This is a genomic window from Protaetiibacter intestinalis, assembly GCF_003627075.1.
GTDB lineage: Bacteria > Actinomycetota > Actinomycetes > Actinomycetales > Microbacteriaceae > Homoserinibacter > Homoserinibacter intestinalis.
The window spans coordinates 2826358-2940565 of the sequence record NZ_CP032630.1 but is presented as its reverse complement, the minus strand read 5'-3'; the positions used below and the strand labels follow the sequence as shown (position 1 = coordinate 2940565).

The following is a 114208-nucleotide window of genomic DNA, read 5'->3' as shown; positions in this document are numbered from 1 at the left end:
GCGTCGACGAGTCCCGCCCAGCCGTCCGGTTCGCCCGACTCGACCCGCCAGCCGCGGCGGATGCCGGCGATGCCGCCCGTGCGGGTCACCCGGATGGCGACCGCGGGGGCGTCGGGCGCGCTGCCGGGCGTCGCCTCGGGGTCAGGCCCGTCCGCCATCGATCGTCACTCCCACACCGTCCCAACCGGCACGCACCGCGTCGACCTCCGCCGACACCTCACCGTAACGCGCCGCCGCGGCCCGCGCCGTGGCGGCGGCGAAGCCCGCGAAGTCGACCGCCGGGTTCAGGCCGCCCGTCAGGGTGTCGTACCAGATGACCCCGGCGCGTTCCCAGGCGTGCCCGCCGAGCGCGTCGGCCGCGAGCACGAAGGCGCGGTTCGGGATGCCGGAGTTCAGGTGCACGCCGCCGTCGTCGTCCCGCGTCGTGATGTAGTCGTCGAGGTGCGCCGGCTGCGGATCCTTGCCGAGAACGTCGTCGTCGTAGGCGGTGCCGGGCTCCCGCATCGAACGCAGCGCCCGCCCCTCCACGGCGGGCGTGAAGAGCCCCTCGCCGACGAGCCAGCTCGCCTCGGCGGTCGTCTGCCGCCGCGCGTACTGCTCCACGAGCGCGCCGAACACGTCCGAGATCGACTCGTTGAGCGCCCCGGGCTGGTCGTGGTACTCGAGGCCCGAGGAGAACTGCGTGACGCCGTGGGCGAGCTCGTGCCCGATGACGCTCAGCGAACGGGTGAAGCGCTGGAACACCTCGCCGTCGCCGTCGCCGAACACCATGCGCTCGCCGTCCCAGAAGGCGTTGTCGTAGAGGCGCCCGTAGTGCACCGTCGCCCGCAGCGGCAGGCCGGCGTCGTCGATCGAGTTGCGCCCGAAGACCTCCGAGAACAGGTCGAAGGTGGCCCCGAGACCGTCGTAGGCCTCGTCGGCGGCCACGTCGCCGGAGGGCTCCTGCCCCTCGCGCCGGACGACGCGACCCGGCAGGACCTCGCGGCCGCCCGCATCCGACACCTCGCGGTCGGGGGCGTCCGAGAGCTCGGCGACGAGCGAGTCGCCGTCGACGCTCAGCGTGAGCCGTGCGGCCTTGCGCGGGGCGTCCATGCGCAGCGTGCGGCGCGCGGCCGCCGTCGCCGCGGGGAACCGCTCCGCGTCGGCCGTCGCGAGGCGGGCGAGCAGGTACGGGGGGACGATGCTGCGAGCCATGCGGGGGAGCCTACGCCGCACCCCGGATACCGCACCCGGTTAGGCTGGCGGCATGACCCGGGCCCCGCACGACCCGCGTGCCCGGCGCGCGCACGGCCCCGGGGATGCCTGGGTCGACGGTCCGCAGGGCCGGTACTGGGGGCGCTTCGGTGCCGCCGGGCTGCTGCTCGCGCACCCGGAGGCCGGTGTGCTGCTGCAGCTGCGCGCCGAGTGGAGCCACCTGGGCGGCACCTGGGGCATCCCGGGCGGCGCCCGTCACGACGAGCACGAGTCCGCCGTCGCGGGGGCGCTGCGCGAGGCGGACGAGGAGGCGGGCGTGCCGAGCGAGCTCGTGGCGGTGCTCGGCGAGTCGGTGTGGGATCTCGGCTACTGGTCGTACACGACCGTCTACGGCCGCGCGCTCGAGTTCTTCGAGCCGGTCATCGGCGACGCGGAGAGCGTGTCGCTGCGCTGGGTGGCGTTCGACGAGGTCGAGCGGCTGCCCCTGCATCCCGGTCTCGAGGCGGGCTGGCCCGCCGGCCGCACCGCCCTCGCCGAGCTCGACCCCGAGCTCGCGGCCGCGATCAGGCGCTGACGAGCGCGTCGCCCGACTCGGCGGCGAGCGAGCTCTTCCAGGCGACGAGGCCCCGCACCGTGTCGTCCGGGTCCTCCGCGAGCTCGGCCATGACATCCGCGGGCACGAAGTAGTTCACCGCGACCCAGCCGCGCACGGTCGCCGAGTCGTCGTGCGCCAGCTCGCGCAGCACGTCGCACGGCGCGGCGTTGTTGCGGGCGACGCACGCGCGCACCCCCTCGTCGGAGTCGTGCGACAGCGCCTCGAAGACCTCGACGGGCGTGTGGTACGAACTCGCCGCCGACTCGCGGATCTTGGGGTTCGCATCCGCCGCGAGCAGCCGCAGTCGCCGGACCTTCGACTCCGTCATCTCGGGCGCCGGATGCCGGGCCGCGATCTCCTCGGCCGTCACCATGCTGGGCGCGAGGGCCTTCAGCTGCGCGCGCTGGGCGGGGGTGTTGAAGCGGATGCACGACATGTCCCCACGCTAACGCCGATGCCGGGTGCGGCCACCGTCCGAGACGGCGAGTCCGCACCCGGCATCGGCCGAGCCGCTCGGTTACACGCGGCGTCCGCTGATGAAGCGCAGCAGGAACACGATTGCCGCGATGACCAGCAGCACGATCCCCACCCACAGCAGGAAGTTGAGCGACTGGACGAACCCTCCCGTGAACAGGAGCACGATGGCGATGATCGCGATGATGATGCCGAGGATGTTCATGGTGGCGTCTCCTTCTCCGCACCCCGCGTGGGGGAGCGGTTCCCGGTCGTGGCGCCCGCCGGGGTGCCGGGGGCGTCCGTTCGACCGTGGTCAGTCAACCGTCGGCCCGCGAATCGCGAAAACCCCTTGCGCTCAAGTGGTGGGAGCCGCTACGCGCGCCTGACGCGGGAACCACGGCACGATCGGCGAGACCCGCGCCTGGTACTCGGCGTACTCGGGGTACTTGGAGCGCGTGATCGACTCGGTGAAGATCGTCGACCCGACGAACAGCACGGTCAGCAGCGCCGGCCCCACGACCGTCCACAGCACGACGGTGCCCGCGGCCGAGGCGCCGAGCAGGAACAGGATCCACCACTGGCTCTGCTCGAAGAAGAAGTTCGGATGCCGCGAGAAGCGCCAGAGGCCGGTCTGCACGAAGCGGGGCGAGGGCTCGCGGCCCGCCGCCACCTCCGCCTTCTTGACGGCGTGGAAGTCCCACTGCTGCTGGTCGGCGACCGTCTCGCCCGCGAGGGCGGCGAGGAACAGCACGGCGAGCGCGGCGTCGAGCGGCCCGAAGGGCGTCGGGTGCTCGAGAGCCGTGAGCGCGGGCAGCGTGATGAGCACGAGCAGCGTCATCTGGTACAGCACGATGAAGAACAGGTTGAACGCCTGGAACGCGAGGGGAGACATCCGCCCGCGCAGCACGGCCCAGCGGTAGTCCTCGACACCCGAGTAGCCGCCCTTGCGGGCGAAGTTGAAGGTGAGCCGGGCGCCCCACAGCGTCACGAGCACGGCCATCACGACGAGTCGCGCATCCGCGAATCCGGAGAAGCCCGCGAGGATCCACACGTAGACGACCGGCACGACCGACCACAGCCGGTCGACCCACGAGGTGTCGCGCGTGACGAGCGAGGCGATCCAGCAGAACGCGCTCGCCGCGGCGGCGACGAGCACGACGACGTGCAACGGGGTCATGCGGGAATCCTAGGCGTCGCTAGACTCGCCGCGAAGGAGGTCGGATGGGCACGGTGAGCACGCGGGTGGTGACGATCCCCAATGTGCTGAGCGTCGTCCGCCTCGTCCTCATCCCTGTCTTCCTGTGGCTGCTGGGCACCTCCCAGTTCGGCTGGGCGCTGCTCGTCATCGTCGTCTCGAGCCTCACCGACTTCGTCGACGGCTGGATCGCGCGGCGCTTCGACCAGGTGAGCCGCGTCGGGCAGCTGCTCGATCCGGCGGTCGACCGGCTGTTCATCTTCTCGACGCTCATCGGTCTCGCCTGGCAGCACTTCCTGCCGTGGTGGCTCGTGATCGTCATCGTGCTGCGCGATGTGACGCTCGTCGTCATGGGGATCGTGCTCGCGAACTTCGGCTACGGACCGCTGCCGGTGCACCATCTCGGCAAGGTGGCGACCTTCGCGCTGCTGTTCGCGCTGCCCACCCTCGTGCTCGGGCGGGCCTTCCCGGACCTCGCCGCCTACAGCGATCCGGTGGGCTGGGCGCTCGCCCTGTGGGGCGCGTTCCTCTACTGGTGGGCCGGTGTGATCTACCTCGTCGAGACCGCTCGTCTCGTGCGGATTCCACGGGTGGCGGACGCGGCCCCATCGGATACTCTGGGGGACTGAAGGAGGGCGCCATGGTCGACGACGCCACTGACCGACCCGAATCGGTCCCATCCGATGCGGTCAACACCCCTGCCGCGCCGGATCCCGTGTCGAACGATACGACGGCGCACTTCACCGACGACTTCCGCAATCAGCTCGCCGCCATGGAGTCCGTCTCCGGCGAGGAGCAGGAGGCGATCGCGGCGCTGCCGTCGGGGTCGGCCCTGCTGGTCGTGCGTCGCGGGCCGAACGTGGGCGCGCGCTTCCTCCTCGACGCGGATGTGACGGTCGCGGGCCGCCACCCCGACGCCGACATCTTCCTCGACGACGTGACCGTGTCGCGCCGTCACGCCGAGTTCGTCCGCACCGGATCCGCCTTCCAGGTGCGCGACCTCGGCTCGCTCAACGGCACCTATTTCGACGGCGTGCGCATCGACTCGGCTCTGCTGAGCGACGGCGCCGAGGTGCAGGTGGGCAAGTTCCGACTGACGTTCTACGCCTCGCGGGCCGACCGCGGTACGACCGCCTGATGCCGGCGGCAACGGCAGCCCGCGCGGCGGGCGCTTCTCCTCTTCTGAGCATCGGGCAGGTGCTCGCCCGGCTGAACCCGGAGTTCCCGGACCTCACGCCGTCGAAGCTGCGCTTCCTCGAGGAGCGTCAGCTCATCACCCCGAGCCGCACCGAGTCCGGCTATCGCAAGTTCTCGGCCGCCGATGTCGAGCGGCTGCGGCTCGTGCTCTCGATGCAGCGCGACTACTTCCTGCCGCTCAAGGTCATCCGCGGCTACCTCGCCGAGTTGGATGCGGGGCGCGAGCCCGTGCTGCCGGGCGGGGTCACCGTGACCGCGCCGTCGATGCTGCCGAGCGAACGGCGGCTGTCGCGCGAGGAGCTCATCCGCGAGGCGGGCGCGAACGCCATGCTGCTGCAGGATGCGATCTCGGCGTCGCTCATCGTGCCGGCCGACCACTACGGCGAGGACTCGCTCGCCGTGCTCCGGTCGCTCGTCGAGCTGCAGCGTTCGGGCATCGAACCCCGGCACCTGCGGGGATTCCGCGCCGCCGCGGAGCGCGAGCTCGGTCTCATCGAGTCGGCGCTCATCCCGATCGCGCGCCGCAAGGACGCCTCCAGCCGGGCGAAGGCGCAGGAGCTGGCCCGCGAGATCGCGGGGCAGCTCGAGGTCGTGCGCTCGAGCCTCATCCGGTCCGCGCTCGGCCGGCTCTGAGCCGCGGGGCGCACTTTTCGCGCGACACGCCGAGCGCTCGTGCGGATGTGATTGATGGTGCCCTCTCGGGTGGGTACCGTGGACATCAGCAGCGAGCCTGAACCTCAACTTCAACCTGAGGGTTACGGCGCACAGGGAGGACGGTCGACATGAGCGACACCGGCGAGCAGAGCGCCCGCGACGCGGGGCCCCGCTACGACCTCGGACTCCTCTTCACCGACGGGCTGCCCGACCTCGACGACACGACCGGCTACCGCGGCACCGTCGCGGCCCGCGCCGCCGGCATCAGCTACCGCCAGCTCGACTACTGGGCCCGCACCGAGCTCGTCGAGCCCACCATCCGCGGGGCGGCCGGTTCCGGCTCGCAGCGCCTCTACGGCTTCCGCGACATCCTCGTGCTCAAGCTCGTCAAGCGCCTGCTCGACACCGGCATCTCGCTGCAGCAGATCCGCACCGCCATCGGGCAGCTGCGCGAGGCGGGCGTCAACGACCTCGCCCAGACGACCCTCATGTCCGACGGCGCGAGCGTGTACCTGTGCACCTCCGACGACGAGGTCATCGACCTCGTGAGCCGCGGGCAGGGCGTCTTCGGCATCGCCGTCGGCAAGGTGCTGCGCGAGGTCGAGTCGAGCCTCGTCGAGCTGGACTCCACGAGCCCCGACCCCTCCGACGAGCTCGCCGCCCGCCGCGCGAAGCGCGCCGCCAGCTGAGCGGATCCCGCTAGGAGGGTTGCACCTCGGCGAGCTTCGAGGTGCGCAGCACGCGCTCGAGCAGCAGGTCGAAGTTGTGCGCCATCTCCTGGGCGCCCTCGCCCGGCCAGACGTGCAGCGGCTTCGCGGCGCCCTGGGCCTGCTGCAGCGAGGTGCGCTCGGGCAGCTGGGGCGAGAGCACGAGCGGCCCGAACATGTCGCGCAGCTCCTTGATGCGGAACTGGTGCTCGAGCGACTGCACGCGCGCGCGGTTGACGATGATGCCGAGCGGCTGCAGGCGCGGGGAGATGCCGCGGCGGATCTCCTCGATCGCGCGCAGCGCGCGGTCGGCCGCCGCCACCGAGAACAGGCCCGGCTCCGTCACCACGACGACGCGGTCGGAGGCCGCCCACGCCGTGCGGGTGAGCGCGTTGAGCGACGGCGCGCAGTCGATGAGCACGAGCTCGTACTCCTTCTCGAGGTGCGCGAGCGCCTCCTCGAGCTTCCAGATGTCGCGGATCGACGGATGCGGTCCGTCGAAGTTGATCGCGGAGGGCGATCCGATGAGCACGTCGATCTTGCCGGTGCGCCCGCGCGTCCAGCCGGAGGGGGCGATCGCGGCGCGCACGATCTTCTCCTTCGGCGAGGCGAGCACGTCCGCGACGTTGAGATGACCGGCGACGTTGATGTCCATGCCGGTCGACACATCCGATTGCGGGTCGAGGTCGACCACGAGGGTCGAGATCCCGCGCGCGAAGGCCGCGGATGCGAGCCCGAGCGTCACCGTCGTCTTCCCTACGCCCCCCTTGAGGGAGCTGACGCTGAGGACATGCACGAGAAGGCAGCCTACCTTCACTAGTCTGAGAGAAGCCAAACCCCCTCCGAAGGCCCGGCCCGCCGGGAGGAAAGGACCGCATGTTCTCGAAGATCCTCGTGGCCAACCGTGGCGAGATCGCCATCCGCGCCTTCCGCGCGGCGTACGAGCTGGGGGCGCGCACGGTCGCGGTCTACCCCTGGGAGGACCGCAACTCCATGCACCGCCTCAAGGCGGACGAGGCCTACCTGATCGGCGAGGAGGGGCACCCGGTCCGGGCGTACCTCGACGTCGACGAGATCATCCGGGTGGCCAAGGAGTCCGGGGCCGACGCGATCTACCCCGGCTACGGTTTCCTCTCCGAGAACCCCGAGCTCGCGGCCGCGGCGGCCGCCAACGGCATCACCTTCATCGGCCCCGGCGAGCACGTGCTCGAGATGGCGGGCAACAAGGTCACCGCGAAGGAGCACGCCATCGCGGCGGGCGTCCCGGTGCTCATGTCGACCCCGGCCACGACCGACATCGAGGAGCTGCTGCGCGGCGCCGACGAGATCGGCTTCCCCGTCTTCGCGAAGGCGGTCGCGGGCGGCGGCGGTCGCGGGATGCGGCGCGTCGACACGCGCGAGGAGCTGCGTCCCGCGCTCGAGGCGGCGATGCGCGAGGCGGACAGCGCCTTCGGCGACCCGACAATGTTCGTCGAGCAGGCCGTCGTGCGGCCCCGCCACATCGAGGTGCAGATCCTCGCCGACGCGACGGGTGAGACCATCCACCTCTTCGAGCGCGACTGCTCGGTGCAGCGGCGCCACCAGAAGGTCGTCGAGATCGCGCCCGCCCCGAACCTCGACGAGTCGATCCGCCAGGCGATGTACCGGGACGCCATCGCCTTCGCGAAGTCGATCGGCTACGTGAACGCGGGCACCGTCGAGTTCCTGCTCGACACCGCGGGGGAGCGCGCCGGACAGCACGTGTTCATCGAGATGAACCCGCGCATCCAGGTCGAGCACACGGTCACCGAGGAGGTCAGCGACGTCGACCTCGTGCAGGCGCAGATGCGGATCGCCGCGGGGGAGACCCTCGAGGAGCTGGGCCTCCACCAGGAGGAACTGCAGCCGCGCGGCTTCGCCATCCAGTGCCGCATCACGACCGAGGACCCGGCCGCCGGTTTCCGCCCCGACACCGGCAAGATCACCACCTACCGTTCGCCGGGCGGTGCCGGCATCCGCCTCGACGGCGGCACGGTGGCCGCGGGTGCGCAGGTCTCGCCGTACTTCGACTCGATGCTCGTCAAGATGATCTGCCGCGGGCGCGACTTCCCGTCCGCCGTGCGCCGCGCACGTCGTGGCCTCGCCGAGTTCCGGCTGCGGGGCGTGGCGACCAACATCCCGTTCCTGCAGGCGGTGTTCGACGACCCCGACTTCCTTGCGGGCGACGTGTCGACCTCGTTCATCGAGGAGCGCCCGTGGCTCGTGCGCGGGCGCGAGTCGCGCGACCGCGGCACCAAGATCCTCAACTGGCTCGCCGACGTGACCGTCAACCATCCGAACGGCGACGGGGGCGGTGCGATCGACCCCGCCCTCAAGCTGCCGGTCGTCGACCTCACGCAGCCCGCGCCGGCCGGCTCGCGCCAGCGGCTGCTCGAGCTCGGCCCCGCCGGGTTCGCGTCGGCGCTGCGCGCCCAGACCGCGCTCGCCGTCACCGACACGACCTTCCGCGACGCCCACCAGTCGCTGCTCGCCACGCGCGTGCGCACCAAGGACCTCGTCGCCGTCATGCCCTACCTCGCGCGCCTCACCCCGGGCCTGCTCTCGGTCGAGGCGTGGGGTGGCGCCACCTACGACGTCGCGCTGCGCTTCCTCGGCGAGGACCCGTGGGAGCGACTCGGCGCGATGCGCGAGGCGCTGCCGAACATCGCCATCCAGATGCTGCTGCGCGGCCGCAACACGGTGGGCTACACCCCGTACCCGACGCAGGTCACCGAGGCCTTCGTGCAGGAGGCCGCCGCGACGGGCGTCGACGTCTTCCGCATCTTCGACGCGCTCAACGACGTCGACCAGATGCGCCCCGCCATCGACGCGGTGCTCGCGACGAACACGACGGTCGCCGAGGTGGCGCTCTGCTACACGGCCGACCTGCTCGACCCCGCCGAGCAGCTCTACACGCTCGACTACTACCTGCGTCTCGCCGAGCAGATCGTCGACGCGGGCGCCCACATCCTCGCGATCAAGGACATGGCCGGTCTGCTGCGCGCCGGTGCCGCCGAGAAGCTCGTGGCGGCGTTGCGCGAGAACTTCGGCCTGCCCGTGCACGTGCACACGCACGACACGGCGGGCGGCCAGCTCGCGACCCTGCTCGCGGCGAGCCGCGCCGGAGCGGATGCCGTCGACGCGGCCTCGGCGCCGATGGCCGGCACCACCTCCCAGCCGAGCCTCTCGGCCCTCGTCGCCGCGACCGCCCACACCGACCGCGACACGGGCCTCTCGCTCGAGGCTGTGAGCGACCTCGAGCCCTACTGGGAGGCCGTGCGCCGCGCCTACAAGCCCTTCGAGTCGGGCCTGCCCGGCCCGACCGGCCGCGTGTACCACCACGAGATCCCCGGCGGACAGCTCTCGAACCTGCGCCAGCAGGCGATCGCCCTCGGACTCGGCGACCAGTTCGAGAAGGTGGAGGACTGGTACGCGGCGGCCAACCGCATCCTCGGCCGCCCCACCAAGGTCACCCCCTCCTCGAAGGTCGTCGGCGACCTCGCCCTGCAGCTCGCCGCGACGAACGCCGACCCGGCCGACTTCGAGCAGAACCCCGACAAGTACGACATCCCCGACTCCGTCATCGGCTTCATGGCGGGCGAGCTCGGCGACCTGCCGGGCGGCTGGCCGGAGCCGTTCCGCAGCAAGGTGCTGAGCGGTCGCGAGGTGCGCATCGGGGTCGAGGACCTGAGCCCCGAGGATGCGGCGGCCCTCGCGGGCGACTCCCGTACCCGGCGCGCGACGCTCAACCGGCTGCTGTTCCCCGCGCCCACCAAGCAGTTCGAGGAGGTGCGCGAGCAGTACGGCGACCTCTCCAACCTCGACACGGTCGACTACCTCTACGGCCTCAGGCAGGGCGTCGAGCACACCGTGCACATGGGTCCGGGCGTGAGCCTGTTCGTGGGGCTCGAGGCGATCGGCGAGGCCGACGACAAGGGCATGCGCACCGTCATGACGACCCTCAACGGGCAGCTGCGCCCCGTCTTCGTCCGCGACCGCGGCATCTCGGTGAAGACGGCGAGCGCGGAGAAGGCCGAACCCGGCAAGCCCGGGCAGGTCGCGGCACCGTTCTCGGGCGTCGTCACCCTCAAGGTCGCCGAGGGGGATGTCGTGGAGGCGGGTACGCCCGTCGCGACGATCGAGGCGATGAAGATGGAGGCCGCCATCACGACCCCCGTCGCCGGTCGCGTGGTGCGCCTCGCGATCCCCCTCACCCAGCAGGTCGACGCCGGAGACCTGCTGGTCGTGGTCGAGTAAGGTCAGCCCATGGTGCGGAACACGGGGGAGGACCCCGACGACGGAGGTGCCCTCGCGGAGCCCGCCGAGGGCGGCCCGTCCGCATCCGCGCTCCCCGACAGTCTCACCTTCTCGGTCGAGCTGCCCGCGCGCCCGCACGAGACCCCCGAGGACGAGGTGGAGCTCGCCCTCGACCAGGTGGTGGCGACGCCGGGATCCGTGCTGCCGGTGGTCGCCGAGCCGGGGACCGGCACGGTCTCGATCGAGGTGGTCTCCGACATCGTGCACGTCGCCGACGAGGAGACCGTGCCCACCGACGAGGTGCCGATCGTGCCCCTGCCGGGCGACGAGGAGCTCTACAGCCGCCGCGGCCGTGGCCGCGTCGCGACGAGCCCCGAGCCCGCGGCGATGCTCACGGCCGACCGGCTCATCGAGCCGCGGCACACCAAGCACGCCCCCGAGGGCGCCTGGCCGTCGTTCGTCTACGCGAGCACCCTGCACCTCGTGAACCTCGGCGACTCGGCCAAGGTGCGCGAGCGCAAGGCGCTCGACGCCCGCATCGCGAAGCGGCTGGAGGGCGGAACGCGCTTCGTGCCCGTGCTCACCCGCAAGGGCGGCGTCGGCAAGACCACCATCACGACCCTGCTCGGCATGGCGCTCGCCGATGTGCGCGAGGACCGCATCATCGCCGTCGACGCGAACCCCGACCGGGGCACGCTCTCCGAGCGGGTCGCCAAGCAGACCCGCTCGACCGTGCGCGACATCGTCACCCACGCCGCCGCCATCAAGGACTTCAACGAGTTCTCGAGCCACGTCTCGCGCGACGAGACCCGCCTCGACGTGCTCGCCTCCGACACCGACCCGCTGCTGTCCGAGGCCTTCGACGAGAACGACTACAACGTCGTCGCCGACCTCGTCACGCGCTACTACTCCATCTGCCTCACCGACTGCGGCACCGGCATCGTGCACTCCGTGATGCGCGCCACCCTCCAGCGCGCCGACTCGATCGTCGTCGTCTCCGGCGGCAGCGTCGACGAGGCCCGCCTCGCCTCCGAGACCCTCACCTGGCTCGAGGCGAACAACTACGGCCACCTCGTGCGCAACGCGGTCGTCGCCATCAACACCGCCACCCAGGGCACGAACCTCGTCAAGCTCGACGAGATCGACGCGCACTTCTCCTCGCGCGTGCGGGCGGTCGTGCGGATGCCGTACGACCCCGAGCTGGCCGCCGGCTCCGTGGTGCGCTGGAACCTGCTCAAACCCTTCACCCGGGCCTCCGCTCGCGAGCTCGCCGCGATCGTCATGGACGGCCTCCCGACCAGCAGAAACGCATGACCGAACGACAGATCCGCCTCTTCGGCGACCCCGTCCTCCGCTCGAAGACCGACCCCATCGCCGACCCCGGCGACCCGCGCGTGCGCGCCCTCGTCGAGGACCTCGTCGACAGCGTCGCCCTGCCCGGCCGTGCGGGCGTCGCCGCGACCCAGATCGGCGTCGGGCTGCGCGCCTTCAGCGTCAACATCGACGGCGACATCGCCTACGTCCTCAACCCCGTGCTCGAGGTCGCGGGGGAGCCCGAGCTCGTCGACGAGGGCTGCCTCTCGGTGCCCGGCTTCTACTTCCCGCGGCTGCGCCACCCCTGGGCGCGCGTGACGGGCGTCGACGTCGACGGCGACGAGGTCGTCCTGGAGGGCGAGGGCCTGATGGCCCAGGCCCTCCAGCACGAGTGCGACCACCTCGAGGGGAAGCTCTACATCGAGGGGCTCGAGCCCGACACCAAGCGCGAGGCGATGCGCGCCATCCGTCAGGCCGACTGGTTCGCCCGCTGATCAGCCGGTGACCGAGATGCCCTGCGTGGCCGGGGCGCCCGCGTAGAGCGCCTCGATCTGCGGCGCGAAGTCCTTGACGATGACGGCGCGCTTGATCGACATCTTCGGGGTGAGGTGACCGCTCGCCTCGGTGAACTCGATCGGCAGGATCTGGAACTTGCGGATCGACTCCGCGCGCGACACCCGGGCGTTGGCCGCGTCGATCGCCCGCTGCACCTCCGCCTGCACCTTGGGGTTGTTCGCCGCCTCCTCGAGCGACATGTCGCCCGCCTCGCCGTTGTTGTTGAGCCACACCGGGAGCATCTCGGGGTCGAGCGTGATGAGCGCCGAGATGAACGGCTTCTGGTCGCCCACCACGACGACCTGGCCGACGATCGGGTTGGCGCGGATCGGGTCCTCGAGGGCGGCCGGGGCGACGTTCTTGCCGCCCGCCGTCACCAGGATCTCCTTCTTGCGGCCCGTGATCGTCAGGTAGCCGTCCTCGTCGAGGGCGCCGATGTCGCCCGTGTGGAACCAGCCGTCCGAGAAGACCGCAGCGGTCTCCTCGGGCTTGTTCCAGTAGCCGCCGAAGACGTCGACGCCCTTCACGAGCACCTCGCCGTCATCCGCGATCCGGATGCCGACGCCCGGGAGCGCGGGGCCCACCGTGCCGATCTTGAACTTCGAGACGATGTTCACGGTCGCGGGTGCCGTGGTCTCCGTGAGGCCGTAGCCCTCGAGGATCTTCACCCCGAGGCTGCGGAAGAAGTGGCCGAGGCGGAGGCCGAGCGGCGCGGATCCCGAGACGGCGTAGGCGACGTTGCCGCCCATCGCGGCACGCAGCTTCGAGTAGACGAGCTTGTCGAAGATCGCGAACTTGATCTTCAGGCCGAGCGGCACGTGCCCGGCGTCGAGCGCCTTCGAGTGCGCGATCGCGACATCGGCCGCCTGGTGGAAGATCTTGCCCTTGCCGCCCGCCGTCGCCTTCTGCTCCGCCGAGTTGTAGACCTTCTCGAACACGCGCGGCACCGCGAGCAGGAACGTCGGCTTGAAGCTCCCGAGCGCTGGCAGCAGCTGCTTGGTGTCGGCCTGGTGGCCGACCTTGACGCCGGTGTGCACGCTCAGCACCGCGATGAAGCGCGCGAACACGTGCGCCGTCGTGATGAACAGCAGCGTCGAGGCGCCGGGGGCGACGACCTCCGGCATGACCGCGGCCGCGTTGCGCGAGGTCTCGACGAAGTTCGAGTGGGTGAGGATGCAGCCCTTCGGGGTGCCCGTCGAGCCGGAGGTGTAGATGAGGGTCGCGAGGTCGGAGCCCTTCGCCGCGCTGCGACGCTCCTCGACCAGCTCGTCCGAGACCTCGGTGCCGCTTGCGGACAGCTTCTCGAGGTCGCCGAGGCCCAGCTGCCACACCTTCGTGACCTGGGGGAGATCGGCGGCGACCTCGTCGAAGCGGGCGAAGTGCTCGGCGTTCTCGACGATGAGCGCCGTGGCGCCCGAGTCCGAGAGCGTGTAGGCGATCTGCGCGGGGGCGGAGGTCTCGTAGATCGGCACGAGCACCGCGCCGGCGAACCAGGTGGCGAAGTCGACGAGCGTCCACTCGTAGCGGGTGCGGCAGATGAAGCCGATCTTCTCGCCGGGCTGGATGCCGGCGGCGATGAGGCCCTTCGCGAGGGCGACGACCTGGCGGTGGAACTCCGCGGTCGTGATGTCCTCCCAGCCGCCGTCGGCGGTCGGGAGCGAGAACAGCGGGGCATCGGGGCTGATCGCGAGACGGTCGACGAGCAGGTCGGTCGCGTTCGCCTCCGGGTCGGCTGGGACGGCGGCAGGGACGTAGATCTCGTTCACGGCAACTCCTTCGGTACCGGTGCGGGTCGGGTGTGCTTCCACTGTAACCCGGCGTGTCACCCGTTCGCGCCGTCCGAACCCGGCCTCTGGCTAGACTCGTGGCTCGTGCATGCCATCGGAATCGACATCGGCGGGACCAAGATCGCGGGCGGACTCGTCGCCGAAGACGGCACCATCGTGCGCCAGGAGCGCCGCCCGACCCCCGCGGGAGACGGCGCCGCCATCATCCAGGCGGTCGTCGACGTCGTCGAGACGCTGCGCGCGGGGGAGCAGGTCGCGGGCGTAGGGGTCGCCGCCCCCGGCTTCATCGACGCGGCGCAGTCGACCGTCTACTACACCCCCAACATCCCGTGGCGCAGCGAGCCGCTGCGCGCCGACCTCTCGGAGCGGCTGCCCGGGCTCGACATCACGATCGACAACGACGCCAACGCCGCCGGATGGGCGGAGTACCGTTTCGGCGCCGGGCGCGGCTACCGCGACATGACGCTGCTGACGATCGGCACGGGCGTCGGCGGGGCGATCGTCACCGAGGGGCACCTGCTGCGCGGGGGCTTCGGCGCGGCCGCCGAGATCGGCCACATGCGCGTCGTACCGGGCGGGCTGCCGTGCGGCTGCGGGCAGCGCGGCTGCATCGAGCAGTACGGTTCGGGCCGCGCCCTGCTGCGCTTCGCGAACGAGATCGCCGACCAGCGCGGCATCGGCCAGGCGCTCGCCGCCGCGCGCGACGAGCACGGCGAGCTCGACGGCCACCTCGTCTACGAGCTCATCGTCGCCGAGGACCCGGGCGCGCTGTTCGCCCTGCGGGAGCTCGGCGGCTGGCTCGGCCAGGCGGCCGCATCCCTCAGCGCCGTGCTCGACCCCCAGGTGTTCGTCTTCGGCGGCGGGGTCGCGGCGGCCGGGGAGCTGCTGCTCGACCCGATCCGCGAGGCCTACCTCGCCCACCTGCCCGCCCGGGGCTTCCACCCCGAGCCGCACTTCGCCACGGCCGAGCTCGTCAACGACGCCGGCGTCGTGGGTGCGGCCGACATCGCCCGCACCCACGCGGCGGCCTAGACTCTGAGCTCGGAGGTCGCGGAGTGTTCTACCTGTTCCTCAAGAACGTCATCGTCGGCCCGTTCCTGCTCTCGGTGTTCCGCCCCTGGGTGCGCGGTGCCGAGCACGTGCCGCCGAAGGGCGCCGTGATCTTCGCGAGCAACCACCTCTCCTTCATCGACTCGGTGTTCCTGCCGCTCGTCGTCGACCGGCAGATCCGCTTCCTCGCCAAGAGCGAGTACTTCACGGGCCGGGGCCTGCGCGGCTGGATCGTGAAGACCTTCTTCCTCGCCATCGGCCAGCTGCCGATCGACCGCTCGGGCGGCAAGGCATCCGAGGCATCCCTCAACACCGGGCTGGAGCACCTCGCCACGGGCGGGCAGCTCGGCATCTACCCCGAGGGCACCCGCAGCCACGACGGGCGGCTGTACCGCGGTCGCACGGGCATCGCCCGCATGGTGCTCGAGTCGGGCGCCATCGTCATCCCGGTCGCGATGATCGACACCGACAAGGTCATGCCCGTCGGCGCGAAGCTGCCCAAGGTGCGCCGGGTCGGGGTCGTGTTCGGGGAGCCCATCGACTTCTCGCGCTTCGCGGGGATGGAGGGCGACCGCTTCGTGCTGCGCTCCATCACCGACGAGATCATGTACGAGCTCTCGCACCTCGGCGGCCAGGAGTACGTCGACGTGTACGCCTCGAGCGTCAAGGGCCGCCCGCAGTCGGCGGCATCCCCGGCGCTCGGCTAGGCTGGTGCGCTGGGCTGTCCGCCCGCACCGACGCAATCCGACCAGAGGACCCACCCGTGGTAGACCCCACCGAGACCATCGTGCAGGCAGATCCCTCCGTGATCGCCGGTCTCGACTATTGGCGGAACCTGCCCATCAAGCAGCAGCCGGAGTGGGCCGACCCGGAGGCGGTGCGCGCGGCATCCGCCGAGATCGCGAGCCTGCCGCCGCTCGTCTTCGCCGGTGAGGTCGACATCCTGCGCGATCGCCTCGCGCATGCGGCCCGCGGTGAGTCCTTCCTGCTGCAGGGCGGCGACTGCGCCGAGACCTTCGCGGGCGCCACCGCCGAGCAGATCCGCAACCGGGTCAAGACGCTCCTGCAGATGGCGGTCGTGCTCACCTACGGCGCCTCCATGCCGATCGTGAAGATGGGCCGGATGGCGGGGCAGTTCGCGAAGCCCCGCTCGAGCGACCTCGAGACCCGCGGCGACGTCACGCTGCCCGCCTACCGTGGCGACATCGTCAACGGCTACGACTTCACGCCCGAGTCGCGCCAGGCCGACCCGCGTCGGCTCGTGCAGGGGTACCACACGGCGGCCTCGACGCTGAACCTCATCCGCGCCTTCACGCAGGGCGGCTTCGCGGACCTCCGCCAGGTGCACTCCTGGAACCGGGGCTTCGCGTCGAACCCGGCCAACCAGCGCTACGAGGGCCTCGCCAAGGAGATCGACCGCGCCATCCGCTTCATGGAGGCGGCCGGAGCCGACTTCGACGAGCTCAAGCGCGTCGAGTTCTACACCGGCCACGAGGGTCTGCTCATGGACTACGAGCGCCCGATGACCCGCATCGACTCGCGCAACGGCACGCCCGTCAACACCTCGGCCCACTTCCTCTGGATCGGGGAGCGCACGCGCGAGCTCGACGGCGCGCACGTCGACTACTTCTCGCGCATCCGCAACCCCATCGGGGTCAAGCTCGGGCCCACCACGACGGTCGAGACGATGGAGAAGCTCATCGACAAGCTCGACCCCGAGCGCGAGCCCGGGCGTCTCACCTTCATCACGCGGATGGGGGCGGGCAAGATCCGCGACGCGCTGCCGCCGCTGCTCGAGGCCATCAAGGGCATGGATGCGACCCCGCTGTGGGTCACCGACCCCATGCACGGCAACGGCATCACGACGCCCACCGGCTACAAGACCCGGCGTTTCGACGACGTGGTCGACGAGGTGCGGGGCTTCTTCGAGGCGCACCGCGCGGCGGGCACCCACCCGGGCGGCATCCACGTGGAGCTCACCGGCGACGACGTGACCGAGTGCCTCGGCGGCTCGGAGCAGATCGACGAGGCGACCCTCGCGACGAAGTACGAGTCGCTGTGCGACCCGCGTCTGAACCACATGCAGTCGCTCGAGCTCGCGTTCCTCGTCGCGGAGGAGCTCACCGCGAGGTGAGCGCCCCCGCGAGCGGGCGACGCAGTGCGGAGGAGCTCACCGCGAGGTGAGCGCCTCCACGAGGCTCAGGCGCGGCTGCCGTGCCTCGTGGCGACCAGCAGGAGCAGTCCGGCGACGAGGGCGAGCGCGCCGAGCCATCCCGCGGTGATCGTCTCGGCGGCACCGGAGTCGGCGAGCGCGGGTGCGGCCGCGGGTCCGGCATCCGTCTCGGGATCGGGGTCGTCGGCCGGCAGCTCCGCGTAGCGGAACGCGACCTCGACCCCGCCCGTCTCGGGGACCGCGAACGTGGCGGGGGAGACCTGCGCCGCCGCCGTCCAGACGTAGCTGCTCGCGTCGAAGTCCCCCGCGAGGTAGCTCGCCGTGGCGCTGAGCGTGCAGGTGGAGCCTTCGGGCAGGCGCAGGGCGAGCGGGCCGGTGAGGTCGAGAGAGGCGGTGCCGGACATCGTCGTCCCCGAGACGTCGGCGCACGTGAACGCGATCGGGAAGGCCCGTCCCGTGCCACCCGTGTAGCCACCGGGGCCGTCGACGACGCCTGAGACCTCGACGGTGTCGACGGCGAGGGGACGGTAGACGATCGGCAACGCCGAGGTGCCCTGGTCGGTCACGACCACCGGGATGGGCACGACCGGGTCCCCCCATTCGACGTCGCCGAGGGTGGTGAGCAGCGAGCCACTCGGTCGATTCGCGACGACCGCGCACGTCCTGCCGCTCGCGATCCCCGTGACCGTCACGGGCGCGGCGGTGGTCAAGGTGGAGAAGGTCCCCGTGTATCCACCCCCGCAGTCGTAGCGCCCCGAGAAGGTCTTGGTCGATCCGCCGATGTACACCGAGCCGGGGTCGTCGACGGACGCGCTGATCGTGATCGCCCCCGACGACTGCCGGACGGTCGCCGTGCACGTGACGGAGGTCTCCTCGACGAGGCTCACGACATCGGCGACGACGGGCAGCGACGTGGGGCCGTCGTTGCACGCCCAGTTCCCGAGCTGCACGAAACCGTACTGCGCGGGTCCTGTGCCGAGCAGTGAGAGCGTGTAGTCGCCCTCGGGCACGGTCTGCAGGGTGGCATCGGGGGTGGTGGCGGGGCCGCCGACCGTCGTCGGGCCGACAGCCGTCACCGTGAAGCTGCTGGGTGGGACGGCGCCTCCCTGCACGACGACCCAGAGGGTCAGGCTGAGCTCGCCCTCCGCGGCGGATGCGCGCGGGGTCTGGGCCGGAGCGATGACGAGGGCGGACGCCACGAGGGCGAGCAGGGACGTGCGGAGGAGGGCGCGGAACATGGGACTCCAGAGCTCGGGTGGCCCCATGCTAGCGGCGTGAGGTCAGCCGACCGCGAGCCGCACCTTCACCTTGTCGTTCAGGTGCAGTTCGGTGCCGGCACCCGGGTCGATCTCGACGACGACCGCCGAGCTCGGGATGCCCTCGCCGATGAACTCGCTCGCGTTGTTCCAGTAGGTGAAGCCGAGCCCCGCGTCCTGCAGGGTCTTGCGTGCCTCGTACCAGCTGCGGCCGACGATGTCGGGCACCGGGATCGGCTGGCGGCCCTGGGAGACGTCGAGCACGACCACGTCCGAGGGGTGCAGCGGGCCGGTGGGCGGCACGATGCCGATGACGAGGCCCTCGGCGATGTCCTCGCTCCAGTCGAGCTGGGTGCCGGCGTCGACCGTGAGGCCCACGGCGACGAGCTTCGCGGTGGCCTCGTCGATCGACAGGCCCGCGACGTCGGGCACCCGGCCCGCCGACACGACGAGCGCGACGGTCTGCCCCTCGTAGAGCTGCTGGTCGGCGGCGAGCGCGGGGGAGCCGCCCGAGACGTCGAGCTCGCCGACCGCGGCCGAGAGCACGACGTCCTCGTCCTGATCCGAGAACTGGCGCACCACATCCTCGTCGAGCACCATGTTCGCGGTGCCGATCGCGGTGGTCGCGTCGGAGAGGCTCATGCCCGCGAGGGCGGGCAGGGTCGTGGGGGCGGGCCCGATCGACACCTGCAGGGTCACCACCGTGCCCTTGCGGATGCTCGTGCCGGGTTCGGGGTCGGTACCCGCGACGAGGTCGGCGGGCACGTCGATGCTGGTGACCTGCTGGGTGTCGGCCGCCACCTCGATGCCGAGACCCTCCAGCAGCTCGCGCGCCGCATCCGGCTTCATGTTCACGACCGACGCCGGGATCGTCACGTGCGCGCCCGGGCCCGCACCGAACCACCAGCCGGCGCCGCCCGCGGCGAGCGTCAGCAGCAGCACGAGCACGAAGGCGAGCCGGCCCCGGCGACGACGGGAGGCGGCCTTCGCGCCGAGCTTCGCGGCGTTGGGGCTCACGGGGGCGGTGTCCTGCGGGGCGATCGGGGCCCGACCGCCGAGCACCTGCGTCTCGGCCGTGCTCTGCCGCGCCGAGGGCAGCACCATGGTCTTCTGGGTGGCGGTCGCCGCGGTCGGCAGCGCCGTGGTCAGCAGGGTCTCCGTGTCGCGCACCTGGTCGAGCAGGATGCGCGCGTCGCGCGGTCGCTCCTCCGGGTCGCGCGCGGTCGCCCACAGCACGAGCTCGTCGAGCTCGGCGGGCACGGCGTCGTTGGCGTTCGACGGCGGCGGCACCGAGTCGTTCGCGTGCTGGTAGGCGATCTGCATGGGCTGCTCGCCCTTGTACGGCTGCTCGCCCGTGAGCATCTCGTACATCATGATGCCGACCGCGTAGATGTCGCTGCGGGTGTCGGCGATGCCGCGCGTCACGAGCTCCGGGGAGAGGTAGGCGATCGTCCCGAGCAGGGCGGCGCCGGTCGCGGTGTTCGCGGACGCCGCGCGCGCGAGCCCGAAGTCGCCGATCTTGATGCGCCCGTCATCCGCGAGCAGCACGTTCTCGGGCTTGAGGTCGCGGTGCACGATGCCGGCCTTGTGGGCCGCGGAGAGGCCCGAGAGCACGGCCTCGGTGATGTCGATGGTCTGCTCGGGGGTGAGCGCGCCGTGCTCCTGCAGCAGCTCGCGCAGGGTGATGCCCGGCAGGTACTCCATGACGAGGTACGCCGAGTCCTCGTCCTGGCCCTGGTCGAAGACGTTCACGACGTTGGGGTGCGCGAGCCGGGCGGCCGAGCGCGCCTCCTGGATGAAGCGCTGCTTGAACTGGCTGTCGTCGGCGAGGTGGCCGTGCATGACCTTGACGGCCACGCGGCGTTCGAGCCGCAGGTCGGTGGCGAGGTAGACGGTGGCCATGCCGCCGCGGGCGATGCGCGACCGCACCTGATAGCGGCCGTCGATGAGACGGCCGATCAGCGGATCGGTCGTGCTGGTGGTCACCTCTCGAGTGTAGGAGGGCCCGTCGTCCGCATCCGGATGCCACACGGGGTGCGGCGCCAGGGGAACCGTGGCGAGCGGCTCCGTCAGCCCAGTTGAGCCAGCCATGCGGTCGCGCTCGTCTCCCACTTCGCGTACGCGTTCGGGTACGCCGAGATCTGCACCGCCTGGGCGGCCTGGGTGAGGCTCATCGACTGCCAGCCGGGGATGTCGAGCAGGCCGCGGGTGACGCCCGCGTTGGGGTTCGACGGGCCGCCGTAGAAGAGCCGTGCCGCGTGCGGGGCGTTGAGGATCTGCTCGCGCGTGCCCCAGCCCGTGCTCGGACGCTGCTGGAAAAGGCCGAGCGAGTCGCGGTCGCCGTAGTCGATGTTGCGCAGGCTCGACTCCTGCATCGCCGCGGCGAGGGCGATCACGATGCCGCGGTCGGGCACCCCGAGCTCGCGTCCGATCTGCACGATGATGCGGGCGTTGGCGGCCATCTCGGAGCTCAGCGGGGTGACCGTGCTGCCGTCCTGCACGACGTTGACGCCGGGGATGGTCAGGCTGCGGCCGGCGTAGATGATGCTCGACCAGCCCAGCCCGTTGGCGTCGAGGATGGACTGGATGCCGACGCCGAACTTCTTGGCGATCGAGGAGATCGTGTCGCCCGACTTGATGAGGTAGCTCGTCGTGAGCACGGGTGCGGGCGTCGAGACGACCGGGGTGGAGGCGGGGTCGCCCGACTCGTCGACGCCGGTGGTGGGCGTCACCGAGGAGACGTTCTCGGCCGCGAGGGTCGCCCCGGGGATCGCGATCGTCTGCCCGGGGTAGATGATGCTCGACCAGCTGAGGCCGTTCGCGGTGAGCACCGACTGGGTCGAGACGCCGAAACGCGCCGCGATGCGGCTGATCGTGTCGCCCTTCTGGATCGTGTAGCGCCCGCCGGTCGTGGCGACGGGGGCCGTGGATGCGGTGGGCGCGACGGAGCCGCTCGTGAGCTTGAGCACCTGACCGGGGAAGATGAGCGACTTCCAGCCGAGGCCGTTGAGGGCGAGCACGCTCGCCGTGGCGAGGCCGTAGCGTCCCGCGATCGACGAGACGGTGTCGCCCGCCTTGACGGTGTAGGTGGTGGGGGTGGCGGATGCCGCCTGGGTCTTGACGGTGGACGTCGCGGCCGCGACGGCGGCGCGCACCGTGCTGCCGAGCGTGGTCTTGGGCTTCGCCGGCTTGCGCTCGGCGGCGGGGGTCGCGTTCACCGGGGCGACGGCGCCCGTGACGGTCAGCGTGCCGGCGAGCAGGATCGGCACGGTCGCCATCATGCCCTTGCCGAGGGCGGAGCCCACGGGGAGCTCGCGGGCGGGCCGTGCCGGGACGCGTGCCGCGGGGAGCGCCGTGGGGGTGAGACCCGCGAACACGGTGCGTGCCCGATCGGTCGCCTCATCGGTGTCGTACATCCCTGACCTGCCTTCCCCTCCGGCCTCGGGGGCGTGGTGCCTCGGGGGATAACGTGTCACAGATGATTAACAGTGTCAATTAGCGTGGCTGATGTTATGTGAGTTTACATGTTCGTAACATTTGACTTGCGCCGTCGCCCCCGTCGCGACATGGCACGCTAGGAACGTGACCGAACCCACCGCGTGGCTCACCATCCCGGACCTCGTCGAGGCGCTCGGCCTTCCGCAGGGGCGCGTGCGTCGTCTCATCGAGGATCGCCACCTGCTCGCGATCCGCGTCGACGGGGTGCTCCAGGTGCCCGCCGACTTCATCGAGGCGGGCGAGCCGCTGCACGAACTGCGCGGCACCCTCATGCTGCTCGCCGACAGCGGCTACAGCGACGAGGAGGCGATGCACTGGCTCCTCGAGGAGGAGGACAGCCTGGGCGTCGCCCCCATCGCCGCGCTGCGCGCGGGGCGCAAGTCCGAGGTGCGGCGCATCGCGCAGGCCCTCGCCTTCTGAAGGCCCTCGCTCAGGCGTCGCGGCGGGTGACCCGCTCGGCGAGGTCCGCGAGAGCCGAGGTGGCCGCGCCGCCGAGGGGGGCATCCGCGAGCGCCTCGCGCGCGACCCGCACGTTGTGGGCGATGATCCGCTCCACCTGATCGGCGGCGCCGGAGTCGCGCACGGTGTTCTGCAGCATCCGCACCTGCGCCTCGTCGAGCCCCGGATCCCCGAGCAGCTCGTCGAGCACCCGCACCGCGGTGGGCGGCATCTTCTGACGGGCCAGGCCGATGAGCACCGTGCGCTTGCCCTCGCGCAGATCGTCGCCGGAGGGTTTGCCCGTGACGGCCGGGTCGCCGAAGACGCCGAGCATGTCGTCGCGCAGCTGGAACGCGACGCCGAGCGGCAGCCCGAACGCGCGCAGCGCCGTGAGCTGGGCGAGCGAGCCTCCCGCGAGGGCGCCTCCGATCGCGAGCGGCGCCTCGACGCTGTATTTGGCCGACTTGTAGACGATCACCTTGTGGGCACGGGGGAGCGCCTCGCCGTCCGGCCGCGAACGCCAGGAGTCCTCCTCGAGCACGTCGAGGTACTGGCCGACCGTGACCTCGGTGCGCATCCGCGTGAACTCGGCGCGGGCGGCCGCGGCGGCCTCGCGGTCCGCGATGCGGGCGAGGCCCTCCTCGAAGAGCTGGTCGCTCCAGCCGAGCAGCAGGTCGCCGAGCAGGATCGCGGATGCCGCCCCGAAGTCCGCGGGGTCGCCGTCCCAGCCCTCCTCGCGGTGCAGGGCCTCGAAGGCGCGGTGCGCGGAGGGCCGGCCACGACGCAGGTCGGAGCTGTCGATGATGTCGTCGTGCACGAGCGCCGCGGCGTGGAACAGCTCGAGCGCCGCGGCCACCGAGATGACGGCGGGGAGCTCCGCGTCGAGGTCGGGCCCCTCGAGCTTGGGCAGCGGGTCGCCGCTCTCGGCGATCGCCGCGACCGAGCGCCATCCCCAGTAGCAGAACAGGGCGCGGAACCGCTTGCCGCCGGCGAGCAGCTCGCGCGCGCGGGCGACGAAGGGCTCGAGGTCGGGCGAGATCGAGGCGAGCTCGGTCGCGTGGACGTCGAGTGCGTCGTCGATCCGAGCTGCCACCCGGTCGACTAACCGCGTACTCCCAGCCACCTCCCTAGCCTAGCCAGGCCCGCGCGCCTACAATCGACTCACCGGCCCTGACGACTGCGTGCCGGATGCTGAAGGAGCACGACATGCCGCTTTCGGAACAGGAGCAGCGACTCCTCGACGAGATGGAGCGCAACCTCTATCACAGCGAGGCCGACGACGTCACGACCGTCGGTGCCCGTCGGGGCCGTGCCAACGCGACGGCCATCGTGCTCGCCGCCCTCGGCCTCCTCGTGGGGCTCAGCCTCCTCGTGCTCGGGGTGGTCGTGCACCAGCCCCTCGTCGGCATCGCCGGCTTCGCCGTCATGTTCGCGGGCGTCATGCTCGTGGCGGCGCCGCCGCTGCGGTTCACGGTGCCCTCCGCGCCCCGCGATCGGCACTGATCCCCGCGGGGCGGCTGACGCGCCTCTGAGCTCCCGCTGATGAGCCGGCCTTCGGGCCGGCTTTTTTCATGCCCGGATTCTGGGCGGCGCGTGGATTTTCCCTCCACACTCCTCCACCGCCTTCTGCCCTGATATTCATTGGGCTCATCTCGCGACATGTGATAAATCTGTGGTCGTTTTGCTTGTTTGGTGGTGATTGGTGGAGTAAAGTGGAGAAACCTGGATCCGGCCGGAGCGAAGGGGGAGGACATGCTGCTCGGCACGTTCGTCCCCAAGCTCGACGAGAAGGGGCGCATCATCCTCCCGGCGAAGTTCATGGGGGACTTCGAGGGCGGCGTCTTCATGACCCGCGGCCAGGAGCACTGCGTCTACCTCTTCAGCCGTCGTGAGTTCGAGGCCCTCCACGAGCGCGCCCGGCAGGCGTCCGTGACCGGCAAGAAGGGGCGCGACTTCCTCCGCATGTTCCTGAGCGGGGCATCCGAGGAGGTCCCCGACAAGCAGCACCGCGTGACGATCCCGCCGATGCTGCGCGACTACGCCGGCCTCGACCGCGAGCTCACCGTCATCGGGGCGGGCAACCGCGCCGAGATCTGGGACACCGCCGCCTGGAACGAGTACTACGCGCAGGCCGAGGCCGACTTCGCCGACACCGACGAGGAGGTGATCGCGGGCATCTTCTGATCCCTCGGATGCGACCCTCAGCCGCGCTCCCTGGCACACCTTCCCCGGTGCCAGGTCGCAGCGGATGGGGATCGGATCCGGGGGACCGGCCCCACCGCCATGGCAGATCAGCTCCACGTCCCCGTCCTGCTCGAGCGCTGCATCGAGCTGCTCGCGCCCGCGCTCGAGGCGCCGGGCGCCGTCGTCGTCGACGCGACGCTCGGGCTCGGCGGTCACTCCGAGGCGCTGCTCGAGCGCTTCGAGCGCATCCAGCTCGTCGGTCTCGACCGCGACCGTCACGCCCTCGCCCTCGCGGGGGAGCGCCTCGCCCGGTTCGGCGACCGCGTGCACCTCGTGCACACCGTGTACGACCGGCTCGACGAGGCGCTCGAGGGGCTCGGCATCGCGCGCGTCGCCGGCATCCTGTTCGACCTCGGCGTCTCCTCGATGCAGCTGGACCAGGCCGAGCGCGGCTTCTCCTACGCGCAGGACGCGCCGCTCGACATGCGGATGGACGACACGGCCGAGCTGACCGCCGCACGCGTGCTCGCCGAGTACGACGAGGCCGAGCTGCGCCGCATCTTCTGGGAGTACGGCGACGAGAAGCTCGCCCCGCGCTACGCGCGCCGCATCGTGGAGGAGCGCCGGAGCGCCCCCATCGAGACCTCGGCACGGCTCGTGGCGATCATCGACGCCGCGACCCCCGCGGCCGCCCGCCGCGCCGGTCACCAGTCCAAGCGCGTCTTCCAGGCGCTGCGCATCGAGGTCAACCAGGAGCTCGCCGTGCTCGAGCGGGCGATCCCGGCCGCGCTCGACGCCCTCGAGGTAGGCGGCCGCATCGTCGTGCTCGCCTACCAGTCCCTCGAGGACCGCATCGTGAAGCGCGAACTGCAGACCAGGTCGACCTCGACCGCCCCGCGCGGGCTGCCGGTGGAACTGCCCGAGCACGCCCCCGAGCTGCGCCTGCTGGTGCGCGGGGCGGAGCTCGCCGACGACGAGGAGCGCGCCCGCAACCCGCGGGCGACGCCCGTGCGGCTGCGTGCCGCGGAGAGGATCAGGGAGGCCGCATGAGCGCCGTCGCCGAGGCCGTGCTGCAGCCGGCATCCGCCCCCCGGGAGGCGCCGCGCCGGCACCTCGACATCGCCCCCACCCGGGCCCAGCGCCGTGCGCGGCCGCGCATCTACGCGGCGCTCGTCGCGGTGGGCGGCATCGGTGCGATCCTGCTGGCCCAGCTGCTCATGAGCATCGTGCTCGCCGACGGCGCGTACCAGATCTCGGCGCTGCAGACCGAGAAGCGCAACCTGCTCCGCGAGCAGCACGCCGCCCAGGAGGACCTCGAGCAGCTGAGCTCCACCCAGAGCCTCATCCAGAACGCCACCGCGCTCGGCATGGTCACGAGCGGCAACCCCGTCTTCCTCGACGTCGCAACCGGCCAGGCGCTCGGCGTCTCGGCCGCGCCGAAGGGCCAGATCGTGGGCTCGGGCGGCAACCTCATCGGCAACTCGCTCCTCGCCGACGGCTCGACCCTGCTCGACCCCGCGACGATCGCGGCCGCCCAGCAGGGCGACGACGGCGCCGCCCTCGTGACGACCCCGGATGCGGCGGCGGGCGCGGTCTCGGGTGTCGCTCCCGTGACGTCGACCCCGGGCACGCTACCGTCGCCCACGACCCGCTGACGGCAGGAGCACAGTGATCACCGCACGAGGAAGCCGCCGCCGGCTCACCCTGGCGCTCGTCGCCGTCTTCGTCGTGATCGTGGTCTTCGGGGTGCGGCTCGTCGACATCCAGGTCGTGCGCGCCGAGACGCTCAGCACGATCGCGGGCAGCAACTACACGAGCGCGACGATCTGGGGCACCCGCGGCAGCATCGTCGACGCCAACGGCACCGTGCTCGCGACGAGCGTCGACCGCTTCAACATCACGGCGTCCCCGAAGCTCGTCGACCTCGCCGGCTTCCAGCGCGTCGAGAAGGTCGACGGCGAGAACAAGCGCGTCGACGTGAGCTTCTCCGACGCCGTGAACGAGATCGCCCAGCTCACGGGCGCCGACATCCAGCAGCTCACGACGGCGCTCACCTCCGACCCCGACTCCGACTTCGTGTACCTCGTGAAGTCGGTCAAGCTCGACGTGTTCCGTGCCGTCACGGCCCTGCGCATCCCGTGGGTGTACAGCGAGCCGCAGCCGGCCCGCAGCTACCCGAACGGCGCCATCGCCGGCAACCTCGTGGGCCTCATGGGCACCGACGGTGCGCTCTCGGGCACCGAGCTCAAGTGGAACGAGTGCCTCGCGTCCACGAACGGCACGACGGAGTACGCCTACAGCGCCGACGGCGTGCGGATGCCGGGCTCGGAGGTCGTGGAGACCCCGGCCGTCGACGGCGGCACCGTGCACCTCACGATCGACGCCGACCTGCAGTGGTTCGCCCAGCAGGCGCTCGCCGAGCAGGGCACCGCGATCGGCGCCCGCTGGGGAACCGCCATGGTCGTCGAGGTGAAGACGGGCCGCATCGTCGCCGCCGCCGACTGGCCCTCGATCGACCCGAACGACCTCAACTCCGCCTCGGCCGACGACTCCGGTTCGCGCATCTTCACGGCGCCGTACGAGCCCGGCTCGCTCATCAAGACGGCGACCGTCGCGGGCATGCTCGACGCGGGCGTCATCACGGCCGACACGCAGCTCACGGTGCCCTCCGCCTACTACATCGGCAAGGACGTCATCCACGACTCCTGGGCGCACGACGCGGTCAACTACACCGTCGCCGGCATCCTCGTGAACTCCTCCAACATCGGCATCGGCATGCTCACCGAGCGCCAGCCGCTCGCCGACCGCATCGACTACCTGAAGGCCTTCGGCTTCGGATCGCCGACCGGCGCCGACTTCCTCGGCGAGGAGGCCGGCACGGTGCACGGCGTCGACTCGACCGACCCGGTCACCGCGGTGACCCAGCAGTTCGGCCAGGGCATGACGGCGACGAGCGCGCAGGTCATGAGCATGTACCAGACGATCGGCAACCACGGCGTGCGCATCCCGCTGACCCTCGTCGACGGCTGCGAGCACCCCGACGGCAGCTACACCGCGGCGCCGACCCCCGAGGGCGAGCGCGTCGTCTCGCAGTACGCGGCCGACACGACGGTCAACATCCTCGAGAACGTCGTCACGAACTACCACCTCGGGCCGACGCTCTCCGTGCCGGGCTACCGCATCGCCGCGAAGTCCGGCACCGCCGAGGTCGCGGCCGGCGGCCGCTACACCTCCGACCGCATCGTCTCGGTCGCGGGACTGCTGCCCGCCGACGACCCCCAGTACGCGATCGATGTGACCTTCGCGTTCCCGACTACGATTAAGTCGTCCCGAGCGGCAGCACCCACGTTCCACGCCCTTGCGGAGCAGGTCATCAAGACGTTCCGGGTCCCCCCGTCGACGGAGCCCGCCCCGAGCATCCCGCTCACCTGGTGAGAGCGCCCGCCGACAGACCCACAGGAGGCCGAGCAGCGTGAGCTCACGGCACCCCTCGATCCCGGAGGACGCCGCATGATCCCGTTCCGGCTCGACGAGCTGGCCGAACTGCTCGGGGGCGAGCTCCTGCTCCCCGCGGACACGGACGCGCGGACGGTCGTGGACGGCGGTGTGGAGACGGATTCGCGGCTCGTCTCCGCGGGCTCGATCTTCTTCGCCTTGCCCGGCGAGGTGACCGACGGCCACCTGTTCGCCCCGGCCGCGGTCGAGGCGGGCGCGGCGTTCGTCGTGTGCCGGGAGGACCTCGGGCTCGAGGTGCCGCAGCTCGTGGTGGCCGACGGCCTCGAGGCGCTCGGCGAGCTCGCCCGGGAGGTCGTGGCGCGCGTGCGCGCGGGCGGTCGCCTCCGGGTGGTGGGCGTCACCGGCTCGAACGGCAAGACCACGACGAAGAACCTGCTGCGCGCGATCCTCGCCGAGGAGGGCCCGACGGTCGCCCCGCGCGACTCCTTCAACAACCAGGTGGGCGCGCCCATCTCGATGCTGCGCATCGACCACGACACGCGCTTCCTCGTCGTCGAGATGGGGGCGAGCGGGGCGGGCAAGATCGCCCGGCTCGTCTCGATCGCCCGCCCCGACATCGGGGTCGTGCTCAAGGTCGGCCTCGCGCACGCGGGCGGCTTCGGCGGCATCGACGCCACCGAGGAGGCGAAGGCCGAGATGGTCGTCGAGCTGCCCGAGACGGCCGTCGCGGTGCTCAACGCCGACGACGACCGCGTGGCCCGCATGGCGGGGCGCACGGCCGCGCGCGTCGTGACCTTCGGACAAGCTCCCGGGGCCGAGGTGCGCGCCGAGGACGTCGAGGCGACCGCAGCCGGCACCCGCTTCACCCTCGTCGTCGACGGGGTGCGCCGGCCGGTCGGGCTGCGCATCCTCGGCGAGCACCACGTCATGAACGCCCTCGCGGCGATCGCGGTGGTGCGCGAGCTCGGCATCGACCTCGATCGCGCGATCGCGGCGATCGAGGCCGTGCCGCGCGCCGAACGCTGGCGCATGGAGCTCTTCGAGCGGCCGGACGGCGTCACGGTCGTCAACGACGCCTACAACGCGAGCCCCGACTCGGTCGCCGCCGCGCTCAAGACGCTCGCGCAGATCGCGCGCCCCGAGGGCCGCCGCACGGTCGCGGTGCTCGGCGAGATGGCCGAGCTCGGCGAGTACGCCCAGGAGGAGCACGACCGGATCGGCCGCCTCGTGGTGCGGCTCGACATCCGCAAGCTCGTCGTCGTCGGCGACGCGGCCCGCCACATCCACGCCGCCGCCGGGCTCGAGGGTTCGTGGGACGGGGAGTCGGTGCTCGTGGCGGATGCCGACGCCGCCTACGATGTGCTCCGTGACGAACTGCGGTCAGGCGACATCGTGCTCGTGAAGTCGTCGAACTCGGCGGGCCTGCGCTTCCTCGGCGACCGGCTCGCGGCGACGGGGGCCGACTCGTGATCACACTGCTCATCGCGGGCGCCTTCTCGCTCGTCTTCACGCTCTTCACGACACCGCTCTGGATCCGCCTGTTCAAGCGGCTCGGCTGGGGCCAGTTCATCCGCGACGACGGCCCGCAGTCGCACCACACCAAGCGCGGCACGCCCACGATGGGCGGCATCGTCTTCATCACGGGGTCCGTGCTCGGCTACCTCGTGGGGCACCTCGTGACCGAGACCCCGCTCACGATGGTCGCGACGCTCGTGCTCGGGATGATGGTGGGCCTCGGTCTCGTCGGCTTCGTCGACGACTTCCTGAAGACCCGCAAGCAGCGCAGCCTCGGCCTCGGCGGCTGGTCGAAGATCGCCGGGCAGGCCATCATCGCCACGGTCTTCGCCCTGCTCGCGCTCGGCTTCCCCGACGAGAACGGCCTCACCCCGGCGTCGACCTTCATCTCGGGCGTGCGCGACATCGGCTGGCTCGACCTCTTCGCCTTCGGACCCGTGATCGGCGTCATCCTGTTCCTCGTCTGGGTCAACATCATCACGGTGTCGGCATCCAACGGCGTGAACGTGGCCGACGGCCTCGACGGCCTCGCCTCGGGGGCCGCGATCTTCTCGGTGTCGGCGTACATCTTCATCGCCTTCTGGCAGTTCAACCAGTCGTGCTTCAACGTCAACATCGACCCCGACGTCTACTACAAGTGCTACGAGGTGCGCGATCCCATCGACCTCGCGGTCGTCTCCGCCGCCATCGCGGGCAGCCTCGTCGGGTTCCTGTGGTGGAACACCTCGCCCGCGCAGCTGTTCATGGGCGACACCGGCTCGCTCGCGCTCGGCGGCTCGCTCGCGGCGCTCGCCATCCTCACCCGCACCGAGCTGCTGCTCGTGCTCATCGGCGGGCTCTTCCTCATCACCACGGGCTCGGTCATCGTGCAGCGCACCTGGTTCAAGATCACCAAGTGGCGTTACGGCCAGGGCAGGCGGGTGTTCCTGATGAGCCCGCTGCATCACCACTTCGAGCTCAAGGGCTGGGCGGAGATCACCGTCGTGGTGCGGTTCTGGATCATCGGCGCGCTGTTCGTCGCGGCCGCGGTCGGCGTGTTCTACCTCGAATGGATCAGCCGCTGAACGCGCGGCTCGAGCATCTGACCAGCTGGCACGCCGACTGGTCGGGGCTGCGGGTCGCGGTGCTCGGACTCGGGGTGACCGGGTTCGCGGTCGCCGACACCCTCGTCGAGCTCGGTGCATCGGTGCTCGTCGTCGCGGCGCGCGGCAGCGAGGAGCACCGCGGGCTGCTCGACGTCATCGGGGCGCGGTTCCTCGCGCATCCGGATGCCGAGGGGGCCCCCGAGGAGCTGCTCGCCTTCGCGCCCGAGCTCGTCGTCGTGTCGCCGGGCTACCACCCCGACCACCCGCTGCTCGCCTGGGCCGAACAGACCGGCATCCCGGTGTGGGGCGACATCGAGCTCGCGTGGCGACTGCGCGACAAGGTCGTGCGCGCCGACGGCACCCCCGCCGAGTGGGTCCTCGTCACGGGCACCAACGGCAAGACGACGACCACCCAGCTCACGGCGCACATGCTCGTCGCGGGCGGCCTGCGGGCGGCTCCGGCGGGCAACATCGGCATCCCCGTGCTCGACGCGATCCGCGACCCCGGCGGCTTCGACGTGCTCGTCGTCGAGCTCTCGAGCTACCAGCTGCACTGGAGCCACCGGAACGCCGGCGGCGAGCTCGCCCCGCTCGCGAGCGTGTGCCTCAACATCGCCGACGACCACCTCGACTGGCACGGCTCGCGCGAGGCCTACATCGCCGCGAAGGGGCGGGTCTACGAGAACACCCGCGTCGCCTGCGTGTACAACCGCGCCGACGAGGCGACCATGCACCTCGTCGAGGACGCCGAGGTGCAGGAGGGCTGCCGCGCGATCGGCTTCGGCCTCGGGGTCCCGGGCCGCAGCGAGCTCGGCGTCATCGAGGGCATCCTCGTCGACCGCGCCTTCCTCGAGGAGCGCCACACGCATGCCCTCGAGCTCTCGACCGTCGAGGAGCTGCGCGACTCGGGCCTCGCCGCGCCGCACTCGGTCGCCAACGTGCTCGCGGCATCCGCCCTCGCGCGCGCGGCCGGCGTCGAGCCCCGGCACGTGCGGGAGGCGATCCGCAGCTTCCGGATGGACGCCCACCGCACCGAGCTCGTCGCGGTCGCGTCGGGGGTGAGCTGGGTCGACGACTCGAAGGCCACCAACGCCCACGCCGCCGACGCGTCGCTGCGCGCCGCGGAGAGCGTCGTCTGGATCGCCGGGGGCCTGCTCAAGGGCGTCGACCCGGCACCGCTCGTCGAACGGCACGCCGGGCGCCTGCGCGCGGCCGTCGTGATCGGTGCGGAACGCGCCGAGCTGCTCGCCGCGTTCGAGCGACACGCGCCCGGCGTCCCGGTGCTCGAGGTCGACGGATCGGAGACTGTGGACGTGATGTCCGCGGCGGTGCGCGCGGCAGCATCCGTGGCTCAGCCGGGCGACGTGGTGCTCCTCGCTCCCGCGGCGGCCTCGATGGATCAGTTCACGGACTACGCGGATCGCGGACGGCGGTTCGCCGAGGCGGTGCGGCGGCACCTGGAAGGGGGAGACGGTGACGACGACCCGACCCTCCCGACCGGAGCCGGCGGCGCCTAAACCGGCTGCCGCGCCCCGCGGCGTCACGGCGTTCGTGCGCCTGCGCCGCATCTTCGCGGCCGAGACCCCCGAGTACTCCCTGCTGCTCGGCACGACGCTCTTCCTCGTCGTGTTCGGCCTCGTGATGGTGCTGTCGTCGTCGTCGATCGAGTCGAGGGCCTCCGACGGGGATTTCTTCGCGCGCGCGGCGCGGCAGGCGATGCTCGCGGGCGTCGGCGTGCCGCTCATGCTCATCGTGTCCCGCGCGCCCGTGGGCTTCTGGAAGCGCTGGGCGTGGCAGGCGATGATCGCCGCCATCGTGCTGCAGTTCCTCGTCGTCGCCACCAACCTCGGCTTCGGCAGCTACAACCGCAACTGGCTCTACCTCGGCAGCTTCAGCTTCCAGCCCTCCGAGGCGGTCAAGCTCGCGCTCATCGTCTGGCTCGCCCTCATCGTGAGCACGAAGGCCCGTCTCATGGGGGACTGGAAGCACGTCGCCATGCCGATCCTGCCCTTCGCGGGCGGCGCGATCTTCCTCGTGCTCGTCGGCAACGACCTCGGCACCGCGATCATCCTGTTCGCGATGGTGCTCGGGGCCCTCTTCTTCGGCGGCGTGCGGATGCGGATCATCGCGGCGCTCGTCGGCCTCATCACGATCGCGGCGCTCATCCTCGTGCAGCTGAGCGACTCGCGCAGCGGCCGGTTCTCGGCGTGGCTCGGCGGCTGCAGCGACCCGAGCCTCGCGGGCGACGAGTGCTACCAGACCCTGCACGGCTGGCAGGCGCTCGCGAACGGCGGCTTCTTCGGCGTCGGCCTCGGCAACTCGGCCTCGAAGTGGAACTGGCTGCCCGAGGCGGAGACCGACTTCATCTTCGCGATCATCGGCGAGGAGCTGGGCCTCGTGGGCGCGGTGCTCGTCGTGCTGCTCTTCGCGGTGCTCGCGGTGTGCTTCGTGCGCATCATGCGCCGTCAGACCGACCCCTTCGTGAAGCTCGCCACGGGCGTCGCGATGGTGTGGATCATCGGTCAGGCCTTCGTCAACATCGCCGTCGTCCTCGGGCTGCTGCCCGTGCTCGGCGTGCCGCTGCCGCTCGTCTCGGCGGGAGGCTCCTCGCTCGTGACGACGCTCGTCGCGATCGGCATCGTGCTGTCGTTCGCCCGCACCGATCCGCGCGCGACGGAGCTCGCCCGGTGACCGTCTACCTGATGGCCGGGGGCGGGACCGCCGGCCACGTCAACCCGCTGCTCGCGACGGCCGACCGGCTCCGGGAGCTCGAGCCCGACGCGGAGGTGCTCGTGCTCGGCACGGCCGAGGGGCTCGAGGCGCGTCTCGTGCCGCAGCGCGGCTACGAGCTCGTCACGGTGCCGCGGCTGCCGTTCCCGCGCAGGCTCGACGCCGACGCGCTGCGATTCCCGGGCCGCTGGCGGGCGAGCGTCGCCGCGACCCGCGAGATCCTGCGCGACCGGGGCATCGACGCCGTCGTCGGCTTCGGGGGCTACGCCGCCGCACCCGCCTACGCCGCGGCGCACCGGGAGGGCGTGCCGCTCGTCATCCATGAGGCCAACGCCCGGCCGGGCATAGCGAACCGCTACGGCGCCCGGCTGACGCGCTTCGTCGGCACGGTCTTCCCGTCGACCCGCATCCGGCACGGACGCGTCGTCGGCCTGCCGCTGCGTCGCGAGATCGAGCGGCTCGACCGCTTCGCCGCGCGCCCCGAGGCTCTCGCGACGCTCGGACTCGCCGAGGGTCGCCCGACGCTGCTCGTGACGGGCGGCTCGACCGGCGCCCGCCGCCTCAACGAGGGCGTCTCGAGCGGCATCGACGCGATCCTCGCCGCCGGCTGGCAGGTGCTGCACATCACGGGCAGCCGCGCGCCCGTCGACGACCCGGGGCTTCCCGGCTACCGGCTGCTCGAGTACTGCGACCGGATGGACCTCGCCCTCGCGGCCGCCGACCTCGCGCTCTCGCGCGCCGGCTCCGCGACCGTGAGCGAGCTCGCGGCCCTCGGCATCCCCGCGGTCTTCGTGCCCTACGCGGTCGGCAACGGCGAGCAGCGGCTCAACGCGCAGGACGCCGTCGCGGCGGGCGGTGCGCTGCTGGTCGCCGACGCCGACTTCGACGAGGAGTGGGTGCGCGGCCCGTTCGTCGACCTCCTCGAGGATCCCGCGCTCGTCGCCGACATGGCCGCCCGGATCGCCACGACGGGCGCGCGGGACGGTGCCGACCGGCTCGTCGAGCTCGTCCGGGAGGCGGTGGTCGCCGACGCGTCGGCGGCGTCCGCGACCGAGAGGTAGCGTTGGCAGGATGATCAAGCCCGATCTCGACCAGGAGCTCCCGGAGGACCTGGGCGCCGTGCACTTCGTGGGCATCGGCGGGTCCGGGATGAGCGGCATCGCCCGGATGCTGCTCGAGGCGGGCCACCGGGTGACGGGCTCCGACGTGCGCCACTCGGCCGCCGTCGACGAGCTGCGGGCGATGGGGGCGCGGATCGCGATCGGCCACGACGCGGCGAACGTCGGCGATGCCGACACGGTCGTCGTGACGGGTGCCCTCTGGCAGGACAACCCCGAGTACCGGCGGGCGCTGGCCGACGGCATCCCCGTGCTGCACCGTGCGCTCGCGCTGAACTGGCTGATCCGCGGGCACCGCACCATCTCGGTCGCGGGAGCCCACGGCAAGACCACCTCGACGGGCATGATCGTGACGGCGCTGCGCGAGCTCGGCGCCGATCCGGGCTTCGTCAACGGCGGCGTCATCGCCGGCTACGGGCGCAGCTCGGCGTCCGGCGGCGGCGAGCTGTTCGTCGTCGAGGCGGACGAGTCGGACGGCTCGTTCCTGCTCTACGACACGGCCGTCGCGCTCATCACCAACGTCGACGCCGACCACCTCGACCACTACGGCACGCAGGAGGCCTTCGAGGACGCCTTCGTGCGCTTCGCGCAGGGGGCGAGCGAGTTCGTCGCGGTGTCGAGCGACGACCCCGGTGCACTCGCCGTCGCCGCGCGGCTCGAGGGCACGCGCGTCGTCTCGTTCGGCTACGCGGCGGATGCCGAGGTGCGGGTGCGCGACGTCGTCGCCGAGGGGCCCGTCTCGTTCACGATCGACTACGACGACCGCTCGCTGCCGGTACGGCTCGCGATCCCGGGCGCCCACAACGCGGTCAACGCCGCGGGCGCCTTCGCCGTGCTCGCGACGCTCGGCTTCGCCCCCGAGGCGATCGTGCGCGGCCTCGAGACCTTCGCCGGCACCGGCCGCCGCTTCGAGCTGCACGGCGAGGTGCGCGGGGTGCGGGTGTTCGACGACTACGCCCACCACCCGACCGAGGTCGCGGCCGCCCTCGCGACCGCGCGGTCGGTCGTCGGCACCGGCCGCGTCATCGCCATCCACCAGCCGCACCTCTACAGCCGCACCCGCATGATGGCGGGGGAGTTCGCCGAGGTGTACGAGCGGCTCGCCGACCACACGGTCGTGCTCGACGTCTACGGCGCCCGCGAGGACCCGGAGCCGGGCGTGACGGGCGCGCTCGTCGCCGAGCGCTTCGGCGACCCCGGGCACGTCGACTACCTGCCGGACTGGCAGGCCGCGGCCGACCGGGTCGCCGAGCTCGCGCGCGAGGGCGACCTCGTGATGACGCTCAGCTGCGGCGACGTCTACCGGATCATCCCGCAGGTGCTCGAGGCGCTCGAGGAGCCGCGGCCGTGACCGGGCGGCGACCGTGAAGCGGCCCGAGGGCTTCGACGCCCCCGAGCCGGTCGCGCCCGCGCGCGACAAGGCCGCCCGCACCGCCGTGCGCGAGAAGCCCGCGGCGAAGCCCGCCGCACCGCGGCCCATCCGGGAGGAGCAGGCGCGCGAGAAGCCGGTGAAGGCGCGCCGGGAGAAGGCCGCACGGCCCCCGCGGCCCTCGGCGGATCGGGTCGCCGCCGCGGAGCTCCGCGCGGCCGAGCGCGCGCGCAAGCGCTACGAGAAGCAGGAGCTCAAGCGGTTCACCCGTCGCGTGCGGCGTCGCCGGATCGCGTGGGCCACGGGCGTCGGCATCGTCGTCATGCTCGTCGCGCTGAGCGTCGGCGCCGTGTACTCCCCGCTGCTCGCCCTCCGCGAGGTGCAGGTCGACGGCACGAGCCGCCTCGACCCCGCGCAGCTGACCGACGCGATCGACGGCCAGCTCGGGGTGCCGCTCGCCCTGCTCGACGAGTCCCGCATCCGCGACGAGCTCGGGCAGTTCACCCTCATCCGCAGCTACACGACCGAGCTCATCCCGCCCGGCACCCTGCTCGTGCACATCACCGAGCGCACGCCGGTCGGCACGATCGTGCGGGGCGCCGAGTTCGACCTCGTGGACCCGGCCGGTGTCGTGATCGCGACGACGACCGAGCGCACCCCGGGGATGCCGGTGATCCGCGTCGAGGGGGACGACGTCGACTCGGCCGCGTTCCGCTCGGTCGCGGAGGTGCTCCTGGCGCTGCCCGAGTCGCTCCACGCGCAGCTCGACACGGTGTCGGCCACGACGCGCGACAACGTCACGCTGACGCTCGCTGGCTCGGATCAGCGTGTCGAGTGGGGGAGCGCCGACCGTTCGGACCACAAGGCGCGCGTGCTCGCCGCCCTGCTCGCGATCCACGCCGGCAGCGGTCCGGGCCTCTACGACGTGTCGGCTCCCGGCACCGCGGTCTTCCGCGCCGACTGAGCTCTCCGGTTTCGCGACACGCGGGGTGTCGCGGGGGTGCGCGCGTCGCGGGCGCTTACCGTGAGGGCAATCAACAGTACTGAGAAAGACTCCAAACCTCAAGTAGAGGTTGAGGGTTTTCTCCAGGAGGCCGGACGTGACTTCGAACCAGAACTACCTCGCCGTCATCAAGGTCGTCGGTATCGGCGGCGGTGGCGTGAACGCGGTGAACCGGATGATCGAGCTCGGCCTGCGCGGCGTCGAGTTCATCGCCATCAACACCGACGCCCAGGCGCTGCTCATGAGCGACGCCGACGTCAAGCTCGACGTGGGCCGTGAGCTCACCCGCGGACTCGGCGCGGGCGCCGATCCCGAGGTCGGCCGACGCGCCGCCGAAGACCACGCGGAGGAGATCGAGGAGGCCCTGACCGGCGCCGACATGGTCTTCGTGACCGCGGGCGAGGGCGGCGGCACCGGCACGGGCGGCGCGCCCGTCGTCGCGCGCATCGCGAAGTCCATCGGCGCCCTCACGATCGGCGTCGTCACCAAGCCCTTCGGCTTCGAGGGCAAGCGCCGCCAGGCGCAGGCCGAGGTGGGCGTCGCGGCGCTCAAGAACGAGGTCGACACGCTCATCGTCGTGCCGAACGACCGCCTCCTCGAGATCAGCGACCGCGGCATCTCGATGCTCGAGGCCTTCTCGACCGCCGACCAGGTGCTCCTCGCCGGTGTGCAGGGCATCACCGACCTCATCACGACCCCCGGCCTCATCAACCTCGACTTCGCCGACGTCAAGTCGGTCATGCAGGGCGCTGGCTCCGCGCTCATGGGCATCGGCGCGAGCCGGGGGGCCGACCGCGCCATCAAGGCGGCCGAGCTCGCCGTGGCCTCGCCGCTCCTCGAGGCCTCGATCGACGGCGCGCACGGCGTGCTGCTGTCGATCCAGGGCGGGTCGAACCTCGGCATCTTCGAGATCAACGACGCGGCCCGCCTCGTGCAGGAGGCCGTGCACCCCGAGGCGAACATCATCTTCGGCGCCGTCATCGACGACACCCTCGGCGACGAGGTGCGCGTCACGGTCATCGCGGCCGGATTCGACGGCGGCGAGCCGATCGTGCGTCCCGCGCAGCCCGAGAAGCGCAGCAGCTACGTCGAGGCCCCCGTACCGGTCGCGGTCGGAGCGGCGGGCGCGACGCCCGAGGTGCCGGACGCCGAGGGCTGGTCCCGCGAGCCCGAGGTGCCCGTGGTGGCCTCGCTCGAGGACTTCGACGACGACGCCGACCTGGACATCCCCGACTTCCTGAAGTAGTGGACTCCGAGCCGCCCCTCGCCGAACGGCTCGCGGCCGTCGACGCCGGCATCGCGGATGCCGCGCGCGCGGCCGGCCGCGACCCCGGCGAGCTCACGCGCATCGTCGTCACGAAGTTCCACCCGGCATCCCTCGTGCGCGAGCTCGCCGCCCTCGGCGTGCGCGACGTCGGCGAGAACCGGCACCAGGAGGCGCAGGCGAAGGCCGCCGAGACATCCGAGCTGGGACTGCGCTGGCACTTCGTCGGCCAGCTGCAGAGCAACAAGGCCCGCGCCGTGCGCGGCTACGCGGCCGCCGTGCACTCGCTCGACCGCGACTCGCTCGTCGACGCCCTCGCCGCGCCCGACGCCCCGCCGCTCGACGGTTTCCTCGAGATCGACCTCTCGGGCGAACCCGGCCGCGGCGGCGCCGACCCCGCCGACGCGGAGCGACTCGCCGAGCGCGTGCTCGCCACTCCGGGGCTGCGGCTCGCGGGCGTGATGGCCGTCGCGCCGCTCGGGCAGGAGGCCCGTCCGGCCTTCGCCCGGCTCCGCGAGGTCTCGGAGCGCATCCGCGCCCTCTCGCCCGGTGCGGACCGCATCTCGGCGGGCATGTCGGGCGACTACGCGGAGGCCATCCTCGAGGGCGCGACACACCTGCGGATCGGCACGGCAATCACGGGAAAGCGACCGATCCCCGGTTAATCTCGGGGTGAACGCACGATCCGGAGGACGACATGGCGAACCCGCTGCGCAAGACGATGGTCTACCTCGGCCTGGCCGACGAGGACTACGACGAGGCCGCCGAGCAGTCGGCCGCCCCGGTATCCGCATCCGCGCCCGCCGCGCAGCCCGCGACCTCGCGCCCGGCCCCCGTGACGCCCCTGCGCCGCGCCGCCGCGCCGCGTCCCGCGCCCGCCGGCATGAACGAGATCCTCACCGTGCACCCGCGCCACTACCGCGACGCGCAGACGATCGCCGAGAGCTTCCGCGAGGGCGTGCCGGTCATCATCAACCTCTCGCAGATGAGCGAGCCCGAGGCGCGCCGTCTCATCGACTTCGCGAGCGGCCTCTCGATGGGTCTCTACGGCAAGATCGAGCGCGTCACCAGCAAGGTCTTCCTGCTCTCGCCCGAGCACGTCGCGGTGAGCGGCGACCAGGCCGAGGCGGAGTCCGACGTCGACGCCGGGTTCTTCGACAAGTAACACCCGTCACACCCGCCCCACTGGCAACCGAACGGGGGGCAGAGGGCGGGACGCCGCGCGGCTGTAATCTGGAGACCCAGTCACCTTCGACTCCTGGCTGAACCTTGCTACGGTTGTGGGATTCGAGTGACAACCGGATGGAAAGCAAGCGAGGTGCGGTCATGGCTCTGACGCCGGAAGATGTCGTCAACAAGCGGTTCAACCCCACGAAGTTCCGTGAGGGATACGACCAGGACGAGGTGGACGACTTCCTCGACGAGGTGGTCGTCGAGCTGCGCCGCCTGAATCAGGAGAACGAGGAGCTGCGCCAGCGGCTCGTCGCCGCCGACGGCCGCATCAGCGAGCTGCAGCGCTCCGCGAGCCAGGCGCCCGTCGCGCCGGCCCCGGCCGCGCCGGCTCCCGTCGCCGCCGCCCCCGCACCCGTCGTCGCCCCGGCCCCCGTCTCGGCACCTCCCGCACCGGTGCCCGCGCCGCAGGCCGCCCCCGAGTTCCCCGCGGGCCAGGACGGGTCGATGGACCAGAGCAACACCAACAACCTGCTCCAGCTCGCCCGCCGCCTCCACGAGGAGCACGTGCGCGAGGGCATGGAGAAGCGCGACCAGCTCATCGCCGAGGGCCACGCGACCGCCGCGCGCCTCGTCTCGGACGCCGAGACGCAGCAGCGCACCGCGATCGAGACCCTCGAGCAGGAGAAGGCGGGCCTCGAGCACCGCGTCGAGGAGCTGCGCGTCTTCGAGGCCGAGTACCGCGAGAAGCTCAAGGGCTACATCGAGGGCCAGCTGCGCGAGCTCGAGTCGGCGGCGCCGATCGCGGCCGCCGAGGCGCCCGCCCAGCAGGCCATCACCTCCGCGACCCCGGTCTACGGCGAGCAGCCGGCCCCCGCGCCGGCCTACGGCGCCCCGGTCGAGGCGGCGCCCGCGCCCGACTTCGGCACGGTCGAGCCCGCGCCGGTCGCCGAGTTCCCGGCCCCGGAGTACCAGGCGCCCGAATATCAGGTGCCGGAGTACCAGGCCCCGGAGTACCAGGCCGCCGAGTTCCCGACCCCGGAGTACCAGGCGCCGTTCGGCGGCGACCTGAGCCAGGCCCCGGCGCCGCAGCCGGCCTCGGCCTCCACGCCGCCGGCCTACGCGGGCTTCCCCGCGCCGCAGCTCGGCAGCGACGCACCGCAGCCCGAGCAGAGCTCCGAGCAGCCCGACTACCCCGCCTACTCGCAGCGTCTCAACGAGTACCCCGGCCTTGGCGGCAACTGAGCCGCAGGGCACGTCGGACGACACAGGGCGTGCACGCGTCAGCGTGCGCGCCCTCGTGCTGCTCGGCGTCGTCGCGCTCGGCATCCTCGCCCTCGACCAGTTCGCCAAGTACCTCGTGGTGACCAACCTCGAGCTCGGTCAGGTGGTGCCCGTGCTCGGCGAGGTGCTGCAACTGCACTTCGTCAAGAACTCCGGGGCGGCCTTCTCGCTCGGCAGCGGCTTCACCTGGGTGCTCTCGATCGTCGCGGTCGTCGTCGTGATCCTCATCATCGTCTTCGCGCGGCGCATCAAGTCGGTCGCGTGGGCGTGGATGTTCGGGCTGCTGCTCGGCGGCGCCCTCGGCAACGTCACCGACCGCCTGTTCCGCGAGCCCGGTTTCGGCACCGGCCACGTCATCGACTTCCTGCAGCTGTGGGGCTTCCCGGCGATCTTCAATGTCGCCGACATCGCCATCGTCACCGGGATGGGGCTGTTCGTGCTCCTCACGGTGCGCGGGGTGGGACTCGACGGCGTGCGCTCCGGGGACTGACATGGAGCGACGCGGAATGCCCGTGCCCGACGGCCTCGTCGGGGACCGGGCGGATGCCGCCGTCGCGCGCCTGCTGGGATTCTCGCGCACCTTCGCGGCGGAGGTCGTGGAGGCGGGCGGGGCGACGCTCGACGGGACGGTGCTCGCGAAGTCCGACCGCATTCGCCCCGGCTGGCTCGAGGTCGAGTGGGCGCCGAAGCTCGAGCCCACGGTCGTGCCGCAGCTCGTCCCGGGCTTCGCCGTCGTGCACGACGACGACGACATCGTCGTGATCGACAAACCGGTCGGGGTCGCCGCGCATCCCGCGAGCGGCTGGGACGGTCCCACGGTGCTCGGCGCCCTCGCGGGCGCCGGCTACCGGATCTCGACCTCCGGTTCGGCCGAGCGGCAGGGCATCGTGCACCGCCTCGACGTCGGCACGAGCGGCCTCATGGTCGTCGCCAAGAGCGAGCGGGCCTACACCGAGCTCAAGCGCGCCTTCCACGACCGCGACGTCGACAAGATCTACCACGCCGTCGTGCAGGGCCACCCCGATCCGTTCTCGGGCACGATCGACGCGCCCGTCGGGCGGCATCCGGGCTCCAGCTGGAAGTTCGCGGTCACCGCCGACGGCAAGCACGCCGTCACCCACTACGACACGCTCGAGGCGATGCGCGCCGCCACCCTGCTCGAGATCCACCTCGAGACCGGCCGCACCCACCAGATCCGCGTGCACATGTCGGCGCAGCGACACCCCTGCGTGGGCGACATCCTGTACGGCGCCGACCCCACGCTCGCCGCCCGGCTCGGCCTCACCCGGCAGTGGCTGCACGCCGTCAAGCTCGGATTCCGGCATCCGGCGACCGGGGAGTACGTCGAGTTCGAGACACGCTACCCCGACGACCTGCAGCGCGCCCTCGACGTCCTCCGCGACGATTAGTCTGGAGTACCGAGCCCCGACGGAGACCGTGTGACGAGCAGCGATTCCTTCGTGCACCTGCACGTGCACAGCGAATACAGCATGCTCGACGGGGCCGCCCGCGTCGGCGACCTCATGAAGGCCGTCGCCGAGCAGGGCATGCCGGCGATCGCCGTCACCGACCACGGCAACAACTTCGGCGCCTTCGACTTCTGGTCGCAGGCGACCGCCGCGGGCGTCAAGCCCATCATCGGCACCGAGGCGTACCTCACGCCCGGCACCCACCGCACCGACAAGACGCGCGTGCGCTGGGGCAACGGGGGAGAGGACGACGTCTCCGGCTCCGGCGCCTACACCCACATGACGATGTGGGCAGAGAACACCGCGGGAATGCACAACCTGTTCCGGCTCTCCAGCCTCGCCTCCATCGAGGGCTACTACTTCAAGCCGCGCATGGACCGCGAACTGCTGCAGCGGTACGCGAAGGGCATCATCGCCACCACCGGCTGCCCCTCCGGCGAGGTGCAGACCCGCCTCCGGCTCGGCCAGTACGAGGCCGCCCGGGAGGCCGCGGCCGAGTTCCGCGACATCTTCGGCAAGGAGAACTTCTTCGTCGAGCTCATGGACCACGGGCTCGGCATCGAGCGTCGCGTCATGGCCGACCTCATCCGGCTCTCGAAAGACCTCGACCTGCCGCTCGTCGCCACCAACGACCTGCACTACACGCACGCGCACGACTCCTCGGCGCACGAGATCCTGCTGTGCGTGCAGTCGGGCTCCACCATGGCCGACCCGAACCGCTTCAAGTTCGACGCGCAGGAGTTCTACCTCAAGACCCCGGCGCAGATGCGCCAGCTGTTCCGCGACCACCCCGACGCGTGCGACAACACGCTGCTGATCGCCGAGCGCTGCGAGGTGGAGTTCAACACGAGCGCCAACTACATGCCGCGCTACCCGGTGCCCGCGGGCGAGACCGAGGAGAGCTGGTTCGTGAAGGAGGTCGAGAAGGGCCTCCACGAGCGCTACCCGAACGGCATCCCGGAGGAGGTGCGGCAGCAGGCCGAATACGAGACGGGCGTCATCACCCAGATGGGCTTCCCCGGCTACTTCCTCGTCGTCGCCGACTTCATCAACTGGTCCAAGGACCACGGCATCCGCGTGGGACCGGGCCGCGGCTCGGGTGCCGGCTCGATGGCCGCGTACGCGATGAAGATCACCGACCTCGACCCGCTGCAGCACGGCCTCATCTTCGAGCGGTTCCTCAACCCCGACCGCGTCTCGATGCCCGACTTCGACGTGGACTTCGACGAACGTCGCCGCGGCGAGGTCATCAAGTACGTCACCGAGAAGTACGGCGAGGAACGCGTCGCCCAGATCGTGACCTACGGCACCATCAAGGCCAAGCAGGCGCTCAAGGACTCCGGCCGCGTGCTCGGCTTCCCCTTCTCGATGGGCGAGAAGCTCACCAAGGCGATGCCGCCCGCCATCATGGGCAAGGACATCCCGCTCGGCGGCATCGTCGACCCCGCCCACCCGCGCTACAAGGAGGCGGGCGACTTCCGCACCCTGCTCGACACCGACGCGGAGGCGCGCACCGTCTTCGAGACGGCGCGCGGCCTCGAAGGGCTCAAGCGCCAGTGGGGCGTGCACGCCGCCGGCGTCATCATGTCGAGCGAACCGCTCATCGACATCATCCCGATCATGAAGCGGGAGCAGGACGGCCAGATCGTCACGCAGTTCGACTATCCGGCCGCCGAGGCGCTCGGCCTCATCAAGATGGACTTCCTGGGGCTGCGCAACCTCACCATCATCGACGACGCCCTCGACAACATCGAGGCCAACCGCGGCTTCCGGCCCGTGCTCGAAGACCTCGAGCTCGACGACCCCGCCGCCTACGAACTGCTCGCCCGCGGCGACACGCTCGGCGTGTTCCAGCTCGACGGCGGCCCCATGCGCGGCCTGCTGCGGCTCATGAAGCCCGACAACTTCGAAGACATCTCGGCCGTCCTCGCGCTGTACCGCCCCGGCCCGATGGGCGCCGACGCGCACACCGACTACGCGCTGCGCAAGAACGGGCAGCAGAAGATCGTCCCCATCCACCCCGAGCTCGAGGAGCCGCTGCGCGACATCCTCGAGACCACCTACGGCCTCATCGTCTACCAGGAGCAGGTGATGGCCATCGCCCAGCGGGTGGCGGGCTTCTCGCTCGGCCAGGCCGACATCCTGCGCCGCGCGATGGGCAAGAAGAAGAAGTCCGAACTCGACAAGCAGTACGAGGGCTTCTCGGGCGGCATGAAGGAGCGCGGCTTCTCCGACACCGCCGTGAAGGCGCTGTGGGACATCCTGCTGCCGTTCTCCGACTACGCCTTCAACAAGGCGCACTCGGCGGCCTACGGCGTGCTCAGCTACTGGACCGCCTACCTCAAGTCGCACTACCCGGCCGAGTACATGGCGGCCCTGCTCACGAGCGTCGGCGACGCCCGCGACAAGCTCGCCATCTACCTCAACGAGTGCCGGCGCATGGGCATCCACGTGCTGCCGCCCGACGTCAACGAGTCCATCGGCTACTTCGCCGCCGTCGGCGAGGACATCCGCTTCGGCCTCGGCGCGGTGCGCAACGTCGGCTTCGGCGTCGTCGACCAGATCCGCGCCGCCCGCGAGGAGAAGGGGGCGTTCACCTCCTTCCACGACTTCCTGCGCAAGGTGCCGCTCACCGCCCTCAACAAGCGCACCATCGAATCCCTCATCAAGGCGGGGGCCTTCGACTCGCTCGGCGCCACCCGCCGGGCCCTCATCGAGATCCACGAGGAGTCCGTCGAATCCGCCGTCTCCGTCAAGCGCAACGAGGCCAACGGCCAGGTCGGGTTCGACTTCGACTCGCTGTGGGACGAACCCGCCGCCGTCGACCACGTGCCCGAACGCCCCGAGTGGTCGAAGAAGGACAAGCTCGCCTTCGAGCGCGAGATGCTCGGCCTCTACGTCTCCGAGCACCCCCTCGACGGCCTGCAGGTGCTGCTCGCCAAGCACGCCAGCATCGGCATCGCCGAACTGCACGCCTCCGAGACCATCCAGGACGGCGAGACCGTCACCGTCGCGGGTCTGCTCACGAGCGTGCAGCACCGCACCGCCCGCAACTCCGGCAACCCCTACGGCGTCGTCACCGTCGAGGACTTCGGCGGCGAGGTCTCCGTCATGTTCCTCGGCAAGACCTACCAGGAGTTCTCGCCGGGACTGCAGGCCGACCAGGTGGTGGTGATCCGGGCCCGCGTCAGCCAGCGCGACGACGGCGTCTCCCTGCACGCGGCGAGCATGTTCGTCCCCGACACGGGCGCGAGCCTCGGCTCCGGCCCCCTCGTCATCCAGGTCGCCGAGAACCGCGCCACGACCGACGTCGTCTCCGCCCTCTCCGACGTGCTCATCCGCCACCACGGCGACTCCGAGGTGCGCCTGCGCCTCGTGCGCGGCGACTCCGCCCGCCTCTTCGAGATCCCCTACCCGGTCGCCGTCACCGCCGACCTCTACGGCGAGCTCAAGAGCTTGCTCGGCCCGAACTGCGTCGTCTGACGCCTCTCAGTCACGTTCCCCCGCTCAGGGGCCCGGATCTCGTCTCCGAGTCGCATTCCCTCGCGTGTCGTCGCTGCGCGCCGACGCGCTCCCGCCAGACCCGGTGCCAGCGACTCGGAGACGAGATCCGGGCCCCTTCGCTCGACGTCAGGCGGGGTCGCCGGGGCGGAGGAAGGTGCGCTCGTGGTAGAGGAGGGCCTCGTCGGGGGCGCCGAGGCCGCCGTCCTCGATCTGGGCGACGATGACGGCGTTGTCGTGCACGGGGTAGCGGCCGACGATGCGGCCGAGCATCCAGGCGGGCACGTCGTCGAGGAGGGGGAGGCCCAGGGGGCCGGGGGACCAGTGGTCGCCGTCGAAGCGGCGGTCGTGGTCCGCCGCCATGTGGGCGGCGACGCCGGCGTTGCGGGCGCCGAGGATGTGGATGATGACGTGGTCGGTCTGCTCGATGGCGCGCCACGCGCTCGACACGCGCGCCATGTTGAAGGTGGCGAGCGGCGGCACGGCGGCGAGGGAGGCGAGCGAGGTGGCGGTGAAGCCGACCGGGCGGCCGTCGGGGTCGCGCGCGGTGACGACGGAGACGCCGGCGGCGAGGCGCCGGAACGCGAGCTTGAAGGCGGAGAGGTCGTCGACGATGCGCGGCTCGTGCGGGGTGCTGCTGCTGTCTTCCATCACCGGGTCCAACTGCTCGGGGGGAGCGGCCATTCCGCGCCCTCTAGCATTGTCTCGCGATGATCCAGACTCTCGACCTCCGGGGCACCCGTCCGACGCGCGCCGAGCTCGGCGCCCTCATCCCGCGCGCCCGCGTCGACGTGGCGGTCGCCTCGGAGGCGGCGCACGCCCTCATCGAGGAGGTGCGCGAGCGCGGCTCGGCGGCGCTGCTGGACCAGTCGGAGCGCTTCGACCGGGTGCGGCCCGCGCGGCTGCGGGTGGGGGCCGACGAGATCGCGGCGGCCGTCGAGGCGCTCGACCCCGCGGTGCGGGCGGCCCTCGAGGAGGCGATCGTGCGGGTGCGCCGTGCCTCGGCCGCGCAGGTGCCGGCGCCCGCGGTGACGGAGCTGGGCCCGGGCGCCCGGGTCGAGCAGCGCTGGCAGCCGGTGCGCCGGGCCGGTTTCTACGTTCCGGGCGGGAAGGCCGTCTACCCCTCGAGCGTCGTCATGAACGTCGTGCCCGCGCAGGTCGCGGGGGTCGCATCGGTCGTGCTGGCCTCGCCGCCGCAGGCGCAGTTCGGCGGCTCGGTGCACCCGACGATCCTCGCCGCGGCGGGCCTGCTGGGCGTCGACGACGTGTTCGCGATGGGCGGCGCGGGTGCGATCGGCGCGTTCGCCTACGGGGTGCCGGATGCGGGGCTCGAGGCGGTCGACATGGTCACCGGTCCGGGCAACGTCTTCGTGGCCGCCGCGAAGCGTCTCGTGCGCGGCGTGGTCGGCATCGACGCGGAGGCCGGGCCGACCGAGATCCTGGTGATCGCCGACGGCACCGCCGACCCGGCGCTCGTGGCGGCCGACCTGCTGAGCCAGGCCGAGCACGACGAGCTCGCGGCCGCCATCCTGGTGACCGACGCCCCGCAGCTCGCGGAGGCGGTCGTGGCGGAGCTCGAACGTCAGCTCGCGGCGACCACCCACCGCGACCGTGCCGGCGCGGCGCTCGACGCGCCCCAGTCGGCGCTCGTGCTGGTGGACGACCTGGCCGCCGCCGCCGAGTTCAGCAACCTCTACGGCCCCGAGCACCTCGAGCTGCAGACGGCCGACCCGGATGCCGTGCTCGCCGACATCACGGACGCCGGCGCGATCTTCGTCGGCCCGTTCTCGCCCGTGAGCCTCGGCGACTACCTCGCGGGCTCCAACCACGTGCTGCCGACGGGCGGGCAGGCGCGGTTCTCCTCGGGGCTCGGGGCGGCGACGTTCCTGCGTCCGCAGCAGGTGGTGCGGTACGAGCGCGAGGCGCTGCGCGAGGTGGCTGACCGCATCCGCGCCTTCTCGGACGCCGAGGAGCTGCCCGCGCACGGCGACGCGGTGGTCGCGCGTTTCGAGTGAGGCGCGGGCCGAGCGGCTACTCTGAGGGGGATGTTCTGCCCCTTCTGCCGTCACCCCGACAGCCGGGTCATCGACTCGCGGACGAGCGATGACGGGTTGTCGATCCGCCGACGCCGCCAGTGCCCCGAGTGCGGCCGGCGCTTCTCGACGACCGAGACGGCGAGCCTCAACGTCATCAAGCGCTCCGGCATCGTGGAGCCGTTCAGCCGCGAGAAGATCGTCTCGGGCGTGCGGAAGGCGTGCCAGGGCCGCCCGGTGAGCGACGCGGATCTCGCGCTGCTCGCCCAGCGCGTGGAGGAGACGATCCGCGCGACGGGCGTGGCCCAGATCGACGCGAACGACATCGGCCTCGCCATCCTGCCGCCGCTGCGCGAGCTCGACGAGGTCGCCTACCTGCGGTTCGCGAGCGTCTACCAGGGCTTCGACTCGCTCGAGGACTTCGAGTCGGCGATCACCCTGCTCCGGGTGGAGCACGCGGCCGCGCACGAGCCCGCCGTCGCGACGGGCGACGACTCCTGAGGCGCTAGCCTGGGGGCGGCATGTACCGTCTCCTGTTCCGGCTCGTCCTGTCGCGTTTCGACCCCGAGACCGCCCACCATCTCGCGTTCGTCGTCATCCGCATCCTCGGCTGGCCGCTGCTGCGCCCGCTCACGCGCGCCCTCACCCGCCCCGCGGCCGCGCACGAGGTGCGTACGCTCGGGCTCCTCTTCCCCTCGCCGTTCGGCCTGGCCGCCGGTTTCGACAAGGAGGCGCTCGGGATCGCGGGGCTCGGCGCGCTCGGCTTCGGGCACGTCGAGGTGGGGACGATCACCGCGAGGCCGCAGCCGGGCAACCCGAAGCCGCGCCTGTTCCGGCTGATCCCGGATCGCGCGGTCGTCAACCGCATGGGCTTCAACAACGCGGGTGCGGTGGCGGCGGCGCCGCGCATCGCCCGCGCGCGGCGGGCGCGCATCCGTCCCGTGATCGGCGTCAACATCGGCAAGACGAAGGTCGTGCCGGTCGAGGAGGCGATCGAGGACTACCTCGTGAGCACGCGGCTGCTCGCGCCGCACGCCGACTACCTCGTCGTCAACGTCTCCTCCCCGAACACGCCCGGGCTGCGCGGTCTGCAGGAGCTCGACAAGCTCGAGCCGCTGCTCACCGCCGTGCGCGACGCCGCCGGGGAGGTGCCGGTGCTCGTGAAGATCGCCCCGGACCTCACCGACGACCAGGCGCTGCGGATCGCGGAGCTCGTGCAGCGCATCCGGCTCGCCGGCATCGTCGCGACCAACACGACCCTGTCGCGCGAGGGGCTCACGACGGATGCCGCGGTCGTCGCCGCGGCGGGGGAGGGCGGCCTCTCGGGCGCCCCGCTCGCCGCCCGCTCGCTCGCGATGCTGCGCCTGCTGCGCGAGACCGTCGGCCCCGAGCTGTGCCTCATCTCGGTGGGCGGCGTGACGACGGCCGCCGAGGTGCGGGAGCGCCTCGACGCGGGGGCAACCCTCGTGCAGGGCTACACGGCGTTCCTCTACGAGGGCCCCTTCTGGGCCCGCGCCGTCAACCGCGGGCTGTAGGCCTACGCGGGGAACTTGCCGCGCTTGACCTGGGGCTTCGGGAGGCGCAGGGCGCGCAGCTGGACGGCGCGCATCGTCGCGTACCAGCGGAACTTCTCCACCTTGCCCTCGCCGAACTTGGCGGTCAGCTTCTTCTGCAGCTGGGCGCACATGACGAGGCAGTCGACCGCCACGAGGATGATGAACACCCACACCGCGATGAGCGCGTAGTAGGCCACCTCGACGTAGGGCACGAAGTAGGTGAGGATCACGAGGAACATGAGCGGCAGCAGCAGCTCGCCCGCGCTCCAGCGCGCGTCGACGTAGTCGCGCACGTACTTCTTCTGCGGTCCCTTGTCGCGGATGGGGAGGAACTTCTCCTCGCCGTTGGCCATGCCGACCCGGGCCCGTTCGCGCTGTTCGGCGAGCTTCGCCTTCGACTCGCGGGACGCCGCCTTGCGGTCCTCGGGCACGAGCGGGCGCTTGCGGGCCGCCTCCTGCTCCTTGCGGGTGGGGGTGGCGTGCCCCTTGCCGGCGGACGGCGCGCTCTCCGGGTTCTCCGGGGCGTCGGCGGTCGGGTCGGTGGGGGTGTTCTTCGGCACGGGATCCTCGCTGGTCGGTCAGCTTAAGATAGCCCACATGGCTGAGTCCGACCCGTCGTCCGTGTCCGCCTCCACCCCCCGGGTGGACGAGTTCCGGGAGGCGGTGGCGGCGGGACTCCCGACCGCGCTCGCCGAACTCTCGGGTCTCGTGCGCATCCCGTCGGTCGCCTGGGACGGCTTCGACTTCGCCCACGTGCACGCGAGCGCCGAGCGCGTGGCCGAGCTCGCCCGCGAGCTCGGGGTGTTCGAGTCGGTCGAGGTCGTGCAGCTCCCGGTGTCCGCCGAGGGCTCGGATGCGCTCGGCCAGCCGGCCGTCGTCGCGAGCCGCGCGGCCCGCAACGGCAAGCCCACCATCCTGCTCTACGCGCACCACGACGTGCAGCCTCCCGGCGACGACGCCGCGTGGGAGTCGAAGCCCTTCGAGCCGACGGTGCGCGGCGACCGCCTGTACGGGCGCGGCGCCGCGGACGACAAGGCGGGGATCGTGGCGCACCTCGCCGCGATCCGCGCGCACCTCGAGGTGCTGGGCGACCCCGAGATCGGCCTCGTGCTGTACATCGAGGGCGAGGAGGAGTTCGGCTCGCGCTCGATCTCGACGTTCCTCGAGACCTACCGGGAGACGTTCGACGCGGACGTCATCGTGGTCGCCGACTCCGGCAACTGGACGATCGACATCCCGGCGATCACGGTGGGGCTGCGCGGCGCGGTGGCGTTCAACCTGCGCTTCACGACGCTCGAGCACGCCTCGCACTCGGGCATGTTCGGCGGTCCGGTGCCGGATGCCATGCTCGCGGCGATCCGCACCCTCGACACCCTGTGGAACCCGGACGGCTCGGTCGCCGTCGCGGGGCTCACCTCGCGCGAGGCGGAGACGCCCGAGTACGACGAGGCCCAGCTGCGGCGCGAGACGGGTCTGCTGCCGGAGGTCCAGGCGATCGGCCGCGGTGAGATCGTGTCGCGCATGTGGAACCAGCCCGCGATCACGATCACGGGCATCGACGCCCCGAGCGTGCGCGACGCCTCGAACACGCTCGTGCCGAGCGTGCGGGTGCGGGTGAGCGCGCGCGTCGCGCCCGGTCAGCGCGCGGAGGACGCCTACGAGGCGATCATCGGCCACCTGCGGGCGAACGCGGCGTACGGCGCGGTGCTCGAGGTCGACGGGCTCGACCTCGGGCAGCCCTTCCTCGTCGACACGAGCGGCTGGGCGGTCGCGGATGCCAAGGCGGTGCTCGGGGAGGCCTTCGGCAACCCGGCGGTCGAGATGGGGGTGGGCGGCTCGATCCCGTTCATCGCCGAGCTCGCGGAGCGATTCCCGAACGCGCAGATCCTCGTGACGGGTGTCGAGGACCCGGACTCCCGGGCGCACAGCCCCAACGAGTCCCTGCATATCCCGAGCCTGCAGAAGGCGATCCTGGCCGAGGCGCTGCTGCTGGCCCGACTCGGGGCGCGCTGACCAGCATCCACGGAGCTTCGGCGCTTACAATCGTGCACATGACGGACACGCTCGAGACCACCCACGGGGTCAGCCTCACCGACACGGCCGCGCAGAAGGTGCGCTCGCTCCTCGAGCAGGAGGGCCGCGACGACCTGCGACTGCGGGTCGCGGTACAGCCGGGCGGATGCTCCGGCCTCATCTACCAGCTCTACTTCGACGAGCGCCTGCTCGACGGCGACGCGACGCGCGACTTCGACGGCGTCGAGGTGGTCGTCGACAAGATGAGCGTGCCGTATCTCGACGGTGCCGCGATCGACTTCGAGGACACCATCCAGAAGCAGGGCTTCACGATCGACAACCCGAACGCCCAGGGAAGCTGCGCCTGCGGCGACTCCTTCCACTGAGTGGTTCGAACACGAGGCGTCCTCCGCGAGGAGGGCGCCTTTCGTGGTTATAGACTCGAAGACGAACCACAGCTTTCGTCCGAGAGGTCACAGGTGCGATCCAACCGCCCACAGGGTCCGGCCCGCCGTTCACGACTCGCCCGTTGGGCGGTCGTCCCGATCGGCCTCGCGGTCGCCGTCATCCTCGCCGGCTGCACGCAGGAGCAGCTGAACGGCTTCCTTCCCACCGAGTCCGGCACCACCAACCACGTCGACCGTGTCATCGGTCTCTGGGTCACCTCGTGGATCGTGCTGCTCGGTGTCGGCGTCGTCACGTGGGGCCTCATCCTGTGGGCCGCGGTCGTCTACCGTCGCCGCAAGGGCCAGACCGGGCTCCCGGTGCAGCTGCGCTACAACATGCCGATCGAGATCTTCTACACGGTCGTGCCGCTCATCCTCATCATCGGCTTCTTCGCCTTCACGGCGCGCGACCAGGCGGCCATCGAGGCCGACCCGGGCGACCCGGATGTGCGCATCGAGGCGATCGGCAAGCGCTGGTCGTGGGACTTCAACTACCTCGACGAGAAGCGCTACTCGGAGGGTGTGCAGGCGCAGCCCGACAAGGAGGGCAACCTCGAGGAGGGCTCGCTGCCGGTCCTGTACCTGCCGGTGGGCGAGAAGGTGGAGATCACGCTCGAGTCGCGTGACGTCGCCCACTCGTTCTGGATCATCGACTTCCTCTACAAGAAGGACATGATCCCCTCCCACACGAACTACATGTACTTCGTGCCCCTCAAGGAGGGCGTCTACCGCGGCAAGTGCGCCGAGCTGTGCGGTGAGTTCCACGCCGACATGCTCTTCGAGGTGCACGTGGTCTCGCGCGCCGAGTACGACGCCGCCCTCGCGAAGCTGCCCGAGGGCCGCAACGGGGTCGAGAACAACGTGAACCAGAACCTGCCCGGCAACGAGGGCACCAGCGAGGACGAGGACTGAGGCATCCGATGACCACCGCAGCTCCGGCTCGGCCGCAGACGATCCGGCCCAACACGACGCCCACCCGCAAGGGCAACGTCCTGGTCAAGTGGATCACCACGACCGACCACAAGATCATCGGGCACCTGTACCTGATCACCTCGTTCATCTACTTCTGCATCGGCGGTGTGCTCGCCCTCGTCATCCGCGTGGAGCTGTTCACGCCGGGCGTCGACGTGGTGCCGACGAACGAGGCCTACAACCAGCTGTTCACGATGCACGGCACGATCATGCTGCTGATGTTCGCGACCCCGCTGTTCGCGGGCTTCGCGAACGCGATCATGCCGCTGCAGATCGGCGCGCCCGACGTCGCGTTCCCGAAGCTCAACGCCTTCGCGTACTGGCTGTTCAACTTCGGATCGCTCATCGCGGTCGCCGGGTTCTTCACCCCGCAGGGCGCCGCGGGCTTCGGCTGGACCGCCTACGCGCCGCTCACGAGCACGACCTTCTCGCCGGGCCTCGGCGGCAACCTGTGGGTCTTCGGCCTCGCGCTCTCCGGCTTCGGCACGATCCTCGGCGCCGTGAACTTCATCACGACGATCATCACGATGCGCGCGCCGGGCATGACGATGTGGCGCATGCCGATCTTCACCTGGAACATCCTGGTGACCTCGATCCTCGTGCTGCTCGCCTTCCCGGTGCTCGCGGGCGGCCTGTTCGCACTCGGTGCGGACCGCGTGTTCGGCGCCCACCTGCTCGACCCGGCCAACGGCGGCACGATCCTCTGGCAGCACCTGTTCTGGTTCTTCGGCCACCCCGAGGTCTACATCATCGCCCTGCCGTTCTTCGGCATCGTCTCCGAGGTGTTCCCGGTGTTCAGCCGGAAGCCGATCTTCGGCTACAAGACCCTCATCTACGCGACGATCTCGATCGCCGCCCTGTCGGTGACGGTGTGGGCGCACCACATGTACGTGACCGGCTCGGTGCTGCTGCCGTGGTTCGCGCTCATGACGATGCTCATCGCGGTGCCCACGGGCGTGAAGATCTTCAACTGGGTCGGCACGATGTGGCGTGGCTCGGTGACGTTCGAGACCCCGATGATCTGGGCGATCGGCTTCCTCGTGACCTTCACCTTCGGTGGCCTCACGGGCGTCATCCTCGCCTCGCCGCCGCTGGACTTCCACGTCTCGGACTCGTACTTCGTCGTCGCCCACTTCCACTACGTCGTGTTCGGCACCGTCGTCTTCGCGATGTTCTCGGGCTTCTACTTCTGGTGGCCCAAGTGGACCGGCAAGATGCTCGACGAACGGCTCGGCAAGATCCACTTCTGGCTGCTGTTCATCGGCTTCCACACGACGTTCCTCATCCAGCACTGGCTCGGCGTCGAGGGCATGCCCCGCCGCTACGCGGGCTACCTCGCGGGCGAGGGCTTCACGTGGGAGAACCAGCTCTCCACGATCGGCTCCGCGATCCTGGCCGTGTCGATGCTGCCGTTCTTCCTGAACGTGTGGATCACGGCCCGCAAGGCGCCCAAGGTGACGGTCGACGACCCGTGGGGCAACTCGCGCTCGCTCGAGTGGGCCACCTCGTGCCCGCCGCCGCGCCACAACTTCACCTCGATCCCGCGCATCCGCTCCGAGTCGCCGGCGTTCGATCTGCACCACCCGGAGCAGCCCGTGCAGGTGGGCGTCGGTCCCGCGAAGGACGCGCCCGAGACGCCCGTGCTCGACGTCGCCGAGGGAGAGGTGAAGTAGCGCCATGCGCACCAACGCCAATCTGATGTGGCTCCTCGGAGTCTTCTTCTGGCTGTCCGCCGCCGGCTACACCCTGTGGGTGGTGATCGACCACGGCTGGGACTGGGGTCGGATCGAGTGGGTCGGCACGGTCGCGATGACCCTGTCGGGCGTGCTGGCCTTCTTCCTCGCCTTCTACCTCGGGCGCGTGCACAGCGCCCAGGGCGCGGAGCTGCCGCAGGACCTGCAGAACGCCGACATCGACGACGACGACCCGGAGATCGGGCACTTCAGCCCGTGGAGCTGGTGGCCGTTCGCCCTCGGCGCCGGCCTCGCGATCGTGTTCACGGGGCTCGCTGTCGGGCCGTGGGTGTCGTTCCTCGGCGGCCCGATCGCGCTCATCTCGATCGTCGGCTGGAACTACGAGTACTACCGCGGCAACTTCGCCCGCTGATGACCGTCCGTGAGGCTCGCGCCGGCGACGAGGACGCGCTCTTCGGCCTGGTGCAGCAGCTCGGGCACGCCTTCGCGCCCGAGCGGGCGGCCTTCGACCGCACCCTCGCCGGGTACCTCGCGGGGGAGCAGCCGACCGTGCTGCTGCTCGTGGTCGACGACGGCGAGGCGCTGCGCGGCTACGCGCTCACCACGATCGTGCCGTTGCTGTCGACGAACGGCCCCTCGGCCCAGCTGCAGGAGATCGTGGTGGCGGCCGACGCGCGCGGGCACGACTACGGCACGCAGCTCGTGCAGGCCGTCGAGCAGGCGTGCCGCGACCGCGGCGTCACCCAGCTGACGGTCGCCAGCCGACGCGCGGGCGGCTTCTACGACCGTCTCGGCTTCCACGAGTCCGCCGAGTACATGCGGCGCTTCTTCTAGCCGCAGCGGGCCGTACAGCGCGTCTGGCGGCGACTACTGACGCCGTGCGCTGGACATGGCGGCCATCTGGCCGGCCGTCGCCGTCTCGTGCAGCGCGACGGAGTTCAGCACGGCCTCGCGGTCGGACTCCGCGAGCGGCTGCTCGGTCGAGTTCCGCGTCACCCGGTGCTGCACGATGAGGAACGTGAGCCACACGCCGAGCAGCACGACCGTCATTCCGAGACCGATGTAGAACCCGAGTGGCATACCGCCAGTATGGCGGACGACGCGAGGAACCCCAAGCAGGTCCCCGGCCGCGCTCAGTGACCGTGGTGGTGCGAGGACTCCAGCTCGCCCTTCGTGACCGGGGCGATGCGGTCCTCGAAGAACCAGCGGGACAGCACGCCGCGCAGCTTCGTCGAGACCGTGATCTTGCCCTGCTTGTTGGGGCGCACCACGAGCGGTGCGTAGTCGTCGTAGCTCACGAGGCGCCAGCGCTCGAAGTCCGAGAGCTGCTCGTGGACCTCGATGTACTCGCCACCCGGCAGGCGCACGATGCGGCCGGACTCGAAGCCGTGGAGCGCGATCTCGCGGTCCTTCTTCTGCAGCCCGAGGCAGATGCGCCGCGCGACGATGAACGCCACGATCGGGCCGAAGATGAGCAGCGCCTGCAGCGCGTGCGTGACGCCCTCGATCGACAGCCGGAAGTGGGTGGCGATGAGGTCGGAGCTCGCCGCGGCCCACATGACCGCGTAGAAGGTGACACCCGCCGCGCCGATGGCGGTGCGGGTCGGGGCGTTGCGGGGACGGTCGGCGATGTGGTGCTCGCGCTTGTCGCCCGTGATCCACGCCTCGATGAAGGGGTAGATCGCCACGGCCACCAGGAAGATCCCCAGTACCGCGATCGGGATGAGGATGTACCAGGTGAAGGTGAAGCCGAAGAACACCGACTCCAGGTGCGGCGGGATGAGCCGCAGCATGCCGTCGGCGAAGCCGATGTACCAGTCGGGCTGGGTGCCGGCCGAGACGGGGGAGGGGTCGTACGGTCCGTAGTTCCAGATCGGGTTGATCGTCACCGTGGAGGCGATCAGCATGATGACGCCGAACACGATGAAGAAGAAGCCGCCGGCCTTCGCCGCGAACACCGGCATGATCGGGTTGCCGACCACGTTGCCCTCGGTGCGGCCGGGGCCCGCGAACTGGGTGTGCTTGTTGACGATCAGCAGGATCATGTGCACGCCGATCGCCGCGATGACGAGCGCGGGCAGCAGCATGATGTGCAGCATGTAGAGGCGGCCGACGATCGCCTCGCCCGGGAACTCGCCGCCGAACAGCAGGTACGAGATCCAGGTGCCGACGATCGGGATGCCCTTGACCATGCCGTCGATGATGCGGAGGCCGTTTCCGGAGAGCAGGTCGTCGGGGAGCGAGTAGCCCGTGAAGCCCTCGGCCATCGCGAGGACGAACAGCAGGAAGCCGACCACCCAGTTGATCTCACGCGGCTTGCGGAACGCGCCCGTGAAGAACACGCGCAGCATGTGCAGGCCGATCGAGGCGACGAACAGCAGCGCCGCCCAGTGGTGCACCTGGCGCATGAGCAGGCCGCCGCGCACCTCGAAGCTGATGTCGAGCGTCGAGGCCATGGCGGCCGACATCTCGACGCCCTTGAGCGTCGGGTAGCTGCCCTCGTAGATCACCGGGGCCATCGAAGCCTGGAAGAAGAACGTCAGGAAGGTGCCCGAGAGCAGGATGACGACGAAGCTGTAGAGCGCGACCTCGCCGAGCATGAACGACCAGTGATCGGGGAAGATCTTGCGGCCGAGCTCCTTGACGAGCCCGGACAGGCTCGTGCGGTCCTCGATGTAGTTCGCCGCGCCGTTGACGAAGCGCATCCCGGGACCGGGAGGGGTCTTCTCCTCGACGGGTGCCGTGGCGGTTGCGGAGGTGGTCACAGCGAACGCTCCCAGAAGCTCGGACCGACGGGTTCGTGGAAGTCGCTCTGGGCGATCAGGTAACCCTCGTCGTCGACGGTGATGGGCAGTTGCGGCAGCGGGCGCTTGGCCGGGCCGAAGATGACGGCGGCCTCGCGCGTGATGTCGAACTGCGACTGGTGGCAGGGGCACAGCAGGTGGTGGGTCTGCTGCTCGTACAGCGCGACCGGGCAACCCACGTGGGTGCAGATCTTCGAGTAGGCGACGATGCCGCGGAAGGCCCAGTCCTCGCGCTCCGGCGAGGGGTTGAGGTCTTCGGGGCGCAGCCGCATGAGCAGCACGGCCGCCTTGGCCTTCTCCTCGAGCGGGTGGTCGGACTCGTGCAGGTCCTCCGGGATCACGTGGAAGACCGAGCCGAGCGTGACATCCGAGGCCTTGATCGGGAGGCCGTTGGGGTCGCGCGCGAGGCGCGTGCCCTTCTTCCACATGGTGTGCTTGAGCAGCGTCGCCGGGTCGTCGGCCGGCGCGAAGTCGCGGAAGATGACGATCGCCGACAGCGGCGCGAGCGCGAGGGCGGCGATGAGGCCGTTGCGGATGAGCTTGCGGCGCGTGAAGCCGGACTCCTTGTTGCCGAGGGTGAAGATCTCGGCGGCGCGGGCGATCGTCTCGGGCTTGCCGCGGGTCTCGTGGCGCTGCTCGACGAGGTCGTGGCCGTCCATGAGCGACTTCGACCAGTGCACCGTGCCGAAGCCGATGCCGAGCAGGCCGAGCGCGAAACCGAGACCGAGGAACAGGTTGTTGAGTCGCACCGACTCGAGGTCGCCCTCGTGGATCGGGAAGACGATGTAGGCGACGACCGCGAAGACGCTGCCGATCATGGAGGCCAGGAACAGCCAGAAGACGCGGCGCTCGTTCTGCTTCGCCTTCTCCGGGTCGAGGTCGGAGACGCGGGGACGGTACGGCGGGAACCCGGGGTTCTCGACGGCGTCGTCCGAGATCACGGCCACACCGGCCGATACGGGCGACGGCGTGTGCGTCTCGACTGCGGTGCCGGGTTCGGCGCCGTTCGTCTCGGCCATCGACTTCCCCTCCTGTGTTTCCGTACTCACGTGCTAGTTCGACTTCGCCGTCAGCCACACGGTGATCGCGACGATCGAACCGAGGGCGAAGATCCAGACGAAGAGACCCTCCGACACCGGGCCCAGGTTGCCGAGGTCGAGACCGCCGGGCGACCCGCTCGTCTCGACGTGCTCGAGGTAGGCGATGATGTTGCCCTTGTCCTCGGGGGTGATGTTCGCGTCGTTGAAGACCGGCATGTTCTGCGGGCCGGTGATCATCGCCTCGTAGATGTGCTTGGGCTCGACACCCATGAGCGAGGGGGCGAACTTGCCCTGGGTGAGCGCACCGCCGGCGCCGGCCACGTTGTGGCACATGGCGCAGTTGATGCGGAACAGCTCGGCACCCGTCGGCAGGTCGTCGCCGGTCAGGTAGCGCTCGTCGGGGATCGAGGGGCCGGGGCCGAGCGACGCCACCCAGGTGGCGAGCGCCTCGATCTGGGCCTCGGTGAACTGCGGCTCCTTCTCCTCGGCCTGCGGGCCGGAGGCGGCGAGCGGCATGCGGCCGGTGCCCACCTGGAAGTCGACGGCGGCGGCGCCCACGCCGATGAGGGTGGGGCCGTCCTCGGTGCCCTGGGCCTGCAGGCCGTGGCAGCTCGCACAGTTGGCGGCGAAGAGCTTCTGGCCGTCCTCGGCGAGCTTGGTCACCTGGGTCTCGGTCGCGGCACCCGCGCTGCTCGAGGAGGTGAGTGCCGCATAGGCGCCGCCCGTGGCGAGCAGGCCGATGAGCAGGAGCGCCGCAGAGGCGAGCGGCGAACGCCTGCCGGAGCGGCGGCCGCGGGATGTGGAAGCGGAGGTCATGGTGAAGAGCTGGTCCGTTCTGCGGGCTATTTGAGGACGTAGATGACGAGGAACAGGCCGATCCAGACCACGTCCACGAAGTGCCAGTAGTAGGAGACCACGATCGCCGTGGTCGCCTCCTTGTGGGTGAAGGTCTTGACCGCGAACACGCGGCCGATCACCAGGAGGAAGGCGATGAGACCGCCGGTCACGTGCAGGCCGTGGAATCCGGTGGCGAAGTAGAAGACCGAGCCGTACGAGTCGGACTGGAAGCCGATGTGCTCGCTCACGAGCACGCCGTACTCGAAGATCTGGCCGACGACGAAGATCGCGCCGAGCAGGTAGCTCAGGAAGAACCACTCGACGAGGCCCCACTTGGTGACCTGGAACACCCCGCCGGTGCGGCGCGGCTGCATCCGCTCGGCCGCGAACACGCCGAACTGGGCGGTGAAGGACGACGCGACGAGGATGATCGTGTTGACGAGCGAGTAGGTGACGTTGAGCTTCGCCGTCTGCTCCTCCCACAGCCCCGGGGACGTGGAACGGAGGGTGAAGTAGACCGCGAACAGACCGGCGAAGAACATCACTTCCGAGCCGAGCCACACGATCGTGCCCACGGAGACGGTGTTCGGCCGGTTGATGACCGCGGTGCTCGGTGCGCTGACGGCGGAGGTAGTGGTCACCTGTCCATTATGGCCGATATCGCTCAGGGCGAATTCACCGGTTCGGGCCTGTCGCGTCGCGGGGGCCGGATGCGGCGTCGATCCGAGTCGGTACGATCGTGCGCATGCCCACAGAACTCACCTGGCCTGCCGTGCTCACCGAGCTGCTGGCGGGGGGTGATCTGTCCATCTCGGAGGCCGAGTGGGCGATGAAACAGGTCATGACGGGCGAGGCGACCGAGTCGCAGCTGGGCGCCTTCCTCATCGCCCTGCGCGCGAAGGGCGAGACGGTCGACGAGATCGTCGGCTTCCGCGACGCGATCCTCGCGAACGCGCGTCCGCTCGACGTCGACCCGCTGGCGCTCGACATCGTGGGCACGGGCGGCGACCGCTTCGGCACGGTCAACGTGTCGACGATGTCGTCGGTCGTCGCGGCCACGGCGGGCGCGAAGGTCGTCAAGCACGGCAACCGCGCGGCGAGTTCGGCATCCGGCTCCTCCGATGTGCTGGCGGCCCTCGGGGTCGATCTCGCGCTCGAGCCGGAGCGGGTCGCGGGCGTGCTCGACGAGGTGGGCATCACCTTCGTCTACGCCTCGCTCTTCCACCCCGGTTTCAAGAACGCCGGCCCCACGCGCGCCCAGCTCGGCATCCCCACGGTGTTCAACTTCCTCGGCCCGCTGTGCAACCCGGCGCGTCCCGAGGCGTCGGCGGTCGGCGTCGCGAACCTCGACAAGGTGCCGCTCGTCGTGGGCGTGTTCCAGACCCGCGGCGCGACGGCGCTCGTCTTCCGCGGCGACGACGGGCTCGACGAGCTCTCGACGACGGGGCACAGCCACGTCTGGGAGGTGTCGCGCGGCTCCGTCACCGAGCACGACCTGGACCCGGCCGACCTCGGCCTGCCGCGGGCGACCATCGACGACCTCCGCGGCGGCGACGCCGCCCACAACGCCGAGATCGTGCGGCGGGTGCTCGCGGGGGAGACCGGCCCGGTGCGCGACATCGTGCTGCTCAACGCGGCCGCCGGCCTCGTGTCGTGGGAGCTCGCGCAGGACCACACCCGCGGCGAGGAGGACATCCGCGACCGCTTCCGCGACAAGATCGCGATCGCCGCGTCGGCCATCGACTCGGGCGCCGCCGCCGCGAAGCTCGACGCCTGGGTCGCGGCGACCCGCGCGTAGCGCGCTACCGCGGACGCGGTGCCCGCAGGCGCTGCGGGTCGATGCCCGCCGGGATCCGGAAGCCCTTCACCTTGCCGACCGAGGTCAGCCGCTTGTCGACCTGCATGACCTCGGCCTTGGTGAGCTTGCGCGGGAACTTGCGCAGAGCCGCCGGGATCTTGTGGAGCGGGAGCGCCTCGACGTCCGGCCCCACGTAGAGCAGGTGCACGGGCACGTTCGGCAGCAGGCGGACGATGTTGGCGCGCTCCTTGTCGAGCATCGGCTGGGTGCGCGAGCGCGGTCCCTCGCCGATCAGCACGACGCCCGGGCGCCCGACGGCACGGTAGACGGCATCCTTCGTCTTCGGGCTGAAGCCGATGGGCTCCTCGTTGCCGATCCAGCTGCGACGCAGGCCGTTCTTCAGCACGGCCCCGACGGCGCCCGGCTGCCCGGAGATCTGCGTGTAGGCGGCGCGTTCGGCACGGCGGCCGAGCACCACGAGCACGAGCAGCACGCCCGCGAGCACGCCGGTCACGACGAACAGGATGATGCTGATGACGTTGCCGGGGGTGAGCCACACCGAGAGCACGATGCTCACGGCGACGGGCACCAGGAACGAGAGGATCAGGTACCAGACGATGCCCGGGTCGGAGCGGCGGGTCATCTGGAACACCTGCCACATCTGCTTGATGCGACCGGGTTCCTTCTCGGACTTGCTGCGTGCCATGGTTTCCAGCCTACGGGTACTCAGGACACGGCCTGCGCGAAGCCCCGTTCGCTGTCGGCGAGATGCCGCAGGTGCTCCGGGATGTCGCGGCCCTTGGCGAGCATCGACCGCGCCCACAGGCGGCCCGCTCGGTAGCTCGAGCGCACGAGCGGCCCCGCGAGCACGCCGAGGAAGCCGAGCTCCTCGGCCTCCTGCTTGAGCTCGACGAACTCCTCGGGCCGCACCCAGCGCGCGACCGGCAGGTGCCGCGGGGAGGGGCGCAGGTACTGCGTGACGGTGATGATGTCGCACCCGGCGTCGTGCAGTTCGCGCAGCGCCTGGCTGATCTCGTGACGCTCCTCGCCCATCCCCAGGATGAGGTTCGACTTCGTGATGAGGCCGGCGTCGCGCGCCTGCGTCAGCACGCCGAGCGAGCGCTCGTAGCGGAACGCCGGGCGGATGCGCTTGAAGATGCGCGGCACCGTCTCGACGTTGTGGGCGAACACCTCGGGCCGGCTCGCGAACACCTCGCCGAGGAGCTCGGGGTTGCCCGAGAAGTCGGTCGCCAGGATCTCGACGCCCGTCCCCGGGTTGGCGGCGTGGATCGCGCGCACCGTCTCGGCGTGCAGCCAGGCGCCCTCGTCGGGCAGGTCGTCGCGTGCGACGCCCGTCACGGTCGCGTAGCGCAGCCCCATCCGCTGGACGGATTCGGCGACGCGGCGGGGCTCGTCGGTGTCGTATTCGGCGGGCTTGCCGGTGTCGATCTGGCAGAAGTCGCAGCGGCGGGTGCACTGGCTGCCGCCGATGAGGAAGGTGGCCTCGCGGTCCTCCCAGCACTCGTAGATGTTGGGGCAGCCCGCCTCCTGGCACACCGTGTGCAGTTCCTCGGACTTCACGAGCGAGTGCAGCGCCGTGTACTCGGGGCCCATCTTCGCGCGCGTCTTGATCCATTCGGGCTTGCGCTCGATGGGCGTCTGGGCGTTGCGCACCTCGAGCCGCAGGAGCTTGCGGCCCTCGGGGGGCGCGGTCACGCCGGGACCCCTGAGCGGAGGCTCCCCGCGAGCGCCTCCTCGAAGCGACGCGTGACGGAGTCGACGACGTCGGCGGGGGTGACCGTGCGGCCGAGTTCGCGGCTCATGGTGGTGACGCCCGCATCGCGGATGCCGCACGCGATGATGGCGCGGTAGGGCTCGAGGTCGTTGCTGCAGTTGAGCGCGAAGCCGTGCATCGTGACGCCCTCCGAGACGCGGATGCCGATCGCGGCGATCTTGTCGGCGGGTGCTCCGGGGCGCTCGATCCACACGCCGCTGCGGCCCTCGACGCGGGTTCCGACGATCCCGTGGTCGGCGAGCACGCCGATGAGCATCCCCTCGAGCCGTCGCACGTAGGCGACGACGTCGATCGGGTCGGCGAGCCGCACGATCGGGTAGCCGACGAGCTGCCCGGGGCCGTGCCAGGTGATCTTGCCGCCGCGGTCGACGTCGATCACCGGGATCCGGTCGTCGACCGGGCGTTCGTGCGGCTCGGTCCGCTTGCCCGCGGTGTAGACGGAGGTGTGCTCCAGCAGGAGCACGGAATCTGGCGCCCGGCCGCTCGCGACGGCGGCGTGCAGGGCACGCTGCCGTTCGAAGGCCGTCGAATACGACACGGAGTTGGCGCTTAGCCCCGTGACGACGTAGTCGACCACGTGACCACCCTATCCGCCGCTCCTGCACAGCGCCGGACGTGTGACGTCATCCCCAGGTGAGGGCGCGGGCCCGGTCCGGCGACCGCACCGCGGGCGAGGATCGGCGGGTGGCATCCTTCGTCCCTCCCGCGACCGGCGTGCGGGTCGTGCGCGCGCTCGCACGCGACGAGCACGTCGAGACGCTGCTCGTGCAGCTGGACGGGGAGGACGGTCAGGCGCCGGCCGCCCTGCTCCGCGCGCTCGACGAGGCCGGCGCGGTGCGACGGCGACGGGAGCTCGTCGCCCTCGACCGCGGTCGGGGACCGGGCGTCGTGGAGGTGCTCGACGTCGTCGACGACGCACCGACGCCGGCCGTGCTGCTGCGGCACCTGCCGGGGCCGCGGCTCGGCGAGGTGCTCGCGCGCCGCGAACGGTGGGAGGCGGGGGAGGCGGTGACGCTGCTGACCGGCGTCGCCGACACGGTCGCGCGCCTGCACGACGTCGGCGTCGCGCTCGGTGTCGGCGGGCTCGGCGGCGTCGTGCTCGCCGCGTCCGGTCCGGTGGTGACCGAGCTCCCCGCCCCCGGTCTGTTCGCCGCGGAGGCGCCCGAGGTCGTGCGCGCCGGCGTGCCGGAGGTCGGCGACGACCGCGAGGCGCTCCGGGGTCTCGCGCTCGAGTTGCTGGGTCGGGTGTCCGGCGCGCGAGCCGCCGCGGCGCTCGAGCTCGCGACGCGGATCGCGGGCACGGCCCCCGATGCGCTGCTGCCCGCGCTGCGGCACGGCCTCGGCGAGCTCGCCGCCGGCACCGCGGTCCGCCCGGTCGATCCGGAACCCGAGCGCGGTCCCCTCGCGGACGCGTCACCCGCGCCGGTGCACGGGGTCGCCGACGAGGTGGGGGGTCCCGCCGGTGCGGGGCGATGGCTCGAGCTCGCCGGCGCCGGTGAGCTGCGCGGACGCGTCGAGGAGGTGACCGCCCGCATCCGCACCCTGCTCGACGGGATGCCGGCGTTGCGGCGCCGACTCGTGCTCGGCGGCGGAGCGGCCGTCGCGGCGGGCGCGGTGCTCCTCGCGCTCGTCCCCGGTCCCGCCGAGCCCGCCGAGGGGAGCGCAGTCGAGGCCGCGACCGGCACGCAGGCGCCCGTGGAGCCCGCGGGAGCGCCCGACGGACCCACGGTGTCCGACGACCCGCTCGAGGCGCTCACGGCGCTGCTGGGGCTGCGGGAGGCGTGTTTCCGAGAGCTGTCGCTGCTGTGCCTCGAGCAGGTGGATCAGCCGGGATCGGCCGCCCTCGCCGCCGATCGCGCGGCCGTGCAGGCCCTCCGCGACGGCGGTGAGTCGACGGCCCCCGCCGCCGATCCCCGGGGGGCGCGGATCGTCGAGCGCCTCGGGGACAGCGTGCTCGTGGAGATCGGCCCCGAGACGGCTCCGGCCTCGCTCCTGCTGATGCGGGGCGAGGCCGGATGGCGTATCCGCGACTGGATCGCGGCGGGACCTTCTGCGGACTAGATGCCGAGGCTCCCGCGGAAGTCGCCCGCCTCGAGACGGGCCTTGACGGCGCCGAGGAACCGGGCGGCGTCGGCACCGTCGATGATGCGGTGGTCGTACGACAGCGCGAGGTAGACCGTCGAGTGGATCGCGATGGCGTCGGTGCCGCCCTCGCTCACGACGACCGGCTTCTTCACGACGACACCCGTGCCGAGGATCGCGGACTGCGGCAGGAACACCACGGGGGTGTCGAACAGCGCGCCGCGCGAACCGGTGTTGGTGAGCGTGAAGGTGCCGCCGGCGAGCTCGTCGGGCTTGAGCTTGTTGTCGCGCGTGCGCTCCGCGAGGTCGGCGATCTGCGCTGCGAGGCCCGCGATGTCGAGCTCGCCCGCGTCGCGGATGACCGGGGTCAGGAGCCCGCGCTCGGTGTCGACCGCGATCGAGATGTTCTCGGTGTCGGGGTAGACGATGCTCTCGCCGTCGACGCTCGCGTTGATGATCGGGAACGCCTTGAGCGCCTCGGCCGCGGCCAGGGCGAAGAACGGCATGAACGAGAGCTTGTTGCCCGTCTTCGCGAGGAACTCGGCCTTCACCGCGTCGCGCAGCTGTGCGACGCGCGTGACGTCGACCTCGACCACGGTCGTGAGCTGGGCGGTCGAGTTCATCGAGATGACCGCGCGCTCGGCGACGACCTTGCGCAGTCGCGACATCGGCACGACCGTGCCGCGCAGCGGCGAGACCTCGGGCGCCGCCGCGGGGGCCGCGGTGGGAGCGGCCGGAGCCGAGGGCGCCTCGGCGGCCGGTGCGGCGACGGCGGCGAGCACATCCTGCTTGCGGATGCGGCCTCCGACCCCGGTACCGGTCACGTCGTCGAGGGCGACGCCCTTCTCGGTCGCGAGCTTGCGGACGATGGGGGTCACGTAGCCGGCGTGCGAGGTGGTCGCGGGGCTCGCGGCGGGAGCCTCGGCGACGGGCGCCTCGGGCGCAGGCTCGGCGGCCGCAGGGACCTCGGCGGCGGGGGCCTCCGCGACCGGGGCTTCGGCGACGGGCGCCTCGGCGACCGGCTCCGTGACGGCGGGCGCGGCAGCGGGCTCCTCGACCACGGGGGCTTCTGCGACGGGTGCCGCGGGGGCTTCCGGAGCGACCGGCGCCTCGGCCACGGGGGCCTCGGCGATCGGTGCCGCAGCTGCGGGCGCCTCGGCCACCGGCGCCTCGGGCGCGGGGGCCTCGGCGGCGGGGGCCTCGGCGGCGGGGGCCTCGGCGGCCGGAGCCGCCTCACCCGAACCCGAGCCGTCGCCGATGCGCACGAGCGGCGCACCGACCTCGACGGTCTCGTCCTCCGCCACGAGGATCTCCTCGACGATCCCGGCGACGGGAGAGGGGATCTCGGTGTCGACCTTGTCGGTGGACACCTCGAGCAGAGGCTCGTCGACCTCCACACGGTCGCCGACCTTCTTCAGCCAGCGGGTCACCGTACCTTCCGTGACACTCTCGCCGAGTGCCGGGAGGCTGACGGATTCGCTCATCGGTGATGCTCCTTGTTCAGGCGTGTCGTTCTAGCTTAGCCGTGGCGCTCAGACGTGGAGGGGCTTCCCGGCGAGAGCCAGGAAGGTCTCGCCGAGGGCCTCGTTCTGAGTCGGGTGGGCGTGGATGTAGGGGGCGATGTCCTCGGGGTACGCCTCCCAGTCGACGACGAGCTGCGCCTCGCCGATGAGCTCGCCGACGCGGGCGCCGATCATGTGCACGCCGACGACGGGGCCGTCGTTCACCCGGATCGCCTTGATGATGCCCGAGGTGCCGATGATGTGGCTCTTGCCGTTGCCCGCGAGGTTGTACTCGAACGCCGTGACGTTCTCGGCACCGTACTTCTCCTCGGCCTTGGCCTGGGTGAGGCCGACGGAGGCGACCTCGGGGTCGGAGTAGGTGACCTTGGGGATATTGACGTCCTCGACGTGGATGGGGTCGAGGCCCGCGAGCACCTCGGCGACGAAGATGCCCTGCTGGAAGCCGCGGTGCGCGAGCTGGAGGCCGGGGACGATGTCGCCGACGGCGTAGACGCCGGGGACGGTGGTCTGCAGGTTCTCATCGACGACGACGAAGCCGCGGTCGAGCTGCACGCCGACCTCCTCGTAGCCGAGGTTGGCGGTGAGCGGGCCGCGGCCGACGGCCACGAGCAGCAGCTCGGCCTCGACGGTCTCGCCGTTCTCGAGCGAGACGACGACGCCCGACTCGTTCTGCGTGACGCCCGCGAAGCGCACGCCGAGCTTGAAGTCGATGCCGCGACGGCGGAAGGCGCGCTCGAAGTGCTTCGAGATCGACTCGTCCTCGTTCGGCACGAGGTGGGGGAGCGCCTCGATGATCGTGACCTCGGCGCCCCAGCTCTTCCAGACGCTCGAGAACTCGACGCCGATGACGCCGCCGCCGAGCACCGCGACCTTCTTCGGCACGAAGTCGAGCGAGAGGGCCTGCTCGGAGGTGATGACGCGGCCGCCGATCTCGAGCCCGGGGAGCGAGCGCGAGTAGGAGCCGGTGGCGAGGATGACGTTGGTGCCCGTGATGATCTGGTCGCCGACCTGCACGGTGGTCGGGGAGGTGAGGCGGCCGGTGCCCTCGATCGTCGTGATGCCGCGACCCTTGAGGTGCGCCTGGAGGCCCTTGTACTTGCCGGCCACGATCCCCTCGCGGTAGGCCGTGACCGCCGCGATGTCGATGCCGCCGAGCTGGGCGCCGACGCCGTACTTCGCCGCCTCGCGGGTGACGTCCGCCACCTCCGCGGAGTGCAGGAGGGCCTTCGTCGGGATGCAGCCGACGTGCAGGCAGGTGCCGCCGACCTTGTCCTTCTCGATGAGGGCCACGGACTTGCCGAGCTGGGCGTAGCGCAGGGCCGCGGCGTAGCCACCGCTTCCCGCTCCCAGGACGACGAGGTCGAAGTTCTGTTCGGACACCGGAGAAACTCCCTTGCGCTTCACGTGTCGGAACCCCGCGAGATCGGTGGTGTCGCGAGGAGGGGAAGGGCAAGGCTTTCCTTGCCGCATCGACCCTACTACGCGCCCGCGAGATCCGCCGTCAGAGCCAGCATGGTGCGCACGGCGACCGCCGTGGGCCCGCGCCCGATGCCGCCGTAGGGGCTCCCCGAGTTGTATGCGGGCCCCGCGAGATCCAGGTGCGCCCACCCGCGGGCGGCGCCCGGACCGTCGCCGCCGGCCGTCCCCGCGAAGCCGCGCAGGAAGTGGCCGGCCACGAGCATGCCGCCCGCGGTATGTCCGAGCTTGGCGTTGGCGAGGTCGGCGATGTCGCTGTCGAGCACGGATCGCAGCTCGGGCGGCAGGGGCATCGCCCACATGGGCTCGTCGGATCGGGCGGCCGCGGCGATCACGGCGCCCACGGCCTCGTCGTCGCCCATGACGGCGGTCGTGCGCTCGCCCATCGCGATGCGGGCGGCGCCCGTGAGCGTCGCGAGGTCGACGAGGAGGTCGGGTCGCTCGGCCGCGGCGGCGGCGAGCCCGTCGGCGAGCACGAGGCGGCCCTCGGCATCCGTGTTGGTGACCTCGACGGTCGTGCCGCTCCAGGTGCGCAGCACGTCGCCGGGGCGCAGGGCCGAACCCGAGGGCATGTTCTCGGCGAGGCACAGCCACGCCGTGACGCGCACCGGGAGGCCGAGTCGGGCCGTGGCGAGCAGCACCGCGAGGGCGGTCGCGGCACCCGTCATGTCGTACTTCATGGTGGGCATCGACGACGGCGGCTTGAGCGACAGTCCGCCCGAGTCGAAGGTGATGCCCTTGCCGACGAGGGCGAGATGCGCCGCGGCTCCCGCCGGCTCGTAGCGCAGCACGACGAGCCGCGGCGGACGCGCCGACCCCGCGCCGACGGAGAGGATGCCGCCGTAGCCGCCCTCGGCGAGCTCGGCCTCGCGGAGCACCTCGACCGAGACCGGGAGCCCCTCGGCGAGCTCGCCCGCGCGCTGCGCGAAGGTCTCGGGGTACAGGTCGGCGGCCGGGGTGTTGACCAGGTCGCGCACGGTGTGCAGGGCGGTCGCGGTCGCGGCCGCGCGCTCGACGATGCCCGTGGCGTCGAGTTCGGCGGGCACGTGCAGCACGATCCGGCGCGGCGGGCGCCGCCGGTCGAGGTCGCCGCCCGTCTTGTAGTCGAGGAAGGCATAGGCGCCGCTCGCCGCGGCCTCGAGCACGAGCTCGGCCTCGTGGGCGTCGGCGACGGGGAGGCCAAGGGCGAGGGAGGCGTTCCCCGCCGCCTGGCGGCCCGCGCATCCGGCGGCCGCGCGCAGCGACTCCCGGGTCGCGGTCGCGCCGAGCCCCACGAGCGCGATCGGCGCCGTGCTGCCGTCGACGGCGGGTGCGCGCCGGAACTCGTCGGCGCCCCCCGTCACCCCGAGCGAGACGAGCATCGCCCGCAGCTCGGGGAAGGAGTCGGCGGGCGCGGCGAGCTCGGGGCCGTCGGGCGTCTTCACGACGCCGAGGACGAGCAGGTCCGCGTCGGTCGAGGTGGCGGGGGCGGTGCTCAGTCCGAGCTCGGCGACGGTCATGCCGCCAGGCTAGTCGTGCCGACCCCGCCTGTTCGCTGTGAGCGCCACGACCGGCCCCGCGCGTCCCGGCGCGGTCGGGAGGGCTGCTCCTACACTCGAAGGCATGCAGGATCCGGGCGAGCTGTACACGCTGGTAGGCGACGTCTCGGACGTCCCGGCCGGGCTGCACCTCGTCGCCGGGCTCACGGGCTTCACGGATGCCGGATCCGCCGTCGCGCAGGTCACCGAACTGCTGCGCGACTCGGCCGTCGACCGCGAGCTCGTCGTCTTCGACAACGACCTGCTGCTCGACTACCGGGCACGCCGCCCCGTGCTGTTCTTCGACGAGGACCACCTCTCCGACTACCAGCCCGCCCGCCTCGCGCTCTCGCTCGCCCACGACGAGCTGCACCGGCCGTTCCTGCTGCTGACCGGCTACGAGCCCGACTTCCGGTGGGAGGCGTTCACGCAGGCGATCCTCGACCTCGTCGAGCGCTTCCAGGTGGTCGACACGACCTGGATCCACGCCATCCCGATGCCGACGCCGCACACCCGCCCCCTCGGCGTCACGGTGAGCGGCAACCGCACCGAGCTCACCGACACCTACTCCGTCTGGCGCCCGCGCACGCAGGTGCCCGGCAACGCCCTGCACCTCGTCGAGTACCGCCTGCAGGAGACGGGGCACGCGACCGCCGGCTTCGTGCTGCTCGTGCCGCACTACCTCGCCGACACCGAGTTCCCGCTCGCGGCGGTCACCGCACTCGAGAGCATCAGCGCGGCGACGGGCCTCATCTTCCCGACCGACGAACTGCGCGAGCAGGGGCGCGAGTTCATCCAGAAGGTCGAGGACCAGGTGGCGGGCAACGCCGAGCTCGAGCGGCTCGTGGCGACCCTCGAGGAGCGCCACGACAGCTACATGGAGGAGAACCCGCTGCCGTCGCCGCTCGTCGACGAGGACGGCGAGCTGCCGAGCGCCGACACCATCGCGGCCGAGCTCGAGCGCTTCCTCGCCTCGCGTCGCGACGATCCGCGCGCGTAGCCGCGTAGCCTGACCGGGTGAACTCCGCACGGTCGTGGCTCGTCTTCGGCGGCGCGACGTTCGCGTACCTCATCGCCGTCATGCAGCGCACGACGTTCGGCGTCGCGGGCGTCGAGGCCACCGACCGCTTCGCGGTCAACGCCGCCACCATCTCGGTCGTCGCGGTCGTGCAGATCGTCGTCTACGCGGTGCTGCAGATCCCGGTGGGGGTGCTCGCGGATCGCGTGGGCGCGCCCCTGCTCATCGTCTGCGGCGCCGTCGCGATGGCGGCCGGACAGGCGCTGCTGTCGATCTCGGGCGGGATCTGGCTCGCGCTGCTCGCGCGGGTGCTGGTGGGGATGGGCGACGCCGCGACCTTCGTGAGCGTCATCCGCCTGCTGCCCGGCTGGTTCGAGGGGCGCATCCTGCCGCAGCTGTCGCAATGGGTCGGGATGGCCGGGCAGCTCGGGCAGATCGTCTCGATCTTCCCCTTCGCCCTGCTGCTGCACGTGCAGGGCTGGACGCCCGCGTTCCTCGCGGCGGGCGCCGCCTCGGTCGGCGCCGCCGTGCTCGCGGCCGCGCTCGTGCGCCGCGGCGCCCCGAACCTCACGACCGGCGAGCTGCGCACGATCGACCCGCTCGAGACGGGACTGCGGGCGAGCCTCGCACGCCCCGGCACGCAGCTCGGATTCTGGGCGCACCTGCTCGGCGGCACCGTGCCGACCATGCTCGGCATCATGTGGGGCTACCCCTTCCTCACGGCGGGGCTCGGCTACGACCCGGCCACGGCATCCGGGGTGTTCTCGATGATGGTCGTCGGCACCCTCGTCTCGGGGCCCATCGTGGGCCTGCTCGTGGCGCGGTTCCCCCGGCGGCGCAGCGACCTCGTGCTCGTCATCGCGTGGGGCGCGATCGCGGTCTGGACGGCGACGCTGCTGTGGCAGCCCGTGCCGCCGCTGTGGCTCGTGGCCGCCCTGTTCCTCGCCGTGGGGGTCTGCGGACCGGCCTCGCTCATCGGCCTCGACGTCGCCCGCAGCTCGAACCCGCACCACGCGCACGGCTCGGCCACCGGGGTCGCGAACTCGGGCGGATTCGTCGGCGGCTTCGTGGCGATGCTGCTCGTGGGAGTCGTGCTCGACGTCGTCGACGAGGTGCGGGTGGCGGGCGGCGCGCCCTCCGAGCTCTACGGGCTCGACGGCTTCCGCATCGCCTTCTTCGCGAGCTACCTCATCGCCGTGATCGGAACCGTCGGTCTGCTCGCGAAACGCCGCCACACCCGCCGGCGGCTGTACGAGGAGGAGGGAATACAGATCGCCCCCCTGTGGGTTGTACTCCTCAGTGCGCGCGGCCGGAGGCGCCCTCCGGGTGTGCGACAATAGACAACCGAAGACCCGGTCGAATCCCCGGATCGTGTGCCCGCCCACCGTCAGGTGGCGTGTGAGCCCACGGGGGACTTGACACGGGTCTACGTACTGCCCAGACGCACCTCCCACCCGCGAAAGGGGTCAGCATGGCCACCCCCTCGACGTCCGCGAAGGACGCTGTCAAGGACGACAGCGCCACCCCGAAGAAGACAGCCCCGAAGACCGCCGCCGCGCCGGCGAAGACGACGGCCGCCAAGACGACCGCCGCCAAGGCTCCGGCCGCGAAGACGGCCGCCACCAAGGCGCCCGCGCCCGCGAAGGCGACGGCTGCCAAGACCACCGCAGCCAAGACCACCGCCGCGAAGGCCCCGGCCGCCAAGGCGCCGGCGAAGGCCGCCCCCAAGGGCAAGGCCGCGCCCGACACCGAGACCGACGAGCTCGAGACCGAGCTCGACGAGGACGAGCCCGTCGCCCTCGAGGAGGACGACGAGGAGTCGGAGGACGGCGAGGGCGCCGCGGCCGAGTCGACCGAGGGCAAGGACGACGAGGAGAACGGCGACGCCGAGGCGTCCGAGGACGACGACGAGGACGACGAGACGGAGTCGACCGGCACCGACGAGCCGCTCCCGACCGGTGCGCTGCGCCTGTCGATGGCGGACGACGAGGACGAGGTCCCCGTGTACTCGGCCGCCATCACCGGCGCGACCGCCGACCCGGTCAAGGACTACCTCAAGCAGATCGGCAAGGTCGCCCTCCTCAACGCGGAGCAGGAGGTCGAGCTCGCGATGCGCATCGAGGCGGGCCTCTTCGCCGAGGAGAAGCTCTCGGCGATGTCCGACTCCGAGAAGCGCAGCCAGCTCGGCCGCGAGCTCAGCTGGGTCGCCCGCGACGGCCAGCGCGCCAAGAGCCACCTGCTCGGCGCCAACCTGCGTCTCGTCGTCTCGCTCGCGAAGCGCTACACGGGCCGCGGCATGCAGTTCCTGGACCTCATCCAGGAGGGCAACCTCGGCCTCATCCGTGCCGTCGAGAAGTTCGACTACACCAAGGGCTTCAAGTTCTCGACCTACGCGACATGGTGGATCCGTCAGGCGATCACGCGTGCCATGGCCGACCAGGCCCGCACCATCCGCATCCCCGTGCACATGGTCGAGGTCATCAACAAGCTCGCCCGCGTGCAGCGTCAGATGCTGCAGGACCTGGGCCGCGAGCCCACGCCCGAGGAGCTCAGCCGCGAGCTCGACATGACCCCCGAGAAGGTCATCGAGGTGCAGAAATACGGCCGCGAGCCGATCTCGCTGCACACCCCGCTCGGCGAGGACGGCGACAGCGAGTTCGGCGACCTCATCGAGGACACCGAGGCGGTCGTGCCGGCGGACGCCGTGGGCTTCACGATGCTGCAGAAGCAGCTCGAGAGCCTGCTCGACTCGCTCAGCGAGCGGGAGGCGGGCGTCATCCGGATGCGCTTCGGCCTCGGCGACGGCATGCCCAAGACCCTCGACCAGATCGGCGACACCTTCGGCGTCACGCGCGAGCGCATCCGCCAGATCGAGTCGAAGACCATGGCGAAGCTGCGTCACCCTTCGCGGTCGCAGTCGCTGCGCGACTACCTGGAGTAAGCCGGATGGAGCACCGCCCCTACGAGGAGCGCAACCGCCCGCGCGAGTACGAGGTCGACGGCGTCGTCTACGAGCGCTACCCGATCAAGACCCACGTGGTGCTGCCGGGTGAGGCGCTCGAACCCGTCGTCGAGCAGTACGGCCTCGAGCGGCTGCAGGACGGCGACTGGTTCTTCATGACCGAGAAGATGGTCGCCGCCACCCAGGGCCGTGCCTACCCGGTCGCCGAGGTGAAGGCGCGCCCCCTCGCGGTGCGGCTCTCGAAGCACGTCATCAAGACCCCGTGGGGGGTCGGGCTCGGCATCCCCGAGACGATGGAGATGGCGATCCGCGAGGTCGGCACCGTCCGCATCCTGGTGGCCGCCGCCGTGTCGGTGGTCTCGAAGCTGTTCGGTCGCACGGGCGACTTCTACCGCGTCGCGGGCAAGAAGGCGCGCGGCATCGACGGCCCCGGCTACCCGACGATCCCGCCGTTCGACGAGATGGTCGTGCTGACGGCCGCCGAACCGTACGCGGTGTGCGCGCGCATCAAGGAGTTCCTGGCCGGCAAGGGCAAGGACGTCGAGGTGCTGCTCGTGGACATCAACGACCTGGGCGGCAACATCCTCGGCTCCACCGTGAACCCCGAGCAGGAGAAGCTCGCGGTGCGGGTGCTCAAGGACAACCCGAGCGGGCAGGGCCACGAGGCCACGCCGCTCGGCATCATCCGCCGCCTCGGCTAGTCCAGGTACTCGCGCGGCAGGCGCGTCGAGGCGCGGGCCAGGATCTCGTCGCCGATCGAGGCGGACCAGGCGGCCCAGTCCTCGACGGTCGGCTCGCCGAGCTCGCCCGGGCCGTAGACGATCGCCGCGTCGCCGGGCGCCGCGTCCGCCTCGACCGTGAGCGTGTCGATGCCGACGGCGAGGACGCGGGCGCGCGATCCGCCGAGCAGCACCTCGGCGCCGAGGCCGCTCGGGCCGAGCACCGACGGCGGGACGCCGTCCGCCGAGCCCACGTCGAGCACCGCGATGCCGTCGCGCGCCTCGATGACGGCCGCGTGCAGGCTCAGGGTGCCGCGCATGCCGAGGCCCGGGCCGTCGACGTCGTCGAAGGGGGAGACGCCGTAGGCGGCGATGCCGAAGCGCACGAGGTCGAGCCGTGCCTCGGGCTCGCGGATGCCGGCGGAGCTCGCCGCGAGGTGCAGCAGCGGGCGGTCGGGCCCCTCGAGCGGCACGCCGAGCGCCCCGGCGACCGCGACGGCCGCGTGGAACTCGGCGAGCGCCGCCGCGTCCGCCTCGGGCGACGCGTCGGCCAGGTGCGACCACAGCCCCACGATCCGCAGCGCCCCCGCATCGACCAGCTCGAGCGCCTCGGCCACGAGCCCCGGCCAGTCGGCGGGGTTCGCTCCGTTGCGGTGCAGCCCCGTGTCGACCTTGAGGTGCACGCGGGCGGGCAGCGCGGCGCGCGCCGCGGCGACCCGCCGCAACTCGGCCTGGGAGGAGACGCCGAGGTCGACCTCGGCCTCGATCGCCGCGCGGAAGTCGGTGTGCTCGCCGTGCAGCCAGGCGAACAGGGGCGCACGGATGCCCGCCTCCCGCAGCTCGAGGGCGGCCGGCACCTCGAGCGTGCCGAGCCACTCGGCACCCGCGGCGAGTCCCGCGCGGGCGACCGGCACCATCCCCAGACCGTAGGCGCCCGCCTTGACGGCGAACAGGGTGCGCGAGGGAGCCGCGATCGCGGCGAGCGTCGCCACGTTGTGGCGGATCGCGTCGAGGTGGATCGTGAGCCGTGCCGTCATCGCGCCTCCCGGCGGATGCGGTGGCCGAGCCCCGCGGTCAGCGCGAGCGGGTCGCGTTCGGTCCAGGCGGCCCACTCGAGGGCGCTCGGCGCCCCGTGGGCCGGGTCGCCGAACAGCACGGCGTGCGCGCCGAGCACGGGCGTGTCGTCGCCGCACGAGGCCACGAACTGGTCCATCGCGATCCGCCCCACGAGCGGGCGCCGACCCTCCGCGACGAGCACCTCGGCACGGTTGGAGGCGAGTCGCGGCACGCCGTCGGCGTAGCCGAGCCCGACGAGCGCGAGCGTCGTCGGCCGCTCGGTGCGGTGGGTGTAGCCGTAGGAGACGCCGGCGCCGGCACCGACGCGCTTGACGGCGACGATCTCGCCCTCGAGGGTCAGCACCGGGCGGGCCCCTGGCGCGAGACCGTACACCTCGGGTCCGGTCAGCGACTCGGCCACGGGGGAGCGGCCGGCCACGATGTCGCGGAAGCCGAGAGCACGGGCTCGGGCGGCATCCGCGTCGTCGCTCACCACGACGCCCGTGAAGCCGAGCTCGCGGGCGACCGGGCCGACGAGCGCGAGCGAATGCCCGTAGGCGTCGGCGCGCGCATCCAGCAACGCGTCATCGACCCCGGCGAGGTTGGCGGCCAGCGCGTCGAGGTCGACGAGTGCGCGGCGGTGCAGCCCGGGGGCCGCGACCGGGTGGGTCTCAGCCAGCGACCGGCTCCCGGAGCCGGTCGGACTCGTCGTGCCACTCGAGCGCGGTCTCGATGAGCTTCGGCTTGTACTCGGCACCGTGGTGGGCGCAGAAGAGCAGCTCGCCGGTGCTGAGGGTCACCCGCACGTAGGCCTGGGCGCCGCACATGTCGCACCGGTCGAAGGCGGTGAGCGCGGGACGCTCCAGCTCGACCGTGCCTTCGCTCGCGATCTGGGACATGTCCTGCTCCTTCCCTCGGGTTCGGTGTGGTGCGTTGCTCCATGAAAGCACGGCGAGCCTGAAGATTCCGGCTGGACGGAGGGCATTTCGCCCCTGGCGTACCCGGATGGGGGGCCTGGCGCCCCGCACGCGAGGGGCCTATCGTGCTGGCATGGGGGATTCGGGGGGATCCGTGGTCGCCTGGTGGCCTGCCGGGCGTCTCGGCGTGCTCGCGGCGGCCGTCGTGGTGCTGCTGCTCGCCGTCGGGGCGGTCGGCGGAGCGGCCGCGATGGCCGACGCCTCGCACACCACGCGCGCGGATCGGGAGCCCGTCGTCGACCCCGTCGACCCCGCCCCCGCGACCCCGCTGCCCGCGGCCGAGCCGCTCGCCCCCAAGGCCGCCCCGAGCGGTCCCGCGGTCGCGGCGAGCTACTACATCCCGCCGGCGCCGGTGCGATCCACGCGCACGCGCTCGGGCGGATCCGGGGGCTCGGGCGGCGGCGGGTCGTCCGCCGTCGGCTCCTCCGACGTGCTGAGCCTCACGAACGCCCGCCGCGCCGAGAACGGCGTCGGGCCGCTGTCGTCGAGCTCCACGCTCGTGCAGATGGCGTGCGACTGGGCCGCCCAGATGGCCGGAGGCGTCGGCCTCGTCCACAACAACGTCCGCCCGCCAGGCGCCCGCGCGTGGGCCGAGAACATCGCGGCCGGCTACCGGAGCGCCTCCTCGGTCGTCGACGGCTGGATGAACTCGAGCGGCCACCGCGCCAACATCCTCAACGGCACCTACACGCAGATGGGGGCGTGCTCCGCGGATGCCGCGGACGGCACGCGCTACTGGGTGCAGAAGTTCGCGGGCTGAGCCCCGCGGCACCCGGGTGCGCCTGCCGGGGGGCGACGGGGGCCGCGGTTAGGCTCGAGCGGTGACCGACTACAGCGCCCGCCATCTCTCCGTGCTCGAGGGGCTGGAGGCGGTGCGCAAGCGTCCCGGCATGTACATCGGCACGACCGATTCGCGTGGCCTCATGCACTGCCTGTGGGAGATCATCGACAACTCCGTCGACGAGGCGCTCGGCGGCTTCGGCGACCGCATCGAGGTCATCCTGCACGCCGACGAATCGGTCGAGGTGCGCGACCGGGCCCGCGGCATCCCCGTCGACATCGAACCGAAGACGGGACTCTCGGGCGTCGAGGTCGTGTTCACGAAGCTGCACGCGGGCGGGAAGTTCGGCGGCGGCTCGTACGCGGCCTCCGGCGGCCTGCACGGCGTCGGCGCCTCCGTCGTGAACGCGCTCTCCGAGCGGCTCGACGTCGAGGTCGACCGCGACGGCAAGACCTGGGCGATGTCGTTCCACCGCGGGGAGCCGGGCGTGTTCGCGGACGCCGGCGCGCCGACCCCCGACGCCCCCTTCACGCCCTTCGTCTCGGGCAGCGAGCTGCGCGTCGTGGGCAAGGTCGCGAAGGGCGTCACGGGCACCCGCATCCGGTACTGGGCCGACCGCCAGATCTTCACGAAGGGTGCCGGGTTCCAGACCGAGGAGCTCTTCGGCCGCGCCCGGCAGACGGCGTTCCTGGTGCCCGGCCTCGGCCTCGAGATCCGCGACGACCGCGGCGAGCAGCCCCAGGTCGAGAGCTTCCGCTTCGACGGCGGCATCTCCGAGTTCGTCGACCACCTCGCCCCGGATGCCGGGGTCACCGACACCTGGCGCATCCAGGGCTTCGGCGGCTACACCGAGACGGTGCCCGTGCTCCAGGAGAACGGCCACATGGTGCCGACCGAGCTCACGCGGCAGTGCGAGGTCGACCTGGCCCTGCGCTGGGGCACCGGCTACGACACGGTCATGCGCAGCTTCGTCAACATCATCGCCACCCCGAAGGGCGGCACCCATCAGCTCGGCTTCGAGCAGGGGCTGCTGAAGTTCCTGCGCGCCGAGGTCGAGAAGAACGCCCGCCGGCTGAAGGCGGGCAGCGACAAGCTCGAGAAGGACGACGTGCTCGCGGGCCTCACCGCGGTGCTCACGGTGCGCATCCCCGAGCCGCAGTTCGAGGGGCAGACGAAGGAGGTGCTCGGCACCCCCGCCATCCGCGCCATCGTCGCGAGCGTCGTCGGTCGGGGGCTCCAGGAGCGCTTCGCGAGCACCAAGCGCGACGACAAGACACAGTCGGCGCTCGTGCTCGACAAGGTCGTCGCCGAGATGAAGTCGCGCATCTCGGCGCGCGCCCACAAGGAGACGCAGCGCCGGAAGAACGCGCTCGAGAGCTCCTCGCTGCCCGCCAAGCTCGTCGACTGCCGCTCGAACGAGGTCGCCGACACCGAGCTGTTCATCGTCGAGGGCGACTCGGCCCTCGGCACCGCCAAGCTCGCCCGCGACTCCGAGCACCAGGCGCTGCTGCCGATCCGCGGCAAGATCCTCAACGTGCAGAAGGCGTCGGTCGCCGACATGCTCGGGAACGCCGAGTGCGCCTCCATCATCCAGGTGATCGGCGCGGGCTCCGGCCGCAGCTTCGACCTCGAGGCGGCGCGCTACGGCAAGGTCATCATCATGAGCGACGCCGACGTCGACGGCGCCCACATCCGCACCCTGCTGCTCACGCTGTTCTTCCGCTACATGCGGCCCATGATCGAGGACGGCCGGGTGTTCGCGGCCGTCCCCCCGCTGCACCGCGTCGTCGTGGTGAACCCCGGTTCCAAGCCCAACGACATCCTCTACACCTACTCGGAGCAGGAGCTGCAGGGCGTGCTCGCCTCGCTCAAGAAGGCGGGCAAGAGCTACCAGGACCCGATCCAGCGCTACAAGGGTCTCGGGGAGATGGATGCCGACCAGCTCGCCGAGACCACGATGAGCCGGTCCCACCGCACCCTGCGTCGCGTGCGCGTCGAGGACGCGGATGCCGCGAACCGCGTCTTCGAGCTGCTCATGGGCAACGACGTCGCGCCGCGCAAGGAGTTCATCATCGCCGGGCAGGGCCTCGACCGCTCCCGCGTCGACGTGTGATCTGTCAAACGCTGTAGCGCTTGTCTTCGGGCGCCGCCGATCACCGCCGCGCGAGGTGAGGCGCTACAGCGTTTGACAGGGGGTCAGAGGGCGCGGCCGACGGAGGCGACGACCGCGTCGAGCGGGGTGCCGGAGGCGTCGCGCTTGGCGCCTGCCTCCGGGAGGGTTCGGGCGGCGCCGTCGGACGAGACAGCGAGGGCGGGAGCCGGGCCGACCCAGGCGAGGGCGAGCGATGCCTCGCCCTTGAGGAACGCGTGCGCGCGCACGCCGCCGGTCGCACGGCCCTTGCCCGGGAACTCGGCGAAGTGCGAGACCTTGCCGCGCCCGGCATCCGCACCCGCGAGGGTCTCGGCGGGGGTCGAGATCGTGACGACCACGGCATCCGCCGGGTCGACGGCACCGAAGAACAGCACGGCGGCCTTCGCCGAGAGGTTGATGCCCGCCATGCCGCCCGCCGCGACGCCCTGCGGCCGCACCTGCGCGGCTGCGAAGTGCAGCAGCTGGGAGTCCGACGCCACGAACACGAGCTCGTCGGCATCCGTGCCCTGCGCGACCCCGACCACCTCGTCGCCGGGCTTGAGCGCGATGACCTCGAAGTCGGGGCGGTTCGGGTAGCCGCCCGCCGCGACGCGCTTGACGACGCCCTGGCGCGTGCCGAGCGCGATGGGCTCCTCGGAGGCGAGCGAGACGAGGCCGAGCACGCGCTCCTTCTTGTCGGCGATGCCGAGGTAGTCGCCGATGCGGGCGCCCGCCGCGAGCTGCACCGAGTTCGCGGGCACCGAGGGCAGGTCGACGGGGGTGAAGCGGATGAGCCGCCCGCGCGAGGTGACGGCGCCGAGCTCGCCGCGGGTCGTGCCGCGCACCGTGGAGAGGATCGCGTCGTGCTTCGCGCGCCGGGTCGCGGGCGCCGGTCCGTCGACGCCCTCGGGCAGGTCGATGCGCACCGCGCGGCCGGTCGTCGAGAGCACGACGAGGGTGGGGGAGTCGGCGATCTCGAGCGACACGCCGGCGGCCGCCTTGCGGGCGGATGCCGTGGCCGCGACGTTCGCGCCGGCCTCGGTCAGCAGGGTGCGGCGCGGCGTGCCGAAACGCTCGGCCACCTCGTCGAGCTCCTCGCCGACGGTCGCGCGGATGCGTGCCGGGTCGGCGAGCAGCGCCTCCAGCTCGGCGATCTCGGCGCGCAGCCTGTCGCGTTCGGTCTCGAGCTCGATGCGGCTGAAACGGGTGAGGCGGCGCAGCTGCAGCTCGAGGATGTAGTCGGCCTGCAGCTGCGAGAGGTCGAAGACCTCCATGAGCCGGGTGCGCGCCTGCGCCGTGTCGTCGCTGCCGCGGATGACCTGGATGACCTCGTCGATGTCGAGGATCGCGATGAGCAGGCCCTCGACGAGGTGCAGGCGCTCCTGGCGCCGGGCGAGGCGGTAGCGCGAGCGCCGGGTGACGACCTGGATGCGGTGGTCGAGGTAGACGCGCAGCAGCTCGCGCAGACCGAGGGTCTGCGGACGCCCCTCGACGAGGGCGACGTTGTTGATCGAGAAGCCGTCCTCGAGCGGGGTGAGCCGGTAGAGCTGCTCGAGCACCGCCTCCGGGGAGAACCCGGTCTTGATGCCGATGACGAGCCGCAGCCCGTTCTTGCGGTCGGTGAGGTCGGTGACGTCGGCGATGCCCGTGATCTTCTTGGCGTTCACCCCGTCCTTGATCTTCTCGATGACCTTCTCGGGCCCGACGAGGTACGGCAGCTCGGTCACGACGAGGCCGGTGCGGCGGGCCGAGAGCTGCTCGATCGAGACCTTGGCGCGCGTCTTGAAGCTGCCGCGCCCGTTCGCGTAGGCGTCGCGGATGCCGTCGAGGCCGACGATCGTGCCGCCCGTGGGCAGGTCGGGGCCCGGCACGTAGGCCATGAGCTCCTCGAGGGTCGCCTCGGGGTTCTCGAGCAGGTGCCGCGCGGCCCCCGCCACCTCGATGAGGTTGTGCGGGGCCATGTTGGTGGCCATGCCGACGGCGATGCCGCTCGCACCGTTGACGAGCAGGTTGGGGAAGGCGGCCGGCAGCACCTCGGGCTGGGTGAGCTGGTTGTCGTAGTTCGGGACGAAGTCGACGACGTCCTCGCCGAGCGACTCGACGAGCGCGAGCGCGGCGGCCTGCATCCGCGCCTCCGTGTAGCGGGGGGCGGCGGGGCCGTCGTCGAGCGAGCCGAAGTTGCCGTGCCCGTCGACGAGCGGCACGCGCATCGTGAAGTCCTGCGCGAGACGCACGAGGGCGTCGTAGATGGCGGTGTCGCCGTGCGGGTGCAGGCGCCCCATGACGTCGCCCACGACGCGCGCCGACTTCACGTGGCCGCGGTCCGGGCGCAGCCCCATCTCGTTCATCTGGAAGAGGATGCGGCGCTGCACGGGCTTGAGTCCGTCGCGCGCGTCGGGGAGGGCGCGCGCGTAGATGACGGAGTAGGCGTACTCGAGGAAGGAGCCCTGCATCTCGGTCGAGACGTCGACATCCTCGATGCGCTCGCCGGTGCCGACAGGACTGGATGAGGGGTTTTCGGGCGGAGTCATAAGATCGACGCCATGCTACCGGCGGCGAAAACCCACAGGGTGAGCCTTGCCGATGTCATGCCGAATTGCCTCGAGACGCTCGCCGGGCGGCGGTCCCGGATCGGGCTCCCGCCGGTCGAGAAGGCCGTCGTCGTGGTGGTCGACGGCCTCGGGCACGCTCAGCTCGCCGAGCACGCGGGGCACGCGCGCACCCTCGCGGCACGGTTGCCCGCCGACGCGGCGATCGGCTCCGGTTTCCCGACGACGACGGTCGCGGCCCTCACGAGCCTGACCACGGGCGAACCGGCCGGCCGTCACGGACTCGTCGGCTACCGGGTGCTGGATCCCGCGACCGACCGCGTGATCAACCAGCTCTCGGGGTGGGAGGGGCTCGACCCCGCCCGCTGGCAGCGGATGCCGACCGTCTTCGAGCGCGCCGCGGCGGACGGCATCCGCACGCCCGCGATCACCCACGCGCGCTACCGCCACTCGCCGCTCACGCTCGCCATGCTGCGCGGGGCGGAGTTCCTCGCCGCCACGGATGCCGCCTCGCGTCGCGAGCGGCTGCGGGAGGTGCTCGCGGCGCCCGGTCGGGCCCTCGTCTACTACTACGTCGCCGACCTCGACGTCGCGGGGCACGCGCACGGCGTCGCCTCGGGGGAGTGGGTCGCGGCGCTCGAGGCGCTCGATGCCGAGCTCGCGGGTGCGATCCGGCTGCTCGGGTCGCGCGACGGGCTCGTCGTGACGGCCGACCACGGCATGGTCGACGTGCCCCCGCACGCGCAGCGGCTCGTGCCGCCCGCGCTGCTCGAGGGCGTGAGGCACGTCGCGGGGGAGCCGCGCTGCCTGCAGCTGCACCTCGAGCCGGGTGCCGATCCCGAGGAACTCGCGGCGCGCTGGCGCGCACACGAGGGCAGGCGCGCCTGGGTGGGCACCCGGGCGGAGGCGCTGGCGGCCGGCTGGTTCGGCGCGGTCGACCCGGAGGTGGAGCCGCGCATCGGGCAGGTGCTCGTCGCGGCGCGCGGCGACCACGCCTACTACGCCGACCCGGACGACACGGGCCGTCGCATGGTCGGGCAGCACGGCTCGCTCACGCCCGCCGAGACGGCGGTGCCGCTCCTGCGGTTCGGGGCGTACGCCGCCGGCTAGTCCTCGTCGGTGCGGGCGCCGAAGACGATCTCGTCCCAGCTGGGCATCGAGGCGCGACCGCGGCGCTTGCCGAGCGGGCCGGTGGCGCCCGAGGAGCCGGAGGCCTTGGCTGTCGGCTGCGTCATGGGCACGGGCGGCACGTCGAAGGTGTCGAGCGGCACGTCGACGAGCTTCACGACCCCCGTGCTCGGGTGGCTCGCGAGGCCCTGCTCGGCCTCGTCGAGGTCGAGCGGTTCGCGCTCCCCGCGCCGACGGCGCAGCGCCTCCAGCAGGTCGGCGGTGTGGTGGGTGCCCACGGGCTCCTCGGCGGGGGCGGGGCGGGCGCCGAACTCGATCTGGGTGAACTCGACCGAGGTGATGATCGTGCTGTCGCCCTCGTCGTCGACCGCGAAGGCGCCCGAGTCGAAGCGGGCGTCGTCGCGCTCGTCGAGCGGCACGGCGCGCAGGCGCGGGATGAGGCTCTGCGGCAGCTCGCCCTGCTGGGAGAGCGTCACGGCCTCCTGGTTGATGGGGGTGAGCGACTGCTTCTTGGGGTCGAAGCCCCAGCGGGCGTCCCGGTCGATGTCGGCCGCGGAGAAGGTGAGCTTCACGATCCAGCCGCCGCCCTGCTCCTTCCAGCTCGACCAGCGCTCGCCCGTGGCGCCCGCGTCCGAGAGGCGTTCGCGGATGACGGAGCCGAACGTCGCGCCGGACGCGAGCGGGTCGGTCTCGACCGCCATGTGCACGGGCACGTTGAGGGCCGACTCGACGACGTACTCGCGTTCGGCGAGCACGGGGCCCTCGAAGCGGCGGATGTACTCGAGCGAGGCGCCCGTCACCCGGGCCACGTCCTCCGCGGTCATGCCGGCGCGGATCTGGGCCTGGATCTCGCGCGGCGCGAGGCGGCGCGTCGGGCCGGAGTCGGGCGTCGAGGCGCGCAGACGGGACTGAAGCGTCTCGTCGACGGCGACCCGGTATTCGGCCCCGTCCTCCGAGGCGACCAGGAGCGAGCCGTTCTCGACTCCGATGACCTTGAGCTCTTGCATGCTGAACGACCTCCAGCCGTCACGATTCAGCGCAATGCTGACACGTCGGCCCCCCGATCCCCGGGAATATCGCGGGCGTGCCGCGAGTTGCACCGGCAGCGGTTCCGAGGGTTTCTGGGAGCCGCCTGGGAGGGTTTGCGCTTCCGCATCCGATGATGCAGACTGACGCCGCTTCACCAGCACGCGCCGAACTAGAGATGGATGGGAATGGCTACCGACTACGACGCCCCGCGGAAGACCGACGACGACACCGAGTCGATCCAGGCCCTCCAGGAGCGTGTGCCCGACAAGCTGTCGGGTGTGGTCGACGTCGATGACGCCGACAACCCGGGATTCGAGCTCGGAGGGTCCGACCTCTCGGACCTCGACCTCGACGTCGTCGTGCTCCCCCCGCAGGAGGACGAGTTCACCTGCGTCAACTGCTTCCTCGTCAAGCACCAGTCGCAGTTCGACCACAAGACCGACCTCGGGCCGATCTGCATCGAGTGCGCCGCCTGATCAGGCGCTGAGCGCCTCCGCGAGCGCGTCGGCACGCCTCGACGAGATGAGCCAGTAGGGCGTCGGGTCCTGCGGGTCGTCGAGTTCGACCCGCACGACGTCGGGGATCCACCCCCGGATGAGCAGCCAGGCGTCGGCGTGCAGCCCCACGCCGCGCTCGGCGACGGCATCCGCACCGTGCGCGGCCCGCACCGCCGCGACGACCGAGAGCGGCAGGCGTGCGCGCCCCGCGCGCAGCTCGCCGTCCGACACCTCGACGGTCGGCGTCGTGACGAGCAGCACGACGACGATCGCCCCGTAGAGCCCCGCCGCGACGAGCGCGCCCGCCACGGGGGAGATGGGCAGGAAGACGAGCAGGCTCGCCGGGATCACGAGCGCGGTCGCGAGGAAGATCCACGGCGAGGGCCACAGCCGCTCGCGGAAGACGGGGTTCGTCGAGGTCATCGACACCATTCGACCATGGACTATCGTCGTGGGGTGACCGAGACCGTCGAGGTGCTGTTCCGCGGCGACATCCCGCCCGCCTACGCGCACCCGGGGGATGCCGGCGCCGACCTCGTCTCCACCGACGACGTCGTGCTCGCCCCCGGCGAGCGCGCGACGGTCGGCACGGGTGCCGCGATCGCGCTCCCCGACGGCTACGTCGCGTTCGTCGTGCCCCGCAGCGGCCTCGCCGCGAAGCACGGCATCACGATCGTGAACAGCCCCGGCACCGTCGACGCCGGGTACCGCGGCGAGATCCGCGTGACCCTGCTCAACACGGACGCGCGCGAGAGCTACACGATCGGTGCGGGCGACCGGATCGCGCAGCTCATCGTCATGCCCGTGAGCCGCGCCCGCTTCATCCCCGTCGAGCGGCTGCCCGGTTCCGACCGCGGCGAGGGCGGCTTCGGCTCGACGGGCTACTCGACCCGAGGAGGAACCTCATGACCGACGCTCCCGAGGACGTGCCCGTCGAGCACCCCAAGTCCGGTCCCGCCGATCGTGAGACGGCCGGCCCGCTCGACGTCGCCGAGGCGAACTCGGTGCGTCCGTACGTCGACCTCGGCGGGGTGAAGATCCTGCCGCGCCCCGAGCTCGCGCTGCGGCTCGAGATCGAGGAGGGCAGCAAGCGCGTCGTCGCGGTCGCCCTCGACTACGCCGAGTCCACCCTGCAGGTGCAGCCGTTCGCGGCGCCGCGCACGAGCGGGCTGTGGCACGAGATCCGCGCGCAGATCGTGGAGCAGATCGCCCGCCAGGGCGGCACCACCCAGCTCGTCGACGGCCCGTTCGGCCCCGAGCTGCGCGCCGAGCTCCCCGTGCCCGAGGGCAACGCGCCGGGCGTGCGGATCGCGCGCTTCGTCGGCGTCGACGGCCCGCGCTGGTTCCTGCGCGGCGTCATCAGCGGCAAGGCCGCGGTCGACCCGGAGGCGGCGGCCAAGATCGAGGACCTGTTCCGCAGCATCGTCGTGGTGCGCGGCTCGACCCCGATGCCGCCGCGCGACCTCATCGCGCTGCACGTGCCCGCGAGCGTGCAGGCGCCGGGCACCGGCGCCACGATCTGATGCCGACGCGGGACGCCGACCCGACGCCCAGGGAGTCGCCCGAGGAGCGGACGGACGGGGCCGAGGCCCCGTCGTTCTCGGATGCCTTCGCCGCCGCCGCGCGCCGCTCGGCGCTCGGCCGGGTCGCGCCGGGCGAGGCCCCCACGGCGGGCGCGCTGCTCGCGGCGATCGGCGGGGTGCGCGGGCTCGTGGAGTCGATCCTGCCGCCGACGATCTTCCTCGTCGTCTACACCCTCACCCGGCAGCTGCTGCCCTCGGTGCTCGCCCCGCTCGTGCTCGCCGTGGTGTTCATCGTGGCCCGTCTCGTGGCGCGGCAGCAGGTCATGTCGGCGATCGTGGGCGCGGTCGGCATCGGCATCTCGGCGCTGCTCGCCCTGTGGAGCGGTCGGGCGGCGGACAACTTCCTGCTCGGGCTCGTCATCAACGTCGTGCTCGTCGTCGTGATGCTCGTGAGCCTCGCCGTGCGGCGGCCCTTCATCGGCGTCATGGTGGGCCTGCTCACGGGCGACACCGCGTGGCGTGCGGATGCGGCGAAGGTCCGCGTCGCCGTCATCGCCACGATCCTGTGGGCGATCCTGCCCGCGATCCGGCTCGCCGTCGAGCTGCCGCTCTACCTCGCCGACGACGCGGCGGCCCTCGCGACCATGAAACTCCTGCTCGGTGTGCCGCCCTACGCGATCCTGCTCTGGGTGACCTGGCTGCTCATCCGCAGCGCCTGGTCGATCCGGCGTGGCGCGGAACCGTCCGAGACGGCGTAAGATATCTTGATGTCAAGATAAATCGACTCGGGTGCGCCGGGGCGGACAGGCTTAGGCTTGCCTTGCTGGAACTGCGCCCGTGTCGGCCGTCAGGATGGCTGAGCACGGGCATCCGGACGCACGCCAGAGGAGACGACAGTGTCGAGCATCAACAGCTTTTCCGCCCAGGACACCCTGAACGTCGGCGGGACGGACTACGAGATCTTCCGGATCGACACCGTCCCCGGCTACGAGAAGCTGCCCTTCAGCCTCAAGGTGCTGCTCGAGAACCTGCTGCGCACCGAGGACGGCGCCAACGTCACGAAGGCGCAGATCGAGGCCCTCGGCTCGTGGGACCCGGACGCCGAGCCCGACACCGAGATCCAGTTCACGCCCGCGCGCGTCGTCATGCAGGACTTCACCGGTGTGCCCTGCATCGTCGACCTCGCCACGATGCGCGAGGCCGTCACCGCCCTCGGTGGGAACCCCGACAAGATCAACCCGCTCTCGCCCGCCGAGATGGTCATCGACCACTCCGTCATCGCCGACCTCTTCGGCACCGAGAACGCCCTCGAGCGCAACGTCGAGATCGAGTACGAGCGCAACGGCGAGCGCTACCAGTTCCTGCGCTGGGGCCAGACGGCCTTCCAGGACTTCAAGGTCGTCCCCCCGGGCACCGGCATCGTCCACCAGGTCAACATCGAGCACCTCGCCAAGGTCATCTACGACCGCGTCAACGGCGGCGTCCTCCAGGCCTACCCCGACACCTGCGTCGGCACCGACTCGCACACCACGATGGTCAACGGCCTCGGCGTGCTCGGCTGGGGCGTCGGCGGAATCGAGGCCGAGGCCGCGATGCTCGGCCAGCCCGTCTCGATGCTCATCCCGCGCGTCGTCGGCTTCAAGCTCACCGGCGAGATCCCCGCGGGCGTCACCGCGACGGATGTCGTGCTCACGATCACCGACATGCTGCGCCGGCACGGCGTGGTCGGCAAGTTCGTCGAGTTCTACGGTGCCGGCGTCGCCTCCGTGCCGCTCGCCAACCGCGCGACCATCGGCAACATGAGCCCCGAGTTCGGCTCGACCGCCGCCATCTTCCCGATCGACGACGTCACGCTCGACTACCTGCGCCTCACCGGGCGCGACGAGCAGACCGTCGCCCTCGTCGAGGCCTACGCCAAGCTCCAGCACCTGTGGCACGACGCGGCCCACGAGCCCGCCTACTCGGAGTACATGGAGCTCGACCTCGGCACCGTGGTGCCCTCGATCGCCGGGCCCAAGCGCCCGCAGGACCGCATCCTGCTCTCGGAGGCGAAGAACCAGTTCGAGAAGGACATCCTGAACTACGCGACGGCGTCCACCACGCACGACATCGTCGACCTCGAGTCGAAGCACTCCTTCCCGGCATCCGACCCGGGCGCCGTGCCCGGCGACGAGGAGACCGAGACGCGCGAGGTGCACATCTCGAGCGGCGCCCCGGCGAACGCCTCGAAGCCCGTCAAGGTCACGACCCCCGAGGGCGCGAGCTACCTGCTCGACAACGGTGCGGTCACCCTCGCGGCCATCACCTCCTGCACCAACACCTCCAACCCCTCGGTCATGATCGCGGCCGGCCTGCTCGCCAAGAAGGCCGTCGACAAGGGCCTGAAGCGCAAGCCGTGGGTCAAGACCACGCTCGGCCCGGGCTCGAAGGTCGTCACCGACTACTACGAGAAGTCCGGACTCGACAAGGCGCTCGAGGGCCTCGACTTCTACACGGTCGGCTACGGCTGCACCATCTGCATCGGCAACTCGGGTCCGCTCATCGAGGAGGTCTCGACGGCCATCAACGAGAACGACCTCGCCGTCACCGCGGTGCTCTCCGGCAACCGCAACTTCGAGGGTCGCATCAGCCCCGACGTCAAGATGAACTACCTCGCCTCGCCGCCGCTCGTGGTCGCGTACGCGCTCGCCGGTTCGATGCACTTCGACTTCGAGACGGATGCGCTCGGCAAGGATCAGAACGGCGACGACGTCTTCCTGAAGGACATCTGGCCCGACCCGGCCGAGGTGCAGCAGATCATCGACTCGTCGATCTCGCGCGAGCAGTTCATCAAGCAGTACGCGACGGTCTTCGACGGCGACGAGCGCTGGACGAGCCTGCCCACCCCGGAGGGGCCCATCTTCGAGTGGGATGCCGACTCGACCTACGTGCGCAAGGCGCCGTACTTCGAGGGCATGTCGATGGAGCTCACCCCGGTCGCCGACATCCACGGGGCCCGCGTCATGGCGACCCTCGGCGACTCGGTCACGACCGACCACATCAGCCCGGCCGGCAACATCAAGGCAGGCACCCCGGCGGCCCAGTACCTCGAGGAGCACGGCGTCGAGCGCAAGGACTTCAACTCCTACGGCTCGCGCCGCGGCAACCACGAGGTGATGATCCGCGGCACCTTCGCGAACATCCGTCTCAAGAACGAGCTCGTCTCGGCCGTCAACGACGGACAGATCGTCGAGGGCGGCTACACGCGCGACTTCACGCTCGAGGGCGGACCGCAGTCGTACATCTACGACGCGTGCGAGAACTACGCCGCGCAGGGCACCCCGCTCGTCGTCTTCGGCGGCAAGGAGTACGGATCGGGCTCCTCGCGCGACTGGGCGGCCAAGGGAACCTCGCTGCTCGGCGTCAAGGCCGTCATCACCGAGAGCTTCGAGCGCATCCACCGCTCGAACCTCATCGGCATGGGCGTCGTGCCGCTGCAGTTCCCGGCGGGCGAGTCGTGGAAGTCCCTCGGCCTCGACGGCACCGAGATCGTCTCGATCACGGGTCTCGAGCAGCTCAACGAGGGCGTCACGCCGAAGACCGTGCGCGTCGTCGCCTCGCCGAGCGAGTTCTCGCCCGAGGGCAAGCAGACCGTCGAGTTCGACGCGGTCGTGCGCATCGACACCCCCGGTGAGGCCGACTACTACCGCAACGGCGGAATCCTCCAGTACGTGTTGAGGTCGCTCGTTTGATCGCGGGCGTAGGCTCGAATCCATGAGCCTGCTCGAGACGATCCACGGTCCGCGCGACCTCGATCGGCTGAGCCGTGAGGAGCTCGAGCAGCTCGCGGTGGAGATGCGCGAGTTCCTCGTGCGCGAGGTGGCGAAGACCGGGGGTCACCTCGGGCCGAACCTCGGCGTCGTCGAGCTCACGCTCGCGATGCACCGGGTGTTCGACTCGCCGCACGACGCGATCGTCTTCGACACCGGCCACCAGAGCTACGTGCACAAGCTGCTCACGGGGCGTCAGGACTTCAGCCGGCTGCGCGAGCGCGGCGGGCTCGCGGGCTACCCGCAGCGTTCCGAGTCCGAGCACGACATCGTCGAGAGCTCGCACGCCTCGAGCTCGCTGAGCTGGGCCGACGGCATCTCGCGCGCCTTCGCGATGACCGGCCAGGGCGACCGCTACGTCGTCGCGATGGTCGGCGACGGCGCGCTCACGGGCGGGATGACGTGGGAGGCGCTCAACAACATCTCCGACGACAACTCGCGCCGGCTCGTGATGATCGTCAACGACAACGGACGGTCCTACGCCCCGACGATCGGCGGCATGGCGCGCTTCCTCAACACCGTGCGCACGCGGCGCGCCTACCGCTCGCTGTACTTCTCGAGCCGGCGCTTCTTCGACCGGCTCGGCAGGCCGGGTCAGGCCGTCTACCGCGGCACGCGGGGCGCCATCCACGGCTTCCTCTCGCGCTTCTCCAACAACGAGGCGCTCTACTCCAACCTCGACATCAAGTACCTCGGCCCCGTCGACGGCCACGACCTCGGCTCGCTCGAGGAGGCGCTGCGGCAGGCGAAGGCCTACGACGCGCCCGTCATCGTGCACGTCATCACGCAGAAGGGCAGGGGATACGAGCCCGCCCTCGCCGACGTGGCCGACCAGTTCCACGCGGTCGGGCAGATCGACCCGGAGACGGGCGACCCGCTCGAGCACCCCAGCAAGCCCTCCTGGACCTCGGTGTTCGCCGACGAGATCGTCGAGCTCGCCGCGCGCGACCCCCGGCTCGTCGGGATCACGGCCGCGATGCTGCGCCCGACGGGGCTCCACAAGTTCGCGGAGCGCTTCCCCGACCGGGTGTTCGACGTCGGCATCGCCGAGCAGCACGCGGCGACGAGCGCCGCGGGGCTCGCCTTCGGCGGTCTGCACCCCGTCGTCGCGATGTACGCGACCTTCGTCAACCGCGCCTTCGACCAGGTGCTCATGGACGTCGCCCTGCACCGCGCGGGCGTCACCTTCGTGCTCGACCGGGCGGGGGTCACGGGTCCCGACGGCCCGAGCCACCACGGCATGTGGGATCTGGCGATCCTGCAGGTCGTGCCCGGCATCCGGATCGCGGCGCCGCGCGACGCGACACGGCTCCGCGAGGAGCTCGCGGAGGCCGTGCAGGTCGACGACGGACCGACCGTCGTGCGCTTCTCGAAGGGCTCGGTGGGCAACGAGTTCGACGCCGTGCGTCGCACCGACGACGGTGTCGACGTGCTGCGGGAGGCCGCGCACCGCGATGTGCTGCTCGTGGCGGTCGGACCGATGGCCGACCTCGCGATGCGCGTCGCCGACCGGCTCGCGGACCAGGGGATCGGGGCGACCGTGATCGACCCGCGCTGGGTGATCCCCGTACCCGGCAGCGTCATCGAGCTCGCCCGCGAGCACCGGCTCGTCGTCTCGATCGAGGACGGCATCCGCGTGGGCGGCGTGGGCACCCGCATCCGTCAGGACTTGCGGGCGGCGGGCGTCGACACCGCCGTGGACGAGCTCGGGCTGCCCGACGAGTTCCTCGAGCACGCGAGCCGCGACCAGGTGCTCGAGGAGGCCGGACTCACCGACCGGCACATCGCGCGCGACATCGTCTCGCAGGTGCTCGGCACCCGCATCCCGGTGGCGCGCCCGCTGCCGGATGAGCCCGCGCGGGAATACGACGCCGAACGCGGCCGTTAGCCCCCTCCGTGCGGCCACCCGATGTCGGTGGTGCGCTGTAATGTTGACGCCGTACACATACCGTACGTTCCCGGGCGCAGAACGCCCACCACCACCCCCACCGGAGGCACCGTGACCGACAACGCCCTGCAGAACACCGCCGGCGCTCCCGACCCCGCCGTGGCGCGCCGGAACCGTGTCGCGATCGTGCTGCTGCTGGCCGCCGTGTTCGTGGTCTTCCTCAACGAGACCACCATGAGCGTCGCGGTGCCCGAGATTATGGAAGACCTGCGCATCACCCCGAGCCAGGGCCAGTGGCTCACGACGGCCTTCGCGCTCACCCTCGCGGTCGTGATCCCGGTGACGGGGTTCCTGCTCGAGCGGCTCAACACGCGCCCCGTGTTCATCACCGCCATGTCGTTGTTCTCGCTCGGCACGCTCATCGCCGCGACGGCGCCCGGGTTCGGCCCGCTCGTCGCCGGCCGGGTCGTGCAGGCGATGGGCACCGGCATCATGATGCCGCTGCTCATGACGACCGTGCTGACCCTCGTGCCGCTGTCCGACCGCGGGCGCATCATGGGCCGCATCTCGATCGTGATGTCGGTGGCGCCGGCCATCGGCCCCGCGGTGTCCGGGCTCATCCTGCAGTTCAGCGCCTGGCGCGGGCTGTTCTGGGTCATGCTGCCGATCGCGCTCGTGATGCTCGGCATCGGCATCGCGCGCGTGCCCAACGTCTCGGAGCCTCGGAAGGTGCCGCTCGACGTGCTGTCGGTCGTGCTCTCGGCGTTCGGCTTCAGCGGGGTCGTGTTCGGCCTCAGCAACCTCGGACTCGCGGCGGAGGGCAAGGCGATGATGCCGTCGTGGATCCCGCTCGTGATCGGCGGCGTCGCGCTCGCGCTGTTCATCCTGCGCCAGCTGCGCCTGCAGCGGCGGGATGCGGCGCTGCTCGACCTGCGCACCTTCCGGTCGCGCAGCTTTACCGTCTCGATCCTGTTCTTCGTCATCCTCATGGCGGTGCTGTTCGGCGTCGTGATCCTGCTGCCGATCTACCTCGAGCGCGGACTCGCCATCGACACGCTCGTCATCGGGCTCACCCTGCTGCCCGGCGGCCTGCTGATGGGTCTCATGGGGCCCTTCGTCGGGCGCGTCTACGATCGCCTGGGGCCGGCGCCGCTCGTCATCCCGGGGTCGATCGTCATGAGTGCGGCGATCTGGGCGATGACCTTCTTCGACGCGCACACCCAGGTCTGGTTCGTCCTCGTGACGCACATCGTGCTGAGCCTCGGTCTCGGGCTGCTGTTCACCCCGATCTTCACGACGGCGACGAGCGCGCTGCCGCCGCACCTGTACTCGCACGGCTCCGCCACGATCGGCACCGTCCAGCAGGTGGCGGGTGCCGCAGGAACGGCGGCCTTCATCGCCCTGCTCGCGATCGGCACCTCGGCCGCGGGAGCCTCGACGCCGGAGGCGGCGACGCCCGAGGAGCTGATCGCGGGCGTGCACTGGGCCTTCCTCGGCGGCGCGCTGCTCTCCCCGCTCGCCATCGTCGCGGCCTTCTTCGTGCGCAAGCCCGTGCAGCCCGAGCTGAGCGACGCCGAGCTCGAGGCGGTCGCGCACCACTGAGTCGCGACCGGGGCCGCTCAGCTGCGCGACAGGTGCAGCCGGGCGGCCTCGGTGCGCGAGGAGGCGCCGAGCTTGCGCAGGATCGCCGAGACGTGCACCGACACGGTCTTGCGGCTGATGTAGAGCCGCTCGGCGATCTGCCCGTTGCTGAGCCCCTCGGCGATGAGCTCGAGCACCTGCAGCTCGCGCGCCGTGAGCTCGTCGCGCGCCTCGCCGACCGGGTGCCCGCCGAGTCCGGCATCGTGCAGCAGCTCGTCGGCCCAGCGTACGACGAGCGTCGCGCCGAGCCGGTCGGCGTCGTCGCGGAGCGCGCCGAGGGTCGCGGTGGCGGCCTCGCGGTCGCCCGTGCGCAGCTGGGCGCGGGCGAGGCCATAGGCGAGTTGGAGCCGGGTCAGCACCGAGGTCGTCTCCGCCCGGGACTCGTCGAGGGCGTGCTGCCACAGCCCCACGTCGTCGCCCGCGCCGCTCGGTCCGCCCAGCTCGGCGGCGGCGAACGCGCGCCAGAGCGGACGGGTGGGCCAGTCGTCGCGCTCGAGCACCGCCTCGAGGGCGCGTACCTGCTCGCCGTGCAGCGTCGGGTCGGCGGCGGCATCCCGACGACGGGCGATGATGCGCGCGACGACGGGGGCGACGGGCAGCTCCCACGGCGGTGAGCCGAGTCGGGGGCGCTCGACGAGCCGCCCCGCCCACTCCCACGCGTCGTCGAGCCGGCCGAGGGCGAGCTGCACCTCGGCGATGTCGAGCGCGAGCCCCGCCGAGACCTGGTCCTCGAACTCGGCCAGCTGCGTCATGCTGCCCTGCCAGAGCTCGAACAGCGCCCGTGCCTCATCCGGCTCGCCGCGCCACAGCACGGAACGGATGCGGGCCCGCCGCAGGTAGGTGCGGAACACGGCGGGCGGTTCGAGGTCGAGCGCGTCGGCGATGAGCACGTCCGCCCGATCCCATTCGCCGATCGAGAAGAGCGGGTCGACGGTGTTGACGGCGAGGATGGCGCCCGAGGTGCGGGCGACGCCGGCATCCTCGGCGATGCGGATGCCCTCGGTCGCGACCGCGATCGACTCCCGGAAGCGCCCGAGCAGGTGGAGGGTGTCGGAGTAGTTGACGTGATAGCGCAGCAGGGCGTCGCGATCGTCGCCGGCCTCGCGGAGGGCGAGCGCGTAGTCCTCGTCGGCCTCGTCGAGCCGACCGAGATGCGCGAGGGTGCCGGCACGCACGTTCGCGGCGACCGAGCGGATGCGTCCCGCGTCGGCCGGGGCGAGTTCGAGCGCGCGGGTGGATGCCCCGATCGCCTGCTCGCTGCGGCCCGAGACCATGTACTTGCTGGCCGCCTCCGAGAGGATGCCGGCGCGCAGCAACGGGTCGTCGTCGTCCGAGAGCAGGGTGAGCGCCTCCTCGAACATGAGGAGCGCCTCGATGCGCCCCTCCGCGTCGATCATGAGGCCGCGGGTGCGCAGCAGGCGGGCCCGCTGCACGGCGTCTCCCGGGTCGACCTGCGCGAGCGCCTGCTCGATCGTGGCGAGCCCGCGCGGCGCCTCGCCGGCACTGCGCCAGGCGCGCGCGACGATTTCGAGCAGCGCCACCTGACCGAGTCCGGCGGTGCCCTCGGGGTCGGCGACGCGATCCCACAGGGAGAGGGCGCGCTCCCCGAGTTGCGCGGCGCTCGCGTGCGCGTACGCCGCGCGGCTCAGCCACATGCCCTCGAGCGCGGTGCGGAAGGCGCTCTCGAGCTCGTGCGCCTCGAGCCAATGGGCGGACACGAGCACGGCCCGTGCCGCGCGCCGGGCCGGATCGACCGGATGCGCCTCGAGCGCGGTCGCGTACCGCGCGTGCACGCGGGCCGCCTCGCCGGGCAGCAGCTCCGCGGCGACCGCCTCGCGGACGAGCGCGTGGCGGAAGTCGTAGCCGCGTCCGGAGACGACCGCCACGCCGGCTTCGATCGCGCTGCGCAGCGCCTCCTCGAGCGGCTCCGTGTCGAGCTCGGCGACGCCCGCGAGCACCTCGTGCGGCACGTGTCCGCCCCCCGCCGCGAGCGTCCGCATGAGCCGTCGCGATCCGGCGGAGAGCGTCTCGTAGCGGGCGAGCAGCAGCTCACGCAGGGTCGAGGGGACGGCGCCCGTCGTGCCGTCGAGACCGCAGCTCAGCAGCTCCTCGACGAAGAACGGCACCCCTTCGCTGCGTTCGAACAGGGCGCGGGCCTGCTCGAGGGTCGGGGCCGTGCCGAGGATGCCCGCGGCCTGGGCGCGCACCTCGGTCGCGTCGAGCCGTTCGAGCAGGATGCGCGTGGCCCGGCGGTTGCGCTCGAGCTCGGCGAGGAGCCCGCGCAGCGGGTGGCCGCGGGCGACGTCGTCGCTGCGGTAGCTGAGCAGCAGCAGCACCCGGCCGCTGCGCTGCATCCGGGCGAGGAAGCGGAGCACGTCGAGGGTCGCGGCGTCGGCCCAGTGCAGGTCCTCGATGGCGACCACGACGGCGCGGTCCGCCGAGAGCCGTTCGAAGACGGTCGTGACGGCCTCGTCGAGCCGGGCGATGCCGAGCCGTTCGTCGCGCTCGTCGGGGATGCGCACCTCGACGAGCGAGCGCAGCACCTCGGCGCCACCCGCGGCGGCCGCGAAGACCGCGTCCTCGCCGAAGGTGCTCACCAGGTCGCGGAAGACGCCCGTGAGCGGCGCGTAGGGCAGTCCGACGGCGCCGAACTCGACGCACTGGCCGCGCGTCACCACCACCTCGGCGTCGAGCGAGCCCAGGAACTCCTCGAGCAGACGCGACTTGCCGATGCCGGCCTCGCCGCCCACCACGACGATGCGGGCGTCGCCGCCGGCTGCCTCGGCGAAGGCCGCGCGCAGCTGCCCGAGCTCGGCCTCACGACCGATCAGGGGGGAGGAGGGTGCGCCACGCATCCCCCCATCGTGCCACCGGGCGCCGACGGCGGTCCGGCGGCCGGATGGTGGATTCAGCGGGTCACCGCGTGGTGCGGACGGGCGAGGAACCCGAAGCGGGCGCGCAGCGGACGCCTCGCGGCGGCGGATGCGTCGGCCTCCGTGCGCGCGGCGGCGAGCCGGGCGCGTTCGGCGGCGACGGCGAGCTCGCGCTCGCTCGGACGGGAGGCGGTGAAGGCGAGGTCGGCGCGGATGTCCATGCCTCGAGCTTCCGCTCTGAGGTAGGCCGCCCGGATCGGGAGATGTCCCTATTTCTCCGGCGGCCTACCTCAGGCGTGGCGTCCGCGCGTGCGCGACCCTCAGGCCACGCCGCGGATGGGCGGGTGGTGGAAGGTGTCGCCGAAGGCCTGCTCGCTCGCACCGACCCGGTCGAGGTACGGCGTCGCGCCGCCCATCTGGAACGGCCAGCCCGCGCCGAGGATCATGCACAGGTCGATGTCCTCGGCCGCCGCGACGACGCCGTCCTCGAGCATCCGGTGGATCTCGTCGGCGAGCCCCACCTGCAGCCGCTCGCGCAGCTGCTCGGGGGTGAGGGCGACGGCATCCGCGGGGCGGTGCTTCTTCACGATCGCGAGGGCCTTCTTGTCGTAGCCCGTGATCTTGCCCTTGGCGTCCTTCTCGAAGATCGCGCCGTACTCGGCGAGCTCGTGCAGGGCCGGGCTGTCGAAGAAGCGCTCGGGGAACGCCGTGTGGTGGGTGTCGAGCACGTGCGCGCCCACCTTGAGGCCCACGAGGTCGAGCAGCACGAACGGGTCCATCGGCAGGCCGAAGGGGCGCGCCGCCTCGACGACGTCCTCGAAGGAGGCGCCCTGCTCGACGGCGTGCATGGCCTCGCCGAGCACCTTGGCGAGCACGCGGTTCACCACGAACCCGGGGGTGTCCTTCGTGATGACCGCGTTCTTGCGCAGCTTCGCGGCGGTCACCATCGCGGTCGAGAGCGCGGCATCCGTCGTCTGCGGGGTCTTCACGACCTCGATGAGCGGCATGACGGCGACCGGGTTGAAGAAGTGGAAGCCCACGAGGCGCTCGGGGTGCTTCAGCTTCGCGCCGATCTGCTCGACGGAGAGCGAGGAGGTGTTGGTGGCGAGGATCGCCTCGGGGGAGATGTGCTGCTCGACCTCCGCGAAGACGTCCTGCTTGATGCCGAGCTCCTCGAAGACGGCCTCGATGACCCAGTCGCAGTCGGCGAAGTCGGCCTTGTCGGTCGTGCCGGTGACGAGGGCCTTCAGGCGGTTGGCCTCGTCGGCGTCGATGCGGCCCTTGCCGAGCAGCTCGTCGATCTCGCCGCGGATGTAGTCGAGACCCTTGTCGACGCGGGCCTGGTCGAGGTCGGTGATGACGACGGGCACCTGCAGTCGGCGCACGAACAGCAGCGCGAACTGGCTCGCCATGAGGCCGGCGCCGATCACCCCCACCTTCGTGACCTTCTGCGCGAGCTCCTTGTCGGGGGCGCCCGCGGGACGCTTGGCGCGCTTCTGCACGAGGTTGAAGGCGTAGATGGATGCGCGGAACTGGTCGCCCGCGACGAGGTCGGCGAGCGCCTTGTCCTCGGCGAGGAAGCCGGTCTTCTTGTCGGTGTTCTTGGCCGCCTTGAGCAGTTCGAGGGCCTGGTAGGGGCTCTTCGCGACCTGCCCGATGCGGCTCTTGAGGGTCTTCTCGGCGATGCCGATGGCGATGTCCCACTTGGCGAGACGCTCGAGCTTGCCGGGCTGGTTCGGCCGCTTGACCTTGGTGGCGCCGGTCAGCACGCCGTCGGCCCACCGCAGCGACTCCTCGAGGAAGTTGGCGGGGGCGAACATGGCGTCGGCGATGCCGAGCTCGAAGGCCTGCGGTCCCTTGAGCATCCGGTTGTTCTTGAGGGGGTTCGAGATCACGACCTCGAGGGCGTTCTCGATGCCGATGAGGTTCGGCAGCAGCCAGGCGCCGCCCCAGCCGGGGATGATGCCGAGGAACACCTCGGGCAGCGCGAGCGCCGGCACCGAGGAGTCGATCGTGCGGTAGTCGGCGTTGAGCGCGATCTCCACGCCGCCGCCGAGGGCGAGGCCGTTGATGAACACGAACGACGGCACGCCCAGCTCGCCGAGCTTGCCGAGGGTGGCGTGGCCGAGCTGCGCCATCCGCAGACCGGTCTCGTAGTCGGTCAGCTCGCCGACGCGCGACAGGTCGGCACCCGCGGCGAGGATGAACTGCTTGCCGGTGACGGCGACCGCGTCGATCTCCTTCGCCGCGGCGCGCGCGGCGAGCTCGTCGAGCCGCTCGCCGAGTTCGGTGAGCGTCGCGTGGCCGAGCGTGTTCGGGCGCGTGTGGTCACGACCGTTGTCGAGCGTCAGCAGCGCGAGGCGCTTGCCGCTCGGCAGCACGATGTCGCGCACGTAGGAGTGCGTGACGACCTCGTCGGGATCGATGAGGGCGCTGAAGTCGAGCCCGCTGTAGTCGGGGAGGCTGCTCTTCGCCATGGCTTACTTCGCTCCCTTGTAGTGGGGGTTCTCCCAGATGACGGTGCCGCCCTGGCCGAGGCCGACGCACATGGCGGTGAGGCCGTAGCGCACCTCCGGGTGCTCCTCGAACTGGCGGGCGAGCTGGATCATGAGGCGCACGCCCGAGGAGGCGAGCGGGTGGCCGATCGCGATCGCGCCGCCCCAGGGGTTCACGCGCGGGTCCTCGTCGTCGATGCCGAAGTGGTCGAGGAAGGAGAGCACCTGCACGGCGAACGCCTCGTTGAGCTCGAAGAGCCCGATGTCGGAGATCGACAGGCCCGCCTTGCGCAGCGCCTTCTCGGTCGAGGGGATCGGGCCGATGCCCATGACCTCCGGCTCGACGCCCGCGAAGGCGAAGGACACCATCCGCATCTTGACGGGGAGTCCCAGCTCGCGGGCCGCCTGCTCGCTCGCGATGAGCGAGACGGTCGCGCCGTCGGTGAGCGGCGAGGCGTTGCCCGCCGTCACCCGGCCGTGCGGGCGGAACGGGGTCTTGAGACCGGCGAGGCCCTCCATGGTCGTCTCGGGGCGCAGGCCCTCGTCCTGGGTCGCGAGGCCCCAGCCGGCCTCGCTCTTGATGGCGACCGGGATGAGGTCGGGCTGGATCTTGCCCGCCGCGTAGGCCGCGGCGACCTTCTGCTGGCTCAGCATGCCGAAGCGGTCGCTGCGCTCCTTGGTGAGCTGCGGGAAGCGGTCGTGCAGGCGCTCGGCGGTGTTGCCCATGTTGAGGGCGTCGGGCGAGACGAGCTTCTCGGCGAGGAAGCGCGGGTTCGGGTCGGCGTTGAAGCCCATCGGGTGGCGACCCATGTGCTCGACACCGCCCGCGATGCCGATGTCGTAGGCGCCGAACGCGATCGCGCCGGCGATGGTCGTGACGGTCGTCATGGCGCCCGCGCACATCCGGTCGAGCGCGTAGCCCGGCACGGAGAGGGGGAGGCCCGCGAGGATCGCGGCCGTGCGGCCGAGGGTGAGGCCCTGGTCGCCCTGCTGGGTGGTGGCCGCGATCGCGACGTCGTCGATGCGATTCTTCGGGAGGTTGGGGTTGCGCTCGAGCAGACCGATCATCGCCTTGACGATGAGGTCGTCCGCACGGGTGTTCCAGTACTGGCCCTTCTCACCCGCGCGTCCGAACGGGGTGCGGACCCCGTCCACGAACACGACTTCCGGGCGGTGAGCCGACGGCGCTTGGGCCACGATGCCTCCAAGATCAGGGGGTCGGATGCGCGCACGCGTGTGCGGCATCCGGGTTCTCCTCCGATCCTAGGCAGGCCCCCTCGGGCGCGCTCGAATCGTTCGACGGAAGCTACTACGCCTCGGCGGGGGTGCCGGTGTCGGCTTGGCGCGCCTCGACAAATGCGTCCGCGATGAGCCCCGCGAGCTGCTGCACCTGCCAGGGCCGTGCCCCGTGCGCCGTGAGCGCGTCGCCGATCGTCTCCGCCGTCGTCTCGGCGGGCGGCGCCCAGGCGACGCGGCGCAGCGTGTCGGGCGTCAGCATGTTCTCGACGGGGATCGAGAGCTCCTCCGCACGCGTCGTGATGGCGGCACGGGCGCGCTTGAGGCGACGGTCGGCCTCGGGGTTCTTCTCGGCCCACAGACGCGGGACCGGCACCCCGTCGCCCGTTCCGCGCATGCTCGGCGGCTCGGGGTCGGCCATGCCGGCCTCGACGGCCGCCCACCAGCGGTCGAGCTCGCGACGGCTCGCCCGCCCCGTGAACTCCTTGAGGGCGGCGAGGTCGCGCTTGCTGGTCGGCTGGGCGCGCGCGACGGCCACGAGGGACAGGTCCGGTACGAGGCGCCCCGGCGCGGTGTCGAGCTCCTGGGCGAGGGCGTCCCGCGCGGTCCACAGCGCTCGGGCCACCGCGAGCTGCCGGGGCGAGCGCAGCGCGTGCATCCCGGACAGGCGTCGCCAGGGCTCCTGCCGCACGGGCGTCGTCTTCTCGAGCACGGCCGCGAACTCCTGCCGGGCGATCTCGTCCTTGCCCGCCTCGTGCAGCAGCTCGGCGATCCGGTCGCGCAGATCGGGCAGCAGCTCGACGTCGAGGGCCGCGTAGACGAGCCAGCCCTGGGGGAGGGGCCTCGTCGACCAGTCGGCGGCCGAGTGGGCCTTCGCGAGGTGGATGCCGAGCAGCTCCTCGACGACCGTCGCGAGCCCCACCCGCGGCAGCCCCGCGAGGCGCGCGCCGAGCTCGGTGTCGAACACCTCGTCGGGGTCGAGGCCCACCTCGCGCAGGCAGGCGAGGTCCTGGCTCGCGGCGTGCAGGATCCACTCCTCGCCGTCCATGAGGTCGGACAGCTCGTGGAAGTCGCCGATGGCGGGCGGGTCGAAGAGGAACACGCCCGCGCCGCGCCGGAACACCTGGATCAGGTAGGCGCGCTGCGAATAGCGGAAACCGGAGGCGCGCTCGGCATCGACCGCGTAGGGACCGAAGCCGTGGGCCAGCGCATCCACGGCGACGAGGTACTCCTCGCGGGTGTCGATCACCGTCACTTCGGGGTGATCGGCGTCGGCCGTCGGCGCAGGGACGTCAGTCACGCGGCGCCCGTCGGTGGGGGAGCAGGGAGACGGCGTCGGACGACGGCGGCAGACCCGCGAGCATGCACAGCAGATCGCACCAGGCCTCGACCTGCTCGCCGATCGCGGGACCGCCGGGGGTCCACGAGGCGCGCAGCTCGAGCTGCGCCGCGTCGCCCTGGCCGGCGAGCTCGCCGAAACCCGCCGAGAGCACCTTCGTCGCGGTGCCCGACGCGGCCGAGTAGTCGGCCAGGCGCGCATCGAGCGCGTCGATGAGCCACGACCAGGCCACCTCGGCGATGAACGGGTCGACGCCGATCTCCGTCTCGAGCGGCGCCTGCGCGTAGGCGACGACGCGGAACGGTCCGCCCCACGCCTCGGGCTCCTCGGGGTCGTAGAGCAGCACGAAGCGGCCCGTGCCGAGCACGGAGTCGATGCCGTGCACCGTCGGGCGCACGTCGGCCGCCAGGGCGATCGAGTACGGGGCGAGGCCCGTGGGCGCGTCGATCTCGACGACGGCCATCTCCGGGCGCGGCTGGGCGGCGCGCACCGACTCGACCGCGAGCCGGAACGGCGGCGGGAGGGGGCGATCGGACTCGGAGGCGGCCACGAGGGAAGCCTAGGATTCTGGGGAAGGGCTTCGGCGATGCCACGCCGTCGCCGAAGCGGAGGTGACCGTGGGACGTCGATCGGGTTCGGGCGCCGACGTGCTCCGCGTCGTCGGCTGGACGGCGCTCGGGGTGGGGGTCGCGGCGGCCGCGACGATCGGCGTGCTGAGCGCCCTCGTGGCGCGCACGGTGCTCATCCCGCCGTCCCGCCGCGAGGACGACATCCGCATCCTGGGGCTCGACCTCGAGGGCCACCGCATCCGCCTCTCGGCCACGAGCGACTCGCTGCTGCCGGGCGAGTACAGCTTCTGGTTCTCGGGCGATACCGGCCACGCCAAGGTGGGCGAGATCGTCGACACGGATCGCGGGGGCGTCACCCGCGAGCTGCTCGAGGTGGACTTCGGCGACCTCGCGGCCGCCCGCCGCGGGCGCTTCAGCGGGTGGTTCTGGCTGACGCCGCGCGACCTCGGGCTGCCCTACGAGAACGTCACCGTGCCGACCCCGCTCGGCCCCGCACCCGCCTGGTTCCTGCCCGCGGAGGACGGCGAGTCGGATCGCTGGGTGATCCAGGTGCACGGCCGCGCGGTGCGCCGCTCCGAGACCCTGCGGGCGGTGGCCCCGTTCCGCGACGCGGGCTTCCACTCGCTGCTCGTCTCCTACCGCAACGACGGCGAGGCCCCGCGCAGCTCCGACCATCGCTACGCGCTCGGCGACCGCGAATGGGTCGACGTGGACGCCGCCATGGCCTACGCGATCGCCCGCGGCGCGCGCGAGATCGTGCTCATGGGCTGGTCGATGGGCGGCGCGACGGTGCTGCAGGCGCTCACCCGCTCGCCGCGGGCGGCGCTCGTGACGGGTGTCGTGCTCGACTCGCCGGTCGTCGACTGGATCGCGACCCTCGACTTCCAGGGGCGGATGCGCCGCCTGCCGCGCGTCGTGCGGCGCTGCGTGTACCTGCTCATCCGCTCGCGGTGGGGGCGGATCGTCACGGGGCTCGCGGAGCCGCTCGACCTCGCCCGCCTCGACTTCGTGACGCGCGCCGCCGAGCTCGACCGGCCCATCCTGCTGCTGCACAGCATCGACGACGGCTTCGTGCCGGCGACCGCCTCGACGGCGCTCGCGCTCGCCCGGCCCGACATCGTGACGTTCGAGGAGTTCACGATCGCGCGCCACACGAAGCTGTGGAACTACGACCGCACCCGCTGGGAGGACGCGATCCGCAACTGGCTCCCGGGGCTGAGCAGCCACCGCGCGTAGAGGCCCCCGGCGTCGTCGACGAGCAGGCTCGCGAGTTCGAGCGGCACGGACGGCCGCGCGGCGGCGCCGAGCACCGGCAGCCCGCCCCCCGTGAGTCGCGGACTCGTGCTGAGGCACAGCTCGCCCACGAGGCCCGCGTCGACGAGGGCGGCGGCGAGCGAGGGTCCGCCCTCGCAGACGATGGCGGGGGAGCCCGCCTCGGCGAGGGCGGTGAGCGCCGTCGCGAGGTCGACGCGTCCGTCGGCCGTCTCGGGGAGGGCGAGGAAGCGATGCGGCGCGGTGAGCGTCTCGGCCGTGCGGTCGCGGGCGCGTTCGGGCCCGAGCACCCAGAGCCGATCGGGGTCGTCCGCGTCGCCCGTCTGCGAGCCGCGGAAGTCGCCGGATGCCGTGAGCGCCGCGAGACGCGCCGTACGCGGCAGCAGGTAGCCCTCCGCACGCAGGCTCGCGGCGCCGACCAGCACGACGTCGCTCTCGGCGCGGATCGCCCCGAGCACCGCGCGGTCGGCGCGGCTCGACAGCGACTCGGAGGTGCCGTCGTCGCCGCGGGCCGACCCGTCGACGCTCGCGACGAGGTTGACGCGGATGCCCGCCGCATCCGGAGCCCGCCGGTAGCGTTCGCGCAGCCGCTCGCGCGTGTCCGGCTCGCCGACCGTGATCGGCTCCCCGGGCTCCGGATGCACCGGCGTGAGGATCACGCGGAGCGTTCCCGCACCTGGCGCTGGGTGCGCCCGAGCAGCCCCGACATCCCGCGGATGCGCAGCGGGCTCACGGCCTCGGTGAGCCCGATCGTGAGCGGGTAGTCGGACGGCACCGCGAGCACCTCCTCGACGGTGAGCCCCGCGAGGCCCTGCACGAGGATCGACGCGAAGCCGCGCGTCGTGGGTGCCTCGCGCGGGGCCGTCGCGTACAGGTGCACGATCCGGTCGTCGTCCACCTCGACGAAGATGTAGACCGGCGACTGGCACTCCTCGACCCGCTCGAGCAGGTCGGGGTGGTCGGCGAAGCGTTCGGGCAGCTCGGGCAGCTCCTGGGAGAACTCGAGCAGCAACTGCAGGCGGTCGGCCTGGGCGAGCGCGAGGAAGTCGTCGCGGATCTCCGCGAGCTTCGCGGGCAGAGCGCTCACGCCGTCACCCGCGGGGACGGCCCCCACTCAGCGTGCCGGGACGGCGCCGGGCTCGGCCCCCTTGACGATGGGGACGCGCACGGCGCTGCCCCACTCGGTCCACGACCCGTCATAGTTGCGCACTCCCTCGAAGCCGAGAAGGTGGGTGAGCACGAACCAGGTGTGGCTCGAGCGCTCGCCGATCCGGCAGTAGGCGATCACGCTATCACCGTCCTTCAGGCCCGCGCCGTCGCGGTAGATGGCGTCGAGCTCGGGCTTCGTCTTGAAGGAGCCGTCCTCCGCGACGGCCTTCGCCCACGGCACGTTCTGGGCGCTCGGGATGTGGCCGGCGCGCAGCGTGCCCTCCTCCGGGTAGGCGGGGGCGGTGGTGCGGTCGCCCACGTACTCCTCGGGGGAGCGCACGTCGACGAGCGGGTTGCCGAGGTGGGCGAGCACGTCCTCCTTGAAGGCGCGCACGGCCGAGTCGTCGCGCTCGACGACGGGATACTCGACGGTCTCGCGCACGGGGACCTCGGTCGTGTACGCGCGGCCCTCGGCCTCCCACTTCGCGCGGCCGCCGTCGAGGAGACGCACGTCCTCGTGGCCGAAGAGGGTGAACACCCACAGGGCGTAGGCGGCCCACCAGTTGTTCTTGTCGCCGTAGATCACGACGGTGTCGTCGCGCGAGATGCCCTTGCGGCCGAGCAGCTCGGCGAAGCCGACGCCGTCGAGGTAGTCGCGCAGCACCGGGTCGTTGAGGTCGGTGTGCCAGTCGATCTTGACCGCGCCCTCGATGTGGCCGGTCTCGTACAGCAGCACGTCCTCGTCGGACTCGACGACCACGAGACCGGGTTCGCCGAGGTGCTCGGAGAGCCACTCGGTGCTGACGAGGCGCTCGGGGTGCGCGAAGTTGGCGAAGGCGGGGTTCGGGTCGGTGGCGACGGCCATGGTGGGCTCTCCTTGAGGCTAGGCTTGCTGCTCGACCAGGGTAGGCAGTCGTCCCCGGGCGCCGCAGGAGTGCCGTAAGAGTTCGACACAGTCCCGCGCCCCGCCATCCGCCGCTTTGCTCCACCGTCGAAGGGCCCGCATGCCGCAGTCGACCCCCGCGTCGCTCCTCGACCGCGCCCCCGAGATGTCGGGTGCGGAGATGGCCGCGTCCCTCGTGCCGCCGCGGCAGTTCGCCGAGGCGACCCTCGAGAGCTACCGACCCGATCCGGACTTCCCCTCGCAGGCGGAAGCCGTGGCGAAGGTGCGCGCGTTCGCGGAGTCGATGACGGGCGGCGGTCGCGGCTTCTTCGGGCGTCGCAAGGGACCGGATGCCAAGCCCGGCATCTATCTGGACGGCGGCTTCGGCGTCGGCAAGACGCACCTGCTGGCCGCGCTCTGGCGCCTCGCGCCCGGCCGCAAGTACTTCGGCACCTTCATCGAGTACACGGCCCTCGTCGGCGCGCTCGGCTACGCGCAGGCCGTGCAGCTGCTCACGGGCGCCTCGCTCGTCGCGATCGACGAGTTCGAGCTCGACGACCCGGGCGACACCATGATGATGACCCGGCTGCTCGGCGAGCTCGCGGCGACCGGCACCCGCATCGCCGCGACCTCCAACACCCCGCCGAACGCCCTCGGCGAGGGGCGGTTCGCCGCGATCGACTTCCTGCGCGAGATCCAGGCGCTCTCCGACCGCTTCGACATCGTGCGGATCGACGGGCTCGACTACCGCCGCCGCGAAGTGGAGGGGCACGCGGCGGTCACCGCCGAGGACGGCCTCGAGACCGCCCTCGGCGAGCTCGCCGCGCCCACGACGCTCGACGACTTCGACCCGCTGCTGCGGCACCTCTCGCGCGTGCACCCCTCGCGCTACGTGCGCATCGTCGCGGGTCTCGGCGGGGTCGGGCTGCGCGGCGTGCACACCCTCACCGACCAGGCGGATGCGCTGCGCTTCGTGGCGTTCGTCGACCGGCTCTACGACGAGCAGGTGCCGGTGCGCGCCTCCGGCACGCCCCTCGACGAGGTGTTCGGCGAGGAGATGCTCGTGGGCGGCTACCGCAAGAAGTACCTGCGCGCGATCTCGCGGCTCATCGCCCTCACGAGCTGAGCCGGGCGACGACCGCGGTCGTGACGCCCCCGACGACGAGTGCCACGAGCGACCCGGTGAGCACCGCGAGGGTCGCCGAGGCGACGAGCGGGGATTCGCCGCGGAAGGCCAGCTCGGCCATGAGCAGCGAGATCGTGAAGCCCACCCCGCCGAGGGTCGCCACGACGAGCACCTCCGGCATCCGCAGCGCGGTCGCCCGTTCGGCGGCCGGGGCCATGCGTCGCGCGAGCAGCGCGCCCGCGGTGATGCCCACGAGCTTGCCGAGCGGGAGCGCCACGAGCACGGCCCAGAACACGGCGCCGAGCCCGCCCTCCCGCGCCTCGGGCACGATCACGAGCGAGGCGCTGAACGCGAACAGCGGCAGCACGAGACCGTTGACCCACGGTTCGAGCGCGTGCCGGGCGCGGCCGGCGGGGCCGGCGGCGAAGACGAGGCCGAGCGCGACGCCGGCGATCGTCGCGTGCACGCCCGAGAGCAGCACGAGCAGCCAGCTCGCGACCCCGAGTACGACGAGCAGGGCGATCCGCACGGGTGCCGGGAGCGTGCGCCGCGCGCTCAGCCAGCCGAAGGCGGCGATGAGCGGCACCGCGAGCAGCAGCGGCACCGGCTGCAGCTCGCGCGTGAAGAACATCGCGATGATCGCGATCGCGATGAGGTCGTCGAGCACCGCGAGGGCGAGCAGGAAGGCCCGCACCCGGCGGGGGAGTCCGCGGCCGAGCAGGGCGAGCACGCCGAGGGCGAAAGCGATGTCGGTCGCGGTCGGGATCGGCCAGCCGACGTTCTGCGCGGGGTCGCGCACGATCGCCAGGTAGACGAGGGCCGGCACGACGACCCCGCCGGTCGCCGCGACGGCCGGGGCGAGCGCCTTGCGCGGCGTGTCGAGCTCGCCGCGGGTGAGCTCGTGGCGCAGCTCGATCGCCGCGACGAGGAAGAACAGCGCGAGCAGCCCATCCGCGATCCAGTGGCCGGGCGAGAGGTCGAACAGCGCCACGCCCGTGGCGGGGTGGGCGTCCCGGATGCCGATGACCGTGCGTCCCGCGGGGGAGTTGGCGAGCGCGAGCCCCGCGATCGCCGAGACCGCCAGGGCGATGGCGGCGGCGCGTTCGGAGCGGAAAAGCTGCACCACGCCACTCTTCCATGCGTTCCCGGGCTGGATTCGCAGTAAAGCGGCAGCGGCGGGAAACCTGATGTTTACATTCGCGCGACGCACGTAACACTGGCGAAACGCGTCACGCAATGAAACGAAACGTGCCCCTCCCAGACTGAGGGCCGTACCCGAGGAGCATCGATGCTCACCCACGAACGTCCGACGGTGCGTCCTATGCAAATCTCAGAGAGGTAAGAAACCTATGGATACCGGCGAACTCGCTTGGGCCATCACGGCCTCTGCGCTGGTTGTCTTCATGACGCCGGGCGTTGCCTTCTTCTACGGAGGGCTCGTCAAGGCGAAGAGCGTCGTCAGCATGATGATGATGAGCTTCGGCGCTCTTGGCCTGATCAGCGTCCTGTGGATCCTCTACGGCGCGAACATGTCGGCCGTGGACAGCGCCTGGGCCTTCGCGGGCAACCCGTTCTCGGACTTCGCACTCGGCTCCGCCGACAACGAGGGTCTCGTGAGCGCGCTGTTCGGGGCGACCTTCGCGATCATCACCGTCGCGCTCATCTCCGGCGCGATCGCCGATCGCGCGAAGTTCGGATCGTGGATGATCTTCGCCGGACTCTGGGCCACCTTCGTCTACTTCCCGGTCGCGGCCTGGGTCTGGGGCGGCGGCTGGATCCTCAGCCTCGGCGACACCTTCGGTCTCGACTACACCGTCATCGACTACGCCGGTGGTACCGCGGTGCACATCAACGCCGGTGCCGCCGCTCTCGCCCTCGCGCTGGTGCTGGGCAAGCGCATCGGCTTCGCCAAGGGCATCCAGAAGCCGCACAACGTGCCGCTCGTGCTGCTCGGCGCGTCGATCCTGTGGTTCGGCTGGTTCGGCTTCAACGTCGGTGCGGAGTTCCTCAACGACCTCGCCGGCGCGGGCCTCATCGGCCTGAACACGCTCGGCGCGACCGCGGCCTCCATCCTCGGCTGGCTCATCGTCGAGAAGATCAAGGACGGCAAGGCCACGTCCGTCGGTGCCGGTTCCGGTGCCGTCGCGGGTCTCGTCGCGATCACCCCGTCCTGTGCGAACCTGACGCCGGGCTGGGCGCTCCTGCTGGGTCTGCTCGCCGGTGCCGTCTGTGCTCTCGCGATTGAGCTGAAGTTCAAGCTCGGCTTCGACGACTCGCTCGACGTCGTGGGCATCCACATGATCGGTGGTCTCATCGGAACCCTGTACCTCGGCTTCTTCGCCACCGGCACCGGCCTCTTCACCGGTGGCGACGGCATGCAGCTCGTGATGCAGGCGATCGCGGCCTTCGGTGTGCTGATCTACTCGTTCCTGGTGGCGCTCATCATCGGCTTCCTCATCCAGAAGACGATCGGCTTCCGCATCAAGAGCGAGGACGAGCTCGCGGGCGTCGACACCGTCGTCCACGGCGAGGAGGGCTACGTCCTGGCCGACTAGTCGCCCGGGATCGTCCCATAACCCGAAGCGGGGCGCCGTCTCTTCCGGAGGCGGCGCCCCGTATCGTTGTCGGCACCCGCCCGTCGAATCCGTCGCCACCCGGAGGCGTCATGTTCGCTCTGCTCGTCGCGTCGTTCCTCGCGAGCGTCGTGATGGCTGCTGCCGTGGTGGCGATGCTGCGGCCGCCCGACCCCGGCGAGGTGGTGCTGCGGGCGGTCACCGCGACGTTCCTCGCGTGCGGCATGACGGTGCTCGTGGGCCTACTGACGGATGCCGACACGGCGGAGTTCCTGCTGGCGCTCGCGCTCGGTGTCGCGCCCGTGACGGTGCTGCTGGGCGCCGCGGCGGGGGAGGCCGCCCCCGGTGAGCGGCGGGTCGCACGCTCGCTCGTGTACCTGTGGGCGGGGATCGTGTTCCCGCTCTGCGTCGTCGTGCCGGCCCTGGTGTTCCGCGGCTGCGCGACGCCCGAGTGCCGCGTCGAGGACTTCGGCGGGGGACTGCCGCTGCTCGTGTCGTCTGCGGCGTCGGTGCTGCTCGCCTGGCGCGCGCACGAGGCCGGACCCGAGCGCGGCTGGCTGCGGTTCTCGCTCGCGGTCGCGGTGCTGTGGCTCGGCGTCGCCGTCTGGCTCGCGAGTCTCGAAGGCGCGATCGACCCCTATACCGGGCGCATCCTGCTCGCGGCCGTGGCGTCACCGGCCGGCGGGGCGATCGCGTGGCTCCTCGTCGACGTCCTCCGGCGCGCCGAGCGGCATCCGGTGCGGTCGCTCGCGGATGGCGTGGTCGCGGGGCTCGTGGCGATCGTGCCGGGCGCGGCGACCGTGTCATTCCCGTGGTCGTTGCTCGTCGGGGCGCTGGCGGGGGCCGTGGCGGCGCTCGTCTTCGGCGCCCGACGCCTCGCCTCGGCGGGTCGGGCGGGTCACTGGGCGCTCGTGGTGCTGAGCTCGACGGCCGTCGGCTACCTCGCGCCCGCGATCTCGGGTGACACCATCGGACTCGTCTTCTCGGGACGCATCGCGGCACTCCTGCCGCCGCTCGTCGCCTTCACGGCGGTCGGCGCGATCGGGGTCTTCACGAGCGCGATCTCGTGGCTCGTCATCGCGAAACGCAAAAAACCCCCTGTGTGACCAGGGGTTTTCAGTGGGCGATACCAGACTCGAACTGATGACCTCTTCCGTGTGAAGGAGAGCGGCGGGGTTCGGGAGGCCCCGAGATCCCAGTGTCTTGCAGGGGTCGCGTCAGAATCGGCATCACCCAACATCACTGGATTTGACCCCCATGAAAGGAAAACGTGGGCAAGTCTGGGCAAGCCGAGGGCCCAATATCCCGGGCGTGTCGCGACCGCGGCCGGGGCCTGAGCGGCTACTCGTCACCCTGCCACACGTGCCGCGCATAGACGGGTCATGGACGACGAACGGGAAAGCCCCTGGCAGCAACTGCCAGCCGCGGCGAGGTGGGAGCTCACGAGTCCAGGAGAGCTCCCCATTCGGTGCCCTCGATCGGCCAGCCGAGCATGTAGGCAACGGAAGCCCTCGCGGTATCGAGGTCTGCGACTCCGAGAGCCACCGCGGCCGCCTCAGCCTCGACGGCCTTCGCGATTACCTCTGCAGCCTCCCCCGGAGCTCCTCTGCTTCGGCAAGGGTGTGCACGCGCCGTCCGCTAGGTCGTCGACGCTCAGCCTCCGCCTCGTTCTCGGCTGCGCGCCCTCGCTTCCACTCGGCTTCAAGGAGGTTCGGCGCACAGGCATAGTGGGGAAGCGACCTCGCGACGGCGGCGAGGAAGTACTCGCGGAACAGCGGCGGGCCGTACGGCAGCATTCCGCCGTAGCGGGCATCGAGCGCGCAGCCCGCGGCGACATCCGCGTCGTTGAGCAGTAGAGCGTCGTCGGGCACCGGCTCATAATGCCAGCCGCGGCAGACTACGGACGCTGCGGGGCGCCTAGCCGTCGTCGACAGTGAAGGCATCATGGGGATGCGATCGCACTTGACCCGAAGGAGCTGACCAGATGACTCTCACCCTCGACCCCATCTTGCGCAGTGCGGGCATAGACCCCGCCAGCGCTCAGGCGATCCGCCACGCCTACGTGCCGGTGCACGAGGACACGGGCCTTCGCGGGATCGGTCCGGACTCCACGGACGACGAGATTCTCACGTACACCAGCCAGCAGTCGGCGCGGTCGCGGGCTTTCCCCACATCCCCGCCGCGCACCTGGGTCGTCTTCATCCGCGAGGGCGGAGACCGCGCTCGGCTCTGGGCCGTCGTCGAAAACCGAGGCGAGGTCGCCAACGATGGCGCGCTCCGCACGTTCGACCTAGTCGTGACAGACCAGATGGCCGACTTGCGCGATCGGCTCGTGATCGGCTGGCCGTCGCCGCGCGCCTGGCGGCTGAACGGGCAGACCGCGGCCCGATACCCCGTCCTGGAGATCGCGGACGCGCGGCCCGTGCCGTTCCCCGGATTCGACCGCCTCGTTCTCGACTACGCCCAACTCCAGGCGGTTATGCGCGAGCACCGCTACGCCGCCTGGCGTACAGCGCTCGAGTCGGTCGCCGGCGTTTACCTCATCACGGACCTGCGAGACGGACGGCAGTACGTAGGCAAGGCCGACGGCCAGGAGAGCATCCGCCAGAGATGGTCCGCGTACGCGGCGAACGGCCATGGGGGAAATCTCGAACTGCGAGGGGTTGACCCAAGCGCCTTCCAGTTCTCTTTGCTGCGCGTATTCGACCCCGCGACTCCGACACGAGACGTCGACGCCGCGGAGAGCCATTTCAAGGTTGCGCTTGGCACTCGTGCCCACGGGCTCAACCGCAACTGACGAGGCCGGGACGCCGCAGGTAGACGCGTCGAGATGGGGCGCGTCGCGACAGGTACCTTGTCGGATATGTCGACAGGGAAGTTGCTAGCGCGGGATGTGTATCCGGGCTGGAAGCGCATGGCGGCGTCGGCGACGGAGTCGATCCGCGTGTTCACTCCGTACCTCGATTCCCTCCTGGCGCGCCTGCTGGCAAATGCGGTGATCTCGACCCCTCAGATATCCGTCGTCACAGACCTTTCTCCGAACTCGGGTGCGCTCACCTACCGGAGGCAACTCCTCGGCCTGCGCCAGCTCCTCACCGCGGGTGTCGAAGTACGTTCGTTGCCCCGACTTCACGCGAAGGTCATGGTGGTTGACGGCAAGCGGCTGACCGTCGGCTCGCAGAACTTCACCTCGTATGCCCGCGGTAGCCGCGAAACGACTGCATCGTTTGCATCTGCTGGCTCCGAGCGTGACTTCCTCGCGGAACTCGACCGATGGTTTGCGGAGTCGACCATGGTTGACCTCGCACTAGTCGAAGCTCTGCTCGACGGTCTGAAGGCTGAGCTCGAAGCCGAGCGGGACGCACATGCCCTGGTCGTGGCCAGGTACGAGGAGCTACTGGAGGAACACCAAGACAGGCAGCGACGCCTGGCGATCGGAGTTCGGAACCCGTCGTTCACTGCCCGCCTCGAACGGGCCGCAGCGACGGCGCAGAAGCGCATGGCGCAAGCATCGCTGCGCGCTTGGGTTGACTGGACTGACGGGTACTACAAGGCGCTCGTGGTCGACGAGTACGCGGATCTCACCCGCTGGTCGATCAACGAAGCCGACGGCTCGGTGGGCCAGGTGAGGCTGACCAAGCTCTACATGCATCCAGTGTTGCTCGCGCCGTCAGGCCGGATGGGCTTTGCGCGTCTCGCGATGACAAGGTCGACCTACGTGCGCTTTTCCGTGGACATGGGAGCGTTCACCGTAGGAGGCCTCCGGTTCAACGTGAGCGTCCGCCTGCCCAAGAAGCCCGACGAGGCGAACATGGAGATCGTGCTGCGCCCAGCGGCCGAATACGCCACCGGCGGGCTCACACTGAGGTTGGCGTTCGACGGCGCCGCGTTCGAAGTCGTGTCATGCCAGCCGGTGGACGCGAATCCGATCCGGTACCGCGACAACTACTGGCTCGACTGGAAGGCTGTGGATGTTGACGAGCTCGTGGCCGCCGTTACGGATCCAGCGAACGTGGCTTCGCTGACGTCGTTCGCGCTTCAGCCCTTCCGCTACAAGGAGCTCGGTACCCACGACAAGAACGCCGCCGAGTTCTTCCCGGCTCACTGCACACTGACACTTGTCCAGGTGGGGGAGCGGCGGGTTCTCATCGCTCGTGCTCGCTGACCCCGGCGCGGCCTCGGCCTCGCCGTGCGCCACCGCACAGCAGTCGTGACGCCGACGAACTGCGAGCTCAACTCCGCGCCCCTCGCCGCGCACGCGACGCCGCCTCCGAGCTCGCCGCGCAGGCGCGACGCCGCGCCCTGTGCGGCAATGCTCCGACAGCGGTGCGGCGATGTGGCGTTTGCGCTGGCCGCTCCGCGGCCGGAGTCAGCTCGTCGAAGTCGGCACGAGGACGTGTAGGGGACGCCGGGCGCGCAGCGCCCGGCCATGTAGACGTGGCGCGGGCGAGGAACGATCGAGACGCTGACGCCGGGGAGCGCGGCGACCCGGCGAGGCGCTCTTTGCGCGTATCCTGGCATCGACAAGGTGGGCGGTCACGATGACGGGCTATCAGCAGCCGGAGGCCAGCCTGGGCCTCCCCGAGGGCATGTCCCTCGTGGACTGGGCGAGTGCTCGCGCATCCGCTGAGGACGATGTCCAGCAGTTGGGCCGGCTCTTCAAGCGGCTCGATGAGCTCCTGGCTCCCGGCGGCGCTCCGGTCGCGAAGCTCGGGCGGGAGAATGCCAGCCGGTGGATCTCGTCGACGACGTCCACCATGTGGGCGGTGCGCCAGATAGCTGACCGCCATAGCGGGCCAGCACTCGCAGCGCAGGTAGCGAATACGAGACCCTAAGCGTCGGCGCCTCAGCCGCCGTTGAGCGCCAAATCTTGGTGCTGGATCGGCGGGACGCCGATCGGAAGTATCGCAAGGACCAAGCTGCGAGAGAGCCACGTCAGCGCGCTTCGAAGAAGCAGTCCACCTCGAAGAGGACGGCTGCATCGGATGCCCGCGTACCGGCCAAGGCGCGCACGGGTCGGCCGGCGGAGGTGCCGGGTGTTGGCTGGAAGATGATCGGAGGCGTGGCGCACTTCCCGACCGGTCGCTCGCGGCGCGCGCTCTGCGGTGCCGAACTTCAGGCGAACGCTCCGACCGGCGCGGGCGCCTACCTTTGGTGTCGTCCCTGCATGGATCTGAGCCGCCTGCCGGCGGCGGAGCGAGAGCGACTGGCCCTGGCCCAGGCGGCTGCGAAGGACTGGGCGGAGAAGACCCGGCGGAGCGGGGAGACCTCGGACAAGCGAGCCAAGGCGCGCCGCCCTCGGGAGCGCTCTGAGTACTTGCAGCGCGAATACGGCGACAGTGTCCGCACTGTTTCCGGCGGGCTTCCAAGCCTTGGGAAGGGCTAGCTACGCGGCCGCAATCTCCCGCTCTGCACACTCGACGATCTTGGCAGCGAGGCTGCGGCCGTGCACCGTTCGCTTCCGGGGGATGCTGCTGGACCCCTCGGAGGTCGAGCGAACTGGTTGGATGGCCCTGACACCGCGTCAGCCGCGGACCCGACCGACTGGGAAGGAGCAACCCATGGCGAGCGAGAGCTGCCCCATTTGTGGCGAGGAAGCCGACGCCGATGAGCTCGACCCTCACGGCCACTTCGACACGGACGACGACGACGAGGACTAGGACTAGGCCGCAGCGGCGACCGGGGCCACGAACGCTGCGGCCTTCCCGCTGAACTCGGCCGAGAACCCAGCCCGCGCGAGAATCTCGCCGAGTTCGTCGTGGACTGCCGACGCAGTCTCTGCGTCGACCAACTCGGGACGCACCACAACGGCGAGCCGGGGGACCCAGGTCTCGATCGCCGCGCGGTCCGTGCCCGACGGAGGAGCCCCCGCCACATCGAGCGCACGGCGGAGGATTGCGCGGGCTA

Annotated in this window: 104 protein-coding genes (2 of these 104 running past the window's edge); 62 read left to right on the top strand and 42 right to left on the bottom strand. The window is 71.5% G+C overall.

Annotated features, from left to right (window positions below; genetic code table 11):
- Positions 1 to 158 carry the start of a protealysin inhibitor emfourin gene (locus D7I47_RS13860; protein ID WP_120763604.1) on the bottom strand. Its footprint begins 196 nt before the window's first position, so 158 of the gene's 354 nt are visible here — the first part of the coding sequence; it begins with the start codon at positions 156 to 158; the stop codon falls past the left edge of the window.
- Complete coding sequence (locus D7I47_RS13855) at positions 142 to 1194, bottom strand: M4 family metallopeptidase (protein ID WP_120763603.1); 1053 nt, start codon at positions 1192 to 1194, stop codon at positions 142 to 144. The genes D7I47_RS13860 and D7I47_RS13855 overlap by 17 nt, the downstream gene beginning before the upstream one ends.
- Before the next feature lie 52 nt (positions 1195 to 1246).
- Here D7I47_RS13855 and D7I47_RS13850 point away from each other — a divergent pair, with 52 nt between their 5' ends.
- Positions 1247 to 1768 carry an NUDIX domain-containing protein gene (locus D7I47_RS13850; protein ID WP_120763602.1) on the top strand — a complete coding sequence of 174 codons (522 nt, stop codon included), beginning with the start codon at positions 1247 to 1249 and terminating at the stop codon, positions 1766 to 1768.
- On the opposite strand, the gene D7I47_RS13845 is transcribed toward D7I47_RS13850, so the two are convergent.
- The 3 genes from D7I47_RS13845 to D7I47_RS13840 all read right to left on the bottom strand — a co-directional run bounded on the left by D7I47_RS13845 (position 1758) and on the right by D7I47_RS13840 (position 3422).
- Positions 1758 to 2225 carry a hypothetical protein gene (locus tag D7I47_RS13845; protein ID WP_120763601.1) on the bottom strand — a complete coding sequence of 156 codons (468 nt, stop codon included), beginning with the start codon at positions 2223 to 2225 and terminating at the stop codon, positions 1758 to 1760. The two genes, D7I47_RS13850 and D7I47_RS13845, sit on opposite strands and share 11 nt — an antisense overlap.
- A gap of 81 nt (positions 2226 to 2306) precedes the next feature.
- On the bottom strand, positions 2307 to 2468 hold the full coding sequence (locus D7I47_RS14910) for a hypothetical protein (RefSeq protein ID WP_170154386.1): 162 nt from the start codon (positions 2466 to 2468) through the stop codon (positions 2307 to 2309).
- Between the two features lie 132 nt (positions 2469 to 2600).
- Positions 2601 to 3422 (bottom strand): DUF1295 domain-containing protein, encoded by an 822-nt coding sequence (locus D7I47_RS13840; RefSeq protein ID WP_120763600.1) that lies wholly within the window; start codon positions 3420 to 3422, stop codon positions 2601 to 2603.
- Positions 3423 to 3466: 44 nt separating this feature from the next.
- On the opposite strand from D7I47_RS13840, the gene D7I47_RS13835 reads away from it, so the two are divergent.
- The 4 genes from D7I47_RS13835 (at position 3467) to D7I47_RS13820 (ending at position 5980) form a co-directional block, all read left to right on the top strand.
- Entirely contained in the window at positions 3467 to 4069 is a 603-nt protein-coding gene (locus tag D7I47_RS13835) for a CDP-alcohol phosphatidyltransferase family protein (RefSeq protein WP_120763599.1), read from the top strand.
- 143 nt (positions 4070 to 4212) lie between these two features.
- A complete protein-coding gene (locus tag D7I47_RS13830) occupies positions 4213 to 4578 on the top strand; it encodes an FHA domain-containing protein (RefSeq protein ID WP_227000998.1) in 366 nt (121 codons plus the stop codon).
- On the top strand, positions 4578 to 5270 hold the full coding sequence (ftsR, locus tag D7I47_RS13825; RefSeq protein ID WP_120763597.1) for a transcriptional regulator FtsR: 693 nt from the start codon (positions 4578 to 4580) through the stop codon (positions 5268 to 5270). The genes D7I47_RS13830 and ftsR overlap by 1 nt, the downstream gene beginning before the upstream one ends.
- A gap of 149 nt (positions 5271 to 5419) precedes the next feature.
- Positions 5420 to 5980: a MerR family transcriptional regulator gene (locus D7I47_RS13820; protein WP_120763596.1), complete on the top strand. Its 561-nt coding sequence runs from the start codon at positions 5420 to 5422 to the stop codon at positions 5978 to 5980.
- Between the two features lie 10 nt (positions 5981 to 5990).
- On the opposite strand, the gene D7I47_RS13815 is transcribed toward D7I47_RS13820, so the two are convergent.
- Positions 5991 to 6794 (bottom strand): ParA family protein, encoded by an 804-nt coding sequence (locus tag D7I47_RS13815; protein WP_120763595.1) that lies wholly within the window; start codon positions 6792 to 6794, stop codon positions 5991 to 5993.
- Positions 6795 to 6874: 80 nt separating this feature from the next.
- On the opposite strand from D7I47_RS13815, the gene D7I47_RS13810 reads away from it, so the two are divergent.
- The 3 genes from D7I47_RS13810 to D7I47_RS13800 are packed head-to-tail and all read left to right on the top strand — an operon-like array spanning position 6875 to position 12081.
- Positions 6875 to 10273 (top strand): pyruvate carboxylase, encoded by a 3399-nt coding sequence (locus D7I47_RS13810; RefSeq protein WP_120763594.1) that lies wholly within the window; start codon positions 6875 to 6877, stop codon positions 10271 to 10273.
- A gap of 9 nt (positions 10274 to 10282) precedes the next feature.
- On the top strand, positions 10283 to 11587 hold the full coding sequence (locus tag D7I47_RS13805) for a MinD/ParA family ATP-binding protein (RefSeq protein WP_120763593.1): 1305 nt from the start codon (positions 10283 to 10285) through the stop codon (positions 11585 to 11587).
- The gene (locus tag D7I47_RS13800) at positions 11584 to 12081 is read left to right on the top strand and encodes a peptide deformylase (RefSeq protein ID WP_120763592.1); all 498 of its coding nucleotides are present in this window, start codon (positions 11584 to 11586) and stop codon (positions 12079 to 12081) included. Before D7I47_RS13805 ends, D7I47_RS13800 begins: the two co-directional genes overlap by 4 nt.
- Here the strand turns inward: D7I47_RS13800 and D7I47_RS13795 are convergent, their stop codons facing one another.
- Positions 12082 to 13908, bottom strand: coding sequence for an AMP-dependent synthetase/ligase (locus tag D7I47_RS13795; RefSeq protein WP_120763591.1), 1827 nt, complete (start codon positions 13906 to 13908; stop codon positions 12082 to 12084).
- 105 nt (positions 13909 to 14013) lie between these two features.
- On the opposite strand from D7I47_RS13795, the gene D7I47_RS13790 reads away from it, so the two are divergent.
- From D7I47_RS13790 to D7I47_RS13780, 3 genes are read left to right on the top strand one after another with little or no spacing between them, the layout of a single operon-like run.
- Entirely contained in the window at positions 14014 to 14961 is a 948-nt protein-coding gene (locus tag D7I47_RS13790) for an ROK family glucokinase (protein WP_120763590.1), read from the top strand.
- Positions 14962 to 14984: 23 nt separating this feature from the next.
- Complete coding sequence (locus D7I47_RS13785; RefSeq protein WP_120763589.1) at positions 14985 to 15686, top strand: lysophospholipid acyltransferase family protein; 702 nt, start codon at positions 14985 to 14987, stop codon at positions 15684 to 15686.
- 56 nt (positions 15687 to 15742) lie between these two features.
- Complete coding sequence (locus D7I47_RS13780; protein ID WP_120763588.1) at positions 15743 to 17113, top strand: class II 3-deoxy-7-phosphoheptulonate synthase; 1371 nt, start codon at positions 15743 to 15745, stop codon at positions 17111 to 17113.
- Between the two features lie 65 nt (positions 17114 to 17178).
- Here D7I47_RS13780 and D7I47_RS13775 read toward each other — a convergent pair whose 3' ends face one another.
- The 3 genes from D7I47_RS13775 to D7I47_RS13765 all read right to left on the bottom strand — a co-directional run bounded on the left by D7I47_RS13775 (position 17179) and on the right by D7I47_RS13765 (position 21824).
- Positions 17179 to 18390, bottom strand: coding sequence for a DUF5979 domain-containing protein (locus tag D7I47_RS13775; protein WP_120763587.1), 1212 nt, complete (start codon positions 18388 to 18390; stop codon positions 17179 to 17181).
- Between the two features lie 42 nt (positions 18391 to 18432).
- Entirely contained in the window at positions 18433 to 20394 is a 1962-nt protein-coding gene (pknB, locus tag D7I47_RS13770; protein ID WP_120763586.1) for a Stk1 family PASTA domain-containing Ser/Thr kinase, read from the bottom strand.
- 83 nt (positions 20395 to 20477) lie between these two features.
- Complete coding sequence (locus tag D7I47_RS13765; protein WP_227000698.1) at positions 20478 to 21824, bottom strand: muramidase family protein; 1347 nt, start codon at positions 21822 to 21824, stop codon at positions 20478 to 20480.
- Positions 21825 to 21990: 166 nt separating this feature from the next.
- Between D7I47_RS13765 and D7I47_RS13760 the strand changes: the two genes are divergently transcribed.
- On the top strand, positions 21991 to 22326 hold the full coding sequence (locus D7I47_RS13760) for an Rv2175c family DNA-binding protein (RefSeq protein ID WP_120763585.1): 336 nt from the start codon (positions 21991 to 21993) through the stop codon (positions 22324 to 22326).
- Between the two features lie 10 nt (positions 22327 to 22336).
- Here the strand turns inward: D7I47_RS13760 and D7I47_RS13755 are convergent, their stop codons facing one another.
- Positions 22337 to 23467 carry a polyprenyl synthetase family protein gene (locus D7I47_RS13755; protein ID WP_120763584.1) on the bottom strand — a complete coding sequence of 377 codons (1131 nt, stop codon included), beginning with the start codon at positions 23465 to 23467 and terminating at the stop codon, positions 22337 to 22339.
- A gap of 83 nt (positions 23468 to 23550) precedes the next feature.
- Between D7I47_RS13755 and D7I47_RS13750 the strand changes: the two genes are divergently transcribed.
- The 19 genes from D7I47_RS13750 to dnaE all read left to right on the top strand — a co-directional run bounded on the left by D7I47_RS13750 (position 23551) and on the right by dnaE (position 45474).
- Entirely contained in the window at positions 23551 to 23847 is a 297-nt protein-coding gene (locus D7I47_RS13750; protein ID WP_157981736.1) for a DUF3040 domain-containing protein, read from the top strand.
- A 249-nt stretch (positions 23848 to 24096) separates the two neighbouring features.
- Complete coding sequence (mraZ, locus tag D7I47_RS13745) at positions 24097 to 24528, top strand: division/cell wall cluster transcriptional repressor MraZ (RefSeq protein ID WP_120763582.1); 432 nt, start codon at positions 24097 to 24099, stop codon at positions 24526 to 24528.
- A 99-nt stretch (positions 24529 to 24627) separates the two neighbouring features.
- On the top strand, positions 24628 to 25578 hold the full coding sequence (gene rsmH, locus D7I47_RS13740; RefSeq protein ID WP_120763581.1) for a 16S rRNA (cytosine(1402)-N(4))-methyltransferase RsmH: 951 nt from the start codon (positions 24628 to 24630) through the stop codon (positions 25576 to 25578).
- Positions 25575 to 26183: a hypothetical protein gene (locus D7I47_RS13735; RefSeq protein ID WP_120763580.1), complete on the top strand. Its 609-nt coding sequence runs from the start codon at positions 25575 to 25577 to the stop codon at positions 26181 to 26183. Before rsmH ends, D7I47_RS13735 begins: the two co-directional genes overlap by 4 nt.
- Positions 26184 to 26196: 13 nt before the next feature.
- The gene (locus D7I47_RS13730) at positions 26197 to 27963 is read left to right on the top strand and encodes a peptidoglycan D,D-transpeptidase FtsI family protein (RefSeq protein WP_120763579.1); all 1767 of its coding nucleotides are present in this window, start codon (positions 26197 to 26199) and stop codon (positions 27961 to 27963) included.
- Between the two features lie 75 nt (positions 27964 to 28038).
- The gene (locus tag D7I47_RS13725) at positions 28039 to 29454 is read left to right on the top strand and encodes a UDP-N-acetylmuramoyl-tripeptide--D-alanyl-D-alanine ligase (RefSeq protein WP_120763578.1); all 1416 of its coding nucleotides are present in this window, start codon (positions 28039 to 28041) and stop codon (positions 29452 to 29454) included.
- Positions 29451 to 30563, top strand: a complete 1113-nt coding sequence (mraY, locus tag D7I47_RS13720; RefSeq protein WP_120763577.1) for a phospho-N-acetylmuramoyl-pentapeptide-transferase — start codon at positions 29451 to 29453, stop codon at positions 30561 to 30563. Before D7I47_RS13725 ends, mraY begins: the two co-directional genes overlap by 4 nt.
- Positions 30548 to 32101: a UDP-N-acetylmuramoyl-L-alanine--D-glutamate ligase gene (murD, locus tag D7I47_RS13715; protein WP_120763576.1), complete on the top strand. Its 1554-nt coding sequence runs from the start codon at positions 30548 to 30550 to the stop codon at positions 32099 to 32101. Before mraY ends, murD begins: the two co-directional genes overlap by 16 nt.
- A complete protein-coding gene (gene ftsW / locus D7I47_RS13710; RefSeq protein ID WP_120763575.1) occupies positions 32058 to 33275 on the top strand; it encodes a putative lipid II flippase FtsW in 1218 nt (405 codons plus the stop codon). The genes murD and ftsW overlap by 44 nt, the downstream gene beginning before the upstream one ends.
- Positions 33272 to 34375 (top strand): UDP-N-acetylglucosamine--N-acetylmuramyl-(pentapeptide) pyrophosphoryl-undecaprenol N-acetylglucosamine transferase, encoded by a 1104-nt coding sequence (locus D7I47_RS13705; RefSeq protein ID WP_120763574.1) that lies wholly within the window; start codon positions 33272 to 33274, stop codon positions 34373 to 34375. The genes ftsW and D7I47_RS13705 overlap by 4 nt, the downstream gene beginning before the upstream one ends.
- Before the next feature lie 10 nt (positions 34376 to 34385).
- Complete coding sequence (gene murC, locus D7I47_RS13700) at positions 34386 to 35783, top strand: UDP-N-acetylmuramate--L-alanine ligase (RefSeq protein ID WP_120763573.1); 1398 nt, start codon at positions 34386 to 34388, stop codon at positions 35781 to 35783.
- 13 nt (positions 35784 to 35796) lie between these two features.
- Positions 35797 to 36765, top strand: a complete 969-nt coding sequence (locus tag D7I47_RS13695; RefSeq protein ID WP_227000697.1) for an FtsQ-type POTRA domain-containing protein — start codon at positions 35797 to 35799, stop codon at positions 36763 to 36765.
- Positions 36766 to 36901: 136 nt separating this feature from the next.
- Positions 36902 to 38050, top strand: coding sequence for a cell division protein FtsZ (gene ftsZ / locus D7I47_RS13690; protein WP_120763572.1), 1149 nt, complete (start codon positions 36902 to 36904; stop codon positions 38048 to 38050).
- Positions 38050 to 38733 (top strand): YggS family pyridoxal phosphate-dependent enzyme, encoded by a 684-nt coding sequence (locus D7I47_RS13685; protein WP_120763571.1) that lies wholly within the window; start codon positions 38050 to 38052, stop codon positions 38731 to 38733. Before ftsZ ends, D7I47_RS13685 begins: the two co-directional genes overlap by 1 nt.
- Positions 38734 to 38765: 32 nt before the next feature.
- Positions 38766 to 39233, top strand: a complete 468-nt coding sequence (locus D7I47_RS13680; RefSeq protein WP_120763570.1) for a cell division protein SepF — start codon at positions 38766 to 38768, stop codon at positions 39231 to 39233.
- Positions 39234 to 39394: 161 nt separating this feature from the next.
- A complete protein-coding gene (locus tag D7I47_RS15240) occupies positions 39395 to 40483 on the top strand; it encodes a DivIVA domain-containing protein (RefSeq protein ID WP_120763569.1) in 1089 nt (362 codons plus the stop codon).
- Positions 40484 to 40526: 43 nt separating this feature from the next.
- Positions 40527 to 41012: a signal peptidase II gene (lspA, locus tag D7I47_RS13670; RefSeq protein ID WP_120763568.1), complete on the top strand. Its 486-nt coding sequence runs from the start codon at positions 40527 to 40529 to the stop codon at positions 41010 to 41012.
- Between the two features lies 1 nt (position 41013).
- Positions 41014 to 41931, top strand: coding sequence for an RluA family pseudouridine synthase (locus D7I47_RS13665; RefSeq protein WP_120763567.1), 918 nt, complete (start codon positions 41014 to 41016; stop codon positions 41929 to 41931).
- A gap of 81 nt (positions 41932 to 42012) precedes the next feature.
- Entirely contained in the window at positions 42013 to 45474 is a 3462-nt protein-coding gene (gene dnaE, locus D7I47_RS13660) for a DNA polymerase III subunit alpha (protein ID WP_264371304.1), read from the top strand.
- A 147-nt stretch (positions 45475 to 45621) separates the two neighbouring features.
- Here dnaE and D7I47_RS13655 read toward each other — a convergent pair whose 3' ends face one another.
- Positions 45622 to 46176: a flavin reductase family protein gene (locus D7I47_RS13655; protein ID WP_227000695.1), complete on the bottom strand. Its 555-nt coding sequence runs from the start codon at positions 46174 to 46176 to the stop codon at positions 45622 to 45624.
- Between the two features lie 26 nt (positions 46177 to 46202).
- Between D7I47_RS13655 and hisD the strand changes: the two genes are divergently transcribed.
- The 3 genes from hisD to D7I47_RS13640 are packed head-to-tail and all read left to right on the top strand — an operon-like array spanning position 46203 to position 49060.
- Entirely contained in the window at positions 46203 to 47507 is a 1305-nt protein-coding gene (gene hisD / locus D7I47_RS13650; RefSeq protein WP_120763565.1) for a histidinol dehydrogenase, read from the top strand.
- A 30-nt stretch (positions 47508 to 47537) separates the two neighbouring features.
- Positions 47538 to 48026: a transcriptional regulator NrdR gene (nrdR, locus tag D7I47_RS13645; RefSeq protein ID WP_120763564.1), complete on the top strand. Its 489-nt coding sequence runs from the start codon at positions 47538 to 47540 to the stop codon at positions 48024 to 48026.
- Positions 48027 to 48046: 20 nt separating this feature from the next.
- Positions 48047 to 49060, top strand: coding sequence for a quinone-dependent dihydroorotate dehydrogenase (locus D7I47_RS13640; RefSeq protein WP_120763563.1), 1014 nt, complete (start codon positions 48047 to 48049; stop codon positions 49058 to 49060).
- Between the two features lie 2 nt (positions 49061 to 49062).
- Here the strand turns inward: D7I47_RS13640 and D7I47_RS13635 are convergent, their stop codons facing one another.
- Complete coding sequence (locus D7I47_RS13635) at positions 49063 to 49641, bottom strand: DUF3043 domain-containing protein (RefSeq protein ID WP_120763562.1); 579 nt, start codon at positions 49639 to 49641, stop codon at positions 49063 to 49065.
- A gap of 37 nt (positions 49642 to 49678) precedes the next feature.
- Between D7I47_RS13635 and D7I47_RS13630 the strand changes: the two genes are divergently transcribed.
- The 6 genes from D7I47_RS13630 (at position 49679) to D7I47_RS13605 (ending at position 55040) form a co-directional block, all read left to right on the top strand.
- Positions 49679 to 51094: a dipeptidase gene (locus tag D7I47_RS13630; RefSeq protein WP_120763561.1), complete on the top strand. Its 1416-nt coding sequence runs from the start codon at positions 49679 to 49681 to the stop codon at positions 51092 to 51094.
- Between the two features lie 38 nt (positions 51095 to 51132).
- Positions 51133 to 51480, top strand: a complete 348-nt coding sequence (erpA, locus tag D7I47_RS13625) for an iron-sulfur cluster insertion protein ErpA (RefSeq protein ID WP_120763560.1) — start codon at positions 51133 to 51135, stop codon at positions 51478 to 51480.
- Between the two features lie 93 nt (positions 51481 to 51573).
- Complete coding sequence (gene ctaC / locus D7I47_RS13620) at positions 51574 to 52452, top strand: aa3-type cytochrome oxidase subunit II (protein WP_227000693.1); 879 nt, start codon at positions 51574 to 51576, stop codon at positions 52450 to 52452.
- 8 nt (positions 52453 to 52460) lie between these two features.
- On the top strand, positions 52461 to 54185 hold the full coding sequence (ctaD, locus tag D7I47_RS13615; protein WP_120763559.1) for an aa3-type cytochrome oxidase subunit I: 1725 nt from the start codon (positions 52461 to 52463) through the stop codon (positions 54183 to 54185).
- A gap of 4 nt (positions 54186 to 54189) precedes the next feature.
- Positions 54190 to 54618, top strand: a complete 429-nt coding sequence (locus tag D7I47_RS13610) for a cytochrome c oxidase subunit 4 (protein ID WP_120763558.1) — start codon at positions 54190 to 54192, stop codon at positions 54616 to 54618.
- The gene (locus D7I47_RS13605) at positions 54618 to 55040 is read left to right on the top strand and encodes a GNAT family N-acetyltransferase (RefSeq protein WP_120763557.1); all 423 of its coding nucleotides are present in this window, start codon (positions 54618 to 54620) and stop codon (positions 55038 to 55040) included. The genes D7I47_RS13610 and D7I47_RS13605 overlap by 1 nt, the downstream gene beginning before the upstream one ends.
- A gap of 33 nt (positions 55041 to 55073) precedes the next feature.
- Here the strand turns inward: D7I47_RS13605 and D7I47_RS13600 are convergent, their stop codons facing one another.
- Genes D7I47_RS13600 through ctaE form a run of 5 tightly spaced genes read right to left on the bottom strand, consistent with a single transcriptional unit; the run spans position 55074 to position 59528 of the window.
- Positions 55074 to 55286, bottom strand: coding sequence for a hypothetical protein (locus D7I47_RS13600; RefSeq protein WP_120763556.1), 213 nt, complete (start codon positions 55284 to 55286; stop codon positions 55074 to 55076).
- 53 nt (positions 55287 to 55339) lie between these two features.
- The gene (gene qcrB / locus D7I47_RS13595; RefSeq protein WP_120763992.1) at positions 55340 to 56911 is read right to left on the bottom strand and encodes a cytochrome bc1 complex cytochrome b subunit; all 1572 of its coding nucleotides are present in this window, start codon (positions 56909 to 56911) and stop codon (positions 55340 to 55342) included.
- 56 nt (positions 56912 to 56967) lie between these two features.
- The gene (qcrA, locus tag D7I47_RS13590; protein WP_120763555.1) at positions 56968 to 58029 is read right to left on the bottom strand and encodes a cytochrome bc1 complex Rieske iron-sulfur subunit; all 1062 of its coding nucleotides are present in this window, start codon (positions 58027 to 58029) and stop codon (positions 56968 to 56970) included.
- Between the two features lie 33 nt (positions 58030 to 58062).
- Positions 58063 to 58866, bottom strand: coding sequence for a cytochrome bc1 complex diheme cytochrome c subunit (gene qcrC, locus D7I47_RS13585; RefSeq protein ID WP_120763554.1), 804 nt, complete (start codon positions 58864 to 58866; stop codon positions 58063 to 58065).
- A 26-nt stretch (positions 58867 to 58892) separates the two neighbouring features.
- Positions 58893 to 59528, bottom strand: a complete 636-nt coding sequence (gene ctaE / locus D7I47_RS13580) for an aa3-type cytochrome oxidase subunit III (protein WP_120763553.1) — start codon at positions 59526 to 59528, stop codon at positions 58893 to 58895.
- 104 nt (positions 59529 to 59632) lie between these two features.
- Between ctaE and trpD the strand changes: the two genes are divergently transcribed.
- Positions 59633 to 60685, top strand: a complete 1053-nt coding sequence (gene trpD / locus D7I47_RS13575) for an anthranilate phosphoribosyltransferase (RefSeq protein WP_120763552.1) — start codon at positions 59633 to 59635, stop codon at positions 60683 to 60685.
- Between the two features lie 4 nt (positions 60686 to 60689).
- Here the strand turns inward: trpD and D7I47_RS13570 are convergent, their stop codons facing one another.
- From D7I47_RS13570 to lipB, 3 genes are read right to left on the bottom strand one after another with little or no spacing between them, the layout of a single operon-like run.
- Entirely contained in the window at positions 60690 to 61391 is a 702-nt protein-coding gene (locus tag D7I47_RS13570; protein ID WP_120763551.1) for a DUF4191 domain-containing protein, read from the bottom strand.
- A 20-nt stretch (positions 61392 to 61411) separates the two neighbouring features.
- Positions 61412 to 62401: a lipoyl synthase gene (lipA, locus tag D7I47_RS13565; protein WP_120763550.1), complete on the bottom strand. Its 990-nt coding sequence runs from the start codon at positions 62399 to 62401 to the stop codon at positions 61412 to 61414.
- Positions 62398 to 63057, bottom strand: coding sequence for a lipoyl(octanoyl) transferase LipB (gene lipB, locus D7I47_RS13560; RefSeq protein WP_120763549.1), 660 nt, complete (start codon positions 63055 to 63057; stop codon positions 62398 to 62400). The genes lipA and lipB overlap by 4 nt, the downstream gene beginning before the upstream one ends.
- 107 nt (positions 63058 to 63164) lie before the next feature.
- On the opposite strand from lipB, the gene D7I47_RS13555 reads away from it, so the two are divergent.
- The gene (locus tag D7I47_RS13555; protein ID WP_120763548.1) at positions 63165 to 64541 is read left to right on the top strand and encodes a hypothetical protein; all 1377 of its coding nucleotides are present in this window, start codon (positions 63165 to 63167) and stop codon (positions 64539 to 64541) included.
- On the opposite strand, the gene sucB is transcribed toward D7I47_RS13555, so the two are convergent.
- The 3 genes from sucB to D7I47_RS13540 form a co-directional block, all read right to left on the bottom strand.
- The gene (gene sucB / locus D7I47_RS13550) at positions 64538 to 66046 is read right to left on the bottom strand and encodes a 2-oxoglutarate dehydrogenase, E2 component, dihydrolipoamide succinyltransferase (RefSeq protein ID WP_120763547.1); all 1509 of its coding nucleotides are present in this window, start codon (positions 66044 to 66046) and stop codon (positions 64538 to 64540) included. The genes D7I47_RS13555 and sucB overlap by 4 nt on opposite strands.
- A 48-nt stretch (positions 66047 to 66094) precedes the next feature.
- Positions 66095 to 67465 carry a dihydrolipoyl dehydrogenase gene (gene lpdA / locus D7I47_RS13545; RefSeq protein ID WP_120763546.1) on the bottom strand — a complete coding sequence of 457 codons (1371 nt, stop codon included), beginning with the start codon at positions 67463 to 67465 and terminating at the stop codon, positions 66095 to 66097.
- Between the two features lie 98 nt (positions 67466 to 67563).
- Positions 67564 to 69060, bottom strand: a complete 1497-nt coding sequence (locus D7I47_RS13540; protein WP_120763545.1) for a leucyl aminopeptidase — start codon at positions 69058 to 69060, stop codon at positions 67564 to 67566.
- A 103-nt stretch (positions 69061 to 69163) separates the two neighbouring features.
- Here D7I47_RS13540 and D7I47_RS13535 point away from each other — a divergent pair, with 103 nt between their 5' ends.
- The 4 genes from D7I47_RS13535 (at position 69164) to D7I47_RS13520 (ending at position 73759) form a co-directional block, all read left to right on the top strand.
- Entirely contained in the window at positions 69164 to 70078 is a 915-nt protein-coding gene (locus D7I47_RS13535) for a proteasome assembly chaperone family protein (protein ID WP_120763544.1), read from the top strand.
- 17 nt (positions 70079 to 70095) lie between these two features.
- A complete protein-coding gene (locus D7I47_RS13530) occupies positions 70096 to 71436 on the top strand; it encodes an MFS transporter (protein ID WP_120763543.1) in 1341 nt (446 codons plus the stop codon).
- 131 nt (positions 71437 to 71567) lie between these two features.
- Positions 71568 to 73037 carry an RNA polymerase sigma factor gene (locus D7I47_RS13525; RefSeq protein ID WP_120763542.1) on the top strand — a complete coding sequence of 490 codons (1470 nt, stop codon included), beginning with the start codon at positions 71568 to 71570 and terminating at the stop codon, positions 73035 to 73037.
- A gap of 5 nt (positions 73038 to 73042) precedes the next feature.
- Positions 73043 to 73759, top strand: coding sequence for a coenzyme F420-0:L-glutamate ligase (locus D7I47_RS13520; RefSeq protein ID WP_120763541.1), 717 nt, complete (start codon positions 73043 to 73045; stop codon positions 73757 to 73759).
- Here the strand turns inward: D7I47_RS13520 and D7I47_RS13515 are convergent.
- The 3 genes from D7I47_RS13515 to D7I47_RS13505 form a co-directional block, all read right to left on the bottom strand.
- A complete protein-coding gene (locus D7I47_RS13515; protein ID WP_120763540.1) occupies positions 73756 to 74814 on the bottom strand; it encodes an alanine racemase in 1059 nt (352 codons plus the stop codon). The genes D7I47_RS13520 and D7I47_RS13515 overlap by 4 nt on opposite strands.
- On the bottom strand, positions 74811 to 75413 hold the full coding sequence (locus tag D7I47_RS13510) for an alanine racemase (RefSeq protein WP_227000691.1): 603 nt from the start codon (positions 75411 to 75413) through the stop codon (positions 74811 to 74813). The genes D7I47_RS13515 and D7I47_RS13510 overlap by 4 nt, the downstream gene beginning before the upstream one ends.
- Positions 75414 to 75504: 91 nt before the next feature.
- On the bottom strand, positions 75505 to 75732 hold the full coding sequence (locus tag D7I47_RS13505) for a DUF7455 domain-containing protein (RefSeq protein ID WP_120763539.1): 228 nt from the start codon (positions 75730 to 75732) through the stop codon (positions 75505 to 75507).
- A gap of 151 nt (positions 75733 to 75883) precedes the next feature.
- Between D7I47_RS13505 and D7I47_RS13500 the strand changes: the two genes are divergently transcribed.
- Both D7I47_RS13500 and D7I47_RS13495 read left to right on the top strand, forming a co-directional pair.
- Positions 75884 to 76570 (top strand): CAP domain-containing protein, encoded by a 687-nt coding sequence (locus D7I47_RS13500; RefSeq protein WP_120763538.1) that lies wholly within the window; start codon positions 75884 to 75886, stop codon positions 76568 to 76570.
- 61 nt (positions 76571 to 76631) lie between these two features.
- Entirely contained in the window at positions 76632 to 78704 is a 2073-nt protein-coding gene (locus D7I47_RS13495) for a DNA gyrase/topoisomerase IV subunit B (RefSeq protein WP_120763537.1), read from the top strand.
- A gap of 83 nt (positions 78705 to 78787) precedes the next feature.
- On the opposite strand, the gene D7I47_RS13490 is transcribed toward D7I47_RS13495, so the two are convergent.
- Positions 78788 to 81253, bottom strand: coding sequence for a DNA gyrase/topoisomerase IV subunit A (locus D7I47_RS13490; RefSeq protein ID WP_120763536.1), 2466 nt, complete (start codon positions 81251 to 81253; stop codon positions 78788 to 78790).
- 39 nt (positions 81254 to 81292) lie between these two features.
- Between D7I47_RS13490 and D7I47_RS13485 the strand changes: the two genes are divergently transcribed.
- Complete coding sequence (locus D7I47_RS13485; RefSeq protein WP_227000689.1) at positions 81293 to 82381, top strand: alkaline phosphatase family protein; 1089 nt, start codon at positions 81293 to 81295, stop codon at positions 82379 to 82381.
- On the opposite strand, the gene sepH is transcribed toward D7I47_RS13485, so the two are convergent.
- Entirely contained in the window at positions 82378 to 83406 is a 1029-nt protein-coding gene (sepH, locus tag D7I47_RS13480; protein ID WP_120763534.1) for a septation protein SepH, read from the bottom strand. The two genes, D7I47_RS13485 and sepH, sit on opposite strands and share 4 nt — an antisense overlap.
- A gap of 207 nt (positions 83407 to 83613) precedes the next feature.
- Here sepH and D7I47_RS13475 point away from each other — a divergent pair, with 207 nt between their 5' ends.
- On the top strand, positions 83614 to 83904 hold the full coding sequence (locus tag D7I47_RS13475) for a DUF4193 domain-containing protein (RefSeq protein WP_120763533.1): 291 nt from the start codon (positions 83614 to 83616) through the stop codon (positions 83902 to 83904).
- Here D7I47_RS13475 and D7I47_RS13470 read toward each other — a convergent pair whose 3' ends face one another.
- The gene (locus D7I47_RS13470) at positions 83905 to 84348 is read right to left on the bottom strand and encodes a DUF3093 domain-containing protein (RefSeq protein ID WP_120763990.1); all 444 of its coding nucleotides are present in this window, start codon (positions 84346 to 84348) and stop codon (positions 83905 to 83907) included.
- 15 nt (positions 84349 to 84363) lie between these two features.
- On the opposite strand from D7I47_RS13470, the gene dut reads away from it, so the two are divergent.
- The 6 genes from dut (at position 84364) to D7I47_RS13440 (ending at position 92747) form a co-directional block, all read left to right on the top strand.
- A complete protein-coding gene (dut, locus tag D7I47_RS13465; RefSeq protein ID WP_120763532.1) occupies positions 84364 to 84834 on the top strand; it encodes a dUTP diphosphatase in 471 nt (156 codons plus the stop codon).
- Positions 84831 to 85448 (top strand): DUF3710 domain-containing protein, encoded by a 618-nt coding sequence (locus D7I47_RS13460; RefSeq protein WP_120763531.1) that lies wholly within the window; start codon positions 84831 to 84833, stop codon positions 85446 to 85448. Before dut ends, D7I47_RS13460 begins: the two co-directional genes overlap by 4 nt.
- Complete coding sequence (locus D7I47_RS13455) at positions 85448 to 86206, top strand: DUF3159 domain-containing protein (RefSeq protein WP_120763530.1); 759 nt, start codon at positions 85448 to 85450, stop codon at positions 86204 to 86206. Before D7I47_RS13460 ends, D7I47_RS13455 begins: the two co-directional genes overlap by 1 nt.
- Positions 86207 to 86344: 138 nt before the next feature.
- Complete coding sequence (gene acnA, locus D7I47_RS13450; protein WP_120763529.1) at positions 86345 to 89179, top strand: aconitate hydratase AcnA; 2835 nt, start codon at positions 86345 to 86347, stop codon at positions 89177 to 89179.
- Positions 89180 to 89201: 22 nt separating this feature from the next.
- On the top strand, positions 89202 to 91145 hold the full coding sequence (gene dxs, locus D7I47_RS13445) for a 1-deoxy-D-xylulose-5-phosphate synthase (RefSeq protein ID WP_120763528.1): 1944 nt from the start codon (positions 89202 to 89204) through the stop codon (positions 91143 to 91145).
- 111 nt (positions 91146 to 91256) lie between these two features.
- Positions 91257 to 92747, top strand: a complete 1491-nt coding sequence (locus D7I47_RS13440) for a DHA2 family efflux MFS transporter permease subunit (protein WP_227000685.1) — start codon at positions 91257 to 91259, stop codon at positions 92745 to 92747.
- A 17-nt stretch (positions 92748 to 92764) separates the two neighbouring features.
- On the opposite strand, the gene D7I47_RS13435 is transcribed toward D7I47_RS13440, so the two are convergent.
- The 6 genes from D7I47_RS13435 to D7I47_RS15115 form a co-directional block, all read right to left on the bottom strand.
- Entirely contained in the window at positions 92765 to 95641 is a 2877-nt protein-coding gene (locus tag D7I47_RS13435) for a helix-turn-helix transcriptional regulator (RefSeq protein WP_120763526.1), read from the bottom strand.
- A 53-nt stretch (positions 95642 to 95694) separates the two neighbouring features.
- The gene (locus tag D7I47_RS13430) at positions 95695 to 95880 is read right to left on the bottom strand and encodes a hypothetical protein (RefSeq protein WP_120763525.1); all 186 of its coding nucleotides are present in this window, start codon (positions 95878 to 95880) and stop codon (positions 95695 to 95697) included.
- Positions 95881 to 95979: 99 nt separating this feature from the next.
- Entirely contained in the window at positions 95980 to 98136 is a 2157-nt protein-coding gene (locus D7I47_RS13425; RefSeq protein WP_120763524.1) for a 3-hydroxyacyl-CoA dehydrogenase NAD-binding domain-containing protein, read from the bottom strand.
- 3 nt (positions 98137 to 98139) lie between these two features.
- A complete protein-coding gene (locus tag D7I47_RS13420; RefSeq protein ID WP_227000996.1) occupies positions 98140 to 99315 on the bottom strand; it encodes a thiolase family protein in 1176 nt (391 codons plus the stop codon).
- A 148-nt stretch (positions 99316 to 99463) separates the two neighbouring features.
- Positions 99464 to 100690, bottom strand: coding sequence for an HRDC domain-containing protein (locus D7I47_RS13415; RefSeq protein WP_227000684.1), 1227 nt, complete (start codon positions 100688 to 100690; stop codon positions 99464 to 99466).
- On the bottom strand, positions 100683 to 101279 hold the full coding sequence (locus tag D7I47_RS15115) for a DUF3000 domain-containing protein (RefSeq protein ID WP_227000682.1): 597 nt from the start codon (positions 101277 to 101279) through the stop codon (positions 100683 to 100685). Before D7I47_RS15115 ends, D7I47_RS13415 begins: the two co-directional genes overlap by 8 nt.
- A 67-nt stretch (positions 101280 to 101346) precedes the next feature.
- Here D7I47_RS15115 and D7I47_RS13410 point away from each other — a divergent pair, with 67 nt between their 5' ends.
- The gene (locus D7I47_RS13410; RefSeq protein WP_227000681.1) at positions 101347 to 102534 is read left to right on the top strand and encodes an alpha/beta hydrolase family protein; all 1188 of its coding nucleotides are present in this window, start codon (positions 101347 to 101349) and stop codon (positions 102532 to 102534) included.
- Here D7I47_RS13410 and D7I47_RS13405 read toward each other — a convergent pair.
- The 3 genes from D7I47_RS13405 to D7I47_RS13395 are packed head-to-tail and all read right to left on the bottom strand — an operon-like array spanning position 102465 to position 104584.
- Positions 102465 to 103229, bottom strand: coding sequence for a dihydrofolate reductase family protein (locus D7I47_RS13405; protein ID WP_120763521.1), 765 nt, complete (start codon positions 103227 to 103229; stop codon positions 102465 to 102467). The two genes, D7I47_RS13410 and D7I47_RS13405, sit on opposite strands and share 70 nt — an antisense overlap.
- The gene (locus D7I47_RS13400) at positions 103226 to 103657 is read right to left on the bottom strand and encodes a SufE family protein (protein WP_120763988.1); all 432 of its coding nucleotides are present in this window, start codon (positions 103655 to 103657) and stop codon (positions 103226 to 103228) included. The genes D7I47_RS13405 and D7I47_RS13400 overlap by 4 nt, the downstream gene beginning before the upstream one ends.
- 27 nt (positions 103658 to 103684) lie before the next feature.
- Positions 103685 to 104584, bottom strand: coding sequence for a sulfurtransferase (locus tag D7I47_RS13395; RefSeq protein WP_120763520.1), 900 nt, complete (start codon positions 104582 to 104584; stop codon positions 103685 to 103687).
- Positions 104585 to 104723: 139 nt separating this feature from the next.
- Between D7I47_RS13395 and zapE the strand changes: the two genes are divergently transcribed.
- On the top strand, positions 104724 to 105728 hold the full coding sequence (gene zapE, locus D7I47_RS13390) for a cell division protein ZapE (RefSeq protein WP_120763519.1): 1005 nt from the start codon (positions 104724 to 104726) through the stop codon (positions 105726 to 105728).
- On the opposite strand, the gene D7I47_RS13385 is transcribed toward zapE, so the two are convergent.
- Positions 105718 to 106854 (bottom strand): Na+/H+ antiporter NhaA, encoded by a 1137-nt coding sequence (locus tag D7I47_RS13385; RefSeq protein WP_227000680.1) that lies wholly within the window; start codon positions 106852 to 106854, stop codon positions 105718 to 105720. The two genes, zapE and D7I47_RS13385, sit on opposite strands and share 11 nt — an antisense overlap.
- Positions 106855 to 107077: 223 nt before the next feature.
- Here D7I47_RS13385 and D7I47_RS13380 point away from each other — a divergent pair, with 223 nt between their 5' ends.
- Both D7I47_RS13380 and D7I47_RS13375 read left to right on the top strand, forming a co-directional pair.
- A complete protein-coding gene (locus D7I47_RS13380; protein WP_120763517.1) occupies positions 107078 to 108283 on the top strand; it encodes an ammonium transporter in 1206 nt (401 codons plus the stop codon).
- Between the two features lie 110 nt (positions 108284 to 108393).
- Entirely contained in the window at positions 108394 to 109407 is a 1014-nt protein-coding gene (locus tag D7I47_RS13375; protein ID WP_120763516.1) for an ammonium transporter, read from the top strand.
- A gap of 471 nt (positions 109408 to 109878) precedes the next feature.
- On the opposite strand, the gene D7I47_RS13370 is transcribed toward D7I47_RS13375, so the two are convergent.
- Complete coding sequence (locus D7I47_RS13370) at positions 109879 to 110172, bottom strand: hypothetical protein (RefSeq protein WP_120763515.1); 294 nt, start codon at positions 110170 to 110172, stop codon at positions 109879 to 109881.
- A gap of 113 nt (positions 110173 to 110285) precedes the next feature.
- Between D7I47_RS13370 and D7I47_RS13365 the strand changes: the two genes are divergently transcribed.
- Both D7I47_RS13365 and D7I47_RS13360 read left to right on the top strand, forming a co-directional pair.
- Positions 110286 to 111098, top strand: a complete 813-nt coding sequence (locus D7I47_RS13365) for a GIY-YIG nuclease family protein (RefSeq protein ID WP_120763514.1) — start codon at positions 110286 to 110288, stop codon at positions 111096 to 111098.
- Between the two features lie 66 nt (positions 111099 to 111164).
- Complete coding sequence (locus tag D7I47_RS13360) at positions 111165 to 112466, top strand: phospholipase D-like domain-containing protein (RefSeq protein ID WP_157981735.1); 1302 nt, start codon at positions 111165 to 111167, stop codon at positions 112464 to 112466.
- A 1497-nt stretch (positions 112467 to 113963) separates the two neighbouring features.
- Here the strand turns inward: D7I47_RS13360 and D7I47_RS13350 are convergent.
- Positions 113964 to 114208 carry the final stretch of a hypothetical protein gene (locus D7I47_RS13350; protein WP_157981734.1) on the bottom strand. The gene runs 1045 nt beyond the window's last position, so the window shows 245 of its 1290 coding nt (coding positions 1046-1290); the start codon falls outside the window, past its right edge; the stop codon is at positions 113964 to 113966.

Bases quoted from the DNA above. Each gene is read 5' to 3' on its own strand.
- nrdR (WP_120763564.1), top strand. From the start codon at position 47,538: ATGTTCTGCCCCTTCTGCCGTCACCCCGACAGCCGGGTCATCGACTCG.
- D7I47_RS13750 (WP_157981736.1), top strand. From the start codon at position 23,551: ATGCCGCTTTCGGAACAGGAGCAGCGACTCCTCGACGAGATGGAGCGC.
- D7I47_RS13520 (WP_120763541.1), top strand. From the start codon at position 73,043: ATGGAGCACCGCCCCTACGAGGAGCGCAACCGCCCGCGCGAGTACGAG.
- rsmH (WP_120763581.1), top strand. From the start codon at position 24,628: ATGGCAGATCAGCTCCACGTCCCCGTCCTGCTCGAGCGCTGCATCGAG.
- D7I47_RS13395 (WP_120763520.1), bottom strand. From the start codon at position 104,584: ATGGCCGTCGCCACCGACCCGAACCCCGCCTTCGCCAACTTCGCGCAC.
- qcrA (WP_120763555.1), bottom strand. From the start codon at position 58,029: ATGGCCGAGACGAACGGCGCCGAACCCGGCACCGCAGTCGAGACGCAC.
- D7I47_RS13470 (WP_120763990.1), bottom strand. From the start codon at position 84,348: ATGACCTCGACGAACCCCGTCTTCCGCGAGCGGCTGTGGCCCTCGCCG.
- D7I47_RS13455 (WP_120763530.1), top strand. From the start codon at position 85,448: ATGCCGACGCGGGACGCCGACCCGACGCCCAGGGAGTCGCCCGAGGAG.
- qcrB (WP_120763992.1), bottom strand. From the start codon at position 56,911: ATGCGCTTCGTCAACGGCGCGGCGAACTACATCGAGGACCGCACGAGC.
- D7I47_RS13840 (WP_120763600.1), bottom strand. From the start codon at position 3,422: ATGACCCCGTTGCACGTCGTCGTGCTCGTCGCCGCCGCGGCGAGCGCG.
- D7I47_RS13425 (WP_120763524.1), bottom strand. From the start codon at position 98,136: ATGGCGAAGAGCAGCCTCCCCGACTACAGCGGGCTCGACTTCAGCGCC.
- murD (WP_120763576.1), top strand. From the start codon at position 30,548: ATGGATCAGCCGCTGAACGCGCGGCTCGAGCATCTGACCAGCTGGCAC.
- dnaE (WP_264371304.1), top strand. From the start codon at position 42,013: ATGCTCGACGGGGCCGCCCGCGTCGGCGACCTCATGAAGGCCGTCGCC.
- D7I47_RS13775 (WP_120763587.1), bottom strand. From the start codon at position 18,390: ATGTTCCGCGCCCTCCTCCGCACGTCCCTGCTCGCCCTCGTGGCGTCC.
- D7I47_RS13535 (WP_120763544.1), top strand. From the start codon at position 69,164: ATGCAGGATCCGGGCGAGCTGTACACGCTGGTAGGCGACGTCTCGGAC.
- mraZ (WP_120763582.1), top strand. From the start codon at position 24,097: ATGCTGCTCGGCACGTTCGTCCCCAAGCTCGACGAGAAGGGGCGCATC.
- dut (WP_120763532.1), top strand. From the start codon at position 84,364: ATGGACTATCGTCGTGGGGTGACCGAGACCGTCGAGGTGCTGTTCCGC.
- sepH (WP_120763534.1), bottom strand. From the start codon at position 83,406: ATGCAAGAGCTCAAGGTCATCGGAGTCGAGAACGGCTCGCTCCTGGTC.
- D7I47_RS14910 (WP_170154386.1), bottom strand. From the start codon at position 2,468: ATGAACATCCTCGGCATCATCATCGCGATCATCGCCATCGTGCTCCTG.
- D7I47_RS13525 (WP_120763542.1), top strand. From the start codon at position 71,568: ATGGCCACCCCCTCGACGTCCGCGAAGGACGCTGTCAAGGACGACAGC.
- D7I47_RS13570 (WP_120763551.1), bottom strand. From the start codon at position 61,391: ATGGCACGCAGCAAGTCCGAGAAGGAACCCGGTCGCATCAAGCAGATG.
- D7I47_RS13515 (WP_120763540.1), bottom strand. From the start codon at position 74,814: ATGACGGCACGGCTCACGATCCACCTCGACGCGATCCGCCACAACGTG.
- D7I47_RS13735 (WP_120763580.1), top strand. From the start codon at position 25,575: ATGAGCGCCGTCGCCGAGGCCGTGCTGCAGCCGGCATCCGCCCCCCGG.
- D7I47_RS13820 (WP_120763596.1), top strand. From the start codon at position 5,420: ATGAGCGACACCGGCGAGCAGAGCGCCCGCGACGCGGGGCCCCGCTAC.
- D7I47_RS13800 (WP_120763592.1), top strand. From the start codon at position 11,584: ATGACCGAACGACAGATCCGCCTCTTCGGCGACCCCGTCCTCCGCTCG.
- D7I47_RS13605 (WP_120763557.1), top strand. From the start codon at position 54,618: ATGACCGTCCGTGAGGCTCGCGCCGGCGACGAGGACGCGCTCTTCGGC.
- zapE (WP_120763519.1), top strand. From the start codon at position 104,724: ATGCCGCAGTCGACCCCCGCGTCGCTCCTCGACCGCGCCCCCGAGATG.
- D7I47_RS13765 (WP_227000698.1), bottom strand. From the start codon at position 21,824: ATGTACGACACCGATGAGGCGACCGATCGGGCACGCACCGTGTTCGCG.
- D7I47_RS13360 (WP_157981735.1), top strand. From the start codon at position 111,165: ATGTCGACAGGGAAGTTGCTAGCGCGGGATGTGTATCCGGGCTGGAAG.
- D7I47_RS13375 (WP_120763516.1), top strand. From the start codon at position 108,394: ATGTTCGCTCTGCTCGTCGCGTCGTTCCTCGCGAGCGTCGTGATGGCT.
- qcrC (WP_120763554.1), bottom strand. From the start codon at position 58,866: ATGACCTCCGCTTCCACATCCCGCGGCCGCCGCTCCGGCAGGCGTTCG.
- D7I47_RS13380 (WP_120763517.1), top strand. From the start codon at position 107,078: ATGGATACCGGCGAACTCGCTTGGGCCATCACGGCCTCTGCGCTGGTT.
- erpA (WP_120763560.1), top strand. From the start codon at position 51,133: ATGACGGACACGCTCGAGACCACCCACGGGGTCAGCCTCACCGACACG.
- D7I47_RS13490 (WP_120763536.1), bottom strand. From the start codon at position 81,253: ATGACTCCGCCCGAAAACCCCTCATCCAGTCCTGTCGGCACCGGCGAG.
- D7I47_RS13540 (WP_120763545.1), bottom strand. From the start codon at position 69,060: ATGACCGTCGCCGAGCTCGGACTGAGCACCGCCCCCGCCACCTCGACC.
- D7I47_RS13855 (WP_120763603.1), bottom strand. From the start codon at position 1,194: ATGGCTCGCAGCATCGTCCCCCCGTACCTGCTCGCCCGCCTCGCGACG.
- D7I47_RS13850 (WP_120763602.1), top strand. From the start codon at position 1,247: ATGACCCGGGCCCCGCACGACCCGCGTGCCCGGCGCGCGCACGGCCCC.
- D7I47_RS15240 (WP_120763569.1), top strand. From the start codon at position 39,395: ATGGCTCTGACGCCGGAAGATGTCGTCAACAAGCGGTTCAACCCCACG.
- D7I47_RS13610 (WP_120763558.1), top strand. From the start codon at position 54,190: ATGCGCACCAACGCCAATCTGATGTGGCTCCTCGGAGTCTTCTTCTGG.
- D7I47_RS13505 (WP_120763539.1), bottom strand. From the start codon at position 75,732: ATGTCCCAGATCGCGAGCGAAGGCACGGTCGAGCTGGAGCGTCCCGCG.
- ctaD (WP_120763559.1), top strand. From the start codon at position 52,461: ATGACCACCGCAGCTCCGGCTCGGCCGCAGACGATCCGGCCCAACACG.
- dxs (WP_120763528.1), top strand. From the start codon at position 89,202: ATGAGCCTGCTCGAGACGATCCACGGTCCGCGCGACCTCGATCGGCTG.
- D7I47_RS13805 (WP_120763593.1), top strand. From the start codon at position 10,283: ATGGTGCGGAACACGGGGGAGGACCCCGACGACGGAGGTGCCCTCGCG.
- D7I47_RS13630 (WP_120763561.1), top strand. From the start codon at position 49,679: ATGGCTGAGTCCGACCCGTCGTCCGTGTCCGCCTCCACCCCCCGGGTG.
- D7I47_RS13435 (WP_120763526.1), bottom strand. From the start codon at position 95,641: ATGCGTGGCGCACCCTCCTCCCCCCTGATCGGTCGTGAGGCCGAGCTC.
- D7I47_RS13430 (WP_120763525.1), bottom strand. From the start codon at position 95,880: ATGGACATCCGCGCCGACCTCGCCTTCACCGCCTCCCGTCCGAGCGAG.
- murC (WP_120763573.1), top strand. From the start codon at position 34,386: ATGATCAAGCCCGATCTCGACCAGGAGCTCCCGGAGGACCTGGGCGCC.
- D7I47_RS13835 (WP_120763599.1), top strand. From the start codon at position 3,467: ATGGGCACGGTGAGCACGCGGGTGGTGACGATCCCCAATGTGCTGAGC.
- D7I47_RS13640 (WP_120763563.1), top strand. From the start codon at position 48,047: ATGTACCGTCTCCTGTTCCGGCTCGTCCTGTCGCGTTTCGACCCCGAG.
- sucB (WP_120763547.1), bottom strand. From the start codon at position 66,046: ATGAGCGAATCCGTCAGCCTCCCGGCACTCGGCGAGAGTGTCACGGAA.
- D7I47_RS13600 (WP_120763556.1), bottom strand. From the start codon at position 55,286: ATGCCACTCGGGTTCTACATCGGTCTCGGAATGACGGTCGTGCTGCTC.
- D7I47_RS13475 (WP_120763533.1), top strand. From the start codon at position 83,614: ATGGCTACCGACTACGACGCCCCGCGGAAGACCGACGACGACACCGAG.
- D7I47_RS13655 (WP_227000695.1), bottom strand. From the start codon at position 46,176: ATGGCCGCTCCCCCCGAGCAGTTGGACCCGGTGATGGAAGACAGCAGC.
- ftsR (WP_120763597.1), top strand. From the start codon at position 4,578: ATGCCGGCGGCAACGGCAGCCCGCGCGGCGGGCGCTTCTCCTCTTCTG.
- D7I47_RS13845 (WP_120763601.1), bottom strand. From the start codon at position 2,225: ATGTCGTGCATCCGCTTCAACACCCCCGCCCAGCGCGCGCAGCTGAAG.
- D7I47_RS13830 (WP_227000998.1), top strand. From the start codon at position 4,213: ATGGAGTCCGTCTCCGGCGAGGAGCAGGAGGCGATCGCGGCGCTGCCG.
- D7I47_RS13460 (WP_120763531.1), top strand. From the start codon at position 84,831: ATGACCGACGCTCCCGAGGACGTGCCCGTCGAGCACCCCAAGTCCGGT.
- D7I47_RS13810 (WP_120763594.1), top strand. From the start codon at position 6,875: ATGTTCTCGAAGATCCTCGTGGCCAACCGTGGCGAGATCGCCATCCGC.
- D7I47_RS13680 (WP_120763570.1), top strand. From the start codon at position 38,766: ATGGCGAACCCGCTGCGCAAGACGATGGTCTACCTCGGCCTGGCCGAC.
- D7I47_RS13725 (WP_120763578.1), top strand. From the start codon at position 28,039: ATGATCCCGTTCCGGCTCGACGAGCTGGCCGAACTGCTCGGGGGCGAG.
- D7I47_RS13365 (WP_120763514.1), top strand. From the start codon at position 110,286: ATGACTCTCACCCTCGACCCCATCTTGCGCAGTGCGGGCATAGACCCC.
- D7I47_RS13500 (WP_120763538.1), top strand. From the start codon at position 75,884: ATGGGGGATTCGGGGGGATCCGTGGTCGCCTGGTGGCCTGCCGGGCGT.
- D7I47_RS13665 (WP_120763567.1), top strand. From the start codon at position 41,014: ATGGAGCGACGCGGAATGCCCGTGCCCGACGGCCTCGTCGGGGACCGG.
- trpD (WP_120763552.1), top strand. From the start codon at position 59,633: ATGCCCACAGAACTCACCTGGCCTGCCGTGCTCACCGAGCTGCTGGCG.
- hisD (WP_120763565.1), top strand. From the start codon at position 46,203: ATGATCCAGACTCTCGACCTCCGGGGCACCCGTCCGACGCGCGCCGAG.